Origin of the sequence: Pseudoalteromonas piratica (assembly GCF_000788395.1) — a bacterium.
GTDB classification, from domain to species: domain Bacteria; phylum Pseudomonadota; class Gammaproteobacteria; order Enterobacterales; family Alteromonadaceae; genus Pseudoalteromonas; species Pseudoalteromonas piratica.
This window is the reverse complement of the sequence record NZ_CP009888.1, coordinates 403,700-519,042: the sequence shown is the minus strand read 5'-3', so window position 1 is coordinate 519,042 and position 115,343 is coordinate 403,700. Positions and strand designations below refer to the sequence as shown.

The 115,343-nt window shown below is 40.7% G+C and carries 108 protein-coding genes, 1 other RNA gene and 1 riboswitch (1 of these 110 cut by a window edge); of the genes, 57 read left to right on the top strand and 52 right to left on the bottom strand.

Annotated features, from left to right (window positions below):
• Positions 1–16: 16 nt before the first annotated feature.
• The 3 genes from bioH (at position 17) to OM33_RS02245 (ending at position 1,978) form a co-directional block, all read left to right on the top strand.
• Complete coding sequence (gene bioH, locus OM33_RS02255) at positions 17–757, top strand: pimeloyl-ACP methyl ester esterase BioH (RefSeq protein ID WP_038638215.1); 741 nt, start codon at positions 17–19, stop codon at positions 755–757.
• Between the two features lie 99 nt (positions 758–856).
• On the top strand, positions 857–1,150 hold the full coding sequence (locus OM33_RS02250; protein WP_038638207.1) for a flagellar basal body rod C-terminal domain-containing protein: 294 nt from the start codon (positions 857–859) through the stop codon (positions 1,148–1,150).
• Positions 1,151–1,162: 12 nt separating this feature from the next.
• A complete protein-coding gene (locus OM33_RS02245; protein WP_038638202.1) occupies positions 1,163–1,978 on the top strand; it encodes a putative metalloprotease CJM1_0395 family protein in 816 nt (271 codons plus the stop codon).
• Positions 1,979–2,045: 67 nt separating this feature from the next.
• On the opposite strand, the gene OM33_RS02240 is transcribed toward OM33_RS02245, so the two are convergent.
• The gene (locus OM33_RS02240) at positions 2,046–4,340 is read right to left on the bottom strand and encodes a Tex family protein (RefSeq protein ID WP_038638199.1); all 2,295 of its coding nucleotides are present in this window, start codon (positions 4,338–4,340) and stop codon (positions 2,046–2,048) included.
• A gap of 153 nt (positions 4,341–4,493) precedes the next feature.
• Here OM33_RS02240 and greB point away from each other — a divergent pair, with 153 nt between their 5' ends.
• The 3 genes from greB to envZ all read left to right on the top strand — a co-directional run bounded on the left by greB (position 4,494) and on the right by envZ (position 7,149).
• Positions 4,494–5,003, top strand: a complete 510-nt coding sequence (gene greB, locus OM33_RS02235; protein ID WP_038638196.1) for a transcription elongation factor GreB — start codon at positions 4,494–4,496, stop codon at positions 5,001–5,003.
• A 99-nt stretch (positions 5,004–5,102) separates the two neighbouring features.
• Entirely contained in the window at positions 5,103–5,822 is a 720-nt protein-coding gene (ompR, locus tag OM33_RS02230; protein ID WP_038638194.1) for an osmolarity response regulator transcription factor OmpR, read from the top strand.
• A gap of 19 nt (positions 5,823–5,841) precedes the next feature.
• Positions 5,842–7,149 carry a two-component system sensor histidine kinase EnvZ gene (gene envZ, locus OM33_RS02225; RefSeq protein ID WP_038638191.1) on the top strand — a complete coding sequence of 436 codons (1,308 nt, stop codon included), beginning with the start codon at positions 5,842–5,844 and terminating at the stop codon, positions 7,147–7,149.
• A gap of 42 nt (positions 7,150–7,191) precedes the next feature.
• Here envZ and OM33_RS02220 read toward each other — a convergent pair whose 3' ends face one another.
• Positions 7,192–7,887: a 2OG-Fe(II) oxygenase gene (locus OM33_RS02220; protein WP_038638188.1), complete on the bottom strand. Its 696-nt coding sequence runs from the start codon at positions 7,885–7,887 to the stop codon at positions 7,192–7,194.
• Positions 7,888–7,969: 82 nt separating this feature from the next.
• Between OM33_RS02220 and OM33_RS02215 the strand changes: the two genes are divergently transcribed.
• Positions 7,970–8,359: an acyl-CoA thioesterase gene (locus tag OM33_RS02215; RefSeq protein WP_038638185.1), complete on the top strand. Its 390-nt coding sequence runs from the start codon at positions 7,970–7,972 to the stop codon at positions 8,357–8,359.
• Position 8,360: 1 nt separating this feature from the next.
• Here the strand turns inward: OM33_RS02215 and OM33_RS02210 are convergent, their stop codons facing one another.
• Together OM33_RS02210 and uvrA are read right to left on the bottom strand one after the other, a co-directional pair.
• On the bottom strand, positions 8,361–9,287 hold the full coding sequence (locus OM33_RS02210; protein WP_052140869.1) for a hypothetical protein: 927 nt from the start codon (positions 9,285–9,287) through the stop codon (positions 8,361–8,363).
• 28 nt (positions 9,288–9,315) lie between these two features.
• On the bottom strand, positions 9,316–12,135 hold the full coding sequence (uvrA, locus tag OM33_RS02205; protein WP_038638180.1) for an excinuclease ABC subunit UvrA: 2,820 nt from the start codon (positions 12,133–12,135) through the stop codon (positions 9,316–9,318).
• 142 nt (positions 12,136–12,277) lie between these two features.
• On the opposite strand from uvrA, the gene OM33_RS02200 reads away from it, so the two are divergent.
• The 3 genes from OM33_RS02200 to ssb all read left to right on the top strand — a co-directional run bounded on the left by OM33_RS02200 (position 12,278) and on the right by ssb (position 15,166).
• Positions 12,278–13,024, top strand: a complete 747-nt coding sequence (locus OM33_RS02200; protein WP_052140868.1) for a substrate-binding periplasmic protein — start codon at positions 12,278–12,280, stop codon at positions 13,022–13,024.
• Positions 13,025–13,086: 62 nt separating this feature from the next.
• Positions 13,087–14,475, top strand: a complete 1,389-nt coding sequence (locus OM33_RS02195; protein WP_038638176.1) for an MFS transporter — start codon at positions 13,087–13,089, stop codon at positions 14,473–14,475.
• A 16-nt stretch (positions 14,476–14,491) separates the two neighbouring features.
• Positions 14,492–15,166: a single-stranded DNA-binding protein gene (ssb, locus tag OM33_RS02190; RefSeq protein WP_038638172.1), complete on the top strand. Its 675-nt coding sequence runs from the start codon at positions 14,492–14,494 to the stop codon at positions 15,164–15,166.
• Between the two features lie 66 nt (positions 15,167–15,232).
• Here ssb and OM33_RS02185 read toward each other — a convergent pair whose 3' ends face one another.
• Both OM33_RS02185 and OM33_RS02180 read right to left on the bottom strand, forming a co-directional pair.
• Positions 15,233–15,793, bottom strand: a complete 561-nt coding sequence (locus tag OM33_RS02185; protein WP_038638168.1) for a hypothetical protein — start codon at positions 15,791–15,793, stop codon at positions 15,233–15,235.
• 104 nt (positions 15,794–15,897) lie between these two features.
• Positions 15,898–16,242 (bottom strand): HopJ type III effector protein, encoded by a 345-nt coding sequence (locus tag OM33_RS02180; RefSeq protein WP_038638166.1) that lies wholly within the window; start codon positions 16,240–16,242, stop codon positions 15,898–15,900.
• 141 nt (positions 16,243–16,383) lie between these two features.
• Here OM33_RS02180 and OM33_RS02175 point away from each other — a divergent pair, with 141 nt between their 5' ends.
• Positions 16,384–16,872 carry a DUF4442 domain-containing protein gene (locus OM33_RS02175; protein ID WP_038638163.1) on the top strand — a complete coding sequence of 163 codons (489 nt, stop codon included), beginning with the start codon at positions 16,384–16,386 and terminating at the stop codon, positions 16,870–16,872.
• On the opposite strand, the gene OM33_RS21935 is transcribed toward OM33_RS02175, so the two are convergent.
• On the bottom strand, positions 16,869–19,175 hold the full coding sequence (locus tag OM33_RS21935) for a putative bifunctional diguanylate cyclase/phosphodiesterase (RefSeq protein WP_052140867.1): 2,307 nt from the start codon (positions 19,173–19,175) through the stop codon (positions 16,869–16,871). The two genes, OM33_RS02175 and OM33_RS21935, sit on opposite strands and share 4 nt — an antisense overlap.
• A 146-nt stretch (positions 19,176–19,321) precedes the next feature.
• Positions 19,322–20,206 (bottom strand): DMT family transporter, encoded by an 885-nt coding sequence (locus tag OM33_RS02165; RefSeq protein WP_038638159.1) that lies wholly within the window; start codon positions 20,204–20,206, stop codon positions 19,322–19,324.
• Between the two features lie 340 nt (positions 20,207–20,546).
• Between OM33_RS02165 and OM33_RS02160 the strand changes: the two genes are divergently transcribed.
• The 3 genes from OM33_RS02160 to OM33_RS02150 all read left to right on the top strand — a co-directional run bounded on the left by OM33_RS02160 (position 20,547) and on the right by OM33_RS02150 (position 25,231).
• The gene (locus tag OM33_RS02160) at positions 20,547–20,813 is read left to right on the top strand and encodes a hypothetical protein (protein ID WP_038638155.1); all 267 of its coding nucleotides are present in this window, start codon (positions 20,547–20,549) and stop codon (positions 20,811–20,813) included.
• Between the two features lie 68 nt (positions 20,814–20,881).
• A complete protein-coding gene (locus OM33_RS02155) occupies positions 20,882–22,111 on the top strand; it encodes an efflux RND transporter periplasmic adaptor subunit (RefSeq protein WP_038638152.1) in 1,230 nt (409 codons plus the stop codon).
• A gap of 9 nt (positions 22,112–22,120) precedes the next feature.
• Positions 22,121–25,231 carry an efflux RND transporter permease subunit gene (locus tag OM33_RS02150; protein WP_038638150.1) on the top strand — a complete coding sequence of 1,037 codons (3,111 nt, stop codon included), beginning with the start codon at positions 22,121–22,123 and terminating at the stop codon, positions 25,229–25,231.
• Positions 25,232–25,285: 54 nt separating this feature from the next.
• Here OM33_RS02150 and OM33_RS02145 read toward each other — a convergent pair whose 3' ends face one another.
• Complete coding sequence (locus tag OM33_RS02145) at positions 25,286–28,009, bottom strand: choice-of-anchor B family protein (RefSeq protein WP_081990992.1); 2,724 nt, start codon at positions 28,007–28,009, stop codon at positions 25,286–25,288.
• Positions 28,010–28,106: 97 nt separating this feature from the next.
• On the opposite strand from OM33_RS02145, the gene OM33_RS21930 reads away from it, so the two are divergent.
• The 9 genes from OM33_RS21930 to OM33_RS02100 all read left to right on the top strand — a co-directional run bounded on the left by OM33_RS21930 (position 28,107) and on the right by OM33_RS02100 (position 37,875).
• A complete protein-coding gene (locus tag OM33_RS21930; RefSeq protein WP_052140866.1) occupies positions 28,107–28,748 on the top strand; it encodes an MbnP family protein in 642 nt (213 codons plus the stop codon).
• 1 nt (position 28,749) lies between these two features.
• Positions 28,750–29,859, top strand: coding sequence for a methanobactin export MATE transporter MbnM (locus OM33_RS02135; protein ID WP_038638147.1), 1,110 nt, complete (start codon positions 28,750–28,752; stop codon positions 29,857–29,859).
• 89 nt (positions 29,860–29,948) lie between these two features.
• Positions 29,949–30,995: a proline racemase family protein gene (locus OM33_RS02130; protein WP_038638143.1), complete on the top strand. Its 1,047-nt coding sequence runs from the start codon at positions 29,949–29,951 to the stop codon at positions 30,993–30,995.
• Entirely contained in the window at positions 30,992–32,083 is a 1,092-nt protein-coding gene (locus OM33_RS02125) for a M24 family metallopeptidase (RefSeq protein ID WP_038638139.1), read from the top strand. Before OM33_RS02130 ends, OM33_RS02125 begins: the two co-directional genes overlap by 4 nt.
• Positions 32,084–32,094: 11 nt before the next feature.
• The gene (lhpI, locus tag OM33_RS02120) at positions 32,095–33,036 is read left to right on the top strand and encodes a bifunctional Delta(1)-pyrroline-2-carboxylate/Delta(1)-piperideine-2-carboxylate reductase (protein WP_038638138.1); all 942 of its coding nucleotides are present in this window, start codon (positions 32,095–32,097) and stop codon (positions 33,034–33,036) included.
• 13 nt (positions 33,037–33,049) lie between these two features.
• Positions 33,050–33,442: a hypothetical protein gene (locus OM33_RS02115; RefSeq protein ID WP_038638135.1), complete on the top strand. Its 393-nt coding sequence runs from the start codon at positions 33,050–33,052 to the stop codon at positions 33,440–33,442.
• Positions 33,443–33,543: 101 nt separating this feature from the next.
• Positions 33,544–34,269, top strand: coding sequence for a substrate-binding periplasmic protein (locus tag OM33_RS21925; protein ID WP_199922483.1), 726 nt, complete (start codon positions 33,544–33,546; stop codon positions 34,267–34,269).
• 131 nt (positions 34,270–34,400) lie between these two features.
• Complete coding sequence (locus OM33_RS02105) at positions 34,401–37,148, top strand: metallophosphoesterase (protein ID WP_038638133.1); 2,748 nt, start codon at positions 34,401–34,403, stop codon at positions 37,146–37,148.
• A 112-nt stretch (positions 37,149–37,260) separates the two neighbouring features.
• Entirely contained in the window at positions 37,261–37,875 is a 615-nt protein-coding gene (locus tag OM33_RS02100; protein ID WP_038638131.1) for a paraquat-inducible protein A, read from the top strand.
• Here OM33_RS02100 and OM33_RS02095 read toward each other — a convergent pair.
• Together OM33_RS02095 and OM33_RS02090 are read right to left on the bottom strand one after the other, a co-directional pair.
• Entirely contained in the window at positions 37,872–38,468 is a 597-nt protein-coding gene (locus tag OM33_RS02095; RefSeq protein ID WP_038638128.1) for an FMN-binding negative transcriptional regulator, read from the bottom strand. The genes OM33_RS02100 and OM33_RS02095 overlap by 4 nt on opposite strands.
• 1 nt (position 38,469) lies before the next feature.
• Positions 38,470–39,051 (bottom strand): GNAT family N-acetyltransferase, encoded by a 582-nt coding sequence (locus OM33_RS02090; protein WP_038638125.1) that lies wholly within the window; start codon positions 39,049–39,051, stop codon positions 38,470–38,472.
• Positions 39,052–39,157: 106 nt separating this feature from the next.
• Here OM33_RS02090 and pdxR point away from each other — a divergent pair, with 106 nt between their 5' ends.
• Entirely contained in the window at positions 39,158–40,621 is a 1,464-nt protein-coding gene (gene pdxR, locus OM33_RS02085) for a MocR-like pyridoxine biosynthesis transcription factor PdxR (protein WP_038638122.1), read from the top strand.
• Here the strand turns inward: pdxR and OM33_RS02080 are convergent.
• Positions 40,595–40,993 (bottom strand): hypothetical protein, encoded by a 399-nt coding sequence (locus OM33_RS02080; RefSeq protein ID WP_038638119.1) that lies wholly within the window; start codon positions 40,991–40,993, stop codon positions 40,595–40,597. The genes pdxR and OM33_RS02080 overlap by 27 nt on opposite strands.
• Positions 40,994–41,064: 71 nt before the next feature.
• Here OM33_RS02080 and OM33_RS02075 point away from each other — a divergent pair, with 71 nt between their 5' ends.
• Entirely contained in the window at positions 41,065–42,102 is a 1,038-nt protein-coding gene (locus OM33_RS02075; protein ID WP_038638116.1) for a flavin-containing monooxygenase, read from the top strand.
• Here the strand turns inward: OM33_RS02075 and OM33_RS21920 are convergent.
• Both OM33_RS21920 and OM33_RS02065 read right to left on the bottom strand, forming a co-directional pair.
• On the bottom strand, positions 42,082–42,831 hold the full coding sequence (locus OM33_RS21920; protein WP_052140864.1) for a helix-turn-helix domain-containing protein: 750 nt from the start codon (positions 42,829–42,831) through the stop codon (positions 42,082–42,084). The two genes, OM33_RS02075 and OM33_RS21920, sit on opposite strands and share 21 nt — an antisense overlap.
• Positions 42,828–44,183: an MBL fold metallo-hydrolase RNA specificity domain-containing protein gene (locus tag OM33_RS02065; RefSeq protein ID WP_038638113.1), complete on the bottom strand. Its 1,356-nt coding sequence runs from the start codon at positions 44,181–44,183 to the stop codon at positions 42,828–42,830. Before OM33_RS02065 ends, OM33_RS21920 begins: the two co-directional genes overlap by 4 nt.
• A 165-nt stretch (positions 44,184–44,348) precedes the next feature.
• Between OM33_RS02065 and OM33_RS02060 the strand changes: the two genes are divergently transcribed.
• Positions 44,349–44,588 carry a hypothetical protein gene (locus OM33_RS02060; protein WP_038638111.1) on the top strand — a complete coding sequence of 80 codons (240 nt, stop codon included), beginning with the start codon at positions 44,349–44,351 and terminating at the stop codon, positions 44,586–44,588.
• A gap of 422 nt (positions 44,589–45,010) precedes the next feature.
• Positions 45,011–47,920, top strand: coding sequence for a TonB-dependent receptor domain-containing protein (locus tag OM33_RS02055; protein WP_407681045.1), 2,910 nt, complete (start codon positions 45,011–45,013; stop codon positions 47,918–47,920).
• 64 nt (positions 47,921–47,984) lie between these two features.
• Here the strand turns inward: OM33_RS02055 and OM33_RS02050 are convergent, their stop codons facing one another.
• Positions 47,985–48,629 carry a DUF2959 domain-containing protein gene (locus tag OM33_RS02050; RefSeq protein ID WP_038638103.1) on the bottom strand — a complete coding sequence of 215 codons (645 nt, stop codon included), beginning with the start codon at positions 48,627–48,629 and terminating at the stop codon, positions 47,985–47,987.
• 76 nt (positions 48,630–48,705) lie between these two features.
• Here OM33_RS02050 and OM33_RS02045 point away from each other — a divergent pair, with 76 nt between their 5' ends.
• The gene (locus OM33_RS02045; protein ID WP_038642906.1) at positions 48,706–49,599 is read left to right on the top strand and encodes a virulence factor BrkB family protein; all 894 of its coding nucleotides are present in this window, start codon (positions 48,706–48,708) and stop codon (positions 49,597–49,599) included.
• Between the two features lies 1 nt (position 49,600).
• Positions 49,601–50,038, top strand: coding sequence for a D-aminoacyl-tRNA deacylase (gene dtd, locus OM33_RS02040; RefSeq protein WP_038638100.1), 438 nt, complete (start codon positions 49,601–49,603; stop codon positions 50,036–50,038).
• On the opposite strand, the gene OM33_RS02035 is transcribed toward dtd, so the two are convergent.
• Positions 50,027–50,638 carry a methyltransferase domain-containing protein gene (locus tag OM33_RS02035; protein ID WP_199922481.1) on the bottom strand — a complete coding sequence of 204 codons (612 nt, stop codon included), beginning with the start codon at positions 50,636–50,638 and terminating at the stop codon, positions 50,027–50,029. The genes dtd and OM33_RS02035 overlap by 12 nt on opposite strands.
• A 180-nt stretch (positions 50,639–50,818) precedes the next feature.
• Here OM33_RS02035 and OM33_RS02030 point away from each other — a divergent pair, with 180 nt between their 5' ends.
• Positions 50,819–51,718: a bifunctional GNAT family N-acetyltransferase/hotdog fold thioesterase gene (locus tag OM33_RS02030; protein ID WP_038638094.1), complete on the top strand. Its 900-nt coding sequence runs from the start codon at positions 50,819–50,821 to the stop codon at positions 51,716–51,718.
• A gap of 25 nt (positions 51,719–51,743) precedes the next feature.
• Here OM33_RS02030 and mgtE read toward each other — a convergent pair whose 3' ends face one another.
• The 12 genes from mgtE to OM33_RS01970 form a co-directional block, all read right to left on the bottom strand.
• Positions 51,744–53,105 carry a magnesium transporter gene (gene mgtE / locus OM33_RS02025; protein ID WP_038638089.1) on the bottom strand — a complete coding sequence of 454 codons (1,362 nt, stop codon included), beginning with the start codon at positions 53,103–53,105 and terminating at the stop codon, positions 51,744–51,746.
• Positions 53,106–53,226: 121 nt separating this feature from the next.
• The gene (locus OM33_RS02020) at positions 53,227–53,499 is read right to left on the bottom strand and encodes an HPr family phosphocarrier protein (protein WP_038638086.1); all 273 of its coding nucleotides are present in this window, start codon (positions 53,497–53,499) and stop codon (positions 53,227–53,229) included.
• Positions 53,500–53,508: 9 nt separating this feature from the next.
• Positions 53,509–54,360: an RNase adapter RapZ gene (gene rapZ, locus OM33_RS02015; protein WP_038638083.1), complete on the bottom strand. Its 852-nt coding sequence runs from the start codon at positions 54,358–54,360 to the stop codon at positions 53,509–53,511.
• Between the two features lie 15 nt (positions 54,361–54,375).
• Positions 54,376–54,834, bottom strand: coding sequence for a PTS IIA-like nitrogen regulatory protein PtsN (gene ptsN, locus OM33_RS02010; protein WP_038638079.1), 459 nt, complete (start codon positions 54,832–54,834; stop codon positions 54,376–54,378).
• Between the two features lies 1 nt (position 54,835).
• The gene (gene hpf, locus OM33_RS02005) at positions 54,836–55,123 is read right to left on the bottom strand and encodes a ribosome hibernation promoting factor (RefSeq protein WP_038638076.1); all 288 of its coding nucleotides are present in this window, start codon (positions 55,121–55,123) and stop codon (positions 54,836–54,838) included.
• Between the two features lie 22 nt (positions 55,124–55,145).
• Positions 55,146–56,642 (bottom strand): RNA polymerase factor sigma-54, encoded by a 1,497-nt coding sequence (locus tag OM33_RS02000; RefSeq protein ID WP_038638073.1) that lies wholly within the window; start codon positions 56,640–56,642, stop codon positions 55,146–55,148.
• 79 nt (positions 56,643–56,721) lie between these two features.
• Positions 56,722–57,447, bottom strand: coding sequence for an LPS export ABC transporter ATP-binding protein (gene lptB / locus OM33_RS01995; RefSeq protein WP_038638071.1), 726 nt, complete (start codon positions 57,445–57,447; stop codon positions 56,722–56,724).
• Positions 57,444–57,962 carry a lipopolysaccharide transport periplasmic protein LptA gene (gene lptA / locus OM33_RS01990; RefSeq protein ID WP_234402717.1) on the bottom strand — a complete coding sequence of 173 codons (519 nt, stop codon included), beginning with the start codon at positions 57,960–57,962 and terminating at the stop codon, positions 57,444–57,446. The genes lptB and lptA overlap by 4 nt, the downstream gene beginning before the upstream one ends.
• A gap of 1 nt (position 57,963) precedes the next feature.
• Positions 57,964–58,515, bottom strand: a complete 552-nt coding sequence (gene lptC, locus OM33_RS01985) for an LPS export ABC transporter periplasmic protein LptC (protein ID WP_038638065.1) — start codon at positions 58,513–58,515, stop codon at positions 57,964–57,966.
• Entirely contained in the window at positions 58,515–59,087 is a 573-nt protein-coding gene (gene kdsC / locus OM33_RS01980; RefSeq protein WP_081990990.1) for a 3-deoxy-manno-octulosonate-8-phosphatase KdsC, read from the bottom strand. The genes lptC and kdsC overlap by 1 nt, the downstream gene beginning before the upstream one ends.
• Positions 59,084–60,046 carry a KpsF/GutQ family sugar-phosphate isomerase gene (locus OM33_RS01975; RefSeq protein WP_038638061.1) on the bottom strand — a complete coding sequence of 321 codons (963 nt, stop codon included), beginning with the start codon at positions 60,044–60,046 and terminating at the stop codon, positions 59,084–59,086. Before OM33_RS01975 ends, kdsC begins: the two co-directional genes overlap by 4 nt.
• Positions 60,047–60,055: 9 nt before the next feature.
• Positions 60,056–61,039 carry a calcium/sodium antiporter gene (locus OM33_RS01970; RefSeq protein ID WP_038638058.1) on the bottom strand — a complete coding sequence of 328 codons (984 nt, stop codon included), beginning with the start codon at positions 61,037–61,039 and terminating at the stop codon, positions 60,056–60,058.
• Positions 61,040–61,201: 162 nt separating this feature from the next.
• Here OM33_RS01970 and mlaF point away from each other — a divergent pair, with 162 nt between their 5' ends.
• Genes mlaF through murA form a run of 7 tightly spaced genes read left to right on the top strand, consistent with a single transcriptional unit; the run spans position 61,202 to position 65,806 of the window.
• The gene (mlaF, locus tag OM33_RS01965) at positions 61,202–62,011 is read left to right on the top strand and encodes a phospholipid ABC transporter ATP-binding protein MlaF (RefSeq protein WP_038638055.1); all 810 of its coding nucleotides are present in this window, start codon (positions 61,202–61,204) and stop codon (positions 62,009–62,011) included.
• Positions 62,004–62,783 (top strand): lipid asymmetry maintenance ABC transporter permease subunit MlaE, encoded by a 780-nt coding sequence (mlaE, locus tag OM33_RS01960; RefSeq protein ID WP_038638052.1) that lies wholly within the window; start codon positions 62,004–62,006, stop codon positions 62,781–62,783. The genes mlaF and mlaE overlap by 8 nt, the downstream gene beginning before the upstream one ends.
• Positions 62,784–62,793: 10 nt before the next feature.
• Complete coding sequence (mlaD, locus tag OM33_RS01955; protein ID WP_038638050.1) at positions 62,794–63,309, top strand: outer membrane lipid asymmetry maintenance protein MlaD; 516 nt, start codon at positions 62,794–62,796, stop codon at positions 63,307–63,309.
• A 20-nt stretch (positions 63,310–63,329) separates the two neighbouring features.
• The gene (locus OM33_RS01950; RefSeq protein WP_038638047.1) at positions 63,330–63,989 is read left to right on the top strand and encodes an MlaC/ttg2D family ABC transporter substrate-binding protein; all 660 of its coding nucleotides are present in this window, start codon (positions 63,330–63,332) and stop codon (positions 63,987–63,989) included.
• A gap of 3 nt (positions 63,990–63,992) precedes the next feature.
• Entirely contained in the window at positions 63,993–64,277 is a 285-nt protein-coding gene (locus OM33_RS01945) for an STAS domain-containing protein (protein WP_038638044.1), read from the top strand.
• 5 nt (positions 64,278–64,282) lie between these two features.
• Positions 64,283–64,537, top strand: a complete 255-nt coding sequence (locus OM33_RS01940; protein WP_038638041.1) for a BolA family protein — start codon at positions 64,283–64,285, stop codon at positions 64,535–64,537.
• Between the two features lie 9 nt (positions 64,538–64,546).
• Positions 64,547–65,806 carry a UDP-N-acetylglucosamine 1-carboxyvinyltransferase gene (gene murA / locus OM33_RS01935; RefSeq protein ID WP_038638039.1) on the top strand — a complete coding sequence of 420 codons (1,260 nt, stop codon included), beginning with the start codon at positions 64,547–64,549 and terminating at the stop codon, positions 65,804–65,806.
• Between the two features lie 61 nt (positions 65,807–65,867).
• On the opposite strand, the gene OM33_RS01930 is transcribed toward murA, so the two are convergent.
• From OM33_RS01930 to OM33_RS01920, 3 genes are all read right to left on the bottom strand, one after another.
• Positions 65,868–66,944 carry a trypsin-like peptidase domain-containing protein gene (locus OM33_RS01930; protein WP_038638035.1) on the bottom strand — a complete coding sequence of 359 codons (1,077 nt, stop codon included), beginning with the start codon at positions 66,942–66,944 and terminating at the stop codon, positions 65,868–65,870.
• A gap of 147 nt (positions 66,945–67,091) precedes the next feature.
• Positions 67,092–68,456 (bottom strand): DegQ family serine endoprotease, encoded by a 1,365-nt coding sequence (locus OM33_RS01925; RefSeq protein ID WP_038638032.1) that lies wholly within the window; start codon positions 68,454–68,456, stop codon positions 67,092–67,094.
• A 119-nt stretch (positions 68,457–68,575) separates the two neighbouring features.
• On the bottom strand, positions 68,576–69,034 hold the full coding sequence (locus OM33_RS01920; protein WP_038638029.1) for a ZapG family protein: 459 nt from the start codon (positions 69,032–69,034) through the stop codon (positions 68,576–68,578).
• A 106-nt stretch (positions 69,035–69,140) separates the two neighbouring features.
• Here OM33_RS01920 and zapE point away from each other — a divergent pair, with 106 nt between their 5' ends.
• Complete coding sequence (zapE, locus tag OM33_RS01915) at positions 69,141–70,235, top strand: cell division protein ZapE (protein ID WP_038642901.1); 1,095 nt, start codon at positions 69,141–69,143, stop codon at positions 70,233–70,235.
• A 60-nt stretch (positions 70,236–70,295) separates the two neighbouring features.
• On the opposite strand, the gene OM33_RS01910 is transcribed toward zapE, so the two are convergent.
• Positions 70,296–70,847, bottom strand: a complete 552-nt coding sequence (locus OM33_RS01910; RefSeq protein WP_038638025.1) for a hypothetical protein — start codon at positions 70,845–70,847, stop codon at positions 70,296–70,298.
• An 866-nt stretch (positions 70,848–71,713) separates the two neighbouring features.
• Between OM33_RS01910 and rplM the strand changes: the two genes are divergently transcribed.
• The 8 genes from rplM (at position 71,714) to OM33_RS01870 (ending at position 79,293) form a co-directional block, all read left to right on the top strand.
• Positions 71,714–72,142 (top strand): 50S ribosomal protein L13, encoded by a 429-nt coding sequence (gene rplM / locus OM33_RS01905; protein WP_010561590.1) that lies wholly within the window; start codon positions 71,714–71,716, stop codon positions 72,140–72,142.
• Positions 72,143–72,154: 12 nt separating this feature from the next.
• Positions 72,155–72,544 carry a 30S ribosomal protein S9 gene (gene rpsI / locus OM33_RS01900; RefSeq protein ID WP_038638019.1) on the top strand — a complete coding sequence of 130 codons (390 nt, stop codon included), beginning with the start codon at positions 72,155–72,157 and terminating at the stop codon, positions 72,542–72,544.
• A 383-nt stretch (positions 72,545–72,927) separates the two neighbouring features.
• The gene (locus OM33_RS01895) at positions 72,928–75,003 is read left to right on the top strand and encodes a TonB-dependent receptor plug domain-containing protein (RefSeq protein ID WP_038638017.1); all 2,076 of its coding nucleotides are present in this window, start codon (positions 72,928–72,930) and stop codon (positions 75,001–75,003) included.
• Between the two features lie 577 nt (positions 75,004–75,580).
• Positions 75,581–76,171 (top strand): ubiquinol-cytochrome c reductase iron-sulfur subunit, encoded by a 591-nt coding sequence (petA, locus tag OM33_RS01890; RefSeq protein WP_038638014.1) that lies wholly within the window; start codon positions 75,581–75,583, stop codon positions 76,169–76,171.
• Entirely contained in the window at positions 76,171–77,436 is a 1,266-nt protein-coding gene (locus OM33_RS01885; RefSeq protein WP_038638011.1) for a cytochrome b, read from the top strand. The genes petA and OM33_RS01885 overlap by 1 nt, the downstream gene beginning before the upstream one ends.
• Entirely contained in the window at positions 77,433–78,170 is a 738-nt protein-coding gene (locus tag OM33_RS01880; RefSeq protein ID WP_038638008.1) for a cytochrome c1, read from the top strand. Before OM33_RS01885 ends, OM33_RS01880 begins: the two co-directional genes overlap by 4 nt.
• Positions 78,171–78,247: 77 nt before the next feature.
• On the top strand, positions 78,248–78,871 hold the full coding sequence (gene sspA, locus OM33_RS01875; RefSeq protein WP_038638005.1) for a stringent starvation protein SspA: 624 nt from the start codon (positions 78,248–78,250) through the stop codon (positions 78,869–78,871).
• Complete coding sequence (locus OM33_RS01870) at positions 78,871–79,293, top strand: ClpXP protease specificity-enhancing factor (protein WP_038638001.1); 423 nt, start codon at positions 78,871–78,873, stop codon at positions 79,291–79,293. Before sspA ends, OM33_RS01870 begins: the two co-directional genes overlap by 1 nt.
• A 55-nt stretch (positions 79,294–79,348) precedes the next feature.
• On the opposite strand, the gene OM33_RS01865 is transcribed toward OM33_RS01870, so the two are convergent.
• From OM33_RS01865 to OM33_RS01835, 7 genes are read right to left on the bottom strand one after another with little or no spacing between them, the layout of a single operon-like run.
• Entirely contained in the window at positions 79,349–80,611 is a 1,263-nt protein-coding gene (locus OM33_RS01865) for a TRAP transporter large permease (protein WP_038637999.1), read from the bottom strand.
• Positions 80,598–81,062: a TRAP transporter small permease gene (locus OM33_RS01860; RefSeq protein WP_038637996.1), complete on the bottom strand. Its 465-nt coding sequence runs from the start codon at positions 81,060–81,062 to the stop codon at positions 80,598–80,600. The genes OM33_RS01865 and OM33_RS01860 overlap by 14 nt, the downstream gene beginning before the upstream one ends.
• Positions 81,046–82,014, bottom strand: a complete 969-nt coding sequence (locus OM33_RS01855; RefSeq protein ID WP_052140863.1) for a TRAP transporter substrate-binding protein — start codon at positions 82,012–82,014, stop codon at positions 81,046–81,048. Before OM33_RS01855 ends, OM33_RS01860 begins: the two co-directional genes overlap by 17 nt.
• 48 nt (positions 82,015–82,062) lie before the next feature.
• Complete coding sequence (gene dolP, locus OM33_RS01850; protein WP_038637993.1) at positions 82,063–82,626, bottom strand: division/outer membrane stress-associated lipid-binding lipoprotein; 564 nt, start codon at positions 82,624–82,626, stop codon at positions 82,063–82,065.
• Positions 82,626–83,213 carry an SIS domain-containing protein gene (locus OM33_RS01845; protein ID WP_038637990.1) on the bottom strand — a complete coding sequence of 196 codons (588 nt, stop codon included), beginning with the start codon at positions 83,211–83,213 and terminating at the stop codon, positions 82,626–82,628. Before OM33_RS01845 ends, dolP begins: the two co-directional genes overlap by 1 nt.
• A gap of 1 nt (position 83,214) precedes the next feature.
• Positions 83,215–83,586, bottom strand: coding sequence for a YraN family protein (locus OM33_RS01840; protein ID WP_038637987.1), 372 nt, complete (start codon positions 83,584–83,586; stop codon positions 83,215–83,217).
• Between the two features lie 15 nt (positions 83,587–83,601).
• Positions 83,602–85,479, bottom strand: coding sequence for a penicillin-binding protein activator (locus OM33_RS01835; protein WP_038637984.1), 1,878 nt, complete (start codon positions 85,477–85,479; stop codon positions 83,602–83,604).
• Positions 85,480–85,542: 63 nt separating this feature from the next.
• Between OM33_RS01835 and rsmI the strand changes: the two genes are divergently transcribed.
• The 3 genes from rsmI to rnpB all read left to right on the top strand — a co-directional run bounded on the left by rsmI (position 85,543) and on the right by rnpB (position 88,418).
• Positions 85,543–86,424, top strand: a complete 882-nt coding sequence (gene rsmI, locus OM33_RS01830; RefSeq protein ID WP_038637981.1) for a 16S rRNA (cytidine(1402)-2'-O)-methyltransferase — start codon at positions 85,543–85,545, stop codon at positions 86,422–86,424.
• Positions 86,425–86,493: 69 nt separating this feature from the next.
• The gene (locus OM33_RS01825; protein ID WP_038637978.1) at positions 86,494–87,993 is read left to right on the top strand and encodes an OmpA family protein; all 1,500 of its coding nucleotides are present in this window, start codon (positions 86,494–86,496) and stop codon (positions 87,991–87,993) included.
• Between the two features lie 61 nt (positions 87,994–88,054).
• Positions 88,055–88,418: RNase P RNA component class A (rnpB, locus tag OM33_RS22095), an RNA gene on the top strand.
• 260 nt (positions 88,419–88,678) lie between these two features.
• Here rnpB and OM33_RS01820 read toward each other — a convergent pair.
• Positions 88,679–89,554, bottom strand: a complete 876-nt coding sequence (locus tag OM33_RS01820; protein ID WP_081990988.1) for a TolB family protein — start codon at positions 89,552–89,554, stop codon at positions 88,679–88,681.
• A 154-nt stretch (positions 89,555–89,708) separates the two neighbouring features.
• On the opposite strand from OM33_RS01820, the gene OM33_RS01815 reads away from it, so the two are divergent.
• Positions 89,709–90,329, top strand: a complete 621-nt coding sequence (locus OM33_RS01815; protein WP_052140862.1) for a TetR/AcrR family transcriptional regulator — start codon at positions 89,709–89,711, stop codon at positions 90,327–90,329.
• On the opposite strand, the gene OM33_RS21915 is transcribed toward OM33_RS01815, so the two are convergent.
• The 5 genes from OM33_RS21915 to glnA all read right to left on the bottom strand — a co-directional run bounded on the left by OM33_RS21915 (position 90,324) and on the right by glnA (position 99,559).
• Positions 90,324–94,595, bottom strand: a complete 4,272-nt coding sequence (locus OM33_RS21915) for a PAS domain-containing protein (RefSeq protein ID WP_052140861.1) — start codon at positions 94,593–94,595, stop codon at positions 90,324–90,326. The two genes, OM33_RS01815 and OM33_RS21915, sit on opposite strands and share 6 nt — an antisense overlap.
• Positions 94,596–94,792: 197 nt before the next feature.
• The gene (glnG, locus tag OM33_RS01805; RefSeq protein WP_038637971.1) at positions 94,793–96,190 is read right to left on the bottom strand and encodes a nitrogen regulation protein NR(I); all 1,398 of its coding nucleotides are present in this window, start codon (positions 96,188–96,190) and stop codon (positions 94,793–94,795) included.
• Positions 96,187–97,266, bottom strand: coding sequence for a nitrogen regulation protein NR(II) (gene glnL / locus OM33_RS01800; protein ID WP_038637967.1), 1,080 nt, complete (start codon positions 97,264–97,266; stop codon positions 96,187–96,189). The genes glnG and glnL overlap by 4 nt, the downstream gene beginning before the upstream one ends.
• A gap of 129 nt (positions 97,267–97,395) precedes the next feature.
• Positions 97,396–97,926 (bottom strand): DUF4124 domain-containing protein, encoded by a 531-nt coding sequence (locus OM33_RS01795; RefSeq protein ID WP_052140860.1) that lies wholly within the window; start codon positions 97,924–97,926, stop codon positions 97,396–97,398.
• Between the two features lie 226 nt (positions 97,927–98,152).
• Positions 98,153–99,559 (bottom strand): glutamate--ammonia ligase, encoded by a 1,407-nt coding sequence (glnA, locus tag OM33_RS01790; protein WP_038637964.1) that lies wholly within the window; start codon positions 99,557–99,559, stop codon positions 98,153–98,155.
• Between the two features lie 462 nt (positions 99,560–100,021).
• Here glnA and typA point away from each other — a divergent pair, with 462 nt between their 5' ends.
• Positions 100,022–101,848 (top strand): translational GTPase TypA, encoded by a 1,827-nt coding sequence (typA, locus tag OM33_RS01780; protein ID WP_038637958.1) that lies wholly within the window; start codon positions 100,022–100,024, stop codon positions 101,846–101,848.
• 78 nt (positions 101,849–101,926) lie between these two features.
• Here typA and OM33_RS01775 read toward each other — a convergent pair whose 3' ends face one another.
• The 5 genes from OM33_RS01775 to dapA all read right to left on the bottom strand — a co-directional run bounded on the left by OM33_RS01775 (position 101,927) and on the right by dapA (position 106,993).
• Positions 101,927–102,931: a phospholipase A gene (locus tag OM33_RS01775; protein ID WP_038637955.1), complete on the bottom strand. Its 1,005-nt coding sequence runs from the start codon at positions 102,929–102,931 to the stop codon at positions 101,927–101,929.
• 107 nt (positions 102,932–103,038) lie between these two features.
• A complete protein-coding gene (locus OM33_RS01770; RefSeq protein ID WP_038637952.1) occupies positions 103,039–104,151 on the bottom strand; it encodes a succinylglutamate desuccinylase/aspartoacylase family protein in 1,113 nt (370 codons plus the stop codon).
• Between the two features lie 2 nt (positions 104,152–104,153).
• A complete protein-coding gene (locus OM33_RS01765; protein WP_038637949.1) occupies positions 104,154–105,359 on the bottom strand; it encodes a PLP-dependent decarboxylase in 1,206 nt (401 codons plus the stop codon).
• Positions 105,359–106,099, bottom strand: a complete 741-nt coding sequence (locus OM33_RS01760; protein ID WP_038637946.1) for a 2,3,4,5-tetrahydropyridine-2,6-dicarboxylate N-succinyltransferase — start codon at positions 106,097–106,099, stop codon at positions 105,359–105,361. Before OM33_RS01760 ends, OM33_RS01765 begins: the two co-directional genes overlap by 1 nt.
• Positions 106,100–106,111: 12 nt before the next feature.
• The gene (gene dapA, locus OM33_RS01755) at positions 106,112–106,993 is read right to left on the bottom strand and encodes a 4-hydroxy-tetrahydrodipicolinate synthase (protein WP_038637944.1); all 882 of its coding nucleotides are present in this window, start codon (positions 106,991–106,993) and stop codon (positions 106,112–106,114) included.
• 123 nt (positions 106,994–107,116) lie between these two features.
• A riboswitch (Lysine riboswitch) is annotated at positions 107,117–107,311 on the bottom strand.
• A gap of 174 nt (positions 107,312–107,485) precedes the next feature.
• On the opposite strand from dapA, the gene OM33_RS01750 reads away from it, so the two are divergent.
• A complete protein-coding gene (locus OM33_RS01750) occupies positions 107,486–108,421 on the top strand; it encodes a Solitary outer membrane autotransporter beta-barrel domain (RefSeq protein ID WP_038637941.1) in 936 nt (311 codons plus the stop codon).
• Positions 108,422–108,457: 36 nt separating this feature from the next.
• Complete coding sequence (locus OM33_RS01745) at positions 108,458–109,507, top strand: energy transducer TonB (protein ID WP_038637939.1); 1,050 nt, start codon at positions 108,458–108,460, stop codon at positions 109,505–109,507.
• Between the two features lie 46 nt (positions 109,508–109,553).
• On the opposite strand, the gene OM33_RS01740 is transcribed toward OM33_RS01745, so the two are convergent.
• Both OM33_RS01740 and OM33_RS01735 read right to left on the bottom strand, forming a co-directional pair.
• Positions 109,554–110,174: a DUF4097 family beta strand repeat-containing protein gene (locus tag OM33_RS01740; RefSeq protein ID WP_038637935.1), complete on the bottom strand. Its 621-nt coding sequence runs from the start codon at positions 110,172–110,174 to the stop codon at positions 109,554–109,556.
• Between the two features lie 92 nt (positions 110,175–110,266).
• Entirely contained in the window at positions 110,267–111,163 is an 897-nt protein-coding gene (locus OM33_RS01735; RefSeq protein ID WP_052140859.1) for a TraB/GumN family protein, read from the bottom strand.
• 531 nt (positions 111,164–111,694) lie between these two features.
• Between OM33_RS01735 and ilvG the strand changes: the two genes are divergently transcribed.
• The 4 genes from ilvG to ilvD form a co-directional block, all read left to right on the top strand.
• Entirely contained in the window at positions 111,695–113,344 is a 1,650-nt protein-coding gene (ilvG, locus tag OM33_RS01730) for an acetolactate synthase 2 catalytic subunit (protein WP_038637931.1), read from the top strand.
• A complete protein-coding gene (gene ilvM, locus OM33_RS01725; RefSeq protein ID WP_038637928.1) occupies positions 113,341–113,589 on the top strand; it encodes an acetolactate synthase 2 small subunit in 249 nt (82 codons plus the stop codon). Before ilvG ends, ilvM begins: the two co-directional genes overlap by 4 nt.
• Positions 113,590–113,614: 25 nt before the next feature.
• Positions 113,615–114,529, top strand: coding sequence for a branched-chain amino acid transaminase (locus OM33_RS01720; protein WP_038637925.1), 915 nt, complete (start codon positions 113,615–113,617; stop codon positions 114,527–114,529).
• A 62-nt stretch (positions 114,530–114,591) separates the two neighbouring features.
• Positions 114,592–115,343, top strand: partial view of a dihydroxy-acid dehydratase gene (ilvD, locus tag OM33_RS01715; RefSeq protein ID WP_038637922.1) — the 5' portion only. Its footprint extends 1,105 nt past the window's final position; 752 of the gene's 1,857 nt are visible here — the first part of the coding sequence; its start codon is at positions 114,592–114,594; its stop codon lies beyond the right edge, outside the window.

Here is a 115,343-nt window from a genome sequence, read left to right as displayed (position 1 = left end):
TAAGCGAGGAAAATCGGTGGCGAATGTTGTTTTATTGCATGGTTGGGGGATGAACCAAGGCATTTGGCAAATGCAAAAAGAAGCACTTGAAAGACAAAGCGAACACACAATTAATGCGTTAAACCTCCCCGGCTTTGGTGGTAGTAAGTTTGATTCTGATAAATATCAACTTGATGCGGTTACTCACCAACTTGCTGCAGAAGTTGCTGAGGGTTCTGTTTTGGTTGCTTGGTCACTCTCTGGTTTAGTCGCTCTCAAAATGGCTCAGCTTTACCCTGAGAAAGTTAGGCAAATTATACTCATTGCATCCTCACCCTATTTTGCATCAAGTGATGGTTGGCGCGGTATTGAAGGAAAAGTGCTTGATACATTTATGCTGCAATTAAGAGACGATCATAAGAAAACAGTTGAGCGTTTTTTGGCAATACAAGCAATGGGCAGTGAACATGCGAAACAAGATATAAAACAAATTAAATCACTGCTTGCACAATATCCTGAAGCGCAACAAGTTGCGCTCTCTGGTGGGTTAGAGATTTTGAAAAAAGATGATTTACGTTCGCTTTTTTCACAAATTGCACAGCCAATTTCAGGGATTTTTGGGCGCTTAGATTCTCTGGTGCCGGTAAAAACGGTGGCTAAAATGAAGCAGCTTAATACCAATTTTAAGGCGGATATTTTAACCAAGGCCTCTCATGCTCCTTTTATCTCTCACCCAGATGAATTTACTAACTTACTGTTATCGCACATAGAAAAGTAATCTAATTGTAAGGCGGCAAATTATTGCCGCTCAAACTTTATTTTGTGTGAATTTTGAGCGATACTATAGCTATCAAACGTGTTTTTATTGAGGGTGCTTATGGACGTTTCAAATAACTTGGGCTCAGCATTTAATGCTGGTGTACAAGGTTTGCAAAGTGCATCGGATGGTATTACAGAATCATCTGTCAATATTGCCCGCGCTCAAACAGAGCGAGAAAATGTTGAACGCTCTGAACCTGCGCCTGAAACACGCGAAGCGCAAAGTCAGCCGGTTAATGTAACTGAAGAACTCGTTAATTTACGTGTAGAACAATTTAATGCTCAAGCTAATACGCGTTCAATTCAAACTGCTGACGAAGTGCTTGGTACTTTAATAGATGTGAGAGTGTAATTTCTCAACCCAATGAATATTGTATCAACTTACCCTAACATTAGCCTGAATACGGCTAATGTTCACACCGAAAATGCTCGTCGTGACAACCAGTTGCGAGATTTGGTTACGCCAGCAAAGCAAGCTGAGGCTTCAGCTACAAATCCGCGTTTAGCTGCAGAGCAAGACAAAACGCGTCAACCTGGCTCTAGTCAAATTGCGAATCAAGAAGCGCTTGATAACCGCAGTGAAGACACCACAAAGATCACTGAGAAAAAGCAACAAGATCAGCAGGAGCAACAAAGCCAACAACGTGAAGAAGAAAAGCAGCAGCAACTGGAGCAAAAAGAAGCACAAGCACTCGCGCAACTTAAAAAGCGTGACCTTGAGGTGAAAGCTCATGAACAAGCACATGCTGCTGTAGGTGGACAATATGCTGGCAGTCCAAGTTATGAATACGAACGTGGCAGTGACGGTAATAACTATGCAGTTGCAGGTGAAGTACCAATAGACATCAGTGAGGTGCCTAACGACCCTCAAGCAACGATAGAGAAAATGCAGCAGGTAAGAGCGGCTGCTTTGGCACCACAAGAACCATCTGGTGCAGATCGTGCCATTGCTGCTGAAGCAAACCAAAAAATAAGTGAAGCGCGCGCTGATCTTAATGCTGAGTTAGGTGAATTTTTTAAGCCTAGTGAGAATGTTGAAAAAGCGACTGACAACACAGCAAAGTATGACTTTAGTGATCGCAGAGATTCAGAAATCAACCAAAGAGCAGAACGAATAGCTAAATTTTATCAAGCTGCTACATCGCCATTTGAAAGGCCGAATTTAGCGAATTACGCATAAATTAGATTATTGATATAAACAAAAAACCGCACTCAGTGCGGTTTTTTATTATTTTTACTAGCCTAATTTACTTTTTAAGCTTGGCAAACGCCTCTGCAAATGCGTTACCCATTGCAGCATTGTTATTTTGCTGAGGTTTCGCTTTTTTTGCTGGGGTTTTAGTGGGTTTACTGGCTTTAGTTTTGCTTGGTGCTTGCGCACGCACTTCTTCATCTAAACGCATAGTGAAGCTAATACGTTTACGTTCTACATCCACTTCTAGCACTTTAACTTTTACAATATCACCTGCTTTTACGACTTCTCGAGGGTCAGAGACGAATTTATTAGTTAATGATGAAATATGCACTAAACCGTCTTGATGAACGCCAACATCGACAAATGCACCAAAATTAGCAACATTTGATACAACACCTTCTAACAGCATACCTGGTTTTAGGTCGGCAATTGTTTCAACGCCTTCTTTAAAGCTTGCTGTTTTAAACTCTGGGCGCGGGTCACGACCTGGTTTATCTAGTTCAGCGATAATGTCTGTAATTGTAGGTAAACCGAACTTATCTGTTACATAATCACTAGGGTTTAACGATTTTAGCAGGGTCGAATTACCAATTAATTCTTCGACAGCTACGCCAGTTTTCTGAGAAATGCTTTTCACAACTTCATAAGCTTCAGGGTGTACTGCAGAACCATCGAGTGGGTCTTCTCCTTCATTGATACGCAAGAAACCTGCTGATTGCTCAAATGCCTTAGGGCCTAAACGCTCAACTTTTTTCAATTCTTTACGAGAATTAAACATACCGTTTTGGTCACGATAACTAACGATATTGTAAGCGAGTGTTTTATTTAAGCCTGCCACACGAGTAAGCAACTGTGCGGATGCCATGTTTACATCTACACCTACAGCGTTTACACAATCTTCAACAACCGCTGTTAGGCTCTGACCTAACTGGCTTTGTGATACGTCGTGTTGATATTGGCCAACACCGATTGCTTTTGGTTCAATTTTTACTAACTCTGCAAGAGGATCTTGTAATCGACGGGCAATTGATACTGCGCCGCGAATCGATACATCAAGGTTTGGGAATTCTTCGGCGGCTACTTCGGATGCTGAGTACACTGATGCCCCCGCTTCACTTACCATAATTTTACTGATCTTAAGATCCGATTCTTGTTTGATCAACTCAGCCACGAGCTTATCGCTTTCACGCGACGCCGTGCCATTACCAATCGCAATAAGCTCAACTTTATGTTGGCGGCATAGTTGGCTTAGAGTACGTAATGATTTATCCCAGTGATTTTGTGGAGCATGAGGGTATATGGTGACACTGTCGAGTAGTTTACCGGTTTTATCTACAACCGCGATTTTACACCCTGTTCGCAAGCCTGGATCGAGTCCTAATGTGGTTTTAGCGCCAGCTGGAGCAGCCATTAATAAATCATTAAGGTTTTTTGCGAATACATCAATCGCACCTTGTTCCGCAACTTCTCGGATCTTACCCAGAAATTCATTTTCTAAGTGAAGTGCGAGTTTAATCTTCCAAGTCCATTGTGCTACTTGTTTAAGCCAAGGGCTAGCCAAAACGTCGAGCTTATAATGGTCTGCAATGATGCGAACACATTCAGCATTACCATCTTCTAAACTTGGATCTGGGTTAATCGTTAAGCTGATAATGCCCTCATTGCGAGCACGAAGCATAGCAAGGGCGCGGTGAGATGGAATACGACTAAGTGCTTCACTGTGTTCAAAATAATCTTGGTATTTTGCACCGTCTTTTTCTTTACCGGTAATTACTTTGCTTTCAATATGGCCGTTTCTTTGCAGCATGCCTCTTAGTTTTGCAAGTAGCTTTGCGTCCTCGGCAAAGCGTTCCATTAAAATAAATTTAGCACCATCAAGGGCTGCTTTGCTGTCTTCAATGCCTTTTTCAGGGTTAATAAAGTCATTAGCTGTGATGTCAGGATCAAGCGTTGGGTTATCTAATAGTAGATCTGCTAATGGTGCTAAACCAGCCTCTATGGCTATTTGACCTTTAGTTCGGCGCTTTGGTTTATATGGCAGGTATAAGTCTTCTAATTCTGTTTTGCTGGTGGCATTGTTGATGTCGGCTTTTAGCTCGGTGGTCAGTTTATCCTGCTCATCAATCGTTTTTAAAATAAACGAACGACGTTCTTCTAGTTCTCGTAAATAACCAAGACGCTGTTCTAATAAACGCAGTTGGCCATCATCTAAACCGCCAGTGACTTCTTTTCTGTAGCGGGCTATAAATGGCACGGTTGCACCATCATCTAATAATTGTGTTGCAGCAGTTACTTGCTGCACTGAAGCATTTAGCTCATGAGCTAATTGATTAGCAATAGCGTTCATTAAAAACCTTTAAATCGGTAAATACGGGTGGTTTATGGGTTGAGAGACCACACCAGAAAATAGTTTTATAAATATTGCCTATAGATCTTGTATCTAAACATAAATTTTTCAATCATAAGCGACAAATAAATTGTGATACCTAGTTATTTAACTATGAGAAAACCACCCAAGCAGACATTTCCTAAGCGTTCTAATTATATTACACGTAGCGGCTATGATGAACTAGAAAGAGAGCTACGTTATTTGTGGAAAGAAGAACGCCCCAGAGTGACTCAAGCTGTATCCGAAGCAGCAGCGCTAGGTGATCGCTCAGAAAATGCGGAATATATTTATGGAAAAAAGCGACTTCGCGAGATTGACCGCCGAGTACGCTTTTTAACAAAACGTCTTGAGCAATTAAATATTGTTTACCCAAAAGCTGAACAAGCAGGTAAAGTTTTTTTTGGCGCACATGTAGAAGTAGAAAATGAAGAGGGTGAGGTGTTTAACTACCAACTCGTTGGTCCTGATGAGTTTGATGTAAGTCAGGGGAAGATCAGTATTGATTCACCATTTGCACGGGCGATGCTAGGTAAACAGCAAGACGATGAATTCGAGTTCAATAATGCTGAAGGCGTAACACTCTTTTTTATTAATTCTATTCATTACGATGTGGCTCAGTAAGAGTTTGTAATACCTAGTAACACTCTTATTTTGCCTAATTTGACAAAAATTATTTATAGTAGGCATATAGCCAAAGAAAAATAACAGAAGAATGAAATCATGGGACAAGAAACAACAAAAATACTGGTAGTCGATGATGACATGCGTTTACGTAGTTTATTAGAGCGCTATTTAGTTGAGCAGGGCTTTATTGTGCGCTCTGCGGCAAACTCGGAGCAAATGGATCGCTTATTAGAACGAGAAAACTTTCATTTAATGGTATTAGACTTGATGTTACCTGGCGAAGATGGTCTTTCTATTTGTCGTCGTTTACGTCAAAAAGAGAATGACATTCCCATTGTAATGCTAACGGCAAAAGGTGATGAGGTAGACCGCATTATTGGTTTAGAACTTGGTGCTGATGACTATATCCCTAAACCCTTTAATCCTCGAGAGTTACTTGCGCGTATCAAAGCTATTTTACGTCGAAGAGCAAGTGATGTACCTGGTGCGCCTGCGGCAGAAGAAAATGAAATTCGTTTTGGCCAGTTCTCACTCAATTTGGCTACGCGAGAAATGACGAAAGGTGATGAAACTATATCGCTTACAAGTGGTGAATTTGCTGTTCTAAAGGCATTAGTGTCACATCCACGTGAGCCACTAAGTCGAGATAAATTAATGAATTTAGCGCGAGGTCGCGACTACAGTGCGTTAGAGCGAAGCATTGACGTGCAAGTATCCCGTTTACGACGCATGATTGAAGAAGATGCGGCAAACCCTCGCTATATACAAACAGTGTGGGGCTTAGGCTATGTATTTGTGCCTGATGGCAAAGAATAGGACATAAAAAGCCTAGATTATGCGTATTTTTCCACGTAGTGCATTTGGCCAGACCGTCTTCTTGGTAGGTGCACTGCTGCTCATAAATCAAATTGTTTCTTATATCTCGGTAACTCTTTACGTTGTAAAACCTTCTATCGAACAAGTGAACCTGATGCTGGCTAAACAGGTGCGTACTGTTTTTATTGGGCATAACGATGGTGTGGAGATGCCTCATGATGTGGCTGAAAAGTTTTATTTAGCGACAGGCGTTGAGGTCATGAGTGAACGTGAAGCGATGCGAAACGGCTTAGAGCAAGCCAGTGAATACCCTTATCTTTCGCGCGTTATGTCAGAGTATTTGCAAGGTGAAGCTCGCGTACGCATCAGTCAAACTGATATTCTTGTGTATTGGATTGAACCCCCTCAAGCCCCCGGCTATTGGGTCAAAGTTCCTTTAGTTGGTTATCAAGAAGCAAACGTTAAAGTTCTGACGTTTTATCTAGCCTTTATTGGTGTTTTAAGTGTGCTTGGTGGGTGGTTATTTGCAAGCCACCTTAACCGCCCATTAAAAGCCATGCAAAAGGCCGCCAGTAAAGTAGAGGTGGGCGACTATTCGAGCCAGTTACCTGAACAAGGCTCGATAGAAATGATTGAAGTAACACGGGCATTTAATCAAATGTCACGAGGCCTTGCTGCGGTAGAAGAAGACCGTCGATTGTTAATGGCAGGCGTTTCCCATGACTTACGCACCCCGTTGACACGTATTCGCCTTGCGACTGAGATGATGTCTGAAGATGAAGACTATTTGCGTGAAGGTATCATCACCGACATTGAAGATATGAATGCGATCATAGATCAGTTTATTGAATATCTTCGCAATCATAAATTAAGTGATTTAGCGCCGGATGATATTAACGCATTGGTATCCGAAGTGGTTGCTTCAGAACAAAAGCAAGGACGAGAAATTAACTTTAATGCTAATGAAGCGTTACCAAATATTCCTATTAGTCATGTAGCGATGAAACGTGTAATAACTAATATGATTGAAAATGCGCTACGTTACAGTGAAGAAGATGTCTCGGTTATCACTCAGTTTTCTGCAAATAAAGAATTTGTCGAAATTCTTGTGCAAGATAAAGGACCGGGCATACCTGAGCATGAATTAGAGCGAGTGTTCCAGCCATTTACTCAAGGTGACCAAGCACGAGGGAGCGAAGGAAGTGGCTTAGGGCTAGCGATTATCAAGCGTATTGTCGATATGCATCAGGGTAAAGTGTCACTGCGCAACCGCGCTGAAGGGGGCTTAGAGGCAAAGGTTAGCTTGCGCATCCATCTTAGTAGCTAACCTCTAGTGGTGCCTGATGACATAATTTTTATATCAGGTTTGTTAGGCACCATAAATTTGCTCTGCAGTGTTAAATAATACCCACGATGTGACAATGTATTTGTCATTTGAAACCGGAATACAGCCTCTATGAGTGTGGGTAAAATATGCAGGTGCAATCACCATTGAACCTTGTTTAGGCTTTATTTTCTTGTCTTGATAATAGAATTCTGTCTCGCCACCTTCTTCTACATCGTTTAAATAAAACATAAACAATAAAATACGGTGCAAACTATCGTTATGCCCCTTTTGCGGATAAACCTCACTATGCCAATATGGGTAGCCGCCTTCTCCAGCTGTATATTTCTGCGCCTGGATTTGACCTAGACGAAAAAGCTGTTGCACCAGAACGGGTAATTGAGGCTTGCCAACTTCTTCAAAATTTTCAACAGTTAAGTCGACGGGTTGTTTAGTTTTTGGGTGGTACACTTTTAAACCAAATGCGCCAATTAATGCAAAAAAGTGCTCTTCAAAATACTCAAATATTTTTTCCGTGGTGCTTTGAAGAATATGTTGAAGTTCAGGTTGATATTCAGCGTGTTGATTGAGGTATAAATCTTGGCTGTTCTTTTTACTAAGATCAACCCCCCCACTGGTTGTACCCTGTGCCAAGAATGGGCTGTTATTAAATTTCGTGATGAAATCATCACAAAACTCTTTACTTAATACGTTGTCATAAACCCGAATAAAATCCTGCATTGGTGACCTTTTATTATTGTTTTAATTGTGAATAAACATAACTATAGTGAGCATCTGATTTAGTTTATGAAGCTCAATACTTATGTTTAGTGAAACACTTATGCCGCGCTTTAGCGAAACAGATGCGCTAGGACATATTAATAATACTGCGCTACCGGTTTGGTTTGAAGCCGCTCGTACCCCTTTTTTTCGTTTTTTTACACCGGACCTTGATTGCAACAATTGGAAGCTAATCGTTGCCAAAATAGAAGTCGAGTTCAAAGGCGAGTTATTCTATGGTCAAGAAATTACCATAAATTCGAGTATTAGCCGTATTGGTAATGCATCATTTGTCATCTACCAAGAAGTGTATCAGCATAATGAGTTGTGTGCGGTTGGGCATGCCACCATGGTGCGATATGACTTTGCGAAAAAACAATCAGTGCCACTTTGCGATCAAGAGCGACACGATTTAACGCAACACTTAAAGTAAATTAATTTGCTTCCATTGGAAATGCGGGGGAAACACATTGTTGAACCGTAAACTGGAAGCCGTAAAACGTATCTTCAGCTTTATTAATATGTAAAACCTCGTAGTCGTTTAACTCGATGCTGCGTGTTCCCTCTGGGTGCTTACAGCGAGAATAAATATCAGCTTCAAAGTTGTATGCGAATTGTGCAATCAAACTTTTAACAATACTGCTGTGTCCGGTAAAGTTAATATTAATTACGCCAGAGACGTCATCTTTGGCATTATCTTGTTGCTGCTCGATAGGTTTTTCTTGTTCAGTTGGTAATTGAGTCGGTTGTTCTGAGTCTACAGCAGCGAGCGCTTTGTTTATTTGCTGTTCGCCATCTAATAAAGCCATTAGCTGAAAAATAACAGCGAAACTTGCGACAAAGCGTATGCTATTCGTGAATAAAGGGTGTTCGCTTTTTGAAAATAGACGCACTAATTTAATACCAAAAGGTTTTAAAACAAGCAGCAAGAACAAGTAAAAAGGCATCGCTATTTGAAATAACAAAAGTGCAGCCAAACTAATACCAATCACCCAAACAGGTAAAATTAATAGCAGGGCAAAGTTGTGTGTATAGTTGAAATGGTTTGCTGAAACACCGGTTACTTCATTCACGACAGCGGCACTTAAAGCGAGCGCAAAATTAGTGATTGTTGCGTAAAACAAAAGTATAAAGGCTTTGCCCGCTAAACTGTCCCATGCTCTCGCAAAACGAGGCCAGAACTCTAAGGTTAAGCCTATTAATGTGAAAAACGCCGCAACTTGCAGACCGCCAAACGGTAATGCTAGAAGCAAAAGCGCGCCACTATAAAGCTTTTCGGCAGTAGTTAAAGATTGCCATAAGTTGGCAATCTTTAACTGAATTTGTTTAAGCTTTGGCTGGTTTTGACTAATCAGTTCCATTGTGTTGTCACGAATGATTTTTAGCTATTTATAACATTCCTTTAAGGTAACGGCCAGTGTGAGAGACTGGGTGTTTAGCAACTTGCTCAGGCGTACCCGCCACTAAGATTTCACCACCGCCTGAACCACCTTCAGGACCTAAATCAACGATCCAGTCTGCAGTTTTGATTACATCAAGGTTGTGCTCAATCACCACAATGGTATTACCGTGATCACGCAGGCGATGCAACACAACCAATAGTTGTTGAATATCAGCAAAGTGTAAGCCCGTTGTTGGTTCATCAAGGATATATAAAGTTTTTCCGGTATCACGTTTTGATAGTTCGCGGGCTAATTTAACGCGTTGAGCTTCACCACCAGACAAAGTAGTTGCTGATTGCCCTAAGCGAATATAACTCAAGCCAACATCCATCAGTGTTTGTAACTTACGTGCAATAGCTGGAATTTTGTCAAAGAACTCACGGGCATCTTCCACCGTCATATCTAGCACTTGGTGAATGTTTTTACCTTTGTAGAGTACTTCTAATGTTTCACGGTTGTAGCGTTTACCAGTACACACATCACATGGCACGTATACATCGGGCAAAAAGTGCATTTCAACTTTAATTACACCATCGCCCTGACACGCTTCACAGCGTCCACCTTTAACATTAAAGCTAAAGCGCCCTGGTTTATATCCTCTAGAGCGGGCTTCTTGCGTGCCCGAGAATAGTTCGCGAATAGCAGTAAAAATACCTGTGTACGTAGCAGGGTTTGAACGTGGTGTACGTCCAATAGGGCTTTGATCAATATCGATGACTTTATCGAATAAATCCATACCAGTAATTGACTTGTATGGTGCAGCTTCTGCAGTCGTTGCGCCATTAAGTTCAGTATGAGCCACTTTGAATAGGGTATCGTTAATTAAGGTTGATTTACCTGAGCCTGAAACGCCAGTAACACACGTCATTAAGCCAAATGGAATTGAAAGGTCGACACTTTTTAGGTTATTACCGGTAGCGCCTTTCAGTTCTAACCATTTATCTTGTGGTTGATGGCGTGTAGCGGGGACTTCAATTGCTTTTGTGCCCGAAAGATATTGGCCAGTTACCGACTCTGCGCAGTTAATAATATCGTCACGTGTACCTTCAGCAATAACTTGGCCGCCATGCACGCCTGCACCAGGACCAATATCAATAATATGATCTGCGGCACGAATTGCATCTTCGTCATGCTCAACCACAATCACAGTGTTACCTAAATCACGTAAGTGCGTTAGTGTGGCGAGCAATCTGTCATTATCGCGCTGGTGTAAACCGATAGAAGGTTCATCTAACACATACATTACGCCAACTAGGCCAGCGCCAATTTGACTTGCTAATCGAATGCGCTGTGCTTCACCACCTGAAAGGGTTTCGGCACTGCGCTCTAAAGATAAATAATTAAGCCCTACATTCACTAAGAAGGATAAACGATCGCTGATTTCTTTTAAGATCTTTTCGGCGATTTTGGCTTTTTGTCCGCTAAAACTTATTTCACTAAAGAATTGCTGTGCTTCACCAATGCTCATTTTTGTAACTTGCGGTAGATTGGTGGTGCCAACAAAGACATTCCGCGCTTCTTCGCGCAAGCGCGAGCCACTACAACTCGGGCAGTCTTGATTAGTTTGATATTTAGCTAGCTCTTCACGTACCGAGTTAGATTCGGTTTCTTTATAGCGACGTGCCATATTATTAAGCACACCCTCAAATACATGATTGCGCACCACAACATCGCCGCGATCATTACGGTATTGGAATTCAATTTGGGTGCGGCCAGAGCCATTTAAAACCACTTTTTGTGCATCAGCAGGCAACTTTTCAAAAGGGGTTTCTACGTCAAATCCATAATGATTTGCTACTGCTTGTAACATTTGGAAATAGTAAAAACTCCGTTTATCCCAACCGCGAATTGCACCGCCAGCAAGGCTAAGCTCGGGATTTTGTACTACACGATTTGGATCAAAATACTGGCGAATACCTAAACCATCACAGCTCTGACAGGCACCTGCAGGGTTGTTAAATGAGAATAAACGCGGCTCTAACTCGGTCATCGCATAACCACAGCTAGGGCAGGCAAAGTTAGCAGAAAATATAATCTCGTCTTTTTCTGGCTCATCCATGTAAGCGATTTGCGCAACACCGTTGGAAAGTTCAAGCGCTTGCTCAAATGATTCAGCTAAACGAAGCTGCAAACCATCTTTTACTTTAATTCGGTCAACAACGACTTCAATGGTGTGCTTTTTGTGCAATTCTAATGTAGGAGGATCAGAAAGATCGCATACTTCACCGTCGATTCGTGCTCGAATGAACCCCTGAGCTGCTAAGTTTTCAAGTAGCTTTATGTGCTCACCTTTACGCTCTTTTACTACGGGGGCGAGCAGCATGACTTTAGTGCCTTCAGGTAATGCCAATACTTGGTCGACCATTTGACTAATTGTTTGTGCTGCGAGTGGTAAGTCATGGGTTGGACAACGCGGTTCACCAACACGTGCAAATAACAATCTCAAGTAATCGTATATTTCAGTAATGGTACCTACGGTAGAACGAGGGTTATGTGAGGTTGATTTTTGCTCGATCGAAATGGCAGGCGATAAACCTTCAATATGATCAACGTCAGGCTTTTCCATTAACGATAAAAATTGACGCGCATACGCAGAAAGCGACTCAACATAGCGGCGTTGACCTTCTGCATACAAGGTATCAAATGCCAATGATGACTTACCAGAACCAGATAAACCTGTAATAACAATCAGCTTATCACGAGGAATGGTTAAGTTAATGTTTTTTAAGTTGTGCGTGCGAGCGCCGCGAACCTCGATATGTTCCATTCTTTTCCTATCGTTATAGCGAACAGCAATACTGCGTTTAGTATTGCATTATATTGTATAAATATACAGCCTTATATGAACTGTATTTCTTTCGATATGTAACTAAACTTAGTTAAGCTAAAGTTCTGTTTTTGGATCACCTTTGTTGTTTAGAAAAACTGTTTTAATCGTTTCTTTGTTTTTTTCACAGGTTACTTTTGGTTGTGAAATTACTATACGCTACGAGCGATATGGTGTTGAAAATCAGGCCGGTGAACCTGCAAGGTGGCATGGACTTGATGTTGATTTTGCCAAGGCACTTCTCGCAAATACTGATTGCAGCTATCGCTTTGTTGAGCTGCCATGGGCAAGAGCATTAGGTGGATTAAAGGCAGGTTTAATTGATTTAATGCTAAGCGTTTCAAAAACAGCAGAACGCGAAAAGTACTTTTATTTTATTGGTCCGCAAAGGCAAGAAACCATTGTTTTGGCCATGAATCGAGAGAATGCTTTTACAATTAATTCGCTAGAGGATTTATTATCACTGCCAGCCCCTGTGGCGGTTCATCGCGGCGCGTATTATGGCGAAACGTTTGAAAAGTTGCTGCAATCTAACCCTGAACATTTTATTACTGTAGTAGACAATAAAACCAAGCTTGATCTGCTAGCGCATAAAAAGATAAGCGGATTTTTGGAAGAAAAGGGCAACTTAATTTATCAAAAAACATTTAACCCAAGCTTTTCTCATATCTATATTGATGATTTTGTAATTAATAGCACAGATGTATATTATGCATTTAGTAAACGCTCACTAAATCAAGCACAGTTAGAGCAATTTGAACGCATTTTTCGCAGTAGTGAATATCAAACAAAGCAACATAAAATTTTAGCCAAATACGGGTTAGAATAACCAACTCAGTTTGTGGTAAACTTGCCGCCTTAATTTTCAAATAACTATTTGCTAAACCGTTAATGTCAGCTTCTTCTTTAAATGCCCTTGAAAAACGCACGGCTGTCTCGCTTGCCAGTGTATTTGCATTTCGCATGCTTGGTTTGTTTATGCTCATGCCCGTTTTGGCAATTTATGGCACTGAGTTAGAAGGCTTTTCACCTTTATGGATTGGTATTGCAATTGGTGCTTATGGCTTAACGCAAGCACTATTACAAATTCCAATGGGCTGGTTATCTGATAAATTTGGCCGCAAACGCGTGATAGTCGCTGGCTTAATTATGTTCGCGATTGGCTCAGTGATTGCGGCAATGGCTGAGTCTATTTATACCGTTACTTTGGGCCGTGCATTACAGGGCATGGGCGCGATTGCTGCTGCAGTACTGGCTCTCGCCGCTGATTTAAGCCGAGACGAACAACGTCCTAAAGTTATGGCAGTAATAGGCATGTGTATTGGTTTAAGCTTTGCTGCAGCTATGTTATTAGGCCCAATGATCGCCGCTTCTTTTGGTGTAAGTGGTATATTCTGGCTAACTGCCATACTTGCTGTTATTGGTATTTTTATTGTTTTGACCATAGTTCCAACAGCCGTAAATCGAGCGCCAAAAGGTGATACATCGGCCTCCCTCAATGACATTAAAAACTTAATTAAACATCCCCAATTAGTGCGTTTAAATATCGGTGTAATGCTACTCCATTTAACACTCACAGCGGTATTTGTGGCCTTACCTGCAGAGCTCATTAAAGATGGCTTAGCAGCAGAAATGCACTGGCAGCTCTATATACCAGTGCTATTGTTGGCATTTGTATTTATGGTGCCTATGATGATCATTGCCATTAAAAAGCAAAAAGAGAAAATGGCTTTTTTAGCGTCAATTGCCCTAATTGTTGCCAGTTTAATGAGTCTCAGTTTGTTTGGCTCAAGTGCAGTCATAATTGGTATTTGCATGTTACTCTATTTTATTGCATTCAACTTTTTAGAAGCCACTATGCCTGCATTGGTTGCGCGCATTTCTCCTGCAGGTCAAAAAGGGTCTGCAATGGGGGCGTTTAGTTCTACGCAGTTTTTAGGCGCCTTTTTAGGCGGAATAATCGGTGGTTATTTTGCACAAGTGAGCGATGCCCAGACAGTATTTGCCGCGGCAACCTTGGTTGGGGTAATATGGTTTGCTATAGCGTGGGGAATGGAAGTACCACCGAAAAGTAAGTTGATAAGCTTACTCACTGAATTACAAGGTGATAAAGATAATTTTGACCCTGAAAAAGCAGCCGAAAAGCTAGCAAATGAGCTTGCAGACTTACCGGGTGTGTTAGAAACAACAGTAGTACTTGAAGAAAATCGTACTTACTTAAAAGTAAAAGAATCAGAATTCGATTTGCAGCAAGCAAAACTTGTTGCAGGAATAGTTTAATTAAAGGAGACAGACCATGGCTCGTGGTATTAACAAAGTGATCCTAGTTGGTAATTTAGGCCAGGATCCAGAAGTGAGATATATGCCAAACGGTAACGCAGTAGCAAATATCACACTTGCAACGTCTGACAGTTATAAAGATAAAAACACGGGTCAGTTAGTCGATAAAACCGAATGGCACCGAGTGGTGTTTTTTGGCAAGTTAGCTGAAGTAGTGGGTGAGTATTGTCGTAAAGGCTCGCAAATTTACGTTGAAGGTAAATTGCAAACACGTAAATGGCAAGATCAGCAAGGTCAAGATAAGTACACAACTGAAATAGTTGTGGATGGCTTTACAGGTCAAATGCAAATGCTAGGTGGCCGTGGCGAAAATGCCGGTGGCAATGCAGGCGGTGGTTTCCAACAACAAAACCAGCAGCAATCAGGTTTTGCTCCTCAGCAATCACAAGGTTTTAACCAAGGTGGTCAACAGCAACAGGGTGGCTTTAACCAGCAACCTGCACAGCAGCAGTCAGCGCCGGCGCAACAATCAGGCGGTTTTGCACCACAGCAAGGTGGTCAGCAACAATCTGGTGGTTTTGCGCCACAGCAACAATCAGGTGGTTTTGCTCCTAAGCAAAATGCACCGCAAGGCGGCGCATCAAACCCAATGGAACCACCAATTGATTTTGATGATGACATTCCGTTCTGATCAATAAGATTAGTTAATAAAAAAACCAGCAGCATGCTGGTTTTTTTATATCTTTTGCAATGGGAGTTAGTTGAAAATTCGCTCAAACCAGCTCTTTTTAGTCGATGGATTAATTTGATCTAATACGTCATTCAGATCATTGACTGTTAATTCAACTAGCTCTGAAATGCTTGAGCTATCAGAAGCCATAAAACCAGAAGTTTCATGATGAGTTGCAGTGATAACTGATTTATTTTCTAATGCGATAAGTTTGCTATAAAGCGAAGTAGTTGGATAACCAGTAAATTGGTTTTTGATTCTTGAGGTTTTAATTTGACCAAATAAAACACCATCTACCTTAAGCTCCTTGGCAAGTTCAAACATCACTTTCTGAGGAAATTCGTTATATTCTTTTGTTAAGTTACGTTTATCTAACTCAAGCCTAATGTGATCAGGTGTATAAACGATAACTTTATCGCTTATAGCAAACAACCTATCTAATTCCATTTCAACAGCGTCAGCTTGCTTGCCTTCAAAAGGTGCGATAGCAATAGCTTGCCAATTAGCATTGATATATCTGTTATTGATTGGCGTTTGTGAACACGCTGAAGTTAATAGAATGAAGGTAATTAATAGTAGCTTTTTCATGTTTATCCATATCATGAGTAAGAAATAATTTTGATACTAACAAATTACTTCAAACCGCACCAAGCGAAATAAAAGCTTTGTTCATTTGATTCACAATCAAAAGCTTAGCAAGTAATTAATGCAAGACTACCGAAATTTATACCCGCCCAACCTGTTTTTATAAAGTTGCGAATATTTTGGTGATCGTCACCTGTGGGGTGTTGCAATACATCAATGCGGTAGTAATCGCCGAAGCAATGAAGGGTTTGTTCTTCGCTTAAGTTATTGAGCTTTGCAAAGCTGAAAATTTTACAGCTGCCCGCATTTTCACCTGCGTTATTGGTGAGCTTTCCATTAGTAAATGTTTGTGGTGTATAGCTGTAGTGGTTTTCAATTACAGCCATTACTTGTTGAAACGTAACGTTTTCAGGGGATGTATTTAATTGATCAAGTAGAGTTTTCAGCGCCATAATACTTAACGTAAATTGTAAAAGTCACACTATGCAGCTTATTGTAATCTGAGTTAAATATTTTTTAGCTATTTGATATTTTGCTGTTTTGAGTTGCTTGAGTTACTCTTGGTGGTCTAACCAGTTTAGTGTGAGAGAACAATGGCTAATAAATTAAGCAAACTTGTTAGTAAAGTTTACAAGTTACCAAAATCAACCCATGAGTTTTTACTAACGAAACTTTTCACCAGTCAGGTGAAATTTGCAGCTACTGCAAAATTAAAAGTGAATCAAATCAGCAATCAAGAAGTTGTGGTTACACTGGCAAATAAAAAGCGTGTGCAAAATCATATTGGTGGGATTCATGCTGTGGGTGCAGCTTTGGCTGCAGAGTCTGCATCAGGCATTGTTTTCGGTATGAATGTACCTGATAGTCACTTGCCTTTATTAAAGTCAATGACGCTTGAATATAACAAACGAATGCAAGGTGATATTAAGGCAACAGCGTCTTTAAGTGAACAAGCAATAGCGGCAATTAAGAGTCAAGACAAAGGTGATGTTGTCGTGCCTGTAGTATTAACAGACGAAAGCGGTGAGAGCCCAATCAACTGTGAAATGCGTTGGGCATGGGTAGCTAAAAAACGTCGTTAATGCATTTGATTTGATAAATAGCTTTTTAATGCATCAATGTTCAGAGGCTTAGCATATAAATAACCTTGTTCAATATCAATTCCCAGTGATTGAACAATGCTGTGCTGAGCCGCAATTTCAACACCTTCTGCAACGGTTAATATATTGAGGCATTTAGCAATGGCTGCGATTTGATGCAACAACGCGGCATCTTGCTCTTTTTCGTGAATATGTGTAATAAAACTGCGGTCTATTTTTAACTCATGAATAGGGTAATCGCGGATTTGAGATAGAGATGAGTACCCTGTGCCAAAGTCGTCCAATGAAATAAGAAAACCGTAGGCTAATAACTCTTCAAATAGTCCTTGCACTGCAGTTTTATCCTCGATAAAAATTGACTCAGTCACTTCTAAAATGATGCATTTAGGTGAAATCTGATAATGCTCAACGTGGCGCTTTAAAATATCAAATAAAGGCGTATACATCAGTTGATAAGCCGACACATTTATCGATAGGCTTATTTCCGTATGTTTCAAATGCTGCACATAATCATATAACGCTTGTTTTATAACAAACTCCCCAATACTAGCAATCAGTCCAGTTTCTTCGGCGATTGGGATAAAACTATCGGGTGGCACCATGCCTAGCTTTTTACTTTGCCATCGTATCAGTACTTCAACCCCTTTGACGGTCCCTTCTTTGTTAGCTATTTGAGGTTGATAAGTTAGGTAAAATTCTTCTCGAACAATGGCATGCTTTAACTCGGTTTCGATATCAACACGGCTGTGCAGTTGTTCTGCTAACCCTTTGTCAAAAAAGCAGTAACGATTTCTCAGCTTTTTTGCTTCAAACATGGCAATTTCAGCATAAATCTCAGCGGTTTGCGGCTCAACATGTTGATCTGCATGGTAGATACCTATGCTTGCAGTAATCGATAGTTGTAAGTTTTCAAAAGTCATAGGTTGTTGAATTGCATCAAGAATATTGCGAGCTAATGCACTACTTGTGTCACGCACATTTGATTGTAGCACAACAAAAAATTCATCCCCTCCGGTGCGCACTGGCAGGGCGATAGAGTTACAGCAATCGGACAGACGTTTAGCAACAATTTGCAGTGTTTTATCACCTATATGACGACCAAATCGGTCATTAATATACTTAAAATTATCCAAATCAACGCACATTAAGGTGTAATGATTTTGATTATGTACTTGCTCATGCACTAAGGTGTTGTCGAAGAAATAGCGATTAGCTAATTGAGTGAGTTTGTCAAAATTTGCTTGCTGATGCAGCTTGTTTTTATATCTCAAATCAAGACGGTATAAATGGCGTGTTATCAGGAAGCTGATAATAATTGCGATCATGCAACAAGCGCTGACCCATGCGGCAAACTGGCTTACCTCGGTATAAATTGCTTTTAACGGTAATCTTACAGCAACAAAGATATTAAATGCAGAGTTATAAGAGATGCCTACACGGACATTTGGAATGCCTTTAGTACGGTTGGTATAAATTGTAATGCCGTCATCTTGTTGGTAAAGATCAACGGTTCGCCCAGTAATTCGTTTTACGCTTTTATTAACATAGTCAACAAATGCTGTCGGCATTTGACGACTGTAAGGCTTCGGTTTTTTACCATGTAATGACTTGGGCGAAGTATGGTAGATACTCCAGTATTGATGCCTAACAGCTGTTTTTTGTGTGATTAAAATCTCCATATTGGGCTCTAATAGATCGTAACGCCAAGGGTTATGTTGAGAATTTAAGTCAACTTCAACAGTCATTAATATCGGGTGCTCACTGCTATCAATTTGCGTCAAATAACTGATTGGCATTCGAAGCGTGCCGTCATCCGCGACAAAATAAGGCACACTAATAAATAGTTGGTTGGTTCGCAGTTGTTGCTTTATACCAAGCTCATTTATCGTGGTAACGTTACGCTTTGACTGTGATGAGTTAAGTATTGGAGTTAATTCATGCTGTGTATTTAGATGGTAAAATTGCACAGTGAGATAGTCGGGAAAATTGTTAAAGGTAACGTGCTGAATGTTTGCTAAATCGTTGGCACTGAAGTTTTTTGGTAGGGTGGATAGCATTTGTTCCGCCATACTAAAAACAACAAGATGTTGCTCTAATTGAGTGACGGCAGACGACATAATGAATTCTGAATGGGCTTTAATCTTTTCATCTACTTTTGCCATATGATTTTGGAAGTGCATCACAATAAGTGATGTCGCAAAGACAAAAAGAAGTGCAACAATAATAATGAATAAGCGGCCCAAGAAAGAGCGATAAAAGTGCTTTACCTCAGATAAGTCGTACATAAATACTAACAAACATTCCGTTGTTCAACTCCCGTGTTAAATAGATGAAAGTAACGCAGTATAACAATATATAAAGTGTAAACTCTGTTTCAAATCAATTTAGCGCAAGGCAAAAATAAAATAGCCTACTACCATTTATAAAATAGTTATTTAGACTTTATTAATTTTTGAATAGCCAAGCCACAAATAATGAATCCCAAACCAATTATTGTTGCCGGGTGAATCGCTTCACCCAAAAAAGTAAAGATAAATATAAGTGATAAAAAGGGCGATATAAATATTAAGTTGCTTACACTCGCAGTGTTTTCAGCTTTTTTCATTGCCATTAACCACAACACAAACGTAATTCCCATTTCAAATAACCCGACATAAGCGGCGGCCAACCAGGCTTTAACTGTTGGTATTTGCCATGCATTTTGCCAACTAAGAACGAGGGCAATAAATGGTAAGCCGATAGAAAAACAGATAAATAAGCTAATTACTGGCTTATCCGTATTCTTAGTACTAAAAATCCAATATAGCGCCCAAAGAAGCGTGGATAATAGCGCAAGACCAACTCCCAGCGGGCTTTCAAAGTTTAATTCGGTAAATTGACCCTTTGTGCTAATAATCAGTACACCTAAATAAGCAAACATTAGTGCGGCAATGTCGGTTTTTCGAAGGCGTTGTCCGAGCATTGGCACAGCTAGCAGGCTTAACGCAATTGCCCAAGTATAATTTAGTGCTTGGGCTTGTTGTGCGGGTAGCAGGTCGTATGCTTTAAACAGAATTAAGTAATATAAAAATGGGTTGAGCACACCGAGCTTTAAGTACAGTAAGGGTTTGCTCAAAAAAGCTGTTTTTACGTATTGGTAATCACCATTCACGAGCAAAAAAATTGCCAAAAACAACCAGCTAAATGCAGAGGCATAAAATACTAGCTGCAATGGTGTTAGCTGCATTAATGCGAGTTTAAATGCAGTGGCAACAGTCGACCATAAAAAAACTGCTGACAAGGCATATAAAATAGCGTGTTTTTGGTTCTTTAGCATTTGTGAAGCGAATTAGGAGTTAAAGGGAGTAAAGTATCTGTATATTTTATAACATGCTGAATGCAAAGTTGGTTAAATATGCCGATCTATATCGTTATTAATATGTTAAAAAGGCATTTTAATATTTTAGTTGATGCCACGCCATCACCTTTGCTACTTATAAGCCTTTCTTTTGCTTGCAACTACACACTTTATTGAAAGAAAGGTGTGCTGGCTCTCAAGGCTAGCTAAGTTTTATACAATCACGTATACTTTTTACGTTATGCGAATTTTATATTTAATGCTTATTTTCAGTATTTTTCTAAATCCACTTGCGGCGAACAGTATGCAAGGGGAGGAAATGTCGTGCGCTGAAATGCATCAAGTAGAAAAAAGCATGGAAAGTTCAAATCACAGTTGTTGTGATGACAGCCAAATGCAGCAAGAAATGGCCAAACACGATTGCGAAACCTGTAATGATTGCAGCGCAAAATGCCATACCACATGCTTTGTCTTTTCAGTATTAGCCTTCTCAGAGCCAATAGCAAAAGAGCTCGCGTATCTCACCATTGGGCTTTCAAACTACCCAACACCACTGCAAGTTAGCATTATACCACCAATAGCTTAATTCAATATTTTAAGCCGTATTTGCCAACGTCAAATACACCTTATTTATTTGAATTGAGAGTTATATCTATGAAAAATTTATTCATTATTTGCTTAGCGCTTTTTGCAAGCCTGAGTTTTGCAAATGTGTCATCACCTAACTTGGTAAATGAATTGACACAATCACCCGCTAAAAGCACCAAGTTTGTTTGTCCAATGCACAGCCATATTGTGAAAGATCACCCAGGCAAATGCCCCATTTGTGGTATGGACTTGGTGGAGCTTTCAGCACCTGAAAGTAGTGAAGAGGTTGCTATTTCAGTGTCAGGGCATACTCAGCAGAGCATGGCGTTAACTAAAGCACCCGTTGAGCGCTCTACTTTATGGCGTTTTATTGAGACCTTCGGCAAGGTTGAGTATGACGAAAATGGCCTAACCCATATTCACCCAAGAGCAACGGGCTGGGTTGAAAACCTACAAGTAAAAACGTTAGGTGCGCGCGTAAAAAAAGGTGAGTTACTTTATGAAATTTATGCGCCTGAGTTAATCGTTGCTCAAGACGATTATTTATCCCTGCTTAAAACAAATCCAACCAATAAAGGCCTGAAAGAGCGAGGCCGCACACGTTTACGTTTATTAGGTATGTCTGAAAAACTAATCGACCAAGTTGAGAAAAGTAAAGAGTCACTGTTTCGCGTGCCTTACTATGCACCACATGATGCGATAGTGTCTGAGCTTGGCATTCGTGAAGGTATGTATGTGCAGCCAGCAGTAAAGCTAATGACCTTGGCTGATCTTTCACAGGTGTGGGTGTTAGCCGATGTGTTTGAGCATCAAATTGATTGGGTGGAAAATGGTAAGTGGGTTGAGTTTGACCTACCTGCGATTGGTGTTTATGCCATTGAAGGTAAGATTGAATATATCTATCCAGCGCTTGATCCTAAAACGCGTACATTAAAGGTTAGGTTGTCTTTAAATAATGAAAACGGTTCATTTAAGCCAGATATGCTAGCAAATGTGCGCATTTATGGTGGCCCGAAAGAAGATGTGCTTAATATTCCGGTTGAAGCGCTTATTCGCACCGGCAAGCAGAATAGAGTAGTTGTAGAACAACACGATGGCACGTTTGTCTCGCGTGAAGTGATGGTGGGCATGATCACCCAAGGCCGCGCTGAAATTATGCAAGGGCTAGCACAAGGTGAACAAGTGGTAACTTCTGGCCAATTCTTAATAGATAGCGAATCGAACATTCGCTCAGCTATTTTGAAAATGAGTCAAGATGGCAAATCAGCCAAAGCAATGCAGTCGCATCAACATTAGGAGGCGATTATGTTGCAGTGGATTATTCAAACCAGTTTAAAGTACAAAGTATTGGTGCTGATATTAGCTGTCATGCTAGCAATATTGGGCGTTTACTCGGTAAAGCAAACACCGCTTGATGCCATTCCAGATTTATCGGATGTGCAGGTTATAGTTAAAACCAGCTTTCCGGGACAAGCTCCTGAAGTAGTTGAAGAGCAAGTAACGTATCCGTTATCAACCAGTTTAATGGCGGTACCAAAAGCAAAAACGGTGCGAGGTTTTAGCTTTTTTGGTGACTCTTACGTTTACATTATTTTTGAAGACGATACCGACTTGTATTGGGCACGTTCGCGCGTGTTGGAATACTTAAACCAAGTTACCGCTAATTTACCAAGTGATGCCAAACCAACCTTAGGGCCTGATGCGTCAGGGGTCGGTTGGGTTTATCAATATGCTTTAATTGACAAAACAGGTCAGCAAAACTTGGCGCAGCTACGTACTTTGCAAGACTGGTTTTTAAAATACGAATTGCAGTCAGTGGCAGGAGTAAGTGAAATTGCTACCGTTGGCGGCATGGTACAAAGCTATCAAGTAGTGGTAGAACCACTTAGGTTAATGCAGTATGGCATAACGCTTACACAAGTTAAGGCAGCGATAGAAAACGCTAACAGCGAGGTCGGTGGCTCGGTGCTTGAAATGGCCGAAGCCGAATACATGGTGCGCAGTCGCGGCTTTTTAACCGATTTAGCTGCATTTAAAGCCATTCCCTTAGGCATCATTAACGATGATGGAAGCCCGTTATTACTTGAACATGTTGCAACTATTCGTTTAGGCCCGCAGATGCGCCGAGGCATTGCTGAATTAAATGGTGAAGGTGAAGTAGTTGGTGGCATTGTGGTGATGCGCGATGGCGAAAATGCGCTAACAACCATTGCCAATGTAAAAGCGAAAATTGCCCAAATTACACCGAGCTTGCCTGAAGGCGTTGAGATTGTAACGGTTTACGATCGCTCAAACTTAATTGAACGTTCGGTTGAAAATTTACAGTCCAAACTGATTGAAGAAATGATCGTGGTTGCCTTGGTGTGCTTAGTATTTTTAATGCATGCACGCTCAACGCTAGTGGCTGTGATTTGTTTACCGTTAGCGGTATTAGCGGGCTTTATATTAATGCGCTTAATGGGCATTAATGCCAATATTATGAGCTTGGGTGGTATTGCGATTGCGATTGGCGCTTTAGTTGATGCTGCCATTGTGATGGTAGAAAACTGCCATAAACACCTAGAGCATTATCGCGCTGAAACGGGCGAAAACGCTAAGGGAAAAGCGCATTGGCAATTGGTAAGTAAAGCTGCTGTGGAAGTAGGGCCTGCGCTTTTCTTCTCGCTAATTTTAATTACGGTGAGCTTTATGCCGGTGTTTGCCCTTGAAGCACAAGAAGGCAAATTATTTAGCCCGCTTGCCTATACCAAAACCTTTGTGATGGCGGCTGCGGCACTATTAAGCGTGACGTTAGTGCCTGTGTTAATGGGGTATTTAGTACGTGGTAATATTCCAAATGAGCAAAATAATTATCTAACCCATGCGTTAGTAGCAATCTACCGCCCGATTTTAGACCTGTGCTTAAAAGTACCTAAATTTACGCTGTTGGTTGCTATTGTGATTGCGGCATCAAGTTATTACCCGCTTTCTAAATTAGGCAGTGAGTTTATGCCTGAGCTAGAAGAGGGAGACTTACTCTATATGCCAACCACGCTGCCGGGAGTTTCCATTGCGGAAGCGGGTGAAATACTACAACAAACCGACCGCTTAATTAAAACTCAGCCCGAGGTACTTAGCGTATTTGGTAAAGTAGGCCGCGCTGAAACGGCTACCGATCCTGCACCGCTCACCATGCTCGAAACCACCATTCAGTTAAAACCAAAGAGTGAGTGGCGCGAAGGAGTCACCCTTGAAACCATTATTGCTGAGTTGCAAGCAAGTGTTAATTTTCCGGGGCTTGCCAATGCCTGGGTGCAACCGATTAAAACCCGAATTGATATGTTATCAACAGGTGTTAAAACGCCTGTTGGCATTCAAATCTCAGGCGATGATTTAGCGCAAATTGAGCAAGTAGGTCGTGATGTGGAGCGCATTTTAGCGGATGTTCCAGGTACTTTATCTGCTTATGCTGAACGGGCGCAGTCAGGACGTTATATTGATATTTCGCCAAGACGCAAAGACGCAGCAAAATATGGTTTGAATATTGCGGACATCCAAACGTTAGTAAAATATGCATTAGGTGGTGCGAGTATTGGGCAGTCGGTGCAGGGCAAAGAGCGCTTTCCAATTAATTTGCGCTACCCACGCCGTTATCGTGATCAAATTGAAGAGCTAAAAACATTACCGTTTTTATCACCAACGGGTGCATGGGTCACGCTAGAGCAGGTTGCCGATATTGAAATCAAAGATGGCCCAGCGGTGATTAAAAGCGAAAATGGTCGTTTTATTGCGTGGACATTTGTCGATTTAGCTCCAGATGTGGTTATTGGTGATTACATAGCAGCTGCAAAAGCAGCACTGGATAGTAAGTTAGTGCTACCGGCTAAACACAGCATTCGTTTTTCTGGCCAGTACGAGTATATGGAACGAGTTACCAGTAAATTGGAATTACTTATCCCAATTACATTGGCGATTATTTTTATCATTCTTTACCTTGCCTTTAACTCATCATTACAAGCAACCTTAGTGATGTTAACGTTACCGATGGCATTGGCAGGTTCACTGTGGTTCGTTTATTTGCTGGATTATCAGTTATCCGTGGCCGTTGCGGTGGGTATGATTGCGCTTGCGGGTGTTGCGGCTGAATTTGGGGTGGTGATGCTGATTTACCTTAATCAGGCGTTAAAACAGCATAAGGATGTTTTAACTGCGGTAAAACAAGGCTCGGTTCAACGGGTTCGCCCAAAAGCGATGACGGTCCTGACTATCGTGATTGGCTTAACACCAATTATGTTAGGGAGTGGCACAGGCAGTGAAGTGATGCAAAAAATTGCAGCGCCGATGCTCGGCGGTATGGTGATAAGTCCGCTGGTGAGTATGCTGGTATTACCTTGTGCGTATTACTTGTTGTATCGCAATAAACGCACCCAAGCATAAAGCAAAAAAAGCGCCAAAAGGCGCTTTTTTCCAAAGATCATCAGGCCTAACTTTTTACCTTCTACGAATTGCTAACAGTGACATTAGTAGTAATAAGTAAATAGGTAAACTACCACTGGATGAGCTTGACTCTTCTGGTACCGGTGGGCCTACTGGAATAACTGGTGCAACAACGGTAATGATTAACTCATCACTGCTGCTCGCGCCATGTTCATCGGTTGCTGTAAATGAAATGACAGCAGTACCCGCTTCGCTGCTAGCTGAAACGCTGGGCGATAAGCTATCTGCATTAGTGATAATAATTGCAACACCCGAGACAACTTGCCACTGATAAGTGAGTTGCTCTGTGCGATCATCGCTCGCAGTTGCGGCATTTAATACTGTTGATGCATTTGTTGCCAACTCTATATCGTTACCGGCGTACACCTCAGGTGCGCTATTGCTATCGTCATCTGAAATGGTCACTTCAATCTGCTGGTTATTTAACAAGCTGTCATCGTTGTTTATGAGTTTTACAACAAAGCGCTCGTCATCTTCGATTGCTTGGTCATCAGTAATACTAAATACAATGGTTTTATTGCTCGAGTCACCATCATCCCAAGTAATTGTGCCATTTTCAAAAGTTACATCATCGCTAGTTGCTGTTAAATACTCAATTTGGTAATCAAAGGTTATTTGACCACGACTTCCACCTATGCGGCTTAATTCAAGGCTAGCATTACCTGCTGTTTCTGAGATGGTGCGGTTAGTTTCGATAAAACCTACTTTACCTTGGCTGGCAAGACCATTTATAGTGACTTTCATAATACGGTTGTCGCCAATTTCAAGGTTGCTCGATGCGTTATGAAGGCGGATATAAAAGTCTTTTAGTGATGTTTCACCGTTATCGCTTAGTGCCATGCCAATAACTTTTGGCGCAGTATCGTTTGCGTTCCATTTTAATATGTGACTGTTATTGCGCAGTAACATATCGCTATTTAGCTTTGCACTGCCATTGATAACTTCAAATTCAATGGTTGCCTCCTCACTTAGTGCTATTGGCTTGTCGATGGTGATACGAAGTTCATCACCGCGCTCCGCAATTAAATCGGTTTGTTCAAAAGCCGCGTTAGCTGCGCTACTACGAGAATTATCTTTAACAATATATAAGCCGCTATTAATATCGCTGATTAAAATATTGCCAGACGGTAAATAAGGGTATGTGCCCCAAGCACCGTTGAAAGATGGGTTATCTGACGATGGGAATGTATCAAAATAGCCTACTTCAACTGGGTTTGTTGGGTTGCTAATATCAAGAATAGTTAAACCACGCTCATAGTTTGACATGTAATAACGGTTGCCTTTAACAAAGCCATTATGATCTATGGTGCGGTTGTTACTGATCCACTTACCAACAATCGTAGGCTGGGTTAAATCAGCTAAATCGAGAATGCGTACTGTGGTATTTAAGCCTCCACGGTTTTCATCCCATTCATCATGCACATACACATAGCGTTTGTTTTCGTGCCACCATCCCGAATGAATATATTGGCTGCTACTATCAACATCGTCATAGCCTACTTGTCCTAAACGTTCAGTATTGGCTGTTTGAGTTGCATCCCAAATACGAATCTCATCTTCATTAAAATCAATAAATACATCACATACACCGTTATTCGCATTTACACAGTCGCGCGTTGCTCGGGTGTCATTAATTGTCATGCTGGTGGCATCATGGGTGTAATTAGCGCGCGATGATGAGCCAATATCAAACTGTTTACTCGGGTTACTTGGTGTTGATAAGTCGTAAGTGGTAAAAGAACCGCCGTACTTATTTGACCCCACTACTTGCATTTTTGCCGTTTGATCATTGAGTGGCAGATTTAAACTGTAATCGACCCCGTTAATATAGACATTGTGTGCACTATTCACTGAGAAGTTAGTGCCAGTCAGGGAGACGGATGTTGGAAGGTTATTTAAGTTAATAATCTGCACGCCTGTATTTGCTTCAGCTGTTATATAAGCGTACGCTTGGTAGGCGTTTAACGATTCATCGTAGTATTGCAGCACTTTAATATCACGCCATGTGGTATTAGCACCTGCGACACGTCCAACTAATGTTGGCTTAGTCGGATCTGCCAAATTGTATACGCGGATACCATCAGAAAATCCCATAATGGCGTATTCAATGCCACTATTTAAATCAACATGTCCCCAAATATCATTGCCTGAAGTAAAATTTGGTAATGGCACATGCGCCACTAAGTCAACATTGTTACATGCAAATGAGCCAGCGCGACCATTTTCACATACGGTACTGCTCTGTTGCTCGAACAACGCTTGATGACGTGCCAGCTTTTGTTTTAGTTGCTTAGAAATCGTTAAACTTTTGGTATCTGCAATCACGCTAAACCCTGCTTTTTGCAGTGTCTCATGCAGTGCCAGTGGCGCGCCTACAATTTGCGTTTTATTGCTATTAGGGTTTTGTACTTGAAAGTGGTCAAAGCGGTTAAAGCCACCTAATACAGGTACTAATTCGCTTTGCAGGTAAAAAAGTTCAGACTCATTATTCAGCTCGTATTGACCGCTGGCAACCAGCACTTTATCGCCTTTACTGGCTTGCGACACAGCATAAGCAATCGATTTACATGGCCTCACAGGGTTGTTGCAATTTCCTTTATCCATGCCATTAGTGGCAACAAAGCGTGCTTTGTCATGTTCAGTGTGTGCAAACGCACTGAGGCTGGCTATGCTACTTGCCAAAGCAAGTGTAAGCAGTGTAAATTTTTGCGAGATCATAATTCTGATAACATCCTGTACCTGTTTATATTACAGTGTAACCAATCGATTAAGAGAGTAAACCATCTTGCTAAGGTCATTTTGTATACTTTTGTTAATGGGTTTTTTGTTTGCATGTCAAAAACCATCAACGACTAAAATTGAATTTGTTGTTAAACAATATGGTGTGCAACAGCCATGTGATGAGCGGCAAAATTTAATGTGGTTTGTCTCTGAGTTTCAATCAAATAGTGCCATCTCAATTAAGCCTAGTCATTTTTCATCAAACAGCGTTGCCTTAATTGGCGCAAATTGTGAGAAAAGTAGTTGGCAAGTAGAGCTTATGGATGATGCTTTAGATGGGGAAAGGCTATCATTTGCGATGGCGGTTCCGTTTAATGAAAATCACCTTAATCCGCTTACTGCGGCATCTCCACTTAACATCAGTGAAATGTTTTGGAGTTGGCAGTTAGGGCATAAGTTTTTCCGTTATGATGGCAAAAATGACTTCGCCTTTCACTTAGGCAGTACCGGCTGTAAAAGCGCATCGCGTTTACGGGCACCTTCTTCACCGTGTGCTTACCCAAATCGTTATCGGTTTGAACTAGCGCACTTCGATGCGCAAAAACCAATTGTTTTAGATTTAGATCGTTTATTTTCTGAGGTGGATCGTTCTCGTTCTTGTATGAGTGAACAAGCGAACGAGATTTGTCAGCAGTTGTTTAGCAACTTAACAACTATGATATTTTATCAGGAATAATATGCGTCGTTCTTTATTATTGTTTGCACTATTACTTGTGGGTTGTAGCGAGCCAAGTAAGCCATATAAATGGCAATTACCAGATGGTTTCCCTGAACCGCAAGTACCTTCAACGAATCCAATGAGCGATGCCAAAGTTGAACTTGGGCGACACTTATTTTACGACAAAAATTTGTCTGCCAATGGGTTGCAAAGTTGCGCGTCATGTCATCAGCAAGATAGAGCATTTGCCGAAATGATACCAACTTCAATTGGTTCGACAGGGGAGGTACATCACCGCAATGCGCAGGCACTAGTTAATGTTGCTTACAATAAAACACTGACCTGGGCTCACTCTGAAATGACGGAGTTGGAACAGCAAATTTTGCTCCCGCTATTTGGTGAAACACCGCTAGAAATGGGGGTGACAGGGCACGAAGAAGAGGTATTAGCACGCTTTAATACGCCAGAGTATAACGCATTATTTGAGCACGCTTTTGACACTGAAGATGCGAGTTTCGATCACATTGTTAAAGCGCTCGCCAGTTTTACCCGCAGTTTGATTTCGTTTCAAAGTCGTTTTGATCAATATGCCTACGCCATGCAGGATGACGCACTGACAGCAAGTGAAATACGCGGTATGGACCTGTTTTTCTCAGAGCGTTTAGAGTGCCACCATTGCCATGGTGGTTTTAACTTTACGCAATCAACGACCCATCAAAAGCAGCAATTAGATCGTCATCCGTTTCATAATACAGGACTTTATAATGTTGATGGCAAAGGGGCTTTTCCGCTAAGTGATCAAGGGTTATTTACTATCACAGAAACGCCACAGGATATGGGTAAGTTTAGAGCGCCAACATTGCGTAATATCGCCTTAACAGCCCCTTATATGCACGATGGTAGTTTACAAACGTTAGAGCAAGTAATTGATTTCTATGCCGATGCTGGCCGCAATATTACAACTGGCAAGCATCGCGGTGATGGTCGTGAAAACCCATATAAAAGTGCATTTATTAAAGGTTTTCAGTTAACTGAACAAGAAAAGCAAGACTTAGTGGCATTTCTACATACTTTAACTGACGAAAAGTTTATTAAAAACAAAGCATTTAGTAATCCTTTTAAGCAATAATCACTTACCCATGCAGGGCTTTATATTGATTTTAATATTTACAAGGGTATATTGTATGCAAATGTTGATTTCGATATAGAAAGCTAAATATGAACACAAATGCGTTTGCTAATTGGCAACCAAGCAAAGCAATGCAACAAATTACCACACTAGAAATGCACACAGGTGGTGAACCGTTACGCATTATTACATCGGGATTTCCTACTTTAAAAGGCGACACCATTTTAGCAAAACGTCAGGACTGTTTAGCTAATCATGATGATTTACGAAAAGGATTGATGTTTGAACCTCGCGGTCATGCAGATATGTATGGCGCATTGATTGTTGAACCCGAGCGCGATACCAGTGACTTGGGTGTGCTGTTTTTACATAACGAAGGCTACAGCACCATGTGCGGCCATGCCATTATTGCACTATCTAAAGCGGCAATTGAAGCGGGCGTGATAAACAAAAAAGAAGGCGTTAATCAAATTAATTTTGATGTGCCTTGTGGCCAAATTCGCTCATCGGTAACCGTTAATAATGGTGAAATTAGCGATATTCGTTTTTTAAATGTGCCTTCATTCTTAGCACTAAAAGCACAGCAAACCGAGGTTGAAGGTATAGGAACTGTGACTTTTGACTTAGCTTACGGCGGTGCGTTTTATGCCTATGTTGATGCGGATGCCATTGGTTTGTCGCTTAAACAAGATAACAGCAATCAAATTATTGATTGGGGTAAGCGTATTAAACAGGCGGTGATTGCCAGCACGGACATTAACCACCCTTTTGAAGCTGATTTAAGCTTTTTGTACGGCACTATTTTTGTTTCGCATACACAAATGGAACACCCAGATTCGCATAGCCGCAATGTGTGTATTTTTGCTGAAGGCGAGTTAGATCGCAGCCCAACAGGGTCTGGTGTAGCGGGGCGAGCAGCTATCCATTTTGCTAAAAACGAAATTGAAACACAGCAAGAAATAGTAATTGAAAGTATTTTAGGCTCACAGTTCAGCGTTAAGGTAGTTGATACACTAGAATATGGTGATTACCTGGCGGTGATCCCCGAAGTGAGCGGGAACGCTAATGTGGTGGGTAAAAACACCTTTTATTTTGACCCGAGCGATGCATTAAACACAGGATTTATTTTCCGATGAGTACCCCATTTTTATCACGCCAAGCAACGTTTCGCAATTTATTAACAAGTTTGCAGCTCGATAGCGCTTTGATTTTTGGCTACGAGAATATTCGCTATTTATCTGGTTTTAGCGGTCATGCCGCGTATTTAGTGATTAATCAAAATAGTGGTTATTTAGTCACTGACTACCGTTACGCAGAGCAAGCCACAAATGAAAGCCAAGGCTTTGAAGTCATTTGTCGCGATCGTGATAACGAAACCTTAGGTCATTGTTTTAATCGCCTTATCGACAAAAACGCTAAGTTAGGTTTTGAAGCTGATCATATTCATGTAGGGGCCTGGCAAGCGATAAATGCAGAGTTGTCAGTTGCACAATTAACACCAATACAAGGTGTTGTTGAACGAATGCGCTCAGTAAAAGATGATTGGGAAGTAAAGCAAATTGAGCTTGCAGCAGCGATTGCCGACCAAGCATTAAATGAAACCTTGCCTTACTTTAAAACCGGAGCCTGTGAGCGCGATATTGCACTTGAGCTTGAATATCGCATGCAAAAGCTCGGTTCAAACGGCATGAGCTTTGACACGATTTTGTTATTTGGCGAACGTACCTCTTTGCCACATGGTATGCCGGGTGATCGCAAACTCGCTGTTGGTGATTTTATTACCCTAGATTTTGGCGCAGTAATAAATGGTTATCGTTCTGATATGACGCGCAGTTATATTTATGGCGAAGCCAGTGAAAAACAACAATTGGTTTATCAAACTGTCGCAGATGCACAGGCTGCAGCTATGGCTGAAGTGGTTGCAGGTGCTGCTGCAACCAACGCTTTAAAAGCGAGTCATAGAGTTATTGAAAATGCGGGCTTTGCTGAGTATGCAGGCGAAGGATTAGGTCATGGCGTGGGGTTATTTTTGCATGAATTTCCAATTATAAAACCTAACTGTGATTACCAACTTGAAGTAGGTAATGTCATTACGATTGAACCGGGAATTTATATTCCAAACTTTGGTGGTGTGCGTTTAGAGGATGATATTTTGGTTTCTGAAAAAGGCTACAAGTTACTTACTCATGCGCCTAAGCAAATGATTTTACCTGAAAGACGTTAAGTGGATACGCCATGAAAATAATTGAAAAAGAACAGGTATTATCTAGCCTGTCGTTTGATGCCTTGATTAATGCACTTAACACTAGCTTTGCAGGCAACTTCTTAATGCCACAGCGACAAGTGTTTGAATTACAGCCGGGTGACCCTTCGCATAATGCATTTGCCGTTTTACCAGCGTGGGATGAAGAAGTGATTGGAGTGAAATCCTTTACTTATTTTCCGCAAAATGGCGAGGCGGGTTTTGAATCCCTATATTCAAAAATTATGTTGTTTGACCGAGCGCATGGTGTACCGCTTGCGCTGGTGGATGGCACCAGTGTGACGCTTTGGCGTACCGCTGCGGTTTCTGCACTTGCGGCATGTTATTTAGCACGTGAAGATGCTGAACATTTAGTGTTTTTTGGTAGCGGTAACCTTGCCAGTTACATGATTAAAGCGCATTTGTCAGTTCGCAGTTACCGTAAAGTGACCATTATTGGCCGCAATCGCGACAAAGTAGATAGCTTGATTAGCCAGTTACAAAGTGAATTTAATCATGTTGCCTTTGTTGTTGGGCAAGCTGATAAAGAGACGATTGCAAGTGCTTGCACAATTAGTTGTGCAACAGGCTCACCGGAGCCGTTATTTGATGGCAGCTGGGTTAGTGCTGGTACGCATATAGACCTAATCGGTAACCATCACAAACATTGCCGAGAGTGTGATACGCAAACGGTAGTACATAGTGAGGTTTTCGTGGATGGCCTAACAAACGTGTTAAATGAAGCGGGCGAGTTGTTAATTCCTATTGCTGAAGGAGCGTTTAGCCAACAGCAAATAAAAGGTGAATTAGCCGACTTATGTGCTAATCGCGTTTCAGGCAGGCAGCAACAAAGTAGCATTACGCTATTTAAATCGGTGGGCACGGCGCTTAGCGATCTTGTGGCTGCTAACCTTGTATATAAGCTGTCTCAATAAATTAGGTAGAAGCATGAAATTAGAGTTGTTATTAGTTGGCGGGTTAATATTACTCTGGGGCTTGGAGCCTTGGGTATATTATCTATTATGCCGTCAACGAAAGCGCTCTTGGCGTGCTTGTGCGATTGAAAAAGTAACGCTAGTTGGTTTACAAGATTTAGTGCCATTTTATAGCTTTAAAGATAAGCAAATGATGCTGCAATACTGCTTTGAACAAGAAAAGCACAGTGTGATTTTAGAGTATGATAAAAGTTGCTTAAGTGCGCTCAATGATAATCAAACAGTATATTTGTTTGTTGACCCAACCAATCCGGAAAAGGCATTTCTATACCGAATGCCTAATCGCATCATTGCTTATTTATTTCCATTACTTGGCTTTCTTTTATTTACGCTTGCTCTCACCTAAACTTATGGAAATGACTTCCTTTTACTTTTCATTAAATGCGACATTGGCGGCTAACACATAGTTTTGCTCTGCTTTTAACTTTATTGCTTTCAATTAAGCTGATGGCTGCCGAGCTTGAAATGGTGGTCACTGAACACTTTCCTCCGTACCAAGTAAAAGCAGGAGACAAGCTTGAAGGTGTAGCAGTAGAAGTTGTTAATGCCCTACTTGAACATGAAAAGATAAATACGCAACACATTATACTTCCTTGGTCGCGTGCCTATCATATTGCGACCCAGCAAAAAAATGTCATGATTTACTCTATTCGACGTACGCAAAAGCGTGAAAATGATTTCCTATGGGTTGGTCCAATCTTTCCTGCAAGTTCTATTCTACAAAGTAAAAGTGCACTGTACTTGTGGCAAATAAAATCGATTAAACAAAAGAAAGTCACGACAGACACTATGCGCAACCTGACGCTTGTTGTGGCTAGAGATGATTATCTGATGGATGAGATAGTCGCTAGGTATCAATGGCCTGCTGACAAAGTAATGCAAGTGCGTACCTGGCCTGAAGCAATTACTGCATTGAAAGAGCAACGTGTTGATGCCATTGTGCTGCAAAAAAATAATTTAATTGCGCTTAGCAAGCTATTGAACTTTGATATATCTGATTTTGATCCCGCGATTAATTTAGGGCAAGCCCCCTTACTTCATATCGCCCTCAGTAAAACATCCAACCCGAAATTGCTGTTGCGCTTACAAAAGGCCTTAGTTGGACTGCATAACTCAGATGAATTTATGAAAATAGAAAAAAAGTGGCTGCCTTCTTTTTCTGTTGAGAAATAAAGTAACTAAGTGTCATAAAATAAATTACTCGCGTTGCATTTATTTGGCTGTGATGTAATTTATTGCTTAATTGTTGATGAGTTAGTCATTAATAAATTTGATTGATGCGAATTAAAGCGTGAGGCGAAGAAGTGTTAAATAAAGGATTGTTACTTGCTTTCAGTGCAATGATGTTACTGGGCTGTGTTGGAGAGGGCGAAACAAGTAAATCAGTGAGTCAGGATGCAGTTGAATCGCCAGTACCTGTTGGCAGTGAAGGAGGAATTGTTCGCTTTGATAACACTGGTACGCTGAATGTTGAAACGGGAGCCTTACCTAATGGAACAACGCTCTCTGTTGAAGTTGTTGCTGCAAATGATTTTCCCGATGCAGAAAACTCACTCTCAAAAGTCTATTCAATTGCGCCAATCGAGACTGCATTATTCGATTCAGCCGAACTCAGTATTCCATTACCGAGTGACTATCAAGCTGAGCATCAATACGTTTTGGCGCGGCTTATTAATAACACTTGGGTACCAAACTTTAATTCTCGCATCGAAGGCAATTTTATAAACGCCGAAATATATCATTTAGGTATTTATGGTATTCGAAAGTTACCAAGTATTTCCTCGTTTAAGTCCATAGGCCCTGCGTGTGATACTTCCGCAGTTCAGCAAACAATTCGTTTTGTGCATGTCGCCGATTTGCACTCTCGATTTGGTTACAAAGAGCGCTTATACAGTCGTTTAAAGTCGCTGCATTTAACTTCTCTAGATGAAAATCCTTATACTGTTTTTACCAATGGTGGGGATGACTATGAGAAAGGCAATGTGGCAGAGCAGGTATCAATGGGACGAGCGTCATCACTGGCAACACAAGCGATGGAGTTTGATGTACGTGTTGTTGGAAATCATGATTACGCTTGGGGAGAAGATGAACTACTTGCGTATGCTCAAGATGAAACCGCATTGGTGCTTGCGTCAAATACCCAGTACGTAGGCGATAAAGCCCCAGGGTTTCCGACACATAAATTTGGCATCATCGATGTAGGTTGTGTCAAAGTCGGCTTTTTAGGTATGACATCAGGTCCATGGAATGAACTTGATAAAGAATACAAAGAACGTCCTCTGCCTGATTTTATTGATAACTTTGTGATGGATTATGAATTCACGGAGGTCGCAGAAGGACTAGTACGCTTTTATGGTGAACAAGTTGATTATCTGGTGATGGTCAGTCATTTAGGTTGGGTGGATGACCGTATTGCGCAAAATGTACCTGAGATTAATTTAATACTTGGTGGCCATAGTCATGATAAGCCGCAAATCCATATGTATAACGACAATAAATCGATTGTGATAGAGCCGGATATTTATGGCATGGGTGCAACCGTGATTGATATCGAATTTAATTTGTTTGATAAAACATCGCGCCCAGTACGTTTTGAAAATGACGAAATTCAAATTGATACCATGGATATTAATACATTCCATGAGCCACTCGATAAGAAAATTGCAGAGATCGTAAAAACCTATTTAGAAGATCCTGACTATAAAGTGGCGATTTCTGAGAATTACCCTGATCGCGATGGGATCGAAAAAGTCCTTGCTGATGCGCTGATATTTACTCATAAAGTAGATGCGGTCTTTTTAGGTGCATATGAATTGGATGACCCATTTAGTTTGTATCCTTGGCAAGCAGGTGGCGTAACGCAACAAGAGTTACATGATGCGTTTCCAGTTGAACGTCAGCCGTCGAATACCCTAGGTTTTAATGCTGTTTATTCGGTAGAGGTTTCGGGGGCAGAGCTAGAAGCCATGATAGGTCAGCAACCGCAGTGGCAATATTTTGGTGAACAGCCATTTAACGCAGAGAGTACTTACACTGTGGCACTTTATAAAGGTGCAGCCTTAAATCCAGCCTTGTTTTTTACAGATGTCAGTTTTGATAACACCACTGCCTTAAATGATAGCTGGCGAGTAATTGAAGAATACGGCCGTTATCGCACTAGCCAGTGCTTGCATTTGGATTCAGACACTCAATTAAATGCCTGTAAAGAAGACGAATTTATAACTGTTTGGCAGTTTGATAATAGCGAAGACCCATTTTTAGCGGATTATGGCCCATCAACCATGAAGTTATTTAATCCGGAAAATAAAAGTTATAGCGATGAGGTAATTTTCAAAAAAATTTCGCAACTTGATGAGCCTATTCCAACTCTTGCAGGTGGTGATGCAGGCGTCATGAAATTCCCTCGTTTTAAAATAAGTGAAGGATTAAAGGTGCGCCATAATGCAGATGCCAATGGCGATTTTACAAATGCCGGACTCGTCTCTGATTATTCATTAGTGGTGGATGTTTTATGGCCGAGTGCAAGTGTTGCTAAATATCGCCCGTTATTACAAACATCACTTAATTATGAAAGCGAAATAGAAGATGAAAAAAAGGCAGAAATTCGCTTTGAATCAATCGAAGGAGAGCGCACTACTGGCGGCGTTGGCTTTGATGGATTTTGTGGTGAAATGTTGCCAGACACTTGGTATAGAATCGCGCTGGTGTTTTATAGCGCTCCTTATGATGGCACCTTTAAGGTTTATATTAATGGGGAATTGGCCTGTGAAAAAACCGGCCGTAATATAACAGAGCGTTTTGCTTTGGCTGATGAATTCTTATTACTTACTGACGGCACTTGGGGGGCGCAACCAGGGTATTTAAATGCCGCACTATTTGCAGGCCGTACTTTAAGCGAAACTGAAATCAAAATGATGGGTGGACCATCCGCTAAAATGACGTTTTCACAGGAAAAAGCGGTTATTAGTGACACCATTTTACGCCATCAACAAAGTGCACCAGGAAGACCGTATAACCCATGGTTGGAACAACGTAATAAGTTTTTCAAATAATGTATAAGTGGCGTTATAAATCACATCGATTTATAACGCTTTTTAACAAATCTAATTAGCCGCACAAAGCATGATGCGTTAAAGTCGGGAAAATTTACTTTTAAGAAACGTTATGAAAGCAAAAATTAGCGCCGTTGTTTTATTGTTAGTGAGTATAGCTTTACTAATCCCTGGAGTAACGCAGCCAGTATTAACGCTGCAAGGCAATATTGATAAAGCGAAAATAGTAGACGTAGGAATTACTATGTTGGCCGAAGAAGGTGATGGCAACACACGAGGGATGCTTCGTATGTTCTCGGGGATGTTAGGCCTTGATAAGTTGGAAGGAGAAGTTGAGGCTTATCGCAAAACCCGCAGTATTGTTGGCACCATAGAGGAACTTGCTAATAATAAAAACCATGGAGTTGCTATTCTTGTTGCGTTATTTGCTGTGATCATTCCATTTTTAAAGCTGTTTATGCAATTAATATCAGTGCTGTTGCCCGCCAAAATCAAGTTGACACGCTTACTTAATACAGCGGCGTCTAAGCTCAGTAAATGGAGTATGACTGATGTATTCGTTATTGCGCTTATCGTTGCTTATTTAGCTGGTAATGCCGATGGGCAAATGGGTGATATGTTAAAAATGAAAGCCGAGCTAGGCATCGGCTTTTGGTTTTTTACTGCGTATTGTGTTGTCGCGATTGCCTCGTCACAGTTTGTTGAGCGTATTTATAAAGCCCGCTAATAAATCAAATCGGCAGAGTCTTTATCGCCGCGAGCATAAAGGCTCTGTTTTATTTCTTCCCGTGTTTCGCTAGCTTTATCCTGACTTAGTTTGAAATTACCAACGATTTCAGTAATTTCTATTCTAAACACCATTATGTATTTTAACGAATGAGACAGTTCATTCTCATCCACTTGAGAAAGTAGCCACTGCGTTGCCAGTTTATCTTCAAATTTCGCAACCGAATAAGCCATTATCTCGCGCTTTTGTGAGTGCTCAGATATAGGTTGTGCCGTGCCTTTTACTTCTAATTTGGCGTAATGCCATGTAGGTAAATAGACTTTTTCGGCATCATTCGGAGAGACATAACTGTCTGCACCGTTAAATAAACATTTTATATTTAAAGGCTGTTTCGCGAGTTGTTTTGCAAGCGGGTTATTGGCCGCCATGTGCCCTAGCAAGTGTTGCTTATTTTCATCAAGCACCAATGGAATGTGGCAAATCTCAATGTCGCCTTGCGTATTTTGATAAATCAAACTTGCTAATGGGGATTTTTCAATATGCGATAACAATCGAGAGTAGTCATTTTCAATATATTGGTTAGGTGGGTACATATTATAACTTTGCCTCTAACAACTGTTTTACATTTGGCCAAATTGTGTGGGTGATACTAAATATTGCGCTATTTCGGTAGCTACCGTCAATCAGCTTTCTATCTTGCCATGCAATGCCTTCAAATTGCGCGCCTAATCGGGCGATAGCATTGCGTGATTTCTGATTATTTTCATGGGTGCGTAGCTCTACACGGGCTGCACCAAGTTGTTCAAATGCATAGCGTAAAAGCAGATACTTTGCATGTGTATTGATATGACAACGCTGAAACTCGGGGGTAATAAACGTATGGCCAATCTCAAGCTTATCGTGATTAAAATCAAGGGCAAATAGTCGTGTGCTACCAACCAGTTGTTCAGTGCTTTTATCAATAATCACAAGCGGTAATTGCCTATCAGCTTGGTACTGCGCCGTTTCATTAAACCAATGTTCAAGCGTATCTTTATCTTTGCAGTAATTACTGAGCACATATTGCCAAATTTCTTGATGTTGACCCGCTTTTAATAAGTCATCTAAATGATGATATTGTAGCTGCTCTAAAACGACCTTATCCGTTTCAAATTGAGTTTGTGTTAGTGGTTGCATGGTGACCTCATTCCAATTTATGCATGTCTGAATAAGGTGTATTTAAAAACAATTCTGGTATAACTTTAACAACCAGTTTTTATAATTTAGCTAGACCAGAGTATCTATGCGTTTACTGACTATTTCAGTTAATTCAAAAGAAAAAAAATACTTAGCCATTGCCACAGGTATTCGCACGGCGATTATATCAGGACAACTAAAACCACAAGATAGATTACCTGCAAGTAGAGATTTAGCAGAACAGCTTAATGTGAATCGTCATACTATTATGGCTGCATGCGATGAATTAGTGGCGCAGGGATATTTAGAAAGTTTGCCTCGTATCGGTTATCAAGTGGTTTCTGTTTTACCGGTGGAAGGATCTGTACCAAATGAATTGACTGAAGCTCAGCAATTTAACTTAGAGCATTTATTTAAACCGCCAAGCGTTAGCTTATCAACTACAGATTTAAACGTTCATTTTAATTTTGCTGGTGGCTTGCCAGATATAACGCAGTTTCCAATGAAGGTGTTTAAAAGCCATTTAAATACTGCATTAAAACAGTTGGATCTCGATAGTTTGCATTACCAAGGCACGCTCGGTAATAGCAAACTACGTGAGCAAATTAAAAAGTACTTAATAAGAGCTCGTGGACTTTCGTCGAGCGAGATACTGGTGACAAATGGCTCACAAGAAGCATTATTTATTGTGGCGCAAGCGGTGTTACAAAGTGGCGATAATGTGGCGATTGAGCAGCTAAGCTATCCGCCAGCGTGTGCTGCACTTAGCTCAAATGGTGCAAATTTGATTACCATTGAACAAGATAAATTTGGCATAAACCCCGAGAGCTTAGAGCAAATTTTAGCGACTAGGAAAATCAAGCTTTTGTACTTAACGCCATTGCATCAATATCCAACAACAGTGACATTATCCCCGCAGCGTCGAAGTCAAATTTATCAATTAGCGCAAAAACATGATTTTTTAATTTTAGAAGATGACTACGATCACGAGTTTCACTATCGATGCTCACCTTTAGTACCAATGGCGGCAAATGATCCCGATGGGCGTGTTATTTATATTTCGACGTTCTCAAAAATTATGTTTGCAGGTGCGCGCTTGGGTTATGTTTCAGCACATGCAAAAGTGATTGAATACTTGGCCAATAGTAAAAAAATAATTAATCACAAAACTGAATGTGTACTTCAGCATGCAGTTGCTAATTGGATGAATGAAGGAGATTTTGAAAGGCATTTGCGTAAAATGACTCAGCTTTATTTAGCTCGAAGAGATCATCTGGTGCAGTTACTGCGCGATTATCAGTCTGCTGGTTATCCTATTTCCTTCGAGATTCCGGATGGTGGCATGGCCATTTGGCTTGGTTGTAAGCGAGAACTTGCAGGTTTTACAGCAATTGCAAAAAAACAAGGCATTTTTATACAATGCCAGCAAGATTTTAATGATAGCTATACGGCTTGCGACAGCCAAGGCTATCAGTACATAAGGTTGGGCTTTGCTAGTATGGATGATGAAACACGCATTCAGGCTATGCGTGCTTTAATCGAATTACTCTTCCCTAGTTTTCGCGTTTAGCCATTGAATAGCCTGTGTTTTGTTATCAAAGCATTGATGAGTTAATCCAGCCGCAGGGTAAACATGATCGCATACTTGCTGAGTCATTGACTTTGTTACACAACGCTCTAAGTTAACTGCGACGGCTTTTGCGCTCGATGCTTTCAGAAACTCAATATGCGCTGCCTGTGCATCGGGGGTGGGCAGGGCTTCACCATGAATGTTAAGTAATACATCAAAATCGGTAATTTGTTGTTTGCGCACCATATTGATTAATTGCTCATGTAAGTGAATAAAAAATTCCGAGTTCCATGGCCCTGTGGTGTTTATTTCCAGCGTTTTGCCTTGCCAATTCAGATTGACATCACCGTGCATTTTAAATTTTTCAAACATATAGCGTTTATATTCAATTTTTGAGTCCGTTGTACCTTTATTCTAGCTGAGAGTTATTGGTTGGAGAAGTTATGAAACAGGTAATTATTATAGGTGCGGGACATGCGGGTTTGGCGACGGCCTATTTATTAATGCAAAAAGGTTATCGCAAGGTGGTTATCTTAGAAGCCTCCGATAGAGTCGGTACCGCTTGGCGAACTCGTTATGAGGGCTTAACTCTCTTTACTTCCAAGCGATACAGTGCATTACCGGGCATGAAAATGTCGGGTCATGCTGACGATTACCCATCAAAACAGGAGTTTGTTGAATATCTTGAGCACTATGCCACAACATTTTCGTTGGATATTCGATTTAACAATAAGGTCATTGATGTGCAAAATGAACTTGATGGCTTTACGGTAAGCTGCAGTAATGGTGAAATTTACCTTAGTAAAATGCTGTTTGTATGTACTGGTGCATTTCAAATTCCTCATTCTTTTCAGCTTAGTCGTCATGCTTTTTATCACGGTAGAGTGTTTACGCCAGAATCGATTGCTGATCGTCATTTAACTTGTATAAACGAAAATTGGTTAGTGATTGGTGATGGTGCGAGTGGTCGCCAACTTGCCAAAATGTTAGCTGAAAAGAATCAGGTTGTATTATCAACAGGTAAACAGCGCAAGTTTTTACCACAGCGTTTATTTGGCAAAGATATTTTCTTTTGGCTTGATAAACTTGGTCTTACTTGGCTAAGTAAGCGTCGTTGGCTCGCGAAAAGAATACAAATGAAAGACCCTTTTCCCGCTGATGGTATTACAAATAATCAATTAGCAAAATTAGGCATTAAATTGCATGAACGCTTTGATTTGAATAATTTAAAGAGTAAATCGCAACTTCATCTTTATGGAAACGCGATTGATAAGGTAATTATCGCCACTGGCTATACCAATAACTTTTCGTGGCTTGAAGGGTGTTTATTCCGTCAAAATGTTGATAAACCAATATATGAACGAGCGAGAGAAATTCGCGGATTGTATCTACTGTCACAGCCTTGGCTGAGTTGCCGTGGCTCAGGATTAATTATGGGCATTGAGCATGATTTTAATCGATTAAACTTGCTCGAATGTTAGTTTTCCCTTTAGTTGTTTAGGTTGAATACCAAACAGTTTTTTACACTCACGACTTAGGTGCGCTGCATCGCTAAACCCTACTTCATGGGCAGCTTGTGTTAAATCATAGCCGCGTGCAAGTAGTGGCATTAAACGTTTAAAGCGTAAGTATCGCTGGTAACTTCTAAATGGCATACCAACTTGCTGAGCAAACAAATGGGATAAGCGACTTTGCGACAAGTTAACCATAGTTGCGAATTGGTTGAGGCTTTTTTCAGGGTTATCTAAGTTATTTAAATAGGTCAGTACGTTATCAATGCGAGAGTCCAACGCTGAAGTCAGGTGCTCGTGATGACACACAATGCTGTCGAATAACTCATAAAGAGCCTGAGCAACATCTCCTTTTTTAGCATTAAAGCATTGCCAGAGCTGGTGTGATTTGATGTGTTTTAGGCTGATATAACCTCTTTTATCAGAGTGCTGACACTGAATTAAGTGTGTCAACTGTTTGCCAAGCATACTAAAGTTATCAACTAGCAGCGTGATTACTGGAAAATCAGTTTGGATAGCATGCTCTACATTGCTTGCAATCATCAAGCAAGGAGTGCAAATCTCTGTTTGGCCAATGGTTACTTTAGCGCCAGGCTGAAATAAATTTATTTGGATAAATTGATGGTGATGATCGACAGCCATCAATTTTTCGTTAAGTATGACGTACACATTTTGGTGCACTAAAAAGCGCGTTTTCATAGTTTAACGCATTCCAAATACTCAGCTACTTTTGCATCAATACCCAATTGCTCTTTTATATGGCATCGCATTGCTTCGCATGCGCTGACTTCACCATGGTTAATATAAATTTGTTTTGGTAGCGACTTTGCTTGTTGCAGCCAATTAAGAATATCTTGATAGTCGCCATGGGCAGAAAGTGAATCTAAGTGCAAGATATTTGCTCTAACTTCGACATATTCACCGTGAATTTTTACTCTTTCAGCACCATTGACTAAAGCCTCACCTCGGGTACCAGCAGCTTGAAAACCTAAAAAAGCGACGGTGTGTTTATCATCTGGCAGTAAACTTTTTAGGTGATGCAATACGCGGCCGCCACTTGCCATGCCACTGGCAGAGACAATAATACAAGGTAAATGACGACTGTTGAGTAGCTCAGATTCCTCTTGGGTTTTAACAAACTCAGTCATATCGTCAATTGCTTGGCATTGCTCTTTTGTGAGTTTGTGATGTTTGTGCGCTTTTTCATAAAGATCGGTGACTTTAATAGCCATTGGACTATTGAGGTAAACGGGGACATTGGGAATGCGCTGCTCTTTTTTAAGTTCAGCGATTAAATGTAAAATTAACTGTGCGCGTCCTACTGCAAAAGAAGGCATTAGAAAAATACCCCCGCGTTTAAAGGTGTCATTGATGGCATCAGCAAGAATTTGCTTTGTATCGATTGCTACATGTCGTCTATCACCATAAGTTGCTTCTACTACCAGTAAATCACATGATGCAATCGCCTCTGGCGGATACATGATCGGATCATCTTGCCTGCCGACATCACCACTAAATACAAGTGTTTTACGTTGAGCATTCAATTCGATACTGGCTGCCCCTAAAATATGCCCATTTGGTTTTAATTTGATTTCAACATTCGGTAGTACCTCGACTAAGTGGTGGTAGTCGAGTGGTACAAACAGTGATAATGACTTCTTAGCATCATTTAAAGTGTAGAGAGGTTCTGCCGGGGAGTGCTTTGAAAACTTCTTTTTATTAGCATATTTAGCATCTTCTTCTTGTAAAAAACCTGCATCAGGTAAGAGTACTTCGCAGAGCTTTAGTGTGTCGTGAGAGCAAAAAATCGGTCCTTTAAAACCCTGCTTGTATAAAAGAGGTATATAGCCTGAGTGGTCAATATGTGCATGAGTTAAGAGCACTGCATCTAGTTGTGCTATGTCAAATGGTAGAGATTGCCAATTGCGAGTGCGGTAATTTTTTATGCCTTGATAAAGGCCGCAATCGATTAATATTTTCAGATTATCTATTTCAAGCAGGTGTTTTGAACCTGTCACTGTACTTGCTGCCCCGATAAATGTTAATTTCATGGCAAGCTCCATATTTAGTGTAATTTGCTCTATTTTAGTCAATCTTACTAATTCTGAATTGCTAGTAAGTTGTTGTTAAAAGCTAACATACTGAAAGTTATATTAAAATATATTTGGCATAGAGTTTGATTTAAATTAAATAAATTGGAAATTTGAGAGGTATTTATGGCAGAACAAGGATCTGCGGGTAATGTAATTGCCGCAATTTGTAATGTGTTTTTCCCTGGTCTTGGACAGCTTGTTCAAGGACGTATAGGTGCGGCATTGGTGTTTGCAATTGTTGTCTTTGGTGGTTATGCACTTTGGTTTTTAGTGGTGCCAGCGATTATTGGCGGCATTTTCCATTTGTGGGCAATCATCGATGCGGCGAAGTTTAAAAAAGTGGTTATTTATCGCGAATATTAACGTAAAGATAATTAATGTTCTCCAGCAAGGTTAGCTGCCGCTAATCTTGCAATTCAATCCGCTTAACAAATTATTTGTTGTATTTTGCTCAAAAATAAAACGATGTGGCAGGGCTAAGAGGCTCAGCCAATATTATTAAAAAGCCTGTTTGTAAATGACTGTAAATGAATTTTTGTTGCTGTAAATTTAGATTTACTCTTAAATTCATTTAACTGTATGTTTTTTATTGTTTTATTTTCACTTGTTTATATTTTCTTTAACTAGCCCTGTTTTATCAATTTAAAGTAGTTTGTCGATAAGCACTCACCTTTTGTAATTTTTGTGTTAAAACAATGACGTTAAAATTACATTTTGAAATAAATTGAAATATTTAGATGTGATTTAAACACATAACATTTAGAAAACTTCAGGGAAATCTCATTTTGAAAAACTTAAGCTTATTAGCAATTAGTGTTAAATCAGCACTTTTTGCAGGCGCTGTTGCTACAATGCCAGCAATGGCCCAAGAAGAAACAAACGCGGAAGGCGAAGTTGAGCGTATTCAAGTAACTGGTTCTCGTATTGCGCGTCCAGAACTTTCTCAACCAACGCCAATCATTTCAATCGGTCAAGAAGAAATCGCTAAATCTGGTTTACCAGACTTAGGTAGTGTTCTAGCGGACCTTCCAGCAGTTGGTGCAACAAACACACTTGTTGGTAACAACGATAGCAACTCAGCTGCGGGCCTTTCATCTGCTGACTTACGTCGTTTAGGTGCTTCTCGTACGCTAGTACTAGTTGACGGTAAACGCCACGTAGCTGGTGCACCAGGTTCAGCTCAGGTTGACTTAAACGCGATCCCTTCTGCACTTATTCAAACTATCGAAATCATCACTGGTGGTGCTTCAGCAATCTACGGTTCTGACGCTGTTTCTGGTGTAATTAACGTTATTTTACGTAAAGATTACGAAGGTCTTGAGTTTAACGCTCAATACGGTAACTCTACAGAAGGCGTAGGTACTGAAAACTATTCTTTCGGTATCGTAGCTGGTGCTGATATGGCTGATGGCCGTGGTAACGTTACATTCTTTGCTGAGCAAAGTAACGTTGCAGAAGTAATGGCTAATGACCTTCGTCAAACAAGTGCTTGGGGTACTGTAACAAACCCTGAAGATACTGGTGAAGATGATGGTATTGCTGACCGTTTAACTGTACCAAATGTAATGTCAGAGCGTATTAGCCGAAACGGTGTTATCAACCCATTCGGTTCTGCTGGCAGCATCTGGACATTCAACAACGCAGGCGTTGCAGAATTAATGCCTGAGCGTGATATGACGAACAGCTTTGCATTTGGTAGCTTCCCAGATGGTTGTGCTTACTGTTTCAGCACGCAAGATTACGAAAACGTTTACCCAGCAGTAGCTAAGACAACAGTTGGCTCAACGTTTAACTTTGATTTATCTGACAATGTAAATCTATACAGCGATTTCAAATACGTTCGTTCAGACATTCAACAGCAATTCCAACCTTCTTTCCGCTTTGGTAACGTTTCTATCAACGTAGAAGAGAATGCTTTCTTAGACAACAACCTACGTCAATCTCTACTTGATGATGGTGTAACGTCAGTACGTTTCTCTAAGTTCTTTGATGAACTAGGTAACCGTAGCGCTGACAACCGTCGTGAATTATTCCGTTTTGTTACGGGTACACAAGGTTTCTTCACTCTAAGTGAAACAGACTTTGACTTCGACGTTTATTACTCATACGGTCGTACGGATAACATCCGTAAGACACTAAATGACTTAATCCCAGATAACTTTGTTGCTGCACTAGATTCAGTAATTGACCCAGAGACTGGTAAAGCTGCATGTCGTAGCCAAGTTGCTAGCGCTCAAGGTGAAGGTTATGAAGATCCTGCAAGCGTAAATGGCGCAGACTGTGTTGCTTACAACCCATTTGGTTTAGGTAATGCATCAGCTGAAGCGCGTGACTGGGTTTCTGCAGACGTAACTCGTACAGATAAAATCACTCAGCAATTTGTTGGTGGTTCATTAGCATTTGACACTGCTGAATTCTTCAGCCTACCAGGTGGTGCTGTTGGTATTGCAACAGGTTTTGAATACCGTGAAGAATCATCAGAAACTGTAACTGATGAATTTGCAAAAGCTGGTTTCCTTACAACTGCTGCAACACCTGATTCATACGGTGAGTACGATGTAACTGAAGGTTTCGTAGAAGTTAGCTTACCAATTTTAGCGGGTGTATTCCTTGCTGAAGAACTAACTCTTGATGCTGCATACCGTTATGCTGATTACTCGCACGCGGGTAGCACTGATGCATGGAAAGTTGGTTTAATGTGGGCACCACTTGAAGAACTTCGTGTTCGTGGTACATACGGTCAAGCGGTACGTGCTCCAAACATCACTGAAGCATTCTCGCCACAATCTCCAGGTTTTGCTCGTGTGAGCGATCCATGTGATGCGGACAACATTGGTGATGATGCAGATCGTGCGTCAAACTGTGCTGCAATCGGCATGCCTCCTGGCTTTGAAGCGAACGATAACGTGTCTGTTGACCTAATCAGTGGTGGTAACCCTAACCTGATGCCAGAAGAGTCAACTTCACTAACAGCAGGTTTTGTATGGACTCCTGAGTACATTGAAAACTTCTCTGCAACAGTTGACTACTACGATATTGAAATTGAAGATGCAATTTCATTCATCGCTGCGCAAAGTGTTGCTGATAACTGTGTTGATGCGACTGGCGGTCCAGACTTAAACTTCTGTGGTCAAGTAGACCGTGACCCTGAAACATTCGATATTACACTAGTTCGCTCTGGTTACTTAAACGCAGCAGCACTAACAACTCGTGGTATCGAAGCACAGTTCAACTGGGCTCCAAACTTCAATATCGACGGTAACTTAAAGTTCAACCTACTAGTTAACCACCTAATGGAACTAGAAGATTTTGAATTCCAAAACCGTCCTGACGAAGTAAACGTTGAAGATGGTGAGCTAGGTGATCCATCATGGCAGGGTCGTTTCTCAGCAGATTACGCTCTAAATGACTGGAAAGTAACGTGGACAACTCGTTTTGTTGATCGCTCAGCACGTATTGACCTTTCTCCAGAGGGTGATACGCCTGAAGATCTGAACCCAGCATACGTTGGTTCAATCATTACTCACGACATCTCAGGTACTTATAACATTACTGATAATGCTTATATCGATGTAGGTATTCGTAACTTAACTGATAAGTTACCGCCAGCTTATATCTCAGCGAGTGGTTCTAACGAATCAATCTACGATGCTGTAGGCCGTCGTATCTTCACTAACTTTAAAGTACGTTTCTAATTGAAATATATTTATTAAAGTTAAAGAAAAGGCCGCAATAGCGGCCTTTTTGTTTTATTAATCGTTACTTATTCATTTGCTCGATAAACTGATTTGAATCGGCAATTGATTTATTCATTTCGCTCATTAAGGTTTGAATGTCTCGCTTTAAGCTTGAAAATTCGCCTTTAATAGCGGCAATAGCTTGTGCATTAAGATTGTGTTTTAGGTATAAAACGTTGTCATTTAATGCTGTTAATACTGGTTCCATTTTACTTTCAGAGCGACGCATTGAACGTAATAATTGTTCGAATTGGCGTTTTGTCGCGGACAACTTTTTCTGACTATCGCGTTTTAGTTTAGCATTTGAGTATTGCGCTAATTCATCTTCCCACTCGTCAAACAATGCTTCTGCGACATCTTCGACCGCATTAATTTTGTTCGATACATCTTCGGCTGATTGTTTACTTGCTTGGTAATCATCATTGAGCTGGTCATAAACTTTTTGTAGCTCACCACCATCAAAGTTAATTAAGCTAGTTAAGCGTTCGTAAGCTGATTGGAATTCTTCCTGAGACTCTTGTTGTGACTCTTTTGCTTCTTCTACTCTGTCAATAAGAATGTCGCGTTTGTGTACACCTACGCTTTCCATTGCTGAGTAATAAGCCGTTTGGCAGCCTGAAAGTGTGAGCAAACTGGTTGTCGCGACTGCTAAAAGTATTTTTTTCATAGTATGTCCAATTCTCTTTATGCTTCCTATTATCTTGTTATTATATGGCAATATTTTTTTATTAGTAGCACTTAATATGCAGAACAAAATCGACTATGCACAGATGTTTCAGCACTTAGGTAATGGAGTGAGCTACATTGGCTTTTGGGTAAAAGGTTACATTAAGCGTTGTTTAGATGACCAAATAACCGTTAACGCAGGTTATTTAGCGTATGTGACGTTATTGTCTTTGGTGCCAATGTTGGCAGTGGTGTTTGCGATATTTTCAGCATTCCCTGTATTTCAGGAATTTCGTGCCACCATTGAAAATTTTATCTTTAATAACTTTGTGCCAACCTCATCAGAAACAATTAAAGAACATATCGGCGCCTTTACAGGAAATGCAAACAAAATGACCGCTATGGGCATCGGCTTTTTAATTGTTGTGGCATTGTTTCTAATTCGCAATGTAGACGCTACGCTTAATCGTATTTGGCGCACTCAGAAAAAACGCCCTGTTGTTATTTCATTTGCGGTGTATTGGATGGTATTAACACTTGGCCCAGTGTTGTTGGGGGCTAGTTTAGGTGTGACATCTTATATTGTTAGCTTGGCAACTTATGCTGATGAAGGGATCCCGGGTTTTAGTGGCTTTTTATTGGGGCTTTTGCCTTATGTCATTTCAACCGCTGGATTTATGCTGATTTACACCATAGTGCCTAATATCCGTGTGCCGATAAAGGCGTCTTTACCAGGCGCTATGTTTGCGGCTTTACTGTTTGAATTAAGTAAAAAAGGTTTTGCTGCTTATGTTAGTAACTTTCCATCTTACGAAGTCATTTACGGCGCTTTAGCAACCATTCCTATTTTATTTGTATGGGTTTATCTTTCGTGGATTGTTGTTTTATTGGGTGCTGAGTTTACTGTGTCACTTCAGCATACTTTTGGCAAACAAAATCGCCCGTTAGTTGTTAATGAAGAGGAAGCGTAATATGCAAGGTTTAATTCAACGGGTTAGTGAAGCCAAAGTGGTCGTTGAAGGTGAGGTTGTCGGAGAAATAGGTCAAGGTATTTTATTATTACTTGGTGTCGAAAAGGGCGATGATCAACATAAAGCCGATAGATTACTGCACAAAGTATCTGGATACCGAATTTTTTCAGATGATGAAGGTAAAATGAATTTGAGCCTAAAGGGTATTGATGGTGAGCTATTAGTTGTATCACAATTTACTTTAGCAGCAGATACCAAAAAAGGCATGCGCCCAAGCTTTTCATCTGCCGCAGTACCAGCATTAGGTGAAGAGCTTTATGAGTACTTTGTCAAGCAGGCTAAAGCAAGTTTGAATACAGTGCAAACAGGGCAATTTGGTGCTGATATGAAAGTGCATTTAGTTAATGATGGGCCCGTGACATTTCGCTTAGAAGTGTAAGTGAACTATTTTGTTATTGTAATTTTCAATGGGGTAAATCGCGATGTTTACCTCAAAAACCTTATGCAGCACTTCGTGTAATTGGTTAAGTTGTTGCTTGCTTTCACAAATAAAATTTATAAATAAATGACGATTGTTTGAGTTTTCAAACATGGCCTTTATTTTCTCGTAAAAGTCAGATTGAAAGAGGAAAATAGGGCAATCTTGTTGACTGAATAAGTCGAGCACTATCCAATCGAATTTTTGCGTCATTTCAAGTTTAGTAATATCTGCGTTGATAATATTTTGCCCATTTTCTTTGGCAAAATATTGTTGATAGAGTGCGATTACTTCCGAGCTTTTTTCGATAGTAGTAACACCACATTGAGGAAATTTGTTGGCAATGAAGTTTCGAATCACTCCGCCGCCAAGGCCAACTTCCAATACACTTTTAGGCTCGTTTGTTTTCTTCCATAGCGCAGCAAGCTGTTGTAAATGAGGTAGTAAAAAATACTCGGGATGCTCCACATTACAAATCGATTGCAAAGTATTGTTTATGAGTAACCAACGTAGGTTATTTAGTTGCCTTACAGTACACGTGCCAAGAGATGTTTTTTGCAAGCAGACAAGGTTTCCTAGTGTATCGGCGTGATTTACGAATTCGGTTGTGATCAAGGTAAGCTCTTGTAAAGTCTATTCACTATCAAGCTTAGAATAATACCAAAGTGTTTACCATGGAATGATTCTATATTGACCTTTTTTAGGTTAATCTGTTGCCAAATATCATAATAAGGAGTCGGCATGTTACAAGTAACGACACCCCAAAGTAGTCAAGATTGGCAGGATTATTATCAACTTCGATGGCAAGTTTTACGTGCTCCTTGGCAGCAGCCAAGAGGCTCAGAGCAAGACGAGTTTGAACAAGATGCAGAACACCGCTTTATAAAAAATGAGCAAGGGCAAGTTTTAGGCGTAGCGCGTTTACATTGGAATACCTCTGAGCAAGCACAAGTTCGATACATGGCGGTAAATAAAGATCACCGCGGTCATCATTTAGGTAGCCGATTGCTACATGAGCTTGAAAAAATAGCTTGGCAGCAAGGGGCTAAAGAGTTGCTGTTGTTTGCACGAGATCGCGCTGTTGAGTTTTATAAACGCCATGGATATGTGGTCGTTGAAAAAGCACATTTAATGTATGGCGATATTCAACATTGGAAAATGGTTAAAGTGTGTCCATCTTGTCCTGGTTGGTTCCGTCGTCCAGAGTGGACCAAGGTGTTGCAAAATACATGGCGTGAAGATATTCCAATCAGCGATGCAATGGGTATTAAGGTTGAAAGTTATACCGATTGGCAATTCACCACAACAGCCGAGTTTAGCGCTAACCAAAACCTACACGGTACTATGTTTGCGGGATCGATTTATAGCTTAGCGACTTTGACAGGTTGGGGGGCAACTTACCTTCACTTAAAAGAAATCGGTATTGAAGCGGCTATTGTCTTGTCAGATGCCAGTATTAAATACCTAAAGCCGTTAAAGCTAGATCCGAAAGGAAGTGTGGATTTGCAAAAATGCAGTGGCGACTTAACACTCTTAGAGCAAGGCGAAAAGGCGGTTTATCGTGTGCCTGTTAATATCTATGACGGTGAGCAACTCGTTGCTGAGTTTGTCGGTGAATACACGCTATTACCACAAAGATAAGGTGATATAAGCATAATCGCTTATATCACGGAAGAAGGAAGTAGGTAGCTGTGCCAAGGAAGGCAAAAATACCAACGACATCTGTGACTGTGGTTAGAATTACACCGCCAGCTAGTGCCGGATCAATATCTAGCTTTTTCAGTACTAAAGGTATTGTCACTCCAGCACAACCGGCTGCAAATAAATTCATAAACATGGCAAAAGCGATAACCAAGCCTAGTTTATAATCCCATTGCCATAAGGCGACAACTGTCGCGATTAATACTGCCCAAATCATACCGTTAAGCATGCCGATGGCGATTTCTTTACCGATTAACCAGCGTTGGTTGGCGTCATTGATATGGCCAACAGCAATACCGCGAATGACTAAAGTAAGCGTTTGGCTACCCGCTATGCCGCCCATAGAGGGGACGATGCCATTTAATACTGCCAATATTGGTAAAATGCCAAGAGTTGATTCAAAAAAGCCTGCTACAAACGCAGCAAGAATTGCAGTAACTAGGTTTACCCCTAGCCAAACTGAGCGGCGTTTTGTACTTTTAACTACGGGTGCGAATGTATCTTCTTCATCATCAAGACCCGCCATACTCATCATGCTGTGTTCGGCTTCTTCTCGAATAACATCAACAACGTCATCGATGGTGATACGACCAAGCAATTGACCGTTATCATCTATAACAGGGGCAGAAATCCAATTATGACGTTCAAACAGCTGCGCAACCTCAGACTCACCCATACTCATTGGAATGGCTTCGGATTCATTATCCATCACCTCTCGTACTGTGAGACTTGGACTTTTCGTTAACAGGGTTGCGAGCTGCACATCCCCTAAAAACTTATTTTCTTTGTCTACCACATAGAGCTCATCGGTACCTTCAGGTAACTCGCCTTTTAACCGTAAATAACGAAGTACCACATCAAGCGTTACATCGGGGCGAATGGTAATGGTATCGGTACTCATTAAAGCACCAGCAGTTTCTTCCTCGTATGAGAGAACTACTGTGGCACGTTCTTGGTCGGTTTTATCCATTGAGCCCAATACTTCTTGGTAGACAGTATCAGGTAAACTGCGGAGTACTTCAGCAAAGTCATCATCATCCATTTCTTCTGTTGCAGCAGCAACAAGTGCAGGATCCATTTGGGCGATAATGCCGTTTCGAACATCTTCAGCGAGTTCTTCTAACGTTTCACCTTGTAAGTCAGGATCAACTAGCTGCCATAATACAGTCCGGCTTTTATGTGGGGATGATTCCAATAAGTGTGCAATATCACAGGGAGGCATATGTGCCAACATGCGTCGAACGTGCACAAACATGCCGCTACTTAGGGCTTTTGTTACCTCATGTAGTTGTGTTTGTGAATAATCTTGTTCTAGTGCTTCTGGCATGTTCACCCTATAATAATTTGATGTTTGGAGTGAATGTTTGCAACTCTTTGATTTATAGAGTTTACTTGTCTTAATTTATTGTAGCATTAATGCTGTTAAAAGTTTTAATTAAGTGAGTAGTTTATTCGTCTTCGTTAAATTTGGCTTCAATTAAATTACCGATTGCTGAAAGAGCAGCATCTTGGTCGGGTCCATCGCAACGGACTAATACTTCTTTTCCTTGCGAGCTTTCAAGTAGCATTAAGCCTAATACACTATCAGCATCAGCTGTTTTATCACCTTGAGTAAGGCTAATTTTGGCATCAAATGCCATTGCTAGTTTGGCCAATTGGGTTGCTGCACGCGCATGCAACCCCAGTTTGTTGATAATCAAAAAGTTCTTTTCGATTGCCATATTACCTACTCACTTAGACTTGGTTTGCTCGCGATGATGCGCTTTTACATTTTTATGATGCTTAGCAAAACTTTCGGCCAGAGTTTGCGCCAAATAAACAGAGCGATGCTGTCCACCAGTGCAACCAATAGCTACAGTTAAATAGCTGCGGTTATTTCGTTCTAAATGAGGTAACCAGGTTTCAATAAATGTCTGTATTTGCCACGCAAACTTGTGCACAACAGGTTGATTAGCAAGAAAATCAATAACTGGCTGATCAAGTCCAGTAAGCGGTTTTAAATGTGGCTCCCAGTGGGGGTTAGGTAAAAATCGCGCATCGAAGACATAGTCCGCATGCTTTGGAATACCATGCTTGTAGCCAAATGATTCAAACGTAATAATTAACTGGTTCGATTTTTTACCAAGTATTTTTTCACGAATACTATCAGCTAACTGGTGAACACTTAAATCAGTAGTATCGATAAATATATCGGCTTTTGATGCAATGGGATCAAGCAGCTTTTTCTCGGCTTCAATCGCTTCTTCGAGCGAAATATTATTTAGAGACAGCGGGTGTAACCGGCGAGTTTCTGAAAAGCGTTTAATCAGCGTGTGCTCATCACTGTCGAGATAAAATAGTGTTGGGGTGGCAAAACCTGGAAGGTAATCGAGTACTTCTTCAATCTCTTCCGGCTCTTTTGTCATATTCCGTGCATCAACGCTTACAGCGATTTTGTCATATTTGTCGGAAACAGTTCGGATTAAAGAAGGTAACAGGTTTACAGGGATGTTATCAACAACATAATAGCCGAGGTCTTCCAATACTCTTAGGGCAACGGTTTTACCCGAGCCTGAACGGCCACTGATTAAAATTAGCTGCACTTAAATCTCCTAACGTTAGTTACTCGCTTCACTGCTAATAACTTGATAAAGCTGATGATTGTTCTCAGCATGACGTAGCTGACGACAAAATTGCTTGTCTTTTAGTTTATCAGCGATAGTGGCTAAAGTCTGTAGATGTTGTTGGCAGTTTTGCTCTGGTATGAGCAGTACAACAAACACATCAACGTCTTTGTCATCAATGGCATCGAAAGGGATAGGTGATTGATTTACAATTAAAAAGCCAATAGTGTTTTGCAGGCCATCAATACGACCATGGGGTATTGCAAGTCCTTTACCAATACCTGTACTGCCGAGTTTTTCACGCTGTAGTAAAGCGTCTAAAAACTCTTGAGAAGTAATGTCTGGCGCATGTTGATGTGCGAGATCACTTATAAATTCGAAGAGACGTTTTTTGCTATTAAAAAGGACCGCGGTTTTAGCGCAGTCCTCAGCAATAATATCAGTTAATTTCATTTTAATGGCGAGATAATTTCTCTTTATGTTTTATTACTTGGCGATCAAGTTTGTCGACCAAGCCATCAATTGCTGCATACATATCTTGTTGTGCTTCAGATGCGAACAGTTCACCGCCATTAACGTGCATCGTTGCTTCTGCTTTTTGTGATAACTTTTCAACATCTAGAATAACGTGCACGTTATTGATGTGATCAAAATGCCTCTCAAGTTTTGCAAATTTGTTAGTGACATAGTCTCTTAAAGAATCAGTAATTTCTACGTGACGACCTGTTAAGTTTAATTGCATAAGCATTTTCCTTCTATATGGTCTAGATCAGGCATTTGCGCTGATTAGACGGTGGTATGGATAGCGACTCACGATATTTAGCGATTGTGCGTCGCGCCACTTTAATTCCTTGTTCAGCTAGTAGGTCAGTAATCTTGCTATCACTTAATGGCTTGGCAGGATTCTCTGCAGCTACTAACTTTTTGATCAGTGCTCGAATCGCTGTGGATGAGCACTCACCCCCATTTTCTGTGCTAACGTGGCTTGAAAAGAAGTACTTCAATTCGTAAATGCCACGTGGTGTATGCATGTATTTTTGCGTTGTTACTCGCGATATAGTCGATTCATGCATTTCCACCATTTCGGCGACATCATTTAAAACCATTGGTTTCATAGCTTCATCGCCATATTCAAAGAATGCCTGTTGTTGTTCAACAATGCAATTGGCTACTTTTAATAAAGTGTCATTGCGGCTTTCTAAGCTTTTAATAAACCATTTAGCCTCTTGTAAATGGTTGCGAATAAATTGGCTGTCAGTACCTGACTTCATTGAGCGAGTCAGTGCAGCATACTGCTCATTTACCCGTATTTTTGGCATACTGTCATTGTTTAATTCAACACGCCAGCGGCCTTTTATTTTCTTTACTGAAACGTCTGGCACCACATATTCAGGTTCTTCACGAATGATGCTTTCAGCTGGTTTTGGATTAAGGCTATGTATTAATGTTAAGACTTCTTTTAACTCAGGTTCTTTGAGTTTGGCCTTCTTCATAATGGTACGATAGTCTCTTAACCCTAAAAGTTCCATATGGTTTGAGATTACGCTTTTTGTTTCGCTTAGCCAAGGAGTATTTTTGTCATACTGATTGAGTTGGATCAATAAACATTCCTGTAGCGAGCGAGCAGCAATGCCAACAGGATCAAAAAGCTGAACGCGTTTCAGTACCGCTTCAATTTCATCTAGTTCAATTTGCTCTTGATCTTCAGACTTTTGTACTGCTTCTAAAATTTCTTCTGTACTTTGCGTAAGGTAACCTGAATCATCCACAGCTTCGACGATAGTGGTTGCGATTACTTCATCGTTATCGCTAAACGGCGTCAAGCGTAATTGCCACATAAGATAGTCTTGCAGTGACTCGCTTGTTGAGCCTTGGTAGATGGTGTCATTTTCTGGTGCCGGTGCACTGCTCACTGAAACTGGCGCAGCGCTGATGTAATCATCCCAAGAGACGTCCATAGCAAGGTCGTCGGAAAGGTTTTCGTTGTTTAAGGCGTCGCTGGATTCTATTTCAGATTGGCTAACAGGTGCTTCGAAGTCATCACTCGTTGTTGAGTCATCAGCACTCGATTCAGTGTTTTCATTATTGTTGGTGTCGTCACTGAAATCGTTGTCTTCTTCCAGTAAAGGATTGGCATCTAGGGCTTCTTGTATTTCTTGTTGCAAATCTAACGTGCTTAATTGCAGTAGGCGTATTGCCTGCTGCAATTGCGGAGTCATTGTTAGTTGCTGCCCAAGGCGAAGCTGTAGCGATTGCTTCATGTAGTTATTCTAATCCTTCTCTATTTCTCAAGCTGTTGGTTAACAATTCAACTCCAATTAGGAAGTGCTTTCACTATTACTATAGTCTGAATTGTTCACCTAGGTATACATCACGAACTTTTTGGTTATTTAAAACGTCTTCCGCCGTGCCTGATGCAATTAATTCTCCGTGAGAAACAATATAAGCTTTCTCACATACATCAAGGGTTTCACGCACATTATGGTCAGTAATCAGTACGCCAATGCCGCGATTTTTTAAATGCTCAATTATTTTCTTTATATCTATCACTGAAATAGGATCAACACCAGCAAAAGGTTCATCTAACAGGATAAATTTAGGGTTTGCGGCTAAAGCGCGAGCGATTTCAACACGTCGGCGTTCACCACCGGAAAGTGCCATACCTTGTGAGTCGCGAATATGGCCGATGTTGAATTCTTCAAGTAAATCGTCGAGCGCTTCTTCTCGTTGTACGCGATTAAGATCTTTACGGGTTTCAAGAATTGCCATGATGTTTTGATAAACGGTAAGCTTTCTGAAGATTGACGATTCTTGCGGTAAATAGCCGATGCCTAATCGTGCACGGCTATGCATAGGTTGAAGTGTTATGTCATTATCATCAATGCGAATTGAGCCCATATCACTTGGAACCAAACCAACAATCATATAAAACGTCGTTGTTTTACCTGCACCGTTAGGACCGAGTAAACCAACAATACTGCCGGCTTTTACTTCTAAACCAACATTTTTAACAACTTGACGTGATTTATAACTTTTTGCCAGCTTTTCGGCAATTAATGTGCTCATTTTTCGCCTTGTTTTGTTTGTGTATTGATGATGGTTTTTACTTGGTTATCTGAATTTTTCGCTTTTTTCGATGTGACAGTTTCATTTTCACGGTCGTAAATAATGGTATCTGCTGACATCATGTCGCCATTTTGCTGAAATTTTGCATTTCCAGACATGGTAAATAGTGATTTAGCAACGTCATAAGTAATGTTTTCAGCACTTGCAATTATCGTTGAACCATCTTCTTGAATCGCGCTAAACTTTACTGGCTTACCGCTGGCAATGAGTAATTGTTGATTATCGCCCAGCTCAGTACGCTTATGTGCTTCTAAGTAGTCAGCAGTAATTGACATATTACCGTGTTTTATTTGTACATTTTTTTGAAAAACACCGATGTTTTCTTTCAGTCGTGCTGATTGCTCATCTGCATCTATTTCAAGTGGGTGCTTTAGTTTAATTTGCTCAGCCATTACGTGGCCACTTGTGATGCACAAAGTGAAAGCCAGTCCAGCGATTGACATTAATCTCGTCATTTTATTGGTCATAATAAGTGGTCTTTGTATGGTTGATTAAGTTGATTACTTGCTCTTCTAAATTAGCATTGAGGCCTTGGCCTTTAATTTCAAGCCCCGGGCCTGTCATTTTCACTTCGCTATCCGAGGTCATTATTTTGGTCGAGATGAAATACTCAATACTTGCCGCTTCTATTGTGTCGAGCATCACATCCGTGGTCAGGCTTTTGGCGATTACATTCTGCTCAAGAATAAGCTTTTCGTTATCGTAAAGCGTCGCTTCTTCAGCTTTCAGTTGCCAAACACCTTGCTCCGAGAAAATAGTGAATTGTGGTTTTACAAAGTGTGTAAACCCTAACTCTTGATACATTGACATCTTTTCAGCTGTTACTTTATGACTAACGGTGCCTAAGTCACTAAAGTACGTCTGTTTTAAATCGGTAGCGATGTAATCAGGAATATTAGTGATAGGTTTAACTATCTGTATTTGCTCTTTCGGTGCGAAAAAGTAGGGTAACCACAGCCATAACATGGCAATGGTAAATAAAATTGAAAGCGCAATACGGGCAGACATTAGCTACTAGTACCTGAGTGACTGAGTGGTTTATCTTGGCTCAGCATAATTAAATCTGTTAATTCGCGTACGGCACCAAAGCCACCCAACATCGTGGTTTTGTAATCAGCAATTCGTTTTACGAGCGGGTGTGCATCATTTGTTGCTACCGCAAAACCAACGAGTTCCATGACGGGTAAGTCGGGGCTATCATCACCAATATAGGCTATTTCATCATTGTTGAGCGAGAGCGCTTCTTTTAACGTGTTGAACGCAACAATTTTATCTTCTTGTCCTTGATAAATATGTTGCACGGTCAGGCTTTTCATACGATTTTCGACGATTTTTGAGTTTCTGCCAGTGATAACCGCAACTTGAACGCCGCTATTGATTAATGATTTGATACCAAACCCATCTTTGGTGTGAAATGCTTTTAGTTCTTCGCCATCATTGCCAAGGTAGATGCGGCCATCGGAAAAAACGCCGTCGATATCACAAATTAACAGCTGAATTTTGCTGGCTTTGGCAAAAACAGTTTTGCTTGTTTCTGCATACAGTTCATTAAAAAGCTGCTGTGACGATGTTAAGCTCATAGTACACCTGCTTTTAGTAAATCTTGCATGTTGAGTGCACCAATTGGTCTTTGTTGTTGGTCAACCACAATTAAGCCATTAATTTTCTTTGTTTCCATGATGTTTAATGCTTCTGCTGCGAGCATGGTCTCAGGTGCCGTGGTACATTGCTTGGTCATCACATCAGAAATAGCAGTCGCATGAATATCAATTCGTTGCTCTAAGATACGACGCAAGTCACCGTCAGTAAAAATACCTTGTAATGTATTATTTTGGCTCACAACGGCGGTCATACCAAGCCCTTTAGCGGTCATTTCAAGCAGCGCATTTTTTATCGTTGTTACTTCTGACACGATAGGTAAAGCATCACCTTGATGCATAATGTCTTTGAGCATTAAGAGTAAACGTTTACCTAGGCTACCTCCTGGATGCGATAAGGCGAAGTCATCGGCAGTAAATCCTTTCTCTTCGAGTAATGCAACCGCAATGGCATCGCCCATAGCAAGTGTTGCCGTTGTGCTTGCCGTAGGTGCTAACCCTAAAGGACATGCTTCTTCAGAAATAGCAATGCAAATATGAACATTGGATTGTTGCGCCAGCGTTGAGTTTTTTTTGCCACTCATACCAATTATTTTTGCGCCAATGCGTTTAATAACAGGTATCAGATTAATAACTTCGGCTGTTTCACCTGAATTCGAAATCATCAATAGCACATCATCTTTGGTGATCATACCTAGATCACCATGACTTGCTTCACCTGGGTGCACAAAAAATGAAGGTGTCCCCGTACTTGCTAAGGTCGCAGCTATTTTATTACCAATATGACCTGATTTGCCCATCCCGATTACAATGACACGACCTTTACAGTCGTACATCAACTGACATGCATTGCTAAAATCATCGTTAATATATTGTGCGAGCTGTTCAATCGCGTTTTTTTCGATTTTTAATACACGTTTTCCGCGAGCAATAAAGTTCATGTGTTGGCCTTAAGCGCTTACTGATGAAAAAATAAGGTATTGATAAGCAACAAATGCGACTAGTAGTAAGCCACCTTCTATTCGGTTTATTCGACGTGAGCCACGAATACTTAAACTCATGGCGATTAATGCCACGGTTGCGCCAAGCATAATTAAAATATCACGCGATGATACTGCAGGGTCAACACTTGAAGGGTTAATGATACCGGCAAGAGAGAGCACTGCGAGCAGGTTAAAAATATTAGATCCAATAATATTACCCAGTGCTAAGTCATCTTCATTTTTCAACACGCCAGCAACACATGCTGCCAATTCAGGCAAGCTCGTGCCAATCGCTATTATGGTTAAGCCGATAACTAAATCGCTTATACCGAATAATTTAGCAATATCGGTAGCTGAATCAATAATAAAATGAGAACTGACAGGCAGTACGGCCATGCCAATAACAAGCCACATTAATGCGAGAGGAGTACTGACATTGTCAGGCACTTCATCACAGGCTTCGTCAACAAACGGGTCATGTTCGGCATTGGCTGCTTTACTTTGTTTTACTGAAATAACAGTAACGGCAGCAATAAAGATTACAAACCCAGCCATCAGGGCAATGCCTTCACCAAAGCCTAAGTAGTTATCTGATAAAATATACCAAGCTGCTAGTGAAACAAACATCACCACCGGCATTTCGCGTTTTAAGGTAGTTGAAGAGACATTTAGTGGGCGCAGTAATGCTGTAATACCCAAAACTAAAAGAATGTTAGTTATGTTCGAACCAATAGCATTACCAACCGCTGTGTCCGTTTGCTGCGCTAATGCGGCCTGAGCCGATACCATCATTTCAGGGGCTGAAGAGCCCATAGCAACAATCGTTAAACCAATGATTAATGTTGGAATTCCGTAATTCTTTGCCAGTGCTGCAGCACCAAAAACAAAGCGGTCCGCACTCCACACTAAGCCGACAAATCCTGCAATTAAAATAGCAATTGATAACAACATTCTTGAATAAAAACCAAAATTTAGATAACACCAAATAATATCAAATCTTGATTTAAAACACAGCTTTTGTAACCGTTATTACAAATATTTACTTTTTCATAGGTTTCACAACAATTTCAAAAGGCTTAGAATACACTGCGCAATTAATTCTAGGAGAGCGACTTGTCGCAAAATTTAGTTGAAATAAAGGATGTTACCTTTTCTCGTGGCGATAGAATTATCTATCAAAACATGAGCTTTAGCGTCCCGACAGGAAAAATAACCGCCATAATGGGCCCAAGCGGTATTGGTAAAACAACCATGCTACGCTTAATTGGTGGACAACTAAAACCGGATTCTGGCGACATTCTTTTTGCTAACGAAAGCATTCCAAACATGTCACGCAGCGAGTTATATCAAGCGCGTGAGCGCATGAGTATGCTATTTCAAAGCGGTGCTTTGTTCACCGATATGAGCGTATTTGACAATATCGCTTTTCCGTTACGTGAACACACTAAACTATCCGAAGAGATTATTCGTATTATCGTGTTGATGAAGCTCGAAGCGGTTGGCTTGCGTGGCGCACGTGACCTGATGCCTTCTGAGCTGTCGGGTGGTATGGCTAGGCGTGCAGCATTGGCCCGTGCAATCGCACTCGACCCTGAACTAATCATGTATGACGAACCTTTCGCAGGACAAGACCCGATTTCAATGGGCGTGTTGGTTAAGCTAATAAAATCGCTAAACCAAACCCTTAATATTACGTCGCTTGTTGTGACGCACGATGTGGCAGAGGTTATGAGTATTGCCGATCACGTTGTGATATTGGCAGATAAGGGCGTAATTGGCGAAGGAACACCAGAGCAGGTATCTCAATCTGAATCGCCGTTAGTACAACAATTTTTACAGGGGCTATCTGATGGTCCTGTACCATTCCACTTTGATGCTGCGCCATACAATCAAGATTTATTAATGGGAAGCGAACGTGGTTAATACTATTCAAACAATCGGCCGCAATACGTTAGATACATTAGCAGGCATCGGTCGCGCGCTACTTATGTTACTAGGTGCCATTTTTAGTGTGCCAAATTTCAAAAAAGGTACGCCCCTATTAATAAAACAGCTCTACATGGTGGGCTTTTTATCATTAATTATTATTTTGGTATCAGGTCTTTTTATCGGCATGGTACTGGCCTTACAAGGCTATACGGTATTAGTTGATTATGGTGCAGAAGACAGTTTAGGGCCGCTAGTAGCGCTTAGCTTATTACGTGAGTTAGGTCCGGTGGTTACCGCACTGCTATTTGCGGGCCGAGCAGGCAGTGCATTAACTGCTGAAATAGGCTTAATGAAAGCGACAGAACAGTTAACAAGCTTAGAAATGATGGCCGTTGACCCCCTTAAGCGTGTGATTGCGCCACGTTTTTGGGCTGGAATGATTAGTATGCCATTGCTTGCGATGATCTTCTCTGCGGTCGCGATTTTAGGGGCTCACATTGTCGGAGTAGATTGGCTTGGCGTTGATTCCGGGAGCTTTTGGTCAATTATGCAAGCCCAAGTTTCGTTTGAAAAAGATATTTTAAATGGTGCAATCAAAGCGGTAGTTTTTGCATTTGTTGTGACTTGGATTGCACTTTATAAAGGTTATGACTGTGTACCAACCTCGGAAGGTATTAGTAAAGCAACCACAGAAACAGTAGTGCAATCGTCACTGGCAGTATTAGGATTAGATTTTGTGCTAACAGCAATTATGTTTGGCGCGTAAAGGGTAAAAAATGAATTCGAAGAAAATTGAAATTTTAGTAGGCTTTTTTGTCTCACTTGGCATAGCTGCAATAGTAATGCTTGCGCTTAAAGTTGCCAATGCGGGTATGAGTGGTAACGGTGATAGTTATAGCCTCTATGCAAAATTCGATAATATCGGCTCACTAAAAGTGCGCTCACCGATTAAAGTGGGTGGTGTAGTTGTCGGCCGTGTTGAAGCAATTAATTTAGACCCAACGGACTATGTGCCAGTAGTACACATGAAAATTTCTACAGAATATAGCAATTTTACTGAGACTACCTCGGTCAATATATTAACGTCGGGCATTTTAGGTGAACAATATTTGGGAATTAATCCTGGTGTTATCGCTCATAAAGATATGAACGGCGAGGATGAACTAAGTGAAATGTTTGGCCTCGAAGAAGTGAAAGTTTTAAAAGATGGTGACTTTATTACTGATACAAAATCAGCTCTGGTATTGGAAGAGTTAATTGGTCAGTTCTTATTTAACCAAAGCAACGATTAATTGGGATTGTGATAATTAAGATGATGAAATTTTTAATTGCGACTTTATTAGTGCTTACGTCATGTGTGTCTTTTGCTAAAGGCGTTGACGAAAGTAATCCGTATTTAATGGTGAGAACGGTTGCAGAAAATACCTTTGCCCGTATCACGCAAGATAAAGCAATAATTGAACAAGATAAAAACCATTTAAAAGTGGTTGTTGAGGAAGAACTTCTGCCTTATATCGACTATCGTTATGCGGCGCAGCGTGTTCTTGGTAGCTACATTTCTAAAGTACGAAATATTAAAGATAAAGAAGAGCAAAAAGCAGAAATTGAAAAGCTTAAGCGCTTTATTGATGTATTTCGCGAGTATTTGATTACATCTTACGCAGGTATTTTCACACAGTACCGTGGTCAGGAAGTTGAGTTTGCGCCAGCTCAAGACTTTTCGGAAGACAAATTAGTTTTGGTTAAAACTAAGATCGTGGAATCAGGAAAACCTGATATTAATATCGACTTTAAGGTACGCAAAACTAAATCTGGTGAGTGGAAAGGCTTTGATATGTTACCAGAGGGCATAAGCTTACTTGATGCCAAACAGTCTGAATTTCACGGTATTCTGCGTACAGAAGGATTAGGTTACGTAATTGATATGCTAGATAAAAAGAGCAAGTTGCCAGTGCAATTTGCTGGTGAATAAGCAATGTCAAAATTATCGTTAACAGCAGTAGATGAGGCTAATTACGTATTGAGTGGCGAATTAAATCGCTACTCAGTTGCCAATCTGCAGTTACCAAAAAATAGCTCTACATCCACTCTCACACTTGACCTCAGTGCAATAACTAAAGTTGATACTGCAGGGCTCGCATGGTTAATCTATAGTTTCTCGCAATTGCAACGGAACAATATAAGCCTTAAACTTGTCCACTTACCTGAGCAGCTCAAAAAGCTAATGCAATTGGGTCACGTAGAGAATTTATTTGAGTAGAGTTAATGGATCCTAAACAAGTCGAAGATATTTTATCGCAAGCACTATCGCTTGATTTTGTAAAAGTTAAAGCTGAAGGCAGCCACTATGAAGTGATTGTTGTTGGTGAATGTTTTGCTGACGTATCACGCGTTAAACAACAGCAAATGGTTTATGCACCATTAATGGAAAAAATTTCTGACGGCACTATGCATGCCGTATCAATTAAAGCTTACACGCCAGAGCAATGGGAACGTGATCGCAAATTGATGATGCTATAGGTGGCATCAATGGATCAATTTGTAATTCAAGGCGGCAGCACGATTGCTGGTGAAGTGACCATTTCGGGTGCCAAAAACGCCGCACTACCTATTTTATTTGCTGCAATTCTTGCAAACAGTAAAAGCCGGTTTACTAATGTACCGCGCTTACGTGATATCAACACCACAGAGGCGTTACTTGCAACGCTTGGTGCCAAAGTAGAATGGCAGCAGGATGATTTGGTTGTAGATGGAAGTACTATTGATAAAGTACTTGCGCCATATGATTTAGTGAAACAAATGCGCGCATCTGTGCTTGCACTTGGCCCGCTACTTGCGCGCTTTGGTGAAGCACAAGTGTCACTTCCAGGTGGTTGTGCGATTGGTGCACGTCCTGTTGATCTTCACATTTCAGGCCTTGAAAAAATGGGTGCTGATATTACTGTGGAAGGCGGCTACATCAATGCCAAAGTAAATGGTCGCCTGAAAGGTGCACACATCTTTATGGATGTAGTTAGTGTGGGAGCGACCGAAAATTTACTGATGGCAGCAACTCTAGCGGATGGCGTCACGGTTTTAGAAAATGCTGCGCGTGAGCCTGAAATCACCGACCTTGCCAAATACCTCAGTGCTATGGGGGCAAAAATTACCGGTGCAGGCTCTGATCGCATTGAAATTATTGGCGTTGAAACACTTACTGGTTGTGAACATCGTATTTTACCTGACCGTATTGAAACAGGTACATACCTAGTTGCAGCAGCAATGGCAAAAGGCGAAGTGCTTTGCCATGGTACAGATCATTTCAGCTTAGAGCCGGTTATTGAGAAATTGCGTGATGCAAATGCCCATATCGAGTTAACTGATAACAGCATTTACTTAGATATGCGAGGCCGCATGCCAAAAGCGGTTAATATTAAAACCTCTCCGCATCCGGGCTTTCCAACTGACATGCAGGCTCAATTTACAGCCCTTAATGTCGTTGCTGAAGGCAGCGCAACCATTACGGAAACGATTTTTGAAAACCGTTTTATGCATGTGCCAGAGCTTAAGCGTATGGGGGCAAATATTCGTTTAGAGGGCAACACGGCAATTTGTGAACATACTGAGTTGTTGAGTGGCGCTCAAGTGATGGCGACCGATTTACGTGCATCAGCCAGTTTAATTTTAACGGGTGCAATTGCGCAAGGCGAAACAATTGTAGATCGTATCTACCATGTAGATAGAGGCTATCAACGTATCGAAGATAAGCTAGGTGGCTTAGGGGTAAAAATTGCTCGTCGAAAAGCTTAGATAACACGATATAAATTAAAAAGGCCGCAATTGCGGCCTTTTTAATGTGTGATTATTAACATTAGAACTGCAGTTCACCCACTGTGACGGGCAGAATAATCGTTTTGCCTTCACGAAGAATGGAAAAGTTTAATGTTTGTCCAGGTGGAGTATTGGTGATTAATTCGAGTGTTGTATTTGTATTAACCACTTTCTTGCCATCAATTTTAGTCACAATATCATTGAGTTCAAAGCCAGAACGCCATGCTGGGCCTAACGGGTCTAAACGCGCAACACGCATGCCATAAACAGGCGTATGGTTATTTCTTACCAAGCGGCCAGAGCTGTCAACTGGATCGGCATCAAAGCCAATGTAACCGCGAATTACACGACCATATTTAATGATTTTATCCATGACCTCTTTTGCTAATGAATAAGGCACAGCAAAGAAGATTCCTTGCACTTCTAGATTTCTTGCATGTTTGAACTTGGCTGAGGTAATACCTACTAGCGTACCATTGGTGTTTATCACTGCGCCACCGGAGTTACCTGTGTTTACCGCTGCATCCATTTGTAAGAAGCGTGTATGACGAGTTTGGGCAATATTAGTTTTGTCAGTAGCACTGATAATGCCTTGCGTGATTGTTTGACCAAGATTGAGCGGGTTACCGATAGCGAGAATGACATCACCTACTTGCGGTACAAAATCGTTATTTGTAGGGATCTCAGGTAGGTGTTCAGCAGTAATTTTTAGTAATGCTAAATCGGTTGGCACATCAAAGCCAATTACTTGAACATCAGTAAATTGGCGTCCATCATTTAATACCACAACAATTTGGTCTGCATTATTGATAACGTGATAGTTGGTAAGAATGTAGCCCTTTTTTGACATGATAATGCCAGAGCCAAGCTCCCTTACTGCGCTAACAGGGCGTAAACTACGAGGCCGGTTACTAATCGATTCAGAGTAAATGTTTACTACAGCTGGCGATGCTGCTTTAACGGCATTGGCAAAGCTAAGGTGACTTGCATTTAATGGTGTTTTATTCGCCTGAAATTGTTCGCGTAATAAGTCTGGTGAAAATACCAGAAGGTAAATAAAGGCAAAACCAAGCCCTAACAAGATTGGGGTCAGTAAAAACTGTAGCTTTTTTAACACACTGGGCCGTTTAATTATTTTTTTCAAAGGGTGTTTATTGTGGCAAGAATATGACTTTTCGGCAAGTTGCAGGTGGTTTCACACATCCATAAAAAAACGCTCAAGCTAAGTTGAGCGTTTTGATGTAGCAAGTTGTATGAAATTGAATTATTGAATCTGTACGTTAAAAATTCGTGTGCCACGTTGAACACGAAGGAAGATGTATCCCTCTACATCGTCAACAGCCTTACTTAAGTCGCGAACAGATTCAACACGCGTGCGGTTTACCATTAAGATAACATCACCTTCCTCTAACCCTACACGTGCTGCTGGGGCACGATTTGAATCAATCGACTTGATAACAACACCTTCTTTGCCGTCATCCGTTTGGCCAGCTTCAAGTGTTGCGCCAGTTAAATTACGATGCATTTTATCTGCAGCCGTTGCAGTATCTGACATGCCGCCAAGTTTTACTTTAACGGTTTTATTCTTGCCATCACGAATAATGCCTAGCTTAACTGTTTTACCTTCTCCTGACGTTGCTATTTTGCTACGCAGCTCCATAAAGCTGTGAATTTTCTTACCGTCGATACTGACAATAACATCATTGACTTTTAGGCCAGCTTTTTCTGCTGCACTATCTTCGATAATCTCATTAACAATTGCACCTTGCTTGGTTTCTAAACCAAATGCTTTTGCGACGCCAGCATTGACATTGCTACCTAAGATACCGAGGCTACCACGGCGTACTTCACCATATTCTAAAATTTGGTCAACGAGACTTTTCATCATATTTGATGGAATGGCAAAGCCGATACCTACATTCCCGCCAGAGGCACCTAAAATTGCAGTATTAATACCAATAAGCTCACCATTAAGGTTTACCAATGCACCACCTGAGTTACCTTGGTTGATTGCTGCATCGGTTTGAATAAAGTCTTCATAACCTTCAATATTAAGGCCTGAGCGACCAAGCGCACTTACGATACCCGAGGTAACTGTATGGCTTAAGCCGAAGGGATTACCAATAGCAACAGAGAAATCACCAACACGAAGCTCGTCGGAATCTGCTAGTTTCACTTCGGTTAAGTCATCACCGTCTACCTCTAGCAACGCAATATCAGATTGCGGATCACTGCCTACCAGTTTTGCTTCAAACTCGCGACCATCTTGAAGGGTAACAATAATTTTTTCGGCATCTTGAATAACATGATTGTTAGTAACAATGTGACCATCGCTGGCATCAATAATTACCCCTGAACCTAAACCGCTGAAAGGGCGCTTTTCAGCGCGCGGTTGTCGCTGAGGGTTGCCAAAAAAGAAGTCAAATGGGTCTACGCGCTGGCGCACTTCTTTTGAACCAGAAACACGGATGCTCACCACACCAGGAGTCACTTTGTCGAGCATAGGTGCAAGGGTAGGTAGTTGTTGGCCGTTAACCGAAACAGGTAATTTTGCGTGACTAATCGCCGGAGAAACTAATAAAGTAGCGGAAAGAATTGCTGCGCTTAATACAGATAATTTTGTTTTCATAGTCAAAATAACGCTCCTTAAATCAAAAAGGTAGCCAATTTGTACTGTGCTAGTACGCCACAAATTGGCCAGTTACTTATAATGACTATGGGGTCAAAAAAAAGTTCATCAAGATGCGATTAAGCACTTTCTGATTGCTTATTTTCTGAACTATCACCTCTAAAAATACCTGTTTCGCCGGTAACAAAGTCTGCTGGCGGTGCTTGTAATTCTGCATTTCTCGCAAGGATCTCAGTGCGTGTTACATCGTTATTACGTGTTTCAGGCAAAATTTCAGTGGCTTCTTGGGAAAAGAAAGGAACAACTTCACTGTCGTTTTTAGCGACGAGTAGTTTATTTGTTTCTTCCATGTGCTTAACAAGTTGAAGGTAACTGTCTTGCATTTTTCCCATCAGTTTATTGGTGTGAGCGACATGATCTCCCACATCTTGTTTAAACTGCTCGAGGTCATTTTGCGCTTTTTCTACTTCTTTCTCGAGCTCGTCATGTTCATATTGACGTTTAGTAAGTAGGCTTCCGGTGAAAAAACTTGCTATGGCTGTCGCAACTAATAAGGTGATCCAAATGGCTGTACTCATATTATTAAGCCTTATAATTTTTGAAAATACATACTTTAAATATACGCTTTGATTGCGCTCGTGTTAATATTTTACATCAAATTTTAAGTAACTCTTTGTATTTATGATGACCCCTTGGCAAAAATATCAACAAGATTTGACGCGTGATGATTTTCACCATGATGCCGCGCAAGAAAATGCGGTGCGACATTTGCAGCGTTTATATGACGATTTAACGGCGCAACCTCCAGTTAAAAAAGGTTTCTTTGCCAAGCTTTTCTCAAAGCCTGAAAAACGTGAAATCAAAGGGTTATATTTTTGGGGTGGCGTAGGGCGTGGCAAAACTTATCTTGTTGATACGTTTTTTGAAGCCTTGCCATTTGAGCGCAAAATGCGTGTGCATTTTCACCGCTTTATGCATCGCGTACATGATGAGCTTAAACTGCTTAAAGACGTTCAAGATCCTCTTGAAAAGGTGGCAGATAAATTTAAAAGTGAAGCCGATATTATCTGTTTTGATGAATTTTTTGTGCAAGATATAACCGATGCAATGTTGCTTGGTGGCTTGATGCAGGAGCTATTCAAACGCGATATCGTTTTAGTTGCTACGTCCAATATTGTACCTGATGAGCTATATCGCAATGGTCTTCAGCGTGCGCGATTTTTGCCTGCGATCGATTTAGTTAAAGCAAATACCGAAGTGGTTAATGTTGATTCGGGTATTGATTACCGTTTGCGTACACTGGAACAAGCGGAGATCTATCATAGCCCACTAGATGCTCAAGCAGATAAAAATTTATATGAATACTTTGATAAGTTATCGCCAGAGCCTGGTCATAAAGACAAAGTTATCGAGGTTGAAGGGCGCAATCTAACAACTCGAATGGAAGCTGACAGTATTGTAATGTTTGAATTTAGCGAGCTATGCGAAACTGCGCGCAGCCAAGTAGATTACATGGAGCTCAGCCGGATTTATCACACTGTGCTACTTTCAAATGTAAAATATATGGGTTCAGAACATGCTAACGATGATGCAGCGCGCCGCTTTATTGCTTTGGTTGATGAGTTTTACGAGCGCAATGTTACATTAATTATTTCTGCCATCGCACCGTTAGAAGAACTTTATACAGGCGGTATTTTAGACTTTGAATTTAAACGCTGTATTAGCCGCTTACAAGAAATGCAAAGTTTAGAGTACTTAGGGCGTGAGCATTTAGCCTAACGAGACGTGTTTAACGTAAAGAAACTAGAACTTAGGCCTAGTTTCTTTAACCTTTCTTTTCTACTGCAACTTTACTTTTTTAATTTTTAGCCACGCGTTACCGCCTTTTTCATCGGTTAGATTTGGCACAAAATAAAGTGCAGAAACATTAGCTTTTGTGACGCCTTTATCTTTAGACCAGCTTGGTGTCCATTTTGGGCGGCTGAAATTATCGAAAGTTAATGAGTGCGTTTGCCATTTATTCGCACTTGGCAATATTGTTTGATAGTGCGCATAACTTTTATCACCTGTTCCACCATAATCTTTCTGCGATAACTTAACCACTAACGGTTTATCGCTTTGATAAGTGATCTCGATACTTGTGATACCTTCCAGGGATTTTTTGGGCAGATCGTAAATTAACTCCACCCATGAATTATTTTGCTTATCGACACGTGGTACGCGGTTGAACGCTATACCCACATAATCTTTTTTTACTAATGGTTCTTCATAGCTTGCAGTACTGCCGTGTGGGTCTACTGCGAAACGCCATTGTTTCGCATCTAGGCTTTGCGTCGCGTTTAGTGAAAAGCTTGAAAATAGTATTGCTGTAAGCAGTGATTTTAAATACATAATCTTTTTCTTATGGTGATTATTTTATGTTTGTAGCAATACAGGGGAGGTTGCTGGATGAGAGGTTGATTGTAGGGTAGTTTATTTTGTTGTGGAAGTGGGCATTTAGTCTTAGTGATTAAGTTCATTTTTGTTTCTACTTCCCTGTTATTATCTTGCACCATCCATGGTGCACTCGTTCATTCTTTTTTAATCGGTAAAAACGAACCACAAATTTATCGGGAATAAATTTGAACAGCGAAGCTGGCCCGAAGGGTGAAATATACGTATGTATTTCGTAATAAAAGCCGCCCCGAAATCAAACTTATCTTCAAATAATTTTTAAATGTGAACATAAACGCCATCAAGCTAGCCATTCCGTTTCAATCAAACCCGACAAGTGGGTTTTAATTGATAATACGAGACTGGAAGCGGAGCGTGTCGAGTAAGTCATACTGAGATAGGGATATCGATTTATGACGTTTATCTTTAAATTTAAAGCTACTTTGAGGGTTAAGTTTGATTGTACGGCCGCCTTTCTTTTGGTTACTTTATTTTTGGCGAGACAAAGAAAAGTGACATGAGCCCCATGGATGGGGTTTATTAAAATACATGGAGGTAAGTGCTGAAATTTTACTCAATGTTTCAAAATCCTACTCAACCCCTTACTCGCAGCCAAAAACCTTTATTTTCCTCAAATTATTAGTAGAAAAACTATCCAGGCCTTGCTATAATCCGCGTCCGCCACTTACCGTTCTACCTCGGTTAGTTTAGCCACAGCTGAGGGTTTTAAGTCTTGAGCTCGAAGGGGTTGAAGCAAGTGTAATAGAGCAGCAGAAATTTTTCTGCTTGTGGTTTTTAAATTGTAAACATTGGATTTTTAATAAATGAAAACGTTTGTTGCTAAGCCAGAATCTGTAAAACGTGACTGGTACGTAGTTGACGCTGAAGGCAAAACTTTAGGTCGTATCGCTACTGAAATCGCTCGCCGTCTACGCGGTAAGCATAAAGCTGAATATACTCCTCACGTAGATACTGGTGATTACATCATCGTTATTAACGCTGAGAAAGTTACTGTAACAGGTAACAAGACGACTGATAAGATGTACTATGCTCACACTGGTTTCCCAGGTGGTCTTAAGTCTATCACTTTCGATAAGCTTCAAGCTAAAAAGCCTGAAATGATCATCGAAAAAGCAGTTAAAGGTATGTTACCAAAAGGCCCTCTAGGTCGTGAAATGTACCGTAAACTAAAAGTATACGCAGGTTCAGAGCACGCACACGTTGCTCAACAGCCTCAAGTACTGGACATTTAAGGAGCATAACTCATGGCAAATCAATACTACGGTACAGGTCGTCGTAAAAGTTCAAGTGCTCGCGTATTCTTACGCCCAGGTACTGGCAACATCGTAATCAATCAACGTTCTATCGAAGAATATTTCGGTCGCGAAACTTCTCGCATGGTTGTTCGTCAGCCGTTAGAGCTAGTTGAAATGACTGAAAAGTTTGACCTTTACATCACTGTTGAAGGTGGTGGTTCTACTGGTCAAGCGGGTGCTATCCGTCACGGTATTACTCGTGCGCTTATGGAGTTTGACGAGTCTCTTCGTTCACCACTTCGTAAAGCTGGCTTCGTTACTCGCGACGCTCGTAAAGTTGAGCGTAAGAAAGTGGGTCTTAAGAAAGCACGTAAGAACACTCAATTCTCAAAACGTTAATTTTTTACGTTTACAAGAATTACAAAACCCGAGTTTTTGCTCGGGTTTTTTATTGCCTAAAATTCCTTCTTTTTAGTTTTTATCAACTTTCTAATACCAATTTTGTTAAGTACGTGTGCAAGGTTAGCGCTGTAACCATGAAACGATAACTAGGCGTGGTTCTTCTTATGTAGTTGTTCTCCATTGATAAATTCTAACGTAGTAAGCATGATAATTAGTCCGACAGGATGACTAGTTACTTAAGTGAACTGGTAAAATTATTGCCAAAACCCTTTGTTACGCCTCACTACACTTCTCAACAATTTCCCACAGTCACTTACAGTGTGAAGCAGTAAAATTTCCGCGTTACTTACTCTACAAATAAATTGTATCAAGGAAATGATATGACTTCATTTAAACGTATGTCATTGGTGGCAGCGGCAATAGCAGCCGTTTTTGCCAATAGTACATTTGCTAAGCAAAGCAATGAACCAAATATTGAACGCATTCAAGTGGTATCGAAACGCTCAAGTGTGCTTACTGAAATTACCGAAGATGCTGAAAAGCTGATTAATATGCCTGGTGCGTTAGGTGACCCATTGCTAGCGGTATATGCATTACCCGGTGTGGTTGCCGCAGGCGGTTCAATGGGGGAGCCTGCTGTTAGAGGTTCATCGCCAGATGATAATTACTTTGAAGTTGACTTTATGCCTGCAGGTTATATTTTCCATGACTTTGGCAGCTCGATTTTTAATAAATACTTAGTGCAAGACTTTCGCCTTTATTCCGCAGGCTATGGCACAAGTTTTAGTGATGCAACCGGTGCTGTATTTGATGTCACACTGCGCAACCCAAAAAATCAGAATATCAAAACCACAGTTGATTTTACTATGTTTAAAGCGGGGGTTTTTGTTGAAGGGGCGCTGACCGATGATATCGCTTTTTACCTTTCTGGGCGAAAAAGCACATTGCCATTATTTTTTTCAGAAGGTGAAGAAATCGAAGATGAAGATGGAGAAAGTACAGGCATAACGGTTAATGAAGCGCCAGATGACTATGATTACCAAAGCAAATTTGTCTGGGATGTTAATAGTAGTAATGTATTAAGTGTATTGTTCACGGGGGCAGAGGATAGTGCCGCAGCAAGCTTTAGTGAGCGAGCGGACTTATCACTTAAAAATCCGGATTTTCAAGGCGATGCAGATTTCTCTCGCTCCTTCGATAGCCAAAATATTATTTGGGATCATTATGGCAAAGGTTTTCAAGCTAAAGCCGGTTTAGGTGCATTATCACATTCTGGACGATTAGATTACGGCCGCAGCCCAATAACGCCTAGAGGCTATTTTGAAGAAGAAAAAGAAGATCTCATAACTTATAAATGGCGATTAAGTTTTAATGTTGCTGGTGATGACTTACTTACTTTTGATGCCGCTTATTTCGATAAAACGATTAGTTATGAATACGATACCTTTTTGTATGTTTGTACCGAGCTTGACCCTGATTGTGAGCTTACAAAAGGAGAGCGCATAACGGGGAAAAGAGAGGTGGATATTGGTAGTTATTTTATCGGTGCAAATTATCAATATACGATTACCGACTCGATAATTGCTGATGTTGGTGTGCAGCATCAAAAAAATGATTACAGTGATGAAGCGTTTACTCATCCTCGCTTAGGATTAACGTATCATATTAATCAAACACAGTCTGTATGGGCTAAATATGGTAGTTACAATCGCTTGCAAGAAATTGACACGATTTTAGAAGATACAGGTAACCCCAATTTAAAGTCGCAAACAGCAAATCAATCGGTTGTTGGTTATCAGCAGTTTTTGGCGGATGACTGGAGTTGGTCAATTGAAACCTATTACAAAACTATGGATAACTTACCGTTAGCGCTTACTGAAAACGATGCTGACCACTATTTACGTTATAGCAATGATGTTACGGGAAGAGCTTATGGTGTCGATTTACTGATTAATAAAAACAAAACCGATCGTTGGTACGGTTGGATGAGTTTAAGTTATGGCAAAAGTGAACGTACTGATGAACGCCGTGATATCACTCGCGACTACTATGCCGACACACCACTGGTGTTTAATATGGTGTTTAATTACCAAATTAGTGAACGCTGGAATGGCGGTTTCAACTTCACTGCGCGCAGTGGTCAATCTTACACGCCTATCGTTGGAGTTCGAGAAAACCCTGAATTTGAGGGGAATTTCTTACCTGAGTATGGCGAACCATTTTCAGAACGTTTCGACACATATCATCGCTTAGACGTACGATTTGAGCGTAAAACAGACTTCTTTGGTTTAGATGCGTTACTCATTTTGGAAGTGATGAACTTATATGCCAAAGACAATACTGCTTACATTGATCTTGACTACACTAAAGTAAAATCGACAGATGATTTGATTTTAAACGAGCAGAGCGATGACTTTGAAATGCGTCCTTCCGTTGGATTTTCTTTCACATTTTAGTCACAAATTAGTCTAAAGCGAGGAATTTCCTCGCTTATTTCATTGGTTAATCCTCCCGCAGGTTGCTATACTCTGGCTTGCATCAAATGTGGCCAGAAAAGCATAATTTAGCGACTAATACCAACTCACTTAAATAGCTGATCATCCTAGCGGACTAAATATCATGCTAACTGCGTTAGAATTTATCAATGTAGAACAACTACATAAGAAAAATTCCGCCTTGTTATCATTTCATTTATCTAACGCTATCACTGATCACATAGTTAACAGAATTGGTATAATAACTTTGAATTTCACACTTACTTTTGCAGAGTTTTGATCTCTATCAGGACTCACTTATTCATTTTTGGGTAAGCTCTGCAAAAGCACAGAATTTTCACAGTTTTAGGCTGTGTGTTCGTGATTTCAAATAAATCGAACTAAAATACAATTTAATTGTGCTTGAAGACCCGTATAACCTTGTTTTAATCAAGGCTTTTATTTATGATCGCACCTATTTTGTAAAGTCAAAATTTAAACTGCTGTAACTGATGTTCTCAATATGGCAAGTGTTGGGAATCATAGTGGAGATGAGTGGATGAGCAATGCGCCAGTAGACAATAGCCGCCGTCGCTTTCTAACTATCGCAACTTCTGTTGTTGGTGGTGTGGGAGCTGTAGGGGCTGCTGTTCCTTTTATCGCGTCGTGGAACCCAAGTGAGAGAGCAAAATCTGCAGGCGCGCCTGTAGAAGTTGATATCTCGAAGCTTGAGCCAGGACAATTAATTCGTGTTGAGTGGCGAGGTAAACCTGTATGGGTTATCAATCGTACACCAAAAATGCTTGAGCAGATGAAAGCTCACGAAGGTCAACTTCGTGACCCTAATTCTGACGAGCCGCAACAACCAGAGTTCGCAAAAAATGCGTACCGTTCGCAAAAAGAGAATATCTTTGTTGCTGTAGGTATTTGTACTCACCTTGGTTGTTCACCAACTTTCCTTAACGGTGGTTTTGGTGAAAAGGTTGAAGGTACTGAAGACGGTTTCTTCTGTCCTTGTCATGGTTCTAAGTTTGATATGGCTGGCCGTGTTTTCCAAGCTGTACCAGCACCATTAAACCTAGAGATCCCTCCTTACACATTCATTGATGACACCACTATCTTAGTTGGTGGAGAAGAAGGGGCTGCGTAATGTTTGCTAATATTATCGACTGGATTGATCAACGTATTCCGATGACTCGCGTTTGGAATATGCACATTGCTCAATATCCTGCGCCGAAAAACTTTAACTTCTGGTACTTCTTTGGCTCACTTGCCATGCTAGTACTTGTTAACCAAATCGTTACGGGTATTTGGTTAACAATGAACTATGTTCCTTCAGCAGAAGGTGCGTTCGCATCAGTTGAATACATCATGCGTGATGTTGAGTACGGCTGGTTACTGCGTTATTTACACTCAACGGGTGCTTCTGCATTCTTCGTTGTTGTTTACCTACACATGTTCCGTGGCATGATCTACGGTTCTTACCAAAAGCCACGTGAATTACTGTGGTTATTCGGTATGTTCATCTTCTTAGCGCTAATGGCTGAAGCATTTATGGGTTACTTATTACCTTGGGGACAAATGTCTTTCTGGGGTGCACAGGTAATCATTTCACTGTTTGGTGCAATTCCGGTAATTGGTGAAGACCTAACTCAATGGATCCGTGGTGACTACGTAATTTCAGGTGCAACGCTTAACCGCTTCTTCGCACTACACGTAATTGCATTACCACTGGTACTCGTTATCTTAATTTTCTTACACATTATTGCACTTCACGAAGTGGGTTCTAACAACCCAGACGGCGTTGAAATTAAGCGTAAGAAAGGCACTGTTGCTGAAGAAGATAAAGCGAAATTTAAGTTCCACGAATACTATACAAGCAAGAAAGACATCGTTGATGCGATTCCATTCCACCCTTACTACACAGTTAAAGATATTGTGGGTGTGACAGGTTTCTTAATCTTGTTCTGTTGGGTTGTTTTCTTTGCACCAGAAATGGGTGGTTTCTTCCTAGAAGCGCCAAACTTTGAAGCTGCAAACCCGCTGAAGACACCTGAACATATTTTCCCTGTTTGGTACTTCACACCGTTCTACGCAATCCTACGTGCTATCCCTGATAAGCTACTAGGTGTAATCGCGATGGGTGCATCAATTGTTGTGCTTGCGTTATTACCTTGGATTGACCGTGGTAAAGTGAAATCAATTCGTTACCGTTGTGGTTTCCACAAGTTAAACATTGCTCAGTTTGTTGTTACTTTCATCATCCTTGGTTGGGTTGGTGCAACACCACAAACAGACTTTAAAACTGTGTTATCACAAATTACGACTGTAACTTACTTCATGTTCTTCGTATTACTGTTCTTCTACAGTAAAAACGAAAAGACTAAGCCACTGCCAGAGAGGTTAACGAAATGATGAAAAAGCTAATTATTGGTTTATTCGCTTTGTTGCCTTCATTAACAATGGCAGCAGGCCCGTCGGTTCCACTATTAGATGCGAACCATGATTTAACGGATAAAGCGTCTTTACAACGTGGTGCTAAATTGTTCATGAACTACTGCTTAGGTTGTCACCAAATGCAGTACCAACGTTATGAGCGTACATTCCGTGATATTGGTATTCCAACTAAAGTTGGTGAAGAGCAACTTATTTTTGATGGTTCAAAAGTAGGTAGTCACATTCTTAACGCTATCGAGCAAGACGATGCAGCTAAGTGGTTTGGTGCTCCACCACCAGATTTAACATTAGTAGCACGTGTTCGTGGTGCAGATTGGATTTACACTTACCTTAAGTCTTTCTATGTAGATGAAAGCCGTCCATTTGGTGTAAACAACTCTGTATTCCCATCAGTGGGTATGCCACACGTATTGCAAGAGTTGCAAGGTGTACCAACGGCTCGTTTTGAGGAAGTTGAAGAGCACGGTGTGAAAGTTCAGAAAGTAGTTGAAATTACGACTGATGGTTCAGGCGAAATGAGCGACGACGAGTATGACCACGCTGTTCGTGACTTAACTAACTTCTTAGCGTATGTTGGTGAACCAACACGTCTACAGTCAGAAGCGATTGGTTATAAGGTATTAGGTTTCCTAGTAATCCTATTTATCCTAGCGTTCTTACTGAAGAAAGAATACTGGAGAGATGTGCATTAATTTGCACACTTTTTAGCACAAAATTTGTAATAGGGGCTTAAGCCCCTATTGCTGTTTTTAATATACTGGAGGAAAGCATGGCTGTAGCTGCCAATAAGCGCCCTGTGATGACACTGTTTTCAGGTGAAAACTGTATGTATAGCCACCAAGTACGTATTGTACTTGCAGAGAAAGGCGTGAGTGTTGATATTCACCTAGCAGAAAAGGACAATTTGCCAGAAGCGTTACACGAAATTAACCCTTATGGCACAGTACCGACCCTGATCGATCGTGAGCTTGGTTTATACGAAGCAAACATCATCATGGAATATCTAGACGAGCGTTTTCCTCACCCACCATTAATGCCTGTATACCCAGTGATGCGTGGCCGTAGTCGTTTAATGATGCACCGCATTGAAAACGATTGGTACAGCTTAGCGAAGAAGATCTCTGCAGGTGTTGATGTTGAAACTTCACGTCGTGAATTAACAGAAGGCCTTTTAGCTGTAGCACCAATTTTTGGTGAAGCGCCTTACTTTATGAGTGAAGAATTCAGCTTAATCGATTGTTACTTAGCCCCGTTATTATGGCGCTTACCTGAGCTTGGCATTGAATTGACAGGTCAAGGTAGTAAAGAGATGAAAGACTATATGATGCGTTTATTTGAGCGTGAGTCTTTCCAAGCGTCTTTAACTGAAGCTGAGCGTGAGATTAGACTTTAATGACTTCTAATCGCCCTTATTTACTTCGCGCTTTCTTTGATTGGATTGTCGACAATCAATGTACGCCACATTTAGTTGTTAATGCTGACTTTCCAAATGTGGTTGTGCCTATGCAGTTTGTACAAGATGGACAAATTGTTTTAAACATTAACCCTACAGCGGTTGCACAGTTCCATATGGATAATCATGAAGTGAGTTTCAATGCTCGCTTTGGTGGTCAGCCAATGCGTGTTGTTGTACCTGTTGGTGCGGTACTTGCCATTTATGCTCGTGAAAATGGTGAAGGTACAGTTTTCACACCTGAAGATTTTTCAGAGTATGAAGAGCATGAAGTAAGCCCCTTAGAGGAAGCGAAGCCTGAGGGCGATAACAATGATGAGCCACCTAAAAAGCGTGGTTCACATTTGAAAGTGATTAAATAAACACGTTTAAAAAACCGGCGAAAGCCGGTTTTTTTATCTCTAAACTTTAACCTTGTTATAGTCCAATCACTATATGTGGAAACATCACCAATAATCCTAACATCATTAGCATGATTATAAAGTATGGTACACATGCGCGAGCAAGCTGTGAGAGTGATGCATTGGTCAATGACTTTAAAACAAATAGATTAAAACCAATGGGTGGCGTAATTTGTGATATCTCAACAACAATCACCAAATAAATACCAAACCAAATTAGATCAATTCCAGCTAACTCAACAATTGGTAATAAAATGGCTGCGGTTAGAACAATAATAGAAATGCCATCCAAAAAGAGCCCTAACACAATAAACGCCAAAGTAAGGCATATAAGCAGCTGGTAATTGCTGAGCTCTAAGCTGGCAATCCAAGTAGCAAGTGTAGCCGGTAATTGTAAAAAGCCCATAGCGATAGTAACAAAGCTGGCACCAAGTAAAATTAATAAGATCATTGCACTAGTCAACGCAGCATCAATAAGACTTTCTTTTATCAAGCTAAACGACAGTTTCTTCTTAGCTTTTATTAAAATAAAACTGCCAACAATTCCGAGTGCTGCAGATTCACTTGGCGTCGCAAAACCAAAATATATAGCTGTGATAACAAACACAATAAGTGAAATAATGGGTAAAAGCTGCCAAGGGCTGCCCTTAGATGTTGCTTGAAAGGTCGCTTTTGGCTGTTTAAAGCCACGAATGGCAATATAGCTTGAAAACATTAACAGCAAGATTAAGCCCGGTAGAATACCCGCGATAAACAGATCCGCGATTGAGATATCGGCTGCGACACCGTATACAATCAGAATAATAGAAGGTGGGATCAGTAATCCAAGCGTGGCAGAACCAGCGAGAGAGCCGTAAATATCTTGCTCGTTATAGCCGCGTTTCTTTAGCTCGGGAATTGTCATACGGCCAATTGTTGCGGCAGTAGCCGCAGAAGAGCCTGACAGAGCAGCAAAAATGCCAGAACCAAACACATTGATATGTAAGTGACCACCAGGTAACTTAGTAAGTAATGGGCTTAAACCATTGAATAAGTCATCGGCAACTTTCGCTTTGTAAAGTAACTCCCCCATCCAGATAAATAAGGGCAGCGCAATAAGCGACCAAGGGGTTAAATGGGCAAATGCAGTGCCAGCGAAAATTAACTCTATAGCAGTATTACCATTTAATAATAATGCCAATAGTGAAACACCAATTAAACTAAAACCTATCCACACGCCTGTTAGCAATAATACAGCAAAAACCCCGGCTAAAATGATGCTTAAACTAACGATGTCCACGTAATACCTCCCACCCTTTTAAACCAATGGTCAATGTCATTATTACGCTGGCATAAACTAATATTGCCTGAATAGGCCATTCTAAAATTGCAATTTCACCGCTAGACACTTCTTTAAATTGATAAGAATCGAGAGTGAGTTGTAACAGTGCATATGAAATAAATACGCTTATAAGTGAAGCAAGTACGTAACTGAATAGTTCAGCCATATGACTGAGTTTAGGATTATGAAGCTCAAAAATCAGTGACACACGAATGTGCTTAGCTTGCTCAAAACTGTAGCCAAGAGCCAAAAAGAAACTACAAATTAGTAAGTAGCCAGAAATTTCATTGAGCGAGGGAATGTATAAGTTAAACGCTCTTAAAATTACTTGCATTAAAACCAACACAAAGATGGCAAAAATACACAGTATGCTGAGTGTTACATTAAGACGGTTAATTTGAGACAGCATGCTTAGCCTCTAAATAACGTGTTAAGGTTACTTGCTCGCTGCGAGTTGCTTCGGCAAGCCATGTTCCAGCCATTTTCTGACCTACAGCATTGAATGCTTGGCTTAGTTGTGGCGTGACCGTGGCTAGTTGCATACCTTGTTGTGTTAATTGGTTAGTCATCTGTAAGGTTTGTTGTTCAGCGCGTTGCCATGCAAGTTCTTGATAATTCTCCGAAATTGTTTTGATTTTTTGTTTTTGTTGTTGCGATAGGCTGCTATAGAGTTGGTGGTTCATAATCACCATATTTTTTGGGATCCAAGCGTTGATAGGGGTGTAATACTGGCTAAACTGCCAAGCACGGCTTGAGACGCCAGTTGAAGGTGAAGTTATCATGGCTTCAATCATACCTGTTGCGAATGCTTGGGCTATTTCTGCGCTGGAAACACTGGTTGGAATCATTTTTAAGTGGTCAGCTAATCTAGCTGTAATTGCACTGTAGCTCCTTACTTTTAGGCCAGTTAATTGCTCGCTTGAAGTAATAGCTTGTTGTGTGAATAATCCCTGAGCTGGCCATGGATTGGCAAATAGTAAGTGTAGCCCATCTTTGGCTAAACGTTCCTTTAGTGTTTGTTGTTGCACTTGCCAAAGCAACTTGGCATCGTCAAAGTTAGAAGCGATAAAAGGTAAATTATCTAATTGGAAAATTGCCGCATGGTTACTGAGTTGCGCAATAAATATCTCACCAAACTGGATTTGATTAGTGCGAACGGCGCGGTAAATCTCGTTATGTTTGTAGAGACTTTCAGCGCCATGAAATACGATTTCAAGATTTAACTCTTGGCTTAACCTACTCGAGAATTCTTTGCTAGTTTGGGTGACGTATACTCGCTCACTGTAGGGAGTTGCCATATGGAGCTTTGCAGTTAAGGATGAAGAGATAACAACGAGTAGGAAAACGAAAAAATAGCGCATTTTATTATTCTTATTTTATGAAAAAAGGCGCATTGTGCGCCTTTTGTTTTATAGATACTCAAACACTTTAATGACTTTTTCTACGCCAGACACATGACGGGCGACATCGGCTGCCAAATTAGCCTCTTTCTCGGTCACTAAGCCCATTAAAAATACTTCGCTATTCTCTGTGATCACTTTAATATCATTCGCACTTACATTTTCTTCTTTTAACAACATGGTTTTTACTTTTGAGGTGAGCCATGTATCGTAAGTTTTAGTATTTATTCCAGTAATATTGCCAATGCGAATTTGGTTGTGAATTTTCTCTACACCACGGATCTGCTTAACAATTGTTTCGGCTTTCGCACGCATTTCGGTTGTGGGTGCTTGGCCAATTAGTAATACACGGCCGTTTAAACTGACAACAATAATATTACTGAACTTTGCTAATTGTTCATCATCTTTTAATGCGAGCGTTGCTTTGATTTCAAGGTTGTTGTCATCAATCTGAGTACCGAGTGTGCGACGGTCAGTTGCTGATGTAACAGCACCTGCGGTGCCAGCAACAATAGCAGCACTGCAACCTTGAAGTAGCAATACTGATGCAATAAATGCAAGTTTAAACTTCATTAACTATCATCCTGTGGAAAGAGGGTTAAATCGATTAACTCACTTAAACAATGAATATTAAATAAGTGAGACTCGATAATTCTGCTTGGTCTTTTGGAAGGTACGCGTATTTCAACATCATTAGGCCCGAGTAGGCCTGCGAGTTCCCCGCCGTCATTTCCACTTAGTACGATCACTTGCATATCTTTAGTCAGGGCAGCCTCAACGGCACTAATTATCTCTTTCTCATTACCTGTGACCGTGATTACAACGAGTAAGTCACCAGGTTGCCCATAAGCACGCACTTGGCGGGAAAAGCTATCATTCATTGCTGGCGTTGCGTAACTTGATAAATGTGTAAGTTCATTACTTAATGCGATAGCGGGTAAGCAAGGTCGCTCTGTTTCGTAAAAATTAACGAGCAAATTGGCAAAATGTGAAGCCAACATGTAGTTATTGCTCCCGCCACAACAAAGCACTTTATTACCATTTATAAGGCTTTGCACTATTGTCAGTGCAGCTGATTCAAGTGCACTAGGTAGCGCTTCTCCAGCCGCAATTTGGGCTTGAATACTTTCGGTGTAAATTTCTTTAACGAGTTCTTGCATACTAAAATGCGCTTTTTATCCAAGTATATTGATAAGAATTTTGCCCATTTATGGCAACAAAGTCGACTCTAAATGGACAATCTTCTAGGCTATTTTGTTTCAAATAATAATAGATAGTACGCGTTAGTTTTTGTTGCTTTGCTTCTGATAGCGCATTAATTGCCCCACCAAATGCATTGGATTTCCGATATTTCACTTCAACAAATACTAAGGTCGCCCCTTCTTTCATTATCAAATCGAGCTCGCCATAACGGCAACTAAAATTTCGTGTTACAGTTTGCAAGCCTTGTTGTTTTAAATAGTGCTCTGCTTGCAGTTCGAAAAAGTTACCTTTCTCTTTACTGTTTTTGAATAACTTTGAGGTCCATCCCATTGTATTCCCTATACCTTATAGTGTTGCTTCCTGCGTTTCTTGCTGATGGTTTTTAATAAATAACGGTGTTGGTTTTTCCGTCTTAATATCAAGCGTCACTATTTGTTTTTCTCGATATTGAGCCCACTTCAATTGTCGCTCAACATCACCGTCTTGATTTACAGTAAGGTTGCCGGTAAGCCCCGCTAAGGTTTTTCCTGGTACCATTTGTAATTGCCTTAAGTGTGGGATCAGCTGAACAGCGTCAAACCCCATGGCAAATAATTGTTGTTCTAAAGTAGAGCGCTCAGGCCATATTTCATCAAAATCGCTGCGAAGAGTTTGTTGTGTGCCTGTGAGAGGTAACATCCAAGGAATTTCAGAAAAATATAAACCTGCTAAGTCTTTTTTGTCGGTTTTATCTGATTTGATATCGTGACTGCGCGAACTGGCAAAAATAGGAATTCGTTTCGCAAACGGTGAGATATTTACGTCAAATGAAGGTTTCAGCAAACGCGTTTGAGTGGCATCTGCAATGATATAAATGGCATCGATATCGCGACGCGAACGCGGTTGATCATGCAGTTGCCCCTTGAACATTAAACTTATCTCTCGAATGCGTTGTTTACTTTTATCAACTTCAAGCAGCTCTCGCACCATTTTTTGAACATCTCGTTTATTAGCATAAAAGCCTATTTGCGGCTCATTTTCTGAAAATTCGAGCCATTGATTAGTAAAGTGATTTGCTAAGCGTTGACCTAAATGATTGCCAGGAGCAATCACCAGCGGCTTTTTAAACTCTTGATTTACAAAATGGTAAACCGCTTGTGTAACTTCATGTTCAGGGTTTAATGCGAATGCAAAATGGTCAATAGATTGCAATGCTTGTGGTGTTGTATTAAGGAACATGCTCGGGTAAGCGTCTAATGTGCCTGCTTGTTGCAATTTATCAATATTTGCTTTTAATAAAGGACCAATCACAAAATCAGGGTTTAATAGCGTGAGTTGCTCGGAAATTTGCTCGGGTGTTAACGCTGAATCAATAAAGTGAAGTTCACGATCTGGATGGTTTTCAGATGCAGCTAAAACGCCTGCTTTTAACGATTGTGCCAGCGCTTTTTGCTTACTTTGATTGCTCGGCAAAATGACGGCAATTTTATTAACGCGAATTGGTTCTACATTAATTATTTTTTGCATGTCGTCAGGCAATGCAAAGCTGGCAGGGTGATTTGAGTAAGCATAGTCCCACTTGTTAATTGCTGCTTGTAAAGAAGTTGCATCACCAATATAGAGTTGCGTATAGAGTGCTAGGCTAACCCAGCCGCGCTGAATACTGCTGCCCTCATTTAACGCTTCGAGCTGCTTTATTGATAATTGGTTTAACACCTGCCACAGTGATTTGTTAAGTTTATTCGCGTTAAATTGATGCTTATTTGCAGTCTCTGAGGCACGAATATAGTAAGGAGCTGCTTTATGGGGCAATGCTTGAGCTGCGTAAATATTACCGTAAATCTCTTGGTGTAAATAAAAATGCATCGGTGATGTGAGCTTGGCATTAAGAGATTCAAGTGTGCGCAGTGCTGCGTGGTAATCTTGTTGTTGTGTATAAGCAAGTGCAATATATAACTGGTTGCGCACAGTATCTGGACCGTCTGATTCGATCAGTAACTCGCAAATGGTAATAACAAGTTGCCAATCTTGTTCTTCAATTGCTTTGTCTCGAGCAGTATATAGCAGCTGAATCTTATCAAAATCTCTTTTAGTAAGCGCTTTTTGATATAAACTTTGTGCATTGAGATCGACCTCAACTTTTGGTTGAGTTTTGACCTGTTCTACAACGGGTGTTTTTTCAGTTGTACTACACGCTGATAACAAGGAAAATAGAGCCATTAACCCTAATAGTTTTAGTCTCACGCTGATCTCAGTCTTTTTCTATGCAATTAGGTCATATATTACAAACTGTTGTAGGAGAGCTCAATGACAAATAATCAGAAACCAAGCAATTTAGGTACATCAGGCGAAAGTGCCGACCAAGGTCAATTATTTGTTGTTGCAACACCAATTGGTAATTTAGAGGATATAACGCAGCGTGCACTGAATGTATTGCAAAGTGTTGATATTATTGCTGCGGAAGATACTCGCCACACAAATAAACTGCTGAGTCATTTTTCAATTCAAGCAAAAATAGTTGCGGTTCATGATCATAATGAAAAACAAAAAGCGAGTGAGCTGTTAAGCTGGTTAGAACAAGGCTTAAATGTTGCGCTGGTGTCTGATGCAGGTACCCCGTTAATTAGTGATCCTGGTTATGCTGTTGTGAATTTGTGTCGTGAACAAGGCGCAATGGTTAGTCCTATTCCTGGCGCATGTGCTGCGATTGCTGCGGTCTCTTGCTCAGGATTACCAACCGACCGTTTTCAATTTATCGGCTTTACGCCAGCCAAAAGCAAAGCGCGACAGGACTTCTTTGTCGATGCCTTTAATTCAGGTATGACGAGTATTATGTACGAAAGTACGCACCGTATTATGGCAAGCTTAGATGATTTAAAGGCCGCCTTGGGTGATGATCAGAAAGTGGTATTGGCAAAAGAGCTTACAAAGAGTTTTGAAACGTTTTTTAGTGGTACAGTCGTTGAGTTAATAGCATTTTTAACTGAAGATCCAGCACGCCAAAAAGGTGAAATTGTACTAATGTTGCCAGGTAAGCAAGCAAGTAAAAATGAAATTTCACCAGAGGCAATAAAGCTTATCGAATTACTGCAAAGTGAAATGCCGTTGAAAAAAGCCTGTGGCATTGCAGCGGATTATTTTGGTTTAAAGAAAAACGCTTTGTATAAAGCAATGCTCGATCATGAATAGATAACAAACCCTCACAAAGCGCATAGTGAGTGCGCTTTAAAATTTTAAACAACAGATTAAGGAAGATAGATGTTTAAAAAAGCATTCGCATATTCATGCGCGCTCTTACCAATACTTGCAATGGCCAATTCAGATGGCTTAATCGTAGCAAAAAATGACAGTGCCAAAACTATTAGTAGTGCACAATATGAGTACGTCCCCGTTGAAATTATGATGGACAATGAAGGGGGGCAATCTGTCGAAATTACAGGTCAATATAAGTCTTATGTTCAACAGCAAGGTAATCAGACTGGTATCAGTTATTCCCATTACCTTGAAGACTTGGCAAACAAACTGATTGCTCAGGGTTTTACGGTTGCGGCAAAATGCTTGAAAGATTGCTCTACCAAACCTTACCGAAAAACTATTGATGATAGCTTTCGCTATAACAATATTTACCAAGTGAGTTATACAAGCGCTAGGAGCAATCGCTTTGGTTATCTCTCAGCAATAAAAGGAGAGGTGGGGAATCGACAAACAATTCAAGTATTTGCACAAAATGGTCATCGCAACGTTTTGCTCAATGCCTATGAGCAGGTTATTGAAACGCAAATGCCAAATAGCGGTATCACTGTTGCGAGCAACTTTGAAATTAAACAGCTTGATTTTACTAGTTTAAAAGCATCTAAAAAAGATGCGATAGGCAGTGTTGATCATCCTATGATTGAGCGCTTTCCCGGGAGTTATATTGTTGCTTCGGCGGTGAATGATTTTGAATCATATCCTTTAATTATCGGGCCATATAAAAAGACGATACCGACGAAAAAAGTGAGTGGTAAAATTACCACTATCAGTTATCGAATTGATCCCAAAGTGGGGCCTTACGCAGTGCATCATAATTATATTAATGCATTACAAAAAGCAGGATTTAGCCTTATTTATGAATGTAGTGCTAAAACTTGCGGTAATTATGCTATACGCGACAATATTAAAAACACCATTCATGCAAAAAATCACGAGGCTGATTTTTATAATCTGACCAGTAAAAGTCATTACTATTTATTTAGTGCTGAAAAAGTGACTGCTCAGGGTAAAATCTATGCAACCATGTATAGCTCTCAAAAACGCGGTCAATATGATGTGGAAATGGTGGTAGATATCATTGAAGAACGAGCTATGAGTCAAGTAGCACTTAATGTAGACAGTGATACGCTCGGTAAACAAATTCAAGCGACAGGCAGTGTGTCATTGTATGGTATTGAGTTTGATTTTGATAAACACACGCTTAAAGCAAGTTCGGATAAACAGTTAGCTGAGATAGCTGACTTTTTGAAAAAAACTAAAAATGTATCGCTTTATGTAGTGGGTCATACTGATAACAAAGGTAAGTTTGGCTATAACCAAGATTTATCAAAGCGCCGTGCTGCAGAAGTGGTTAATTCTTTGGTCACACACTACAAAATAGATAAGCAGCGTTTAACGCCAGTTGGTGTTGGACCAGTTGCACCAAAAGCGGCGAATGATACCGAGACAAATATGCAGCAAAATAGACGTGTTGAGTTGGTATTAAAATCACCGCAGATTCTTTAATTACCTGGCATGTGTGCTAATAAAGCTAGCCGCCGACGTTAAAATCCGTATAATGTCGCCCTGAGTCAGCCAGATAATCGCTGCTTTATCGTTGTACTTTCGGGTATACGGGTAAAGGGGAGGAAAGTCCGGGCTCCACAGGGCAGGGTGCCAGCTAACAGCTGGGGGGCGCGAGCCTACGACAAGTGCAGCAGAGAGGAGACCGCCAGCTTAGGTTGGTAAGGGTGAAAGGGTGCGGTAAGAGCGCACCGGGCCACTGGTAACAGTTGGTTGCAAGGTAAACTCCACCCGGAGCAAGACCAAATAGGGTTCCTTATGGTGTGGCCCACATCGGAACCGGGTAGGTTGCTTGAGCCTTGGAGCGATCCAAGGCCTAGACGAATGATTATCCACGACAGAACCCGGCTTACCGGCTGACTCATCAAATTCAATAAAAAGCCCAAGCTAAAATGCTTGGGTTTTTTGTATGGATTATCCACTTCACCCATAAAACAGCGGCTTTTCAGCTGATTTAATAAAAACACATCGTCGTTTTTCAAAAACGCATAGCTTTGGAGTAGGTTGCAAACACTTTGTTTTCTAAAGGGGGCTGAGGTCACTTTAATTTTTAGCTTGTTTAATACTTGGCGACCTAACGTTAAAAAATAAAGGTAGCCAAGCGATTAAATTACAAGTGTTTAGCAATTTACATAGGTAAAGCACTCAATGAAATTTGATAGAGGTTGCCAACGCCCTTTTCAATACGTGTAAAAAATAAATATTGGCCGTCAGGCGATACAATGGGTGTAAATTCATGATCTTTACTATTCACCTTATCTCCCAAATGCTTTGCGATGGTCCATTTTCCATTTATTTTATGAGAAACATATAAGTCACCTTCACCTAAGCTATCAGCGCGTCGCATACTAAAAATGATGGTTTTGCCATTCGGTAATACCACAGTGTCACCAATTAAACCTTTTTCGCCGAACATTTCAGAAGGCAGCGCTACAGGTTTTTCAAAAGATTTGCCAATCGCTTTTGCAACATAAAGTAAACGTTGTTCATTTCTAAATGATGGAAAATACAAATCACCATTTGCGGTGATAGAGGGATACAAATCATGCTCAGACGAGCTTAAGTGATTTAAGTACTCTGGCGTACCCCATGTATTTTTATGATGACTAACGCGCCACAGGTTGATGCTACTCGCTTCTTGTTCCGAATTATCAATAGGTCGCTTTGAGACAAAATAAAGATATGAAAAATCAGCGTTGAAATAGGCATCTGCATCTAAAAACTGACCAGAAAAAGGCAGAATAGTGGACGCTTGCCATTGATTGTTTTGGTAAGACGACTGCATCATGGTGCAATGTTTAAAGTCGTTTGAACACCGTGAAAAGATAACTTTGTCACCGGCTTCATTAAATACGCTGTTGATCTCAAATTGCGTCGTTGAGATAACGCCAGGTGCAAATTGTACTACTTGGTCATTCGCCTGATAATTATCGTATGGTTTGGCATCGACGGGCATTACTGATAATGCCAATAGTAATATGGAATTTTTAAAGAATGTGTTCATAAATATCTATCAGTTAAGTTAGTTTGAATTATGAGCGATTATACAGGAATAATGTAAAATGTGAATTCAGGTTCACATTTTGCGGTATTGTTTAACTTGATGGTGCTTTTGAAATCACGCATCATATTGATATGTTTTAAGTCGTTAAAAAATTATGGCTAGTTTAGTTATTAAAGCCCATCAGACGAGAAGTTTGAGCACACAAAAAAAATTACTTAATGCGTTATATGTCAAATTAGAAGATAAATTTTTTGAACATATTTCGGTTAAAGAGCTAGCGAGCGAAGCAGGTGTCTCTGTCGGTACGTTTTATCGCAGATTCAAAGATAAAGAGTCTCTTCTTCCTTTGTTGTACCAAGATTTTGGGCAAGATTTAAAGTTCTGGTCAGAAGTACAGGAAAAGCGTCAGCATACAGATTTAACTGAAGCGATTAATGTACTCGTACACGAAACATATCTATTTATGAATGAAAAAAAAAGTGTGTTTCGAACCTTGCACTTGAATGCGCGTTTGCACTCAGACATTGTCAGCTCTGATCCTGAAGTCGACCGGAAAGCGGTATATCGTAATTTGGCAATGACCTTAGCCCCTTTTTGCTCGTCTCCCACCTGCGATGTAAGCAATAAAACTGAGTTTGCAGTATTTATACTGATTAATAGCTTGGTTGATAAAATTCTTTATCCAGATATTACTCCTGCTGTTGCTTGCAGGCATAATGGCGATATATTTAGAAAGGAATTGGTGGTTTTGTTAACTAATTACCTGTCATCATAATATAAATACAGCAAGCTTTTCCTTTAACGCATCAAGTGTAATTGGTTTGGATATGTATTCGTCCATTCCTGCTTGCAAACACTTATCTCTGTCACCTTCCATTGCATTGGCCGTCATCGCAATAATGGTCGTGTTTTGGTGATGTTCACCTGCTTGCCCTTGGCGAATCGCATTCGTTGCTTGGAAGCCATCCATTTCCGGCATTTGAATATCCATAAAAATAATGTCGTATGGCTCTGTCGTTTCTTTGAGCTTTGCTATGGCTTCAAGTCCGTTTTCAGCAAGGTCGCATTGCTGTTCCAACTTGCCCAAAATCCCCTTGGCTACGAGTTGATTTACTTTATTATCTTCGACCAATAAGATTTTTAATTGCGGTAATGCAGCTTCTTCTTTTTGAACCTGAGCTTGACTTAACTCGTTAATGTAATGTCTTGTCAGCAGTGGTTGAGCTTGTTTCAGTGGTTCACCGTTATCCACAATGATTTGTAAGGCTGCGTGCAAATCGGTACTTGTTGCGGGTTTTGGAAAATAGCCACTAAAGCCAATATCAGCAAAGTACTTGGCATCGCCTTTGTGTTGCATTGATGTCATCATGATGAGCTTAATATCAGCAAGGCTTGAATCTGCTTTGAGCTCTCTAGCAAGCATATCGCCACTTAATTGAGGCATCTGCATATCAAGTATTGCAACATCAAATTTTGATGCATTTGTAAGGCTTTCACGGCAAAGACTCAAAGCATCATGCCCGTTGGTACAGGAGGTAACATGTGCGCCCCAGTTTTGCAGTTGTTTTGTCAGTATTTCACAATTAGTTTGGTTATCATCAACCACTAAGATATTCAGATCATCGATCGATACTGTAGGTTGATAAAGCTTATTTTGTTTGGCTTTTGCAACACGAATATTACATGTGAACTCGCTGCCCATATTTTGTTGGCTGACTAAAGTTACATCTCCCATCATGCGGTTACATAGCTTTTTAACGATCGCTAAGCCAAGGCCTGTACCACCATAATTGCGCGTAGTTGATGAGTCTTCTTGACTAAATAACTCAAAAACCTGTTGTTGCTTATTGGGTGCAATGCCAATACCTGTGTCTTTAACTATCAGTTGTAATCGCCAAAACTCATCGTCTTCATGTGCGAGCGAAGCGCTAATAACAATTTCGCCTAGATGGGTAAACTTGATTGCATTTCCGATAAGGTTCGACAATATTTGTCGGATCCTGCCGGGATCGCCAATAATGCTGTGTTCACTCAGATTAAGTGTATCCAATATTAGCTCAAGCCCTTTTTTTTCAGCATGCATTGCAAAGAGTTCAATCACCTCTGATAACATTAAATTGAGGTCGAATTGAATGTGTTCAAGTTCAAGTTTATCTGCTTCTATTTTTGAAAAATCAAGAATGTCATTAATGAGATTAAGCAGTGAATTGGCACTATTTTTAGCGATAGATAAGCGGTGGCTTTGCTCATCATTAAGCGGACTGTCGTGTAATAAGTCAAGCATGCCAATAACACCATTCATAGGCGTGCGGATTTCGTGACTCATACTCGCTAAAAACTCATCTTTAGCAACTACGGCCGTTTCAGCTTCCACTTTTGCTTTAGTGAGCGCTAATTCATTTTCAACCCGCTCTGTAATGTCGTAATTCACACCAACCATGTTAGATACTTGGCCGTTTTCATTTAGCTTATTAATAGCAGATGCTTTAATGTAGCGAGTCACGCCCGTAGGGGTGATAATTCTAAATTCGGTATCAAACTTTGAGTTTGTTTCAAGTGCATGTTGCAATGCCGCCACTGCATCGTCTTTATCATCAGGGTGTAAGCCGTTTTCCCAAGCGTCGTATGCACCTTGAAAGCCATTATTTTCAATGCCGTAAAGCTTAAACATCCAATCATCCCACTTTAACTCTTGGGTTTGGACGTTGTAATCCCAGATACCGATGCCGGCAGAGTCAGCAGCTAACGCCATACGCTGGTTTTTGTCTTGGATTTCGAGCTCAGCCTGCTTGGAATGATGAATGTCGATGTGGGTGCCGATCATTCGTTTTGGTGTGCCATCTGGATGCCTCGAAACAATTTTACCAGTATCGAGCACCCAAACCCATTCTCCATTTTTGTGCTTCATCCGAGTTTCACAACTGTAGTGTTCAGCATCGCCTTGCCAATGGCGCTGAAGTTGTTGCTCAGCTTTAGCGAGATCCTCTGGGTGAAGTAAACTCATCCACGTATCGACAGAGGTTGGCATCAATTCATCGAGAGTGTAGCCAATCATTGTTGCCCAACGATCATTAAATATAGTTTTTCCACTTTCGACATCCCAATCCCAAATACCCACACTCGTTGAGTGCAAGACAAACTCAAGGCGTTGGTTTGTTTCTTTTAAGTTATCTTGTGCTGCGATGCGCTCAGTGATGTCTTGAAATGAGCCAAATACACGTAAACATTGATCACCTTCCATTTCAGGTTGTGCTCGGGCTGCTACCCAAATTTCATTGCCTTTTGCTGTAATAAGCTGTAACTCTTCTTGAAAGGGTTTACCTTCTTCGATAGCTAAACGCATCAATTCAGCAATACGTTCTTGGTTTTCGCCTGCTTTATAATAATCGATGGCGGTATCTACTTGAGGTTCAAAGTCTTGCTCAACTTGATGAATGCGTTTGGTCATACTAGACCAATACAAAGAGTTATCTCTGACATTGTACTCCCAAGCACCAATTTGGGCTTGTTCGCTCATCTCTTCCATCAACTGTTGTTGAGAAAGCAGTTGTTCTCTTTGGTTGATGCGCATCATTTCGAAACCAATCCACTGTGCAAATAATCGAATGATTTCGAGGTCGTTATTGGTAAATGGGTGATGTGAGGGTTCGGGACTGGAAAAATTCAGTGTACCGAAGCGTTTGCCCTCAACAAAAATAGGACAGCCAATATAACTTTCTAGGCCAAAGTTTTTGTAACAAGGGTGGGTTGCAATGTCTGTTTCGGCGACATGATTATAAGCAAGCGCCTGGTTAGCCTTAAAGGTATGGTAGCAATAGGTTTGCTCGAATTCGAATTCTTGTTGAGGGGTTATTTCGTTATTTGGGCACGCACTGTAAAGAACTTTATAGTTATCAGATATTTCACTGACAATGCCAAATTGTAACTGGAAAATATCACAGCCGAGATCAAGAATGGCATTAATCTTATCATCAAGTGAAACACTGGTATCACTGGTTACTTCGTGTAAACGTTTAAGCGCAAACTCAGCATGTTTTTGCTCTGTAATATCATTTTGAATAATTATGGATGTACGCATGCCCTTATCGTTATCACGAAGGGGGACTATTGTTGTGCTAAACCAATACAAACGACCGTTTTTAGCTTTATTGCATATTTCGCCATGCCAGACTTTGTGATTAGCTAATGCATCAGTAATGTCTGAATAGTATGAGGTTTCGTGATAATTACTGCGTAGAATGTCTGTCGAATGATTGATAATTTCTTGTTCAGCATAGCCATAAAAGTGACTAAACATCTTGTTGTAATAGAGAATGTTTGTATTTTTATCGACTTGAATCACTACCGAATGTTTGTTTAAAGCAAACTCAAAATCACTTGCTCGATTTCGCTCTATTAATAATTTATTGTAGGTATCTGCAAGCCAAGACTGGGTCGGTTTAAGTAATAAAAATGCCAACCCCAACAGGCTAATTAACGCGCCAAACCAAATAATATAAATCAGCTCTTTTTGTGCTTGTTTCTCATTTAGAATTGCTTGCTCAAAGAGTGTAACAACCTGATCTAATTGCGTTAGTAAAGGGTCGGTGTATTCAGCTCTAAAAAATGCACTTTGTTTGCGTGAAAGAGAAGAGTTTTGCGCGAGCAATAAAGCGGCTGAAGTGTAATCGTTGATTTGCGCTGATAGATTATTGTCACCCTGATAAAGTGCTAGGATCGCAGCCTGGGAAGTTCGATCAAATTGTGTGAGTAATTGGGCTAATTGTTGTTGGTTATTTTGTAACTTAGATGCCGCTTTAATTAATTCTTGTTTGTGATAATCACTTTGTTGGGTATTGAGTGCATAACTCGCTAATAGCGCGACGCGTTGAGAGAGCATGCGCTGCTCTCCGGCAACATTTATGACATGGGCATAGCTCTCTTGTTTTTTTTGCTCGAACGTAATGATAAAAAATGAACATGAAATCAAAATAGCGATTACCAGCAGCGCTATTTTATAACGCTGCGAAAAGCTCGTCAGAAGAGACTCCGTGCTAAACATCTTTTATCCTGCTATTTTTCGTGAGAGCTTTAAATATTGCACTTTATCATCACTATCGCCAGCGCAAAATGATAAAAAACAGCCGCTTAAACTAAAACTAACTTTAACTACAAGCATATTACTTCAGATAAATGAGAGTGTTTAAAACATCACTTATTATTACTTTAATAAAATGAGTGCTAAGCGTTTATTTAAGCTTAGCGCTCAATGTTAAGCTCTTTTAACTTTCTGGTGAGTGTATTGCGTCCCCAACCAATTAAATGTGCAGCATCTTGTTTGTGACCATTACTGTGTTTTAATGCACTTTTAATGATTTGGCTTTCAATTTTATTTTGAATATCAGGCCAAATATTATGTTTTCCTTGTTTTAGCTCCGCTTCAAACCAAATTTGAAACTGCTGTTGCCAGTCGGTTTCTTGATTACTCTCACTGAGTACCGCTTGCTCTGTAATCTCATTGGGCAGATCTTCGATGCTGATTAATTGACCTGGTGTCATCACGGTTAACCAGCGGCACGTATTTTCAAGCTGGCGAACATTACCTGGCCAAGCAAATGCCATCATTTCTTTTGCAGCTTCTTTTGAAAGAATTTTACTGTCTACTTTTAGCTCTTTAGCGCTGCGAGTAAGAAAGAAATTGGCTAACTTTTCAATATCTTCACTGCGTTCGCGTAACGGTGGTAGCTTTAACCGCACTACATTTAAACGATGGAAGAGATCTTCACGGAATTTACCTTCTCTGGCTAACTTTTCAAGGTCTTGGTGCGTGGCGGCAATAATACGGACATCAACCTTGATACTTTGGTGTCCGCCAACGCGATAAAACTCGCCATCGGCAAGTACACGCAGTAAACGGGTCTGTACATCAAGTGGCATATCACCAATTTCATCAAGAAAAAGGGTTCCGCCATTAGCTTGTTCAAAGCGGCCTTTACGAACACTGTCTGCGCCTGTAAAAGCGCCTTTTTCATGACCAAATAATTCGGACTCTACCAAGTCTTTTGGGATTGCTGCCATATTGAGTGCGATAAAGGTTTTTTCACGGCGCGGGCTATGATTGTGCAGTGCCCCTGCAACCAGTTCTTTACCTGTACCTGATTCACCATTGATAAGCACGCTCATACTGGATGCACTGAGTTTACCAATGGCGCGAAAAACTTCTTGCATGGCAGGCGCTTCGCCAATTATGTCAGGCGCCTTTTTTTCCATTTTATTTGGTTTTATTTTCACTCGGGTATTTGCACGACATGCACTTTCAACCAGAGATACAGCTTCATTTAAATCAAACGGTTTTGCTAAGTATTCAAAAGCGCCTTTCTGAAAAGCTTGTACAGCTGAGTCGAGATCAGAGTGAGCAGTCATAATGATGACTGGCAGTCCAGGGTTTTGCTCAACAATGTCTTCCAGTAATGACATGCCATCTTGACCAGGCATTCTTACATCAGAAATAAGCACTGTTGGTTGGTCGTATTCAAGCGCTGATGCAGCTGCTTCTGCATTGGCAAATGACTCTGTGCTAAATCCTGCTCGCTTTAGCGCTGTTTCTAAAACAAAACGAATTGAAGCATCATCATCAACTATCCAAACAGTTTTCATTCTGGCTTCTCCATTGAAAGGGGTAAATAAATATTAAACTCGGTGTGGCCTTGCCAGCTATCACATTCAATATAACCGCGGTGTTGATCGATAAGGGTTTGAGCGATGGCAAGACCAAGACCTGAACCACCATCTTTATTTGTGACCATGGGAAAGAAAAGTGTTTCTTTTATGGCATCATCGATGCCTGGGCCATTATCAATAATTTGAATCAGTAAGGCGTTTTTAAAAGCTTTGTTGTGTAAACGTATATGGTGCTTTACGCGAGTTTTAAGCGTAATAGATCCTAACTCGGCAAGCTTATTGAGGGCATGTTGGGCATTCTTAACAATGTTAAGTAAGACTTGCTGGATTTTACCATTATCTATGTATACATCGGGAATGCTCGGATCGTAATCTTTTATTAGCTTAATTTTGTGTTGGTTATCGAGCAAACTGAGCTTAATTACTGACTCTAATGTTTGATGTATATTGATCCACTCTTTTTTCGGTAGCTGATTAGGACCAAGTAGTCGGTCAACCAATTCTGTGAGGCGATCTGCTTGCTCAATGATTAAGTTTGCACATTGCACGCGCTCTTGTTGATCGCTCTCATATTGCAGCAGCTGCGCTGCTCCCCGAATACCACCCAACGGATTTTTGATTTCGTGAGCTAGGCCGCGAATTAAATTACGCGCTGCACTTTGTTGGTGCATTTGATGAGATGCCTGGTCATGTTTTAATTCTTGGTTTAATGAGCGGCACTCAAGCAGCATTAAATTCGTATTATCGAGTTCAATACGCCTTGATGACACACTAATGGTGGCATGTCTACCATCGATAAATACAACGTTTGCGCGATGCTGAACACAGTCGTTACCATTGTTGAATGTATTCTCAAGAATTTTATTTAAATCAATAGAATGATGATGGAATAACTGCTTAAAATTAGTCGCAACAATACGTTTGGTACTAATACCAAATAGTTCACTTGCACTGGTGTTGGCGTAACAAAGTTTAAATTTGCCATCGACCAACAAAACGCAGTTCGTTAGGTTTTCGAGTAATTTACTGTAATTAGAGATGTCTTTAAGCATTACTGCACCATTTTAGTGCGTTGTTTTAAATAATATCAATCGAAATTGAAGATTACACTACAAAAGCAAGAAGTGTTCCGTTATTAGCTTATAACAAAGCTTTAAAATACTCGATTTTCCAGGGGGAGATTATTTTGCAATACTGCTCGCACGATGCATAAAAAAGGTGATTTGTTCGCTGGTGGCCACGACGTTACCTTCTTCATCAAATAGTTGTGCTTGGAGGGTATGCGCGCCTCTATCTACGTTACGCATTACAAATACAGCATTTGATTGGGGAGGTGTATTTCGTTTTCCATTAAACAAAAGTTGTGCTTTGAATTTTGGATTAAAACTTGGCGTTATACGGGCTGAAACATGCAGTGAGCCAGTATTGTCACGAATCGTTTCTTCATGGCTTGGTGAAACAATTTGAATGCCGTATTCAATGATTTTTGTTTGCGTATTGTTTTTTTCAAAGACGGATGTGTCTGCTTTTTTCATACTGGTGACTTTATCATCTGCGAGTGAGATCACTTTCGCGCCTGGTCGCTTAGTATCTGAAAATACTAAAACACCATTTTCATCACGCCACATGTAAATTTCTTTCGCAGCAAGGTCTGCTAAAGGAAATAACAGTAGAAAAATTAAGAGTGATAGCAGAGTGCTTTTTAAAGCCACATCGGATCCTTGCTTGTATATATTATTTTTATTTTAGTACCGAACCGGAAAGTTCGCCTGTTACCTTGTAAAAACAGATAGTAGAAACTGTCAGTTTAACAATATGATAAGGTACAGTTAGTACAAATGTATAATATATATAATCATTTTTCCACAAAAAAAGCCCGCAGAACGGGCTTAGGAACACACATTGAAACAATAAATTGAATCTGGAGGCGTGTAATAATTACACGCTGTAGTACATTTCAAACTCAACAGGGTGAGTTGTACTGTTTAATTTTTCTACTTCTTGACTCTTAAGGTTGATGTACGCATCAATTAAGTCATCAGTGAATACGCCACCTTGAATTAAGAATTCACGGTCTGCATCTAGTGCAGCAAGTGCTTCGTCAAGTGAACCCGCAACAGTTGGGATTTCAGCCGCTTCTTCAGCTGGTAGATCGTATAGATCTTTATCCATTGCTTCACCTGGGTGGATCTTGTTCTTAATACCGTCAAGGCCAGCCATAAGCATTGCTGAGAACGCTAAGTATGGGTTAGCTGTTGGGTCTGGGAAGCGAACTTCAATACGGCGCGCTTTTGCAGAAGGTACAACAGGAATACGGATTGATGCAGAGCGGTTACGTGCAGAGTATGCAAGCATAACTGGCGCTTCAAAACCTGGTACTAGACGCTTGTAAGAGTTTGTTGACGCATTTGCAAACGCATTGATTGCGCGAGCGTGCTTGATAATACCACCGATGTAGTAAAGTGCTTCTTCAGATAGACCACCGTACTTATCGCCTGCGAAGATGTTTTGACCATCTTTAGCAAGTGATTGGTGACAGTGCATACCTGAACCATTATCACCTACAACTGGCTTCGGCATGAATGTCGCTGTTTTACCGTAAAGGTGAGCCATGTTGTGGATAACGTATTTCATTTCTTGAATTTCATCTGCTTTAAGTACCATTGTATTAAAGCGAGTTGCGATCTCGTTCTGGCCAGCTGTAGCTACTTCATGGTGATGTGCTTCAACTACTTGACCCATCTCCTCTAGAACAAGACATGTTGCTGAACGCCAATCTTGTGATGAATCAACAGGAGCAACCGGGAAATAACCGCCTTTCACGCCAGGACGGTGACCTGAGTTACCGCCTTCGTAATCTTTATCTGAATTCCAACACGCTTCTTCAGCATCGATTTTGTACATAGAACCAGACATGTCAGTTTTAAACTTAACATCGTCGAATAGGAAAAATTCTGGTTCAGGGCCGAAAAGAACAGTGTCAGCGATACCTGTAGAACGCATGTATTCTTCAGCGCGCTTAGCAACAGAACGTGGGTCACGCTCATAACCTTGAAGTGTTGAAGGCTCAACTACATCACAACGTACGATTAAAGTTGTTTCTTCTGCAAAAGGGTCAAGTTTAGCTGAGTCTGCATCAGGCATTAATACCATGTCAGATTCGTTGATACCTTTCCAACCAGCAATTGAAGAACCGTCAAACATTTTACCATCTTCAAAGAAATCTTCGTCAGCTTGGTGATGAGGAATTGAAACGTGCTGCTCTTTACCTTTTGTATCAGTGAAACGAAGGTCAACAAACTTAACGTCGTTTTCCTTAATAAATTGTAAAACCGTGTGTGACATATAGTCCTCCAACCGTGTGTTGTGTTTTAATTTTGAAATCGCTCTCTATAAAGCGGGTTTTGTGCCAGTTTTATAAGTTATTGAAATTTCTTGTTTATCATGTTTCCTTTCTTGTTTTGCACCAATTTGATGCACCAAAAAGATCCCTGGTTGCACCTGTGTGGTGCGAGTAAAAGTGTAGTAAATACGTTTTGAAGCTCAAGGCTAAAATAGTTTTTTTAAAATAAACCAGCAATGTGACAAAAATATCGCAAAAATCAGCTATTTTTATTCTGTCTAAACTTTCATCTGTCACAGTAATAAGGGATAATACGCCACTTTTTGCAAGCACAGACCCTTTTTAGCATCATCATTAGGATGACATAAAAAGTGTTTAGCTTAGATTTTTAGCGGGCTTTGATAGGTATTGTGCTTATCAGATAATCCGTAGCTTTTATCCAGAGCACTAACTTGAGTAAAAATATGAGTATCGAAAAATTACGTAATATTGCGATTATCGCGCACGTTGACCACGGTAAAACAACACTAGTTGATAAGCTACTTGAACAATCAGGTACATTAGAAACACGTGGCGGTAATGAAGAACGTGTAATGGATTCAAATGATATCGAGAAAGAGCGCGGTATTACAATCCTAGCTAAAAACACTGCAATTGAATGGAATGACTACCACATTAACATCGTAGACACTCCGGGACACGCCGACTTTGGTGGTGAAGTAGAACGTGTTCTTTCAATGGTAGATTCAGTATTACTACTTGTTGATGCGCAAGAAGGTCCGATGCCACAAACGCGCTTCGTTACGCAAAAAGCATTCGCATTAGGTCTTAAGCCGATTGTTGTTATCAACAAAATCGACAAGCCAGGCGCGCGCCCTGATTGGGTAATGGACCAAGTATTCGACTTATTCGATAACCTAGGTGCTACTGATGAACAGCTTGATTTCCAAGTTATCTATGCATCAGCAATCAATGGTTGGGCAACGATGGATCTTGATGAGCCATCAGACAACATGCAACCTATGTTTGAAGCAATTGTTGATCAAGTAGCAAAGCCAGACGCGGATCCTGAAGGCGCATTCCAAATGCAAATTTCACAGCTTGACTACAACTCATATATCGGTGTTATCGGTGTAGGTCGTATCAAGCGTGGTACGGTTAAAGTTAACCAGCAGGTAACGATTGTTGGTGCGGATGGTTCTAAGCGTAATGGTAAAGTAGGTCAGGTACTTACTTATTTAGGCCTTGATCGTCACGAAGCTGAACAAGCGCAAGCTGGCGACATCATCGCAATTACAGGTTTGGGTGAGCTTAAAATCTCTGACACAGTATGTGATGTAAACCAAGTTGAAGCACTTCCAGCACTTTCTGTTGATGAACCAACAGTAACTATGACATTCTCTGTAAATACTTCACCTTTCTCAGGTCAAGAAGGTAAGTTCGTTACTTCACGTAACATTCTTGAGCGTTTACAAGCTGAACTAGTTCACAACGTTGCACTACGTGTTGAAGAAACAGATAACCCAGATAGCTTCCGCGTATCAGGTCGTGGTGAGCTTCACTTAGGTATCTTAATCGAGAACATGCGTCGTGAAGGTTACGAGCTTGCAGTATCTCGTCCAGAAGTAATCCTTCGCGAAGTAGATGGTCAATTAGAAGAACCATACGAAACAGTAACAGTTGACGTTGAAGAAGAGCACCAAGGTTCAATCATGGAACAACTTGGTCTGCGTAAAGCTGAAATGACTGATATGGCACCAGATGGTAAAGGCCGTATCCGTATGGACTTTATGATGCCTTCACGTGGTCTAATCGGTTTCCAAACTGACTTTATGACACTGACGTCTGGTTCAGGTTTAATGTACCACACGTTCGATCATTATGGTCCTCACAAAGGCGGTAACATTGGTCAGCGTAAGAACGGTGTACTTATTGCTAACGCAACAGGTAAAGCGCTTACTAACGCACTATTCAACCTACAAGACCGCGGTAAACTATTCATTGGTCACGGTGTAGAAGTATACGAAGGTATGATCATCGGTATTCACGCGCGTGATAACGACCTTACAGTTAATGCGCTTAAAGGTAAGCAGCTTACTAACGTTCGTGCATCAGGTACTGATGAAGCACAAAACCTTGTGCCACCAATCATTATGTCTCTTGAGCAAGCGCTTGAGTTTATCGATGATGATGAACTAGTAGAAGTAACGCCTGAAAGCATTCGTATTCGTAAGAAACTTCTTACTGAAAGCGAGCGTAAGCGTGCTAGCCGCGAAGCGAAAAAAGCCTAATAGCGATTTCGTTTTGTAATAAAAAAACCAGCTTAGGCTGGTTTTTTTATATTTGAAATTTAACGAAATAGTTAGGAGTTATAAAAAGTCGGTTAATAAAATACCTACACCAAAGCGTTCAATATGCTGGTTGTAATCAATTAAGCTTTCGCCATAACCATTATAATATTGCGCATAGCCACGTAACCGTCCCCACGCTGGGAATGACCAATCAAGCTGCACAGCACCTTTGTTATCTGACTTTAAGTTGTTGCGTAACATGACAGTAAATTCATGCTCTTCATAGCGATAAATCGTAGCAAACTCAAAATGTCCCATATATTCATGGATATCAGGGTTATCATCACCGGTAGGGTCGTCTTCATCAAGCTTTTCTTCCTCAGGCACGCGGTACCAAGGTCTGAAACTAAAAACAAACCCGTTTTGCTCCCAAAACAGATTTGCATAAATACGATTCCATGAGCGTGAAAGTGGGATATTACGACCATTGGATTGGTGTTCAAAGCCAATTGCTACACCCATTTCATCGCCCCATAAGCGATTTTCATCATCGAGTAAGTTCAACCAGAAAATCTCAGGTTGATAATTTGTTTCACGAAACGGCGATGAAATTTCATTATTGTAGAGTTGCCAATAGGACTGCAATGTAAAACCAAAATAAAATGCTTGATCTAAATCTGATTTACTTTGGTACAAGGGTACTTTGAGTGACAGTTGAAATTTAGCTTCCAAATCATCTAGTGGCGCACCCTTTAAATTAGGATCACTCGCCGCAGGTGTAAACTTCGGTCTATCCATATACGTGATGGGTAAAATGTAATTCCGTTTATGTGGTGTAATTACATTTGGGTTATTAGTCGTAACCTTTTCTCTAATAACGCGCTTATCAATAGCTGACATATCGTCCATGTCGGTTATTTTCAGGCATTTCTTTTTCACTTCGGCAAGTGTTTGCGAGTCATCACCAGCTGCCAGTTCATTTAAAATACATTGTTTGGCGAGTTCTTTTTCAGAAGGGGTTTCGTTTGCAAGTGCAAATGAGCTGGTCAGTGCGAGTAGTAAACCAGGAACTAAAAGGCGCATTATTTTTTCCCTAAATAGAGTGGACCTTTATTATAACCAAAATTGTGACATAAAAAAGGCGGCATAAATGCCGCCTTGTGCCCCAAAGGGGACTTCTCACGCAACTGTTACAATTCAAAATAATTTGTGAAAAATTTATATAGCTCAGTGCCTTGATTTACACTTGCTGAAGCGAAATGCAAGATGGTTATGGCATCTTTATCAAGGGTGATGTTATTTAGTGGTTGCTCTGATAAATAGCGCTCCATGCGTAAAATTTTGGCAATGGTATCGCCTGTCTTTATATGACTGCCTAACTCTGCGGTGTATTCAACCATGCCACCCATAGGAGCGTAGAACGCTAGATAATCATTTAAGTAACATGCATAGCGCGTAATTGGTTGTGGCTTAAACTGTGAGTTAAGCAACGCTTCTTTATAGGTTAAATAGCTTAAGATGCTATTTGCATCGTTTTCAGCTTCGCTAAGATCAATTTTTTCTTGTGAACCAAGCTCAACGGTAAAGGCTTCAACCAACACAGGGATATCTCGTCCAGCAGCTTGATACGTTTCACTTAATTGCCACCATGGGCAAAAATTGGCTTCGTCCATCGCACCATCAAATTCATTTGGAATTAATAAAACATGTTCAATATCGAAATAGCGCGCGCTGTTTTTAGCATAAGTTGGGCAATATAAATGCTTAGCTGAAATTGGTCCGGTATGTAAATCGAGCACTATATCAGCTTGGTGTGCTAATTTTTGTAAGTTAAGTGCAATACGTTTTCCTGTATTTAGCGCATAACTCGGGCCATCTAAAATAGCACTCGTAGTATCGATTAAGCGTTGTTGAAATTCACGTTTAATGGTTTCAATATCGGCGTCGATAAACTCAGCTACAAAGTCATTTACAAGATGTGAGTGATCTTGATACATACGGTTCCAGTTGGTACCGGTAATAGGATCAAAACGACCCAGAGTAAATTCTCCTGATTTTTGGTTGCAACCAATGGGGTTAGCATAAGGAACTAGCGTAACGCTTGAAGCTAAAGTAGCGTGTTTAAGTTTTTCTAGTAGTTGATAAATTACGGCATTGCCTTGCACTTCTGCGCCATGCATATTCGCTTGAATATACACATTTGGTCCTGAGCCGTTTCCTTCAAGACGATAAACAGGAATTGTCAGTGGTAAGCCATTAGCAATCTCACCCACTTGAATATTTTCTTGTGTTATTTGGTTCATGGCTACCTCAGGTAATAATCGGCAGTTTCTGGCTGTCTTACACAGCTTATTTGGCCTTGTTTAAAGGTGTATTCGGCTGGCAGTTCGTGGCACAGAAAATACGGCATACTTTCAGTAAAACCATATGCTCCGCACTGAGCAAAGATCAGCCAGTCCGTTTCATTTATATCTGACGCTAACGAAAATTCACCAAGGCTATCCAGTGCTGTACAAAGTGGCCCATGTACTAAAAATGATTTAGTCGCTTCACTTGATTGGCGAAGTAATTCGGCTGGAAATGCTTGATTAGTTACCGCAGGGCGTAAAATATGATTTATGCCGCCAGCGACAATGAGTTGATTAGCGCCATAATTTTGTTTTTGCTCAATAACTGGATTTGCGTAAAAGCCAATTTCGCCTACGGCGTAACGGCCGAGCTCCATCCACAGCTCTTCACAGCCAACAGACTGTTTGATGTTATCGAGCGCATCTAATAATTGCGGCCATACTAAGTGTTGATCATTTGCTGTGTAAGGAATACCTAAACCACCGCCTAAATCTAAAATGCGTAGTTTAAATCCAAGCTGTGCACTTAAATTTTGTAGTGGTGCAATCATGGCTCGCCATAGTTCAGCAAGCTTGTCACTGCTGAGCATATTGCCCCACTGGAAAATATGTAATCCAGCAAAGTCGAGCGCTGGAAAGTCCGTAATATTTAATGTAGCCCAATCCTCAATGCCGAGACCAAAAGGGGTGAGGCTATCACCGCCAAGTGGGTTTTTCTCACTGTCTGGCCAGCGCAGTTGCACCCGCAATAAGATTTGCAGTGTTATGTTATGTTCGCTAGCTGCTTGGTTTAGCCAAGCCACTTGATTATGACTTTCAGCAACAAAGGTGCGAACACCTTTGCTGAGAAAGTGTTGGATCTGCTTTTTCGATTTAGCAGGTCCAGTGTTGAGCACACGTTTTGCGTCTATGCCTTGACCTAATACCTGATTTAGCTCGCCACTGCTTGCTACATCAAAGTCAAAACCGCATTTATCTAACGTTTTAATAATCTCTGAAAGCGGATTGGCTTTAACGGCATACCAGAGCTTCACCACATTTTGAGATGTTAACGTGGTTAAATGCGCTTCTAGTTTATCGAGATCATAAACATAAAAGGGGGTATCGTTTTGCTGGCATAGCTCTGCCAGCACTTGACGCTGTTGTGTGCTCAAGAAGCTCATTAACGTAAAGCCTCTTCAAGTTCTAGTGACGCATCGCTTTGCTCATCACGATATTTAACAATGAGCGCACAAGACATGCTTAAACCTTGCTCACGACCCCACTGATTAGATGCTGGACGAGAACCCGGAATAACAATCGCGTTTTCTGGAATTGGCTCGCCTTTTTCTAAAACGCGCTCATTTACACAGTCATAAACAGGGATTGTTGCTGACAAGCGAACACCCGGTGCAAGTACAGCCCCTTTCTTAACCACTACGCCTTCAACAATGACACAGCCTGCACCAATAAAGGCATCGTCTTCAATGACTACTGGGCTTGCGCCAACTGGCTCTAATACACCGCCTATTTGCACAGCGGCACTTAAATGTACATTTTTACCAATTTGTGCACATGAACCAACCAGTGCATGGCTGTCAACCATAGTGCCGGAATCGATGTAAGCGCCAATGTTTACATATGCTGGTGGCATAATAACGGTACCGCTTGCAACATAAGCGCCAGGGCGAACGCTAGTACCGCCAGGCACCATACGTACACCTTCTTCAGCAGAAAAACCGCGTACTGCTAGGTTATCTTTATCAACAAATCCACCTGGAAACTCAGTGTTAGTACCATTTTTAAAAACGTCTAAAATGCCTTTTTTAACTTCAATATTTGCGTGCCAGTTACCATTTTCATCTTGGTTTGCTGCACGTACAGAGCCATTTTCTAGGTTTTTTAATAGTTCTTGCCAGTTCATAGTACTTCTCTCTTAATTCCAGGATAATATTTTTTGATTCGCAGCGAGAATTGCCGCAGGTGATTCCAGCTCATGATGCGTAAGCGGTGGACGTAAATTAGGGGTATTAAGTTTGCCTTGTTGATGCATTAGCACTTTTACAGGCACAGGATTAGCCACTTCAAATAAGCTATTTACAGCCTCGCTCCAGGTAGTGAATAAGTTTGGTGTACCAGAAAGCGATCTGCGAACAAACTCTGCGGTTTGTTTAGGCCAGGCGTTTGCTGCAACAGAAACTAATCCCTTGGCGCCTGCTTGGGCAAAGTAAGGCATTAAGGCATCATCGCCACTGTAAATTGCAACATTTGGATTGCTGGTTCTAAAGACTTCGAACTTGCTAATATCACCACTGGCTTCTTTAAGCGCCCATAGGTTTTTGTGGTGGCCTAGTGCTGATAACAGTTCCGGAGCAAGTGCAACGGCACTGCGACCTGGCACGTTATACAGCATGCAAGGTAATTCTGTGGCATTGAGTAATGTATCAAACCATTGGATTTGACCTTTTAAACCGGGCTTTGCGTAAAGTGGTGAGCCCAGCAAAAGCGCATCGATTGGTTGTTGATTACAAAACTCAAGCCAAGCGAGTTGTTCTGGCAGGTTTATACCGCCAACAGCAACCATTAAAGGGACATTGGGTGATAACTCACAAACAAAACGGACGATCGTTTGTTGTTCTGTAGTGGTTAAGGCTAAGCCTTCACCGGTACTTCCAAGCAATAAAATACCGTTATTGGCATCTTGTTGCTCGCTAACCAGTTGAGCAAGATTTTCAAAATCAATCTCACCATTATCGTTAAATGGTGTGACTAATGCAGTCCATAAGGGGTACTGCGCTAAATTAAATTGTGATTTCATCTCTAGCGAACTTAATACGTGTTCGGAGATAGGCTAAGGGAAAGGCTCAGTCCACTTCGAACAACTAAAAATTCGAAGAGCAATGGACTTAAAAATAGATAAGGCAGATGGCCTTATTTTTCTAAGACCAGAAGCTCTCCACCAAACATATTTACTTATAATAAGTAATTGGTGACAGTCGCTGGGATTCAGCCCAGACGCCCGAGAGTTAGAGTTAGCAAAAACAATACTCTCTCGGCGTTAATTCCCCTCGTTCAGAGTCTTAGGAGTTTGCTCTCCTCAACTGAACTACCTGAATAACGCACCTCTTCCAGCCCTTGAGTAAACAGCTTTAGGAAAAGCTGTTTACTATAAATAGGGTGATTGAGCGGCAATTGAAACATTTTGGACGTCTAAATGTCAATAAAATTTATTTTAGGGCGATGCATTCAGTTGGGTTTTAGTGATATAACTAGCGGCGAGCATGAATTACTATAATAAAAATTATTTGTTGTGAAAAAATTAGGGCTATTATTTTTCTTTCTATTTAGCACGCCATTATTTGCTACTGTCAAAAAAGCTTATGAAGAGTCGTTTGCATCCTCTGTTGTAATCAGTGACTCTGACGTTGTACGTTTTGGGTTTGGCAATTTTGACCCGGTTAATATTTTAGAGCCTTTGTCAGGCGGCAATGATGAAAGCTTAGATTTACGCAGGCAATTACAAGTTTTTGCATTACCTTATACGTTTCAACTTGATGAAGAATCTCGCATTAATACTCATGTCTCATACATCTCACAATCACAAGAAGTCCTGTTTGATAATCTGATTATTCCTGATGACAGCAACGATAAAATTTTTACTGCTTATGCTGATTATGAAACATCTCTCTACCGATACGATAATTGGCTTTTAGAGGGGAATATAGGGGCACACATCATGCACTATGACAATGTTCATGATTATAACAGCGCTGAAAGTCGTGCATTAAAGTCAGGTGTTGAAGGAATTTACTTTAATACAACGGCAAACTCGCTTTTGGCTGATTTTGGTCTAACCCTAAGTCGCAAAAAGAAAAGCCGTTGGGGACATTGGTTAGCAAAGTCGAGCTATAACCATTTTTTTGGCAAGGGGTTTGGTGGTGATGAAACAACCCGTGATGCAACACCTTCGGGTTGGTATTTTGCAAATAGCATCCGTGCAACAATTAAGCTCGACCAGAAACTAAAACATACCGAATCGATCTATTTGAAGTTTCAACGTGTTGATTTAGGGGGGGATGCAAGAAGTGCGTTTAGTACAGGACATTACTACGAATATGGTGGTGGGTTATTAATCGATACTCGCCCATGGACCTCATGGTTTGATAATATTGGTATTGGCTTGCATTACAACGAAGGCAGTGTACTCAGTGGCGGCAGCATTGTAATTTACTTTAATGAAGAGTAACCTGTTGAAAATTATTACTTAAAAAGGATTTAAAGTATGATCCCTTTTTCATTTTTAGTGCTTTCTGCAAGTGCCTTAAGCACAGCAGAAAACAACACTGTCATTAATAAAACAGACCAGCTTCACTTAAATACCATTGTAAATGCCGAGGCAATCAAACGGATACCGCCCAAATATCCTGTAAGTGCAGCACGTGATGGTAAAGAAGGGTGGGTACAATTAAGTTTTGTGGTAGAACCGGATGGAACAACCTCGAATGTGATTGTGGACAACTCATCAAATCCAATTTTTGAATCGTATGCGCGCAGATCCATTGAAAAATGGCAATATTCACCAGCAACAATGGATGGTAAGGCGATTCAGCAATGTCGAAACCAAGTGCAATTAGATTTTAGATTGAGCGAGACTCCTAAAGGTGCATCAAGGAAGTTTGTAAAGCAGTACAAATTGGCAAACCGTTATTTAGAAGAAAATAATATTGCCGAAGCGCAAAAAATAATGGCGAAAATAGAAGAGAAAGGGCGCTGGAATGCATACGAAGATATGTATTATGCGATTCTTAATTCGTTAATTGCGGAACAAACAAAGGACACTGAAACTGAGCTTAATGCTATTAAAAGCGTTCTGAGACATCGTGAATTACAAAAAGAAACGCAATACAGTGCTTTTGCTGCGCGTGCGTTTAGTTTAGCTATTGAACGTCAGCTTTATGGTGATGCAAAATCGATATTTGAGAATTTGAAAACGCATTATTCTGACAACCCGAATGTAGCGAAATTAACACCTTACTACGATCAAATAACCGCTTATTTAGCCAGTGAAAAGCCATTGGTGATTAACGCTGCAATAGGCAATCGCGACTTTTGGCGTTACCAGTTAGAACGCAGTGGCTTTGTAATTGATAATGTTGAAGGTAATTTAACTAACCTTGAAGTACGTTGTGATAATCATCATTCGCAATTTTTAGTTGAAGCAGGTAATAAATGGCAAATACCTGAGTCTTGGGGAACTTGTTCTGTATATGTATTTGGTGATGCAGATGCAACATTTACGTTTGCAGATGTTCATGGCAAACAAGTAATTTAAACACGAAAAAAGGCGCTTAAAGCGCCTTTTTCTTTTGTTAGATGACTTATTTACGAACTTTAATATCGCCAACACCTACTTCGGCTTCAATGCTGTATTCACCGTTACCAGAGTAACTTGTTTCTGAGCTAACGATGTTACGCGAGCTTTCTAAATCGCCACTAAAACCCTTAATACTTGTATCACCTACCCCAGTCGATAAATCGATACGCTTGAAGTCATCAAGTACAGTATCGATACGAATTGAGCCAACACCTACATCGGCATCGACTGAGTTTTCAAGTTTTTGAATTTCTATACTGCCAACACCTACTTCAATATCAATGGCTGCAGACTTTGGTACCTTAATAACCCACTCTTGATTAAGATTATCTTCGTCAATTTCGAGAGAAATACGGTTATCACGAACACGTTTATTTAATTCAATATTTGATACATCGCGGTTCTTTGAGAACCAACCTTCGTCTTTGCCTTCGATTTCAATTTCGATACTTAGCTCATTACCATCAACAGTGATGATCTCAATACTGCCAACTGGAAAATCAATTTCTAAATTTTGCCCTTGGTTCATTGTTAGTGTTTCGGTAATGCGTTTTTCATCAGCTGCATAAAGGTTGGTTGAAATGCTTGCTGCGATTAAGGTCATTGCTAACGCTAATTTTTTCATAGTTTGTATTCCTTTTGATGACTGCGCTTTAATCAGTTTTATCTGTTAGTTATTGATTAAGTCGCAATCATCATTGAAAAAGGTTTAAAAGATTATTTATTTTTTTTCGAAAGTTTATAACCTTCTTTCTCAAGCAGCTTTAATAAACCTTCAGGGCCATGTAAATGAAGTGCACCAACTGCGATAAAATGCGGCTGTTTAGTAAGTTTTGATTTTAATTGCTTCACCCAATTTTTATTACGGTTTGTTAGTAATACCTTTTCAGTTAAGGCACTGTAACTGTCACCGTTAAATGTCTCTTGATAGTAACTTTCAAGTTCAGCGTCATCGCCACGCTTCCAACTGCCAATCAGACGATTAAAGTATTTATCCATGTCAGACAGCTCCTTTAAACCGTCTTCAATCATTTTGTTATTGTATTTGCTAAAGCCTTTAAACATGCCCATTTGTTGCTCTAAGGTTTCCAGTTGCATGATTGGGATCTGTAGACGTTGAGCAACATTCATTACTTGTTTATCAATACCAAAAGTGTCCTGATAACCAGCTTTTTGATACTCCATCAAGGTAATTTGTAACATCACAGCAAAGGGTTGCATTGGTTGAAATAGCTCCATTGTTAGACCTTGCTGAGTCATATAGCGACTTAATGCTTTGTAATTTTTAGCTGATATTTCTGATTGCAAGGTTTTACCAGGTGGTAACAGCATATAACTCATCATAACTTGTTGTTGCTCAAGCGGGTTTACTTTTGATAAATCCACTTCAACGACTAGTTTCTCTGTTTTTCCAATCGCTTTTTTTACGTAGTTTGGTAAACCAGCCATCTGTTGATCACCGAGATGAACAGTGCCAAGCAAGTAAGATGTCACTCCGTTTTTTTCAATTTGCCAGAGGGATGGTGAAATTTTGCTATTAGCTAATACAGGTTGAGTAGCGCTAAACAGAATAATTGGTAATAACAGAATTTTGAGTAATAAGAAAAATCGCATTGCGGATCCTTGCGGTGAACTTAAATTTTTAATAAGCAGTGTACTTGATAGCACAATATTAGTCTTTGCTTATTTTTTAACAAAAAAGTTATAAGCATTGCAAAATTAAAGTGATATTCAAATAAATGTCAGTCTTGGCATACATAATCTTGAAAATTGTATAAAATGGATTTTTTATCTAACTTGTGTTGTTTTTTATGTTTATTTTGATTTTTGTTGGTTTTTATTGATTTAAACTTGCATATATTTCTTCGTTGACTTTTAAGGCTATAAACGATACTAATAAAAAAGAAGCCAAGCACGAGGTTGTTTGGCATTTTTGTAAAAGAATTTTTGGTTGCTTAAACACATGTTTAAAACAGTAAACGTACTAGTCCTAATTATTAACGTGGTGATTATTATTACCGCGGGGGCTTCGTAGTGCTGTAGCAAAAGTTAAGCATTGAGAGAGCCCCCGAACTGAAAAGTCCGGGGGCTTTTTTTTGGCACAAAGAAAATGAGCAATTAGCAAAAAATCACAGGGTAGAGAAAATGACAGGTGCAGAGTTAACAATCGATTTATTGGCCAAACATGGCGTGAAAGAGGTATTTGGTTACCCTGGTGGTGCCATTATGCCAATTTACGATGCTTTGTATGGCTCGCCTGTTAAACACTATCTTACCCGTCATGAGCAAGGTGCGGGGTTCGCTGCAGTAGGCTATGCCAGAAGTACTGGTAAACTTGGGGTTTGTTTTGCAACATCCGGCCCAGGTGCAACAAACCTTATCACCGCACTTGCTGATGCCATGATGGATTCCGTACCGTTACTTGCAATCACAGGTCAGGTGCCTACCGCAGCAATTGGATCTGATGCGTTCCAAGAAGTGGATGTATTGGGGATGTCGCTAAGCTGTACTAAACACAGTTATATGGTAGAGCGTGCCGAAGATTTAGCAGAGATACTTCAAGAAGCAATGCACTTGGCGCAATCTGGCCGTCCAGGGCCGGTTCTTGTTGATATTCCAAAAGATATTCAAATGGGCGCGGTGACTTATCAACCATGGTTAGCTGCTGACGATTACAAACCTGAATTTAAACAGTCAGAACTTGCCAAAGCCAATGAATTATTAAGTGATGCAAAACAACCACTCGCTTACATTGGTGGTGGCGTACAAATGGCTGATGCGCAAGATGAGCTGATGCAATTTTTAAAATCGACCAATATGCCAGCTGTAAGCACATTGAAAGCGCTTGGTTCCGTGACGCCTGATTATCCATATGATTTAGGCATGCTAGGAATGCACGGCGGTCAAGCTGCCAACCTAGCTGTGCAAGAGTGTGATTTGTTAGTGTGCATTGGTGCCCGCTTTGACGACCGTGTTACAGGTAACCTTGCTAAATTTGCCAGCAAGGCTAAGGTTATCCATTTAGATGTGGATGCCGCTGAGGTGGGTAAACGTAAACCGGTTGATGCTTCACTGGTTGCTGATTTAAAAGATTCATTACCGCATTTAGCAACACATAAAACGCATGCTGAGTGGTTAGCGCATATCAGTAATATGCAGCAACAACATGCATGGCGCTATGATTACCCTGGTGAGAAAGTATATGCACCGTATTTACTAAATCGTTTAAGTCAGCTAATGCCAAGTAATGGCGTGGTGTGCTGTGATGTAGGCCAGCACCAAATGTGGGTGGCGCAACACATGAAGTTTTCACACCCGAGTAATCACCTAAGCAGCGGTGGTGCGGGCACTATGGGATTTGGATTACCCGCGGCAATTGGTGCACAAATCGCTCGCCCTAACGATTTTGTATTAACGGTTTCTGGCGATGGTTCAATCATGATGAACATCCAAGAGTTAGCGACTATTCGCCGTAATAACTTACCGGTTAAGTTACTTATTTTAGATAACCAACGATTAGGCATGGTAAGGCAATGGCAGCAACTTTTCTTTGATGGTCGTTACAGTGAAACAAACCTGTCAGATAATCCTGACTTTGTTCAATTAGCAGCTGTTTTTGGTATTCCGGGCGAAACTATAACGCATGCGGATCAAGTTGATGCTGCAATAGACAAACTAGTGGCAAGTGAAGGGCCTTATATTCTTCACGCATGTATAGATGATAAAGAAAATGTTTGGCCATTAGTTCCGCCAGGCGCCGCAAACGATCAAATGCTAACTGAGGTGACAAAATGAAGCACAACTTATCAATCGAAGTGAAACAACAAAGCATTGCATTAGAACGATTTTTACGTGTAACACGTCACCGCGGATTTAATTTAACCTCAATGAATATTGAGAGTAATGAAGAAAAGTATATTGTAAATATGATGGTAGACAGTGACCGACCTATTTACTTATTAACACAACAATTAAAAAAGTTAGTTGAAGTGAACCAAGTTGAAATATTGGATACGCACACATTAGCAGCAACTAACTAATTATTATTTATAAAGGTTTAATAGAATGTCAGATTTAATTTGGTTCAATGGCAAAATGGTTCCACAAGAACAAGCAACTACCCATGTACTGAGTCATGCAATTCATTATGGTAGTTCAGTGTTTGAAGGTGTGCGTGCTTATGAAACGCCAAATGGTCCAGCTATTTTCCGTTTGCAAGATCATACAAAACGCTTGTTTGATTCAGCAAAAATTTACCGTATGCAAATTCCTTATACTGCGGATGAAATTAATGAAGCATGTAAAGTTGCTGTTCGTGAAAATGGCTTAAAAAACGCGTATTTACGTCCTTTTGCATTCTTAGGTAATGTAGGTTTAGGCGTTAATCCAAAGTCACACAAAGCGGATGTTGCAGTAGCTGCAATGGAGTGGGGTACGTACTTAGGCGATGGCGCTTTAGAAGCGGGTGTTGACGCGTGTATTTCATCATGGAATCGTTTAGCGCCCAATACTATGCCAACGACAGCAAAAGCAGGTGGTAACTATTTGTCTTCACAGCTTATTTCAGGTGAAGCAAAGCGCAATGGTTATGTTGAAGGTATTGCGTTAGATGTAAATGGTTACCTGAGTGAAGGCGCGGGTGAAAATTTATTTGTTATTAAAAATGGGGTGTTATTTACACCACCGACTACAGCTGCAATCTTGCCTGGACTGACTCGCGATACCATGATGTATCTAGCGCGTAAAGCGGGCTTTGAAGTACGTGAGGAACCTATTTCTCGCGAGGCGCTTTACCTTGCTGATGAGTTCTTTATGACAGGCACTGCTGCTGAAGTAACGCCAGTGCGTAGCGTAGACCAAATTGAAATTGGTACAGGTAAGCGCGGTGAAATCACCGAGCAATTACAGCAAGCGTATTTTGATTTAGTAAAAGGCCAATCAGCTGATGAAAATGGCTGGTTAACACTAATCAACGAATAATACGAATACGACATATATATTGGGAATGAGGAGTAGGGCACAGCCCTAAAAAGAGGTAAACCATGGCTAAATTAAGAAGTGCAACAACAACTGAAGGTCGTAAACGTGCTGGTGCTCGTGCACTGTGGCGTGCAACAGGGATGACTGACAAAGACTTTGGTAAACCCATTGTAGCTGTGGTGAACTCGTATACCCAGTTTGTACCGGGTCACGTTCATTTAAATCAACTCAGCGAAATGATGGCTGAAACCATTCGTGACGCTGGCGGTGTACCGCGCGAATTCAATACCATTGCGATTGATGACGGTATTGCAATGGGCCATGGCGGCATGCTTTATTCATTGCCTTCACGCGACCTAATTGCAGACTCTGTTGAATATATGGTGAATGCACATTGTGCTGATGCCATGGTATGTATTTCAAACTGCGACAAAATCACGCCAGGAATGCTGTTAGCTGCACTTCGCTTAAATATTCCGGTGATCTTTGTATCTGGCGGTCCAATGGAAGCCGGTAAAACACGTCTTGCTGAAATTGATATCAAGCTGGATTTAGTTGATGCCATGGTCAAAGGTGCTGATCCGTCGGTAAGTGATGAAGATTCAGATAAAGTTGAGCGTAGTGCTTGCCCAACTTGTGGTTCGTGTTCAGGTATGTTTACCGCTAACTCAATGAACTGCTTATTAGAAGCGCTTGGTTTAGCATTGCCAGGTAACGGTACAACATTAGCAACACATAAAGACCGAAAACAACTTTATGTCGAAGCCGGTCGCCGCATTGTGGATTTATGCCGCAGTTATTATCGTGATGAAGA

Coding starts and splice junctions, on each gene's coding strand:
- OM33_RS02250 (WP_038638207.1), top strand. CDS start 857: ATGGACGTTTCAAATAACTTGGGCTCAGCATTTAATGCTGGTGTACAA.
- OM33_RS02245 (WP_038638202.1), top strand. CDS start 1,163: ATGAATATTGTATCAACTTACCCTAACATTAGCCTGAATACGGCTAAT.
- OM33_RS02240 (WP_038638199.1), bottom strand. CDS start 4,340: ATGAACGCTATTGCTAATCAATTAGCTCATGAGCTAAATGCTTCAGTG.
- greB (WP_038638196.1), top strand. CDS start 4,494: ATGAGAAAACCACCCAAGCAGACATTTCCTAAGCGTTCTAATTATATT.
- ompR (WP_038638194.1), top strand. CDS start 5,103: ATGGGACAAGAAACAACAAAAATACTGGTAGTCGATGATGACATGCGT.
- envZ (WP_038638191.1), top strand. CDS start 5,842: ATGCGTATTTTTCCACGTAGTGCATTTGGCCAGACCGTCTTCTTGGTA.
- OM33_RS02220 (WP_038638188.1), bottom strand. CDS start 7,887: ATGCAGGATTTTATTCGGGTTTATGACAACGTATTAAGTAAAGAGTTT.
- OM33_RS02215 (WP_038638185.1), top strand. CDS start 7,970: ATGTTTAGTGAAACACTTATGCCGCGCTTTAGCGAAACAGATGCGCTA.
- OM33_RS02210 (WP_052140869.1), bottom strand. CDS start 9,287: ATGGAACTGATTAGTCAAAACCAGCCAAAGCTTAAACAAATTCAGTTA.
- uvrA (WP_038638180.1), bottom strand. CDS start 12,135: ATGGAACATATCGAGGTTCGCGGCGCTCGCACGCACAACTTAAAAAAC.
- OM33_RS02195 (WP_038638176.1), top strand. CDS start 13,087: ATGTCAGCTTCTTCTTTAAATGCCCTTGAAAAACGCACGGCTGTCTCG.
- ssb (WP_038638172.1), top strand. CDS start 14,492: ATGGCTCGTGGTATTAACAAAGTGATCCTAGTTGGTAATTTAGGCCAG.
- OM33_RS02185 (WP_038638168.1), bottom strand. CDS start 15,793: ATGAAAAAGCTACTATTAATTACCTTCATTCTATTAACTTCAGCGTGT.
- OM33_RS02180 (WP_038638166.1), bottom strand. CDS start 16,242: ATGGCGCTGAAAACTCTACTTGATCAATTAAATACATCCCCTGAAAAC.
- OM33_RS02175 (WP_038638163.1), top strand. CDS start 16,384: ATGGCTAATAAATTAAGCAAACTTGTTAGTAAAGTTTACAAGTTACCA.
- OM33_RS21935 (WP_052140867.1), bottom strand. CDS start 19,175: ATGTACGACTTATCTGAGGTAAAGCACTTTTATCGCTCTTTCTTGGGC.
- OM33_RS02165 (WP_038638159.1), bottom strand. CDS start 20,206: ATGCTAAAGAACCAAAAACACGCTATTTTATATGCCTTGTCAGCAGTT.
- OM33_RS02160 (WP_038638155.1), top strand. CDS start 20,547: ATGTCGTGCGCTGAAATGCATCAAGTAGAAAAAAGCATGGAAAGTTCA.
- OM33_RS02155 (WP_038638152.1), top strand. CDS start 20,882: ATGAAAAATTTATTCATTATTTGCTTAGCGCTTTTTGCAAGCCTGAGT.
- OM33_RS02150 (WP_038638150.1), top strand. CDS start 22,121: ATGTTGCAGTGGATTATTCAAACCAGTTTAAAGTACAAAGTATTGGTG.
- OM33_RS02145 (WP_081990992.1), bottom strand. CDS start 28,009: ATGATCTCGCAAAAATTTACACTGCTTACACTTGCTTTGGCAAGTAGC.
- OM33_RS21930 (WP_052140866.1), top strand. CDS start 28,107: ATGGGTTTTTTGTTTGCATGTCAAAAACCATCAACGACTAAAATTGAA.
- OM33_RS02135 (WP_038638147.1), top strand. CDS start 28,750: ATGCGTCGTTCTTTATTATTGTTTGCACTATTACTTGTGGGTTGTAGC.
- OM33_RS02130 (WP_038638143.1), top strand. CDS start 29,949: ATGAACACAAATGCGTTTGCTAATTGGCAACCAAGCAAAGCAATGCAA.
- OM33_RS02125 (WP_038638139.1), top strand. CDS start 30,992: ATGAGTACCCCATTTTTATCACGCCAAGCAACGTTTCGCAATTTATTA.
- lhpI (WP_038638138.1), top strand. CDS start 32,095: ATGAAAATAATTGAAAAAGAACAGGTATTATCTAGCCTGTCGTTTGAT.
- OM33_RS02115 (WP_038638135.1), top strand. CDS start 33,050: ATGAAATTAGAGTTGTTATTAGTTGGCGGGTTAATATTACTCTGGGGC.
- OM33_RS21925 (WP_199922483.1), top strand. CDS start 33,544: ATGGCTGCCGAGCTTGAAATGGTGGTCACTGAACACTTTCCTCCGTAC.
- OM33_RS02100 (WP_038638131.1), top strand. CDS start 37,261: ATGAAAGCAAAAATTAGCGCCGTTGTTTTATTGTTAGTGAGTATAGCT.
- OM33_RS02095 (WP_038638128.1), bottom strand. CDS start 38,468: ATGTACCCACCTAACCAATATATTGAAAATGACTACTCTCGATTGTTA.
- OM33_RS02090 (WP_038638125.1), bottom strand. CDS start 39,051: ATGCAACCACTAACACAAACTCAATTTGAAACGGATAAGGTCGTTTTA.
- pdxR (WP_038638122.1), top strand. CDS start 39,158: ATGCGTTTACTGACTATTTCAGTTAATTCAAAAGAAAAAAAATACTTA.
- OM33_RS02080 (WP_038638119.1), bottom strand. CDS start 40,993: ATGTTTGAAAAATTTAAAATGCACGGTGATGTCAATCTGAATTGGCAA.
- OM33_RS02075 (WP_038638116.1), top strand. CDS start 41,065: ATGAAACAGGTAATTATTATAGGTGCGGGACATGCGGGTTTGGCGACG.
- OM33_RS21920 (WP_052140864.1), bottom strand. CDS start 42,831: ATGAAAACGCGCTTTTTAGTGCACCAAAATGTGTACGTCATACTTAAC.
- OM33_RS02065 (WP_038638113.1), bottom strand. CDS start 44,183: ATGAAATTAACATTTATCGGGGCAGCAAGTACAGTGACAGGTTCAAAA.
- OM33_RS02060 (WP_038638111.1), top strand. CDS start 44,349: ATGGCAGAACAAGGATCTGCGGGTAATGTAATTGCCGCAATTTGTAAT.
- OM33_RS02050 (WP_038638103.1), bottom strand. CDS start 48,629: ATGAAAAAAATACTTTTAGCAGTCGCGACAACCAGTTTGCTCACACTT.
- OM33_RS02045 (WP_038642906.1), top strand. CDS start 48,706: ATGCAGAACAAAATCGACTATGCACAGATGTTTCAGCACTTAGGTAAT.
- dtd (WP_038638100.1), top strand. CDS start 49,601: ATGCAAGGTTTAATTCAACGGGTTAGTGAAGCCAAAGTGGTCGTTGAA.
- OM33_RS02030 (WP_038638094.1), top strand. CDS start 50,819: ATGTTACAAGTAACGACACCCCAAAGTAGTCAAGATTGGCAGGATTAT.
- mgtE (WP_038638089.1), bottom strand. CDS start 53,105: ATGCCAGAAGCACTAGAACAAGATTATTCACAAACACAACTACATGAG.
- OM33_RS02020 (WP_038638086.1), bottom strand. CDS start 53,499: ATGGCAATCGAAAAGAACTTTTTGATTATCAACAAACTGGGGTTGCAT.
- ptsN (WP_038638079.1), bottom strand. CDS start 54,834: ATGAAATTAACTGATATTATTGCTGAGGACTGCGCTAAAACCGCGGTC.
- hpf (WP_038638076.1), bottom strand. CDS start 55,123: ATGCAATTAAACTTAACAGGTCGTCACGTAGAAATTACTGATTCTTTA.
- OM33_RS02000 (WP_038638073.1), bottom strand. CDS start 56,642: ATGAAGCAATCGCTACAGCTTCGCCTTGGGCAGCAACTAACAATGACT.
- lptB (WP_038638071.1), bottom strand. CDS start 57,447: ATGAGCACATTAATTGCCGAAAAGCTGGCAAAAAGTTATAAATCACGT.
- lptA (WP_234402717.1), bottom strand. CDS start 57,962: ATGACGAGATTAATGTCAATCGCTGGACTGGCTTTCACTTTGTGCATC.
- lptC (WP_038638065.1), bottom strand. CDS start 58,515: ATGTCTGCCCGTATTGCGCTTTCAATTTTATTTACCATTGCCATGTTA.
- kdsC (WP_081990990.1), bottom strand. CDS start 59,087: ATGAGCTTAACATCGTCACAGCAGCTTTTTAATGAACTGTATGCAGAA.
- OM33_RS01975 (WP_038638061.1), bottom strand. CDS start 60,046: ATGAACTTTATTGCTCGCGGAAAACGTGTATTAAAAATCGAAAAAAAC.
- OM33_RS01970 (WP_038638058.1), bottom strand. CDS start 61,039: ATGTTGTTATCAATTGCTATTTTAATTGCAGGATTTGTCGGCTTAGTG.
- mlaD (WP_038638050.1), top strand. CDS start 62,794: ATGAATTCGAAGAAAATTGAAATTTTAGTAGGCTTTTTTGTCTCACTT.
- OM33_RS01950 (WP_038638047.1), top strand. CDS start 63,330: ATGATGAAATTTTTAATTGCGACTTTATTAGTGCTTACGTCATGTGTG.
- OM33_RS01945 (WP_038638044.1), top strand. CDS start 63,993: ATGTCAAAATTATCGTTAACAGCAGTAGATGAGGCTAATTACGTATTG.
- OM33_RS01940 (WP_038638041.1), top strand. CDS start 64,283: ATGGATCCTAAACAAGTCGAAGATATTTTATCGCAAGCACTATCGCTT.
- murA (WP_038638039.1), top strand. CDS start 64,547: ATGGATCAATTTGTAATTCAAGGCGGCAGCACGATTGCTGGTGAAGTG.
- OM33_RS01925 (WP_038638032.1), bottom strand. CDS start 68,456: ATGAAAACAAAATTATCTGTATTAAGCGCAGCAATTCTTTCCGCTACT.
- OM33_RS01920 (WP_038638029.1), bottom strand. CDS start 69,034: ATGAGTACAGCCATTTGGATCACCTTATTAGTTGCGACAGCCATAGCA.
- zapE (WP_038642901.1), top strand. CDS start 69,141: ATGACCCCTTGGCAAAAATATCAACAAGATTTGACGCGTGATGATTTT.
- OM33_RS01910 (WP_038638025.1), bottom strand. CDS start 70,847: ATGTATTTAAAATCACTGCTTACAGCAATACTATTTTCAAGCTTTTCA.
- rplM (WP_010561590.1), top strand. CDS start 71,714: ATGAAAACGTTTGTTGCTAAGCCAGAATCTGTAAAACGTGACTGGTAC.
- rpsI (WP_038638019.1), top strand. CDS start 72,155: ATGGCAAATCAATACTACGGTACAGGTCGTCGTAAAAGTTCAAGTGCT.
- OM33_RS01895 (WP_038638017.1), top strand. CDS start 72,928: ATGACTTCATTTAAACGTATGTCATTGGTGGCAGCGGCAATAGCAGCC.
- petA (WP_038638014.1), top strand. CDS start 75,581: ATGAGCAATGCGCCAGTAGACAATAGCCGCCGTCGCTTTCTAACTATC.
- OM33_RS01885 (WP_038638011.1), top strand. CDS start 76,171: ATGTTTGCTAATATTATCGACTGGATTGATCAACGTATTCCGATGACT.
- OM33_RS01880 (WP_038638008.1), top strand. CDS start 77,433: ATGATGAAAAAGCTAATTATTGGTTTATTCGCTTTGTTGCCTTCATTA.
- sspA (WP_038638005.1), top strand. CDS start 78,248: ATGGCTGTAGCTGCCAATAAGCGCCCTGTGATGACACTGTTTTCAGGT.
- OM33_RS01870 (WP_038638001.1), top strand. CDS start 78,871: ATGACTTCTAATCGCCCTTATTTACTTCGCGCTTTCTTTGATTGGATT.
- OM33_RS01860 (WP_038637996.1), bottom strand. CDS start 81,062: ATGCTGTCTCAAATTAACCGTCTTAATGTAACACTCAGCATACTGTGT.
- OM33_RS01855 (WP_052140863.1), bottom strand. CDS start 82,014: ATGCGCTATTTTTTCGTTTTCCTACTCGTTGTTATCTCTTCATCCTTA.
- dolP (WP_038637993.1), bottom strand. CDS start 82,626: ATGAAGTTTAAACTTGCATTTATTGCATCAGTATTGCTACTTCAAGGT.
- OM33_RS01845 (WP_038637990.1), bottom strand. CDS start 83,213: ATGCAAGAACTCGTTAAAGAAATTTACACCGAAAGTATTCAAGCCCAA.
- OM33_RS01840 (WP_038637987.1), bottom strand. CDS start 83,586: ATGGGATGGACCTCAAAGTTATTCAAAAACAGTAAAGAGAAAGGTAAC.
- rsmI (WP_038637981.1), top strand. CDS start 85,543: ATGACAAATAATCAGAAACCAAGCAATTTAGGTACATCAGGCGAAAGT.
- OM33_RS01825 (WP_038637978.1), top strand. CDS start 86,494: ATGTTTAAAAAAGCATTCGCATATTCATGCGCGCTCTTACCAATACTT.
- OM33_RS01820 (WP_081990988.1), bottom strand. CDS start 89,554: ATGAACACATTCTTTAAAAATTCCATATTACTATTGGCATTATCAGTA.
- OM33_RS01815 (WP_052140862.1), top strand. CDS start 89,709: ATGGCTAGTTTAGTTATTAAAGCCCATCAGACGAGAAGTTTGAGCACA.
- OM33_RS21915 (WP_052140861.1), bottom strand. CDS start 94,595: ATGTTTAGCACGGAGTCTCTTCTGACGAGCTTTTCGCAGCGTTATAAA.
- glnG (WP_038637971.1), bottom strand. CDS start 96,190: ATGAAAACTGTTTGGATAGTTGATGATGATGCTTCAATTCGTTTTGTT.
- glnL (WP_038637967.1), bottom strand. CDS start 97,266: ATGCTTAAAGACATCTCTAATTACAGTAAATTACTCGAAAACCTAACG.
- glnA (WP_038637964.1), bottom strand. CDS start 99,559: ATGTCACACACGGTTTTACAATTTATTAAGGAAAACGACGTTAAGTTT.
- typA (WP_038637958.1), top strand. CDS start 100,022: ATGAGTATCGAAAAATTACGTAATATTGCGATTATCGCGCACGTTGAC.
- OM33_RS01775 (WP_038637955.1), bottom strand. CDS start 102,931: ATGCGCCTTTTAGTTCCTGGTTTACTACTCGCACTGACCAGCTCATTT.
- OM33_RS01770 (WP_038637952.1), bottom strand. CDS start 104,151: ATGAACCAAATAACACAAGAAAATATTCAAGTGGGTGAGATTGCTAAT.
- OM33_RS01765 (WP_038637949.1), bottom strand. CDS start 105,359: ATGAGCTTCTTGAGCACACAACAGCGTCAAGTGCTGGCAGAGCTATGC.
- OM33_RS01760 (WP_038637946.1), bottom strand. CDS start 106,099: ATGAACTGGCAAGAACTATTAAAAAACCTAGAAAATGGCTCTGTACGT.
- dapA (WP_038637944.1), bottom strand. CDS start 106,993: ATGAAATCACAATTTAATTTAGCGCAGTACCCCTTATGGACTGCATTA.
- OM33_RS01745 (WP_038637939.1), top strand. CDS start 108,458: ATGATCCCTTTTTCATTTTTAGTGCTTTCTGCAAGTGCCTTAAGCACA.
- OM33_RS01740 (WP_038637935.1), bottom strand. CDS start 110,174: ATGAAAAAATTAGCGTTAGCAATGACCTTAATCGCAGCAAGCATTTCA.
- OM33_RS01735 (WP_052140859.1), bottom strand. CDS start 111,163: ATGCGATTTTTCTTATTACTCAAAATTCTGTTATTACCAATTATTCTG.
- ilvG (WP_038637931.1), top strand. CDS start 111,695: ATGACAGGTGCAGAGTTAACAATCGATTTATTGGCCAAACATGGCGTG.
- ilvM (WP_038637928.1), top strand. CDS start 113,341: ATGAAGCACAACTTATCAATCGAAGTGAAACAACAAAGCATTGCATTA.
- OM33_RS01720 (WP_038637925.1), top strand. CDS start 113,615: ATGTCAGATTTAATTTGGTTCAATGGCAAAATGGTTCCACAAGAACAA.